The organism is Gammaproteobacteria bacterium, from assembly GCA_015709695.1.
Taxonomy (GTDB): domain Bacteria; phylum Pseudomonadota; class Gammaproteobacteria; order Steroidobacterales.
This window is the reverse complement of sequence record CP054183.1, coordinates 1,137,372-1,252,341: the sequence shown is the minus strand read 5'-3', so window position 1 is coordinate 1,252,341 and position 114,970 is coordinate 1,137,372. Positions and strand designations below refer to the sequence as shown.

At 63.4% G+C, this 114,970-nt stretch carries 104 protein-coding genes, 5 tRNA genes and 1 other RNA gene (1 of these 110 running past the window's edge); 76 read left to right on the top strand and 34 right to left on the bottom strand.

All coding sequences use genetic code 11. The features are described 5' to 3' along the window. Positions 1 to 55 precede the first annotated feature (55 nt). Positions 56 to 1,150 (top strand): hypothetical protein, encoded by a 1,095-nt coding sequence (locus tag HRU81_05855; GenBank protein QOJ31657.1) that lies wholly within the window; start codon positions 56 to 58, stop codon positions 1,148 to 1,150. Positions 1,151 to 1,474: 324 nt separating this feature from the next. Here the strand turns inward: HRU81_05855 and ssrA are convergent. Together ssrA and smpB are read right to left on the bottom strand one after the other, a co-directional pair. Next, positions 1,475 to 1,839: a transfer-messenger RNA gene (gene ssrA / locus HRU81_05850) on the bottom strand. A 129-nt stretch (positions 1,840 to 1,968) separates the two neighbouring features. After that, positions 1,969 to 2,460, bottom strand: a complete 492-nt coding sequence (gene smpB / locus HRU81_05845; GenBank protein QOJ31656.1) for an SsrA-binding protein SmpB — start codon at positions 2,458 to 2,460, stop codon at positions 1,969 to 1,971. Between the two features lie 102 nt (positions 2,461 to 2,562). On the opposite strand from smpB, the gene HRU81_05840 reads away from it, so the two are divergent. After that, positions 2,563 to 2,994, top strand: coding sequence for a type II toxin-antitoxin system RatA family toxin (locus HRU81_05840; protein QOJ31655.1), 432 nt, complete (start codon positions 2,563 to 2,565; stop codon positions 2,992 to 2,994). A 12-nt stretch (positions 2,995 to 3,006) separates the two neighbouring features. Here the strand turns inward: HRU81_05840 and HRU81_05835 are convergent, their stop codons facing one another. From HRU81_05835 to HRU81_05825, 3 genes are all read right to left on the bottom strand, one after another. Further along, entirely contained in the window at positions 3,007 to 3,339 is a 333-nt protein-coding gene (locus HRU81_05835; GenBank protein ID QOJ31654.1) for an outer membrane protein assembly factor BamE, read from the bottom strand. A gap of 82 nt (positions 3,340 to 3,421) precedes the next feature. After that, entirely contained in the window at positions 3,422 to 5,107 is a 1,686-nt protein-coding gene (gene recN / locus HRU81_05830; protein ID QOJ31653.1) for a DNA repair protein RecN, read from the bottom strand. Between the two features lie 6 nt (positions 5,108 to 5,113). Further along, a complete protein-coding gene (locus HRU81_05825) occupies positions 5,114 to 6,022 on the bottom strand; it encodes an NAD(+) kinase (protein ID QOJ31652.1) in 909 nt (302 codons plus the stop codon). A 225-nt stretch (positions 6,023 to 6,247) separates the two neighbouring features. Here HRU81_05825 and hrcA point away from each other — a divergent pair, with 225 nt between their 5' ends. From hrcA to greA, 8 genes are all read left to right on the top strand, one after another. Next, entirely contained in the window at positions 6,248 to 7,303 is a 1,056-nt protein-coding gene (gene hrcA / locus HRU81_05820; GenBank protein QOJ31651.1) for a heat-inducible transcriptional repressor HrcA, read from the top strand. A gap of 81 nt (positions 7,304 to 7,384) precedes the next feature. Then, positions 7,385 to 7,921 carry a nucleotide exchange factor GrpE gene (gene grpE / locus HRU81_05815; GenBank protein ID QOJ31650.1) on the top strand — a complete coding sequence of 179 codons (537 nt, stop codon included), beginning with the start codon at positions 7,385 to 7,387 and terminating at the stop codon, positions 7,919 to 7,921. A 64-nt stretch (positions 7,922 to 7,985) separates the two neighbouring features. Beyond that, the gene (gene dnaK, locus HRU81_05810) at positions 7,986 to 9,914 is read left to right on the top strand and encodes a molecular chaperone DnaK (GenBank protein QOJ31649.1); all 1,929 of its coding nucleotides are present in this window, start codon (positions 7,986 to 7,988) and stop codon (positions 9,912 to 9,914) included. Positions 9,915 to 10,020: 106 nt separating this feature from the next. Then, a complete protein-coding gene (dnaJ, locus tag HRU81_05805; protein ID QOJ31648.1) occupies positions 10,021 to 11,163 on the top strand; it encodes a molecular chaperone DnaJ in 1,143 nt (380 codons plus the stop codon). A gap of 45 nt (positions 11,164 to 11,208) precedes the next feature. Continuing rightward, positions 11,209 to 12,015: a 4-hydroxy-tetrahydrodipicolinate reductase gene (locus tag HRU81_05800; GenBank protein QOJ33303.1), complete on the top strand. Its 807-nt coding sequence runs from the start codon at positions 11,209 to 11,211 to the stop codon at positions 12,013 to 12,015. 164 nt (positions 12,016 to 12,179) lie between these two features. Beyond that, the gene (carA, locus tag HRU81_05795) at positions 12,180 to 13,355 is read left to right on the top strand and encodes a glutamine-hydrolyzing carbamoyl-phosphate synthase small subunit (GenBank protein QOJ31647.1); all 1,176 of its coding nucleotides are present in this window, start codon (positions 12,180 to 12,182) and stop codon (positions 13,353 to 13,355) included. A gap of 11 nt (positions 13,356 to 13,366) precedes the next feature. Further along, entirely contained in the window at positions 13,367 to 16,591 is a 3,225-nt protein-coding gene (gene carB, locus HRU81_05790) for a carbamoyl-phosphate synthase large subunit (protein QOJ31646.1), read from the top strand. After that, positions 16,588 to 17,064 carry a transcription elongation factor GreA gene (greA, locus tag HRU81_05785; protein ID QOJ31645.1) on the top strand — a complete coding sequence of 159 codons (477 nt, stop codon included), beginning with the start codon at positions 16,588 to 16,590 and terminating at the stop codon, positions 17,062 to 17,064. Before carB ends, greA begins: the two co-directional genes overlap by 4 nt. On the opposite strand, the gene yhbY is transcribed toward greA, so the two are convergent. Then, positions 17,061 to 17,369, bottom strand: a complete 309-nt coding sequence (gene yhbY, locus HRU81_05780) for a ribosome assembly RNA-binding protein YhbY (GenBank protein ID QOJ31644.1) — start codon at positions 17,367 to 17,369, stop codon at positions 17,061 to 17,063. The genes greA and yhbY overlap by 4 nt on opposite strands. 44 nt (positions 17,370 to 17,413) lie before the next feature. On the opposite strand from yhbY, the gene HRU81_05775 reads away from it, so the two are divergent. From HRU81_05775 to pnp, 29 genes are all read left to right on the top strand, one after another. Next, the gene (locus HRU81_05775; GenBank protein QOJ31643.1) at positions 17,414 to 18,034 is read left to right on the top strand and encodes an RlmE family RNA methyltransferase; all 621 of its coding nucleotides are present in this window, start codon (positions 17,414 to 17,416) and stop codon (positions 18,032 to 18,034) included. 56 nt (positions 18,035 to 18,090) lie between these two features. Beyond that, positions 18,091 to 20,010, top strand: coding sequence for an ATP-dependent zinc metalloprotease FtsH (gene ftsH, locus HRU81_05770; protein ID QOJ31642.1), 1,920 nt, complete (start codon positions 18,091 to 18,093; stop codon positions 20,008 to 20,010). A gap of 126 nt (positions 20,011 to 20,136) precedes the next feature. Continuing rightward, on the top strand, positions 20,137 to 20,925 hold the full coding sequence (gene folP, locus HRU81_05765; protein ID QOJ31641.1) for a dihydropteroate synthase: 789 nt from the start codon (positions 20,137 to 20,139) through the stop codon (positions 20,923 to 20,925). After that, positions 20,918 to 22,252 (top strand): phosphoglucosamine mutase, encoded by a 1,335-nt coding sequence (glmM, locus tag HRU81_05760; protein QOJ31640.1) that lies wholly within the window; start codon positions 20,918 to 20,920, stop codon positions 22,250 to 22,252. Before folP ends, glmM begins: the two co-directional genes overlap by 8 nt. 115 nt (positions 22,253 to 22,367) lie before the next feature. Then, on the top strand, positions 22,368 to 23,132 hold the full coding sequence (locus HRU81_05755) for a triose-phosphate isomerase (GenBank protein QOJ33302.1): 765 nt from the start codon (positions 22,368 to 22,370) through the stop codon (positions 23,130 to 23,132). After that, positions 23,129 to 23,509, top strand: a complete 381-nt coding sequence (gene secG / locus HRU81_05750) for a preprotein translocase subunit SecG (protein QOJ31639.1) — start codon at positions 23,129 to 23,131, stop codon at positions 23,507 to 23,509. The genes HRU81_05755 and secG overlap by 4 nt, the downstream gene beginning before the upstream one ends. Before the next feature lie 11 nt (positions 23,510 to 23,520). Beyond that, positions 23,521 to 23,605: transfer RNA gene (locus HRU81_05745), tRNA-Leu, on the top strand. 75 nt (positions 23,606 to 23,680) lie between these two features. Further along, complete coding sequence (gene ndhC / locus HRU81_05740; GenBank protein ID QOJ31638.1) at positions 23,681 to 24,037, top strand: NADH-quinone oxidoreductase subunit A; 357 nt, start codon at positions 23,681 to 23,683, stop codon at positions 24,035 to 24,037. Positions 24,038 to 24,054: 17 nt separating this feature from the next. Next, positions 24,055 to 24,519, top strand: coding sequence for an NADH-quinone oxidoreductase subunit B (locus tag HRU81_05735; protein QOJ31637.1), 465 nt, complete (start codon positions 24,055 to 24,057; stop codon positions 24,517 to 24,519). A gap of 7 nt (positions 24,520 to 24,526) precedes the next feature. After that, entirely contained in the window at positions 24,527 to 25,231 is a 705-nt protein-coding gene (locus HRU81_05730) for an NADH-quinone oxidoreductase subunit C (protein ID QOJ31636.1), read from the top strand. Next, positions 25,224 to 26,477: an NADH-quinone oxidoreductase subunit D gene (locus HRU81_05725; GenBank protein ID QOJ31635.1), complete on the top strand. Its 1,254-nt coding sequence runs from the start codon at positions 25,224 to 25,226 to the stop codon at positions 26,475 to 26,477. The genes HRU81_05730 and HRU81_05725 overlap by 8 nt, the downstream gene beginning before the upstream one ends. A gap of 7 nt (positions 26,478 to 26,484) precedes the next feature. Then, entirely contained in the window at positions 26,485 to 26,985 is a 501-nt protein-coding gene (locus HRU81_05720) for an NAD(P)H-dependent oxidoreductase subunit E (protein ID QOJ31634.1), read from the top strand. A gap of 23 nt (positions 26,986 to 27,008) precedes the next feature. Continuing rightward, positions 27,009 to 28,292, top strand: a complete 1,284-nt coding sequence (gene nuoF, locus HRU81_05715; GenBank protein QOJ33301.1) for an NADH-quinone oxidoreductase subunit NuoF — start codon at positions 27,009 to 27,011, stop codon at positions 28,290 to 28,292. A gap of 22 nt (positions 28,293 to 28,314) precedes the next feature. Next, positions 28,315 to 30,510, top strand: coding sequence for an NADH-quinone oxidoreductase subunit G (locus HRU81_05710; protein QOJ31633.1), 2,196 nt, complete (start codon positions 28,315 to 28,317; stop codon positions 30,508 to 30,510). Positions 30,511 to 30,513: 3 nt separating this feature from the next. Then, the gene (gene nuoH / locus HRU81_05705; GenBank protein ID QOJ31632.1) at positions 30,514 to 31,599 is read left to right on the top strand and encodes an NADH-quinone oxidoreductase subunit NuoH; all 1,086 of its coding nucleotides are present in this window, start codon (positions 30,514 to 30,516) and stop codon (positions 31,597 to 31,599) included. Positions 31,600 to 31,601: 2 nt separating this feature from the next. Beyond that, positions 31,602 to 32,090, top strand: a complete 489-nt coding sequence (gene nuoI / locus HRU81_05700; GenBank protein ID QOJ31631.1) for an NADH-quinone oxidoreductase subunit NuoI — start codon at positions 31,602 to 31,604, stop codon at positions 32,088 to 32,090. 19 nt (positions 32,091 to 32,109) lie between these two features. Continuing rightward, positions 32,110 to 32,712 (top strand): NADH-quinone oxidoreductase subunit J, encoded by a 603-nt coding sequence (locus HRU81_05695; GenBank protein QOJ31630.1) that lies wholly within the window; start codon positions 32,110 to 32,112, stop codon positions 32,710 to 32,712. Beyond that, positions 32,709 to 33,014: an NADH-quinone oxidoreductase subunit NuoK gene (nuoK, locus tag HRU81_05690; GenBank protein QOJ31629.1), complete on the top strand. Its 306-nt coding sequence runs from the start codon at positions 32,709 to 32,711 to the stop codon at positions 33,012 to 33,014. The genes HRU81_05695 and nuoK overlap by 4 nt, the downstream gene beginning before the upstream one ends. Before the next feature lie 2 nt (positions 33,015 to 33,016). After that, positions 33,017 to 34,978, top strand: coding sequence for an NADH-quinone oxidoreductase subunit L (nuoL, locus tag HRU81_05685; protein ID QOJ31628.1), 1,962 nt, complete (start codon positions 33,017 to 33,019; stop codon positions 34,976 to 34,978). 67 nt (positions 34,979 to 35,045) lie between these two features. After that, the gene (locus HRU81_05680; GenBank protein ID QOJ33300.1) at positions 35,046 to 36,515 is read left to right on the top strand and encodes an NADH-quinone oxidoreductase subunit M; all 1,470 of its coding nucleotides are present in this window, start codon (positions 35,046 to 35,048) and stop codon (positions 36,513 to 36,515) included. Beyond that, entirely contained in the window at positions 36,512 to 37,948 is a 1,437-nt protein-coding gene (nuoN, locus tag HRU81_05675; GenBank protein QOJ31627.1) for an NADH-quinone oxidoreductase subunit NuoN, read from the top strand. Before HRU81_05680 ends, nuoN begins: the two co-directional genes overlap by 4 nt. Before the next feature lie 61 nt (positions 37,949 to 38,009). Further along, a tRNA-Met gene (locus HRU81_05670) sits at positions 38,010 to 38,086 on the top strand. A 462-nt stretch (positions 38,087 to 38,548) separates the two neighbouring features. Continuing rightward, a complete protein-coding gene (locus HRU81_05665) occupies positions 38,549 to 39,022 on the top strand; it encodes a ribosome maturation factor RimP (GenBank protein QOJ31626.1) in 474 nt (157 codons plus the stop codon). A 19-nt stretch (positions 39,023 to 39,041) separates the two neighbouring features. Next, entirely contained in the window at positions 39,042 to 40,547 is a 1,506-nt protein-coding gene (nusA, locus tag HRU81_05660; protein QOJ31625.1) for a transcription termination/antitermination protein NusA, read from the top strand. Between the two features lie 29 nt (positions 40,548 to 40,576). Then, a complete protein-coding gene (infB, locus tag HRU81_05655) occupies positions 40,577 to 43,096 on the top strand; it encodes a translation initiation factor IF-2 (protein ID QOJ31624.1) in 2,520 nt (839 codons plus the stop codon). Between the two features lie 46 nt (positions 43,097 to 43,142). Next, positions 43,143 to 43,553, top strand: coding sequence for a 30S ribosome-binding factor RbfA (rbfA, locus tag HRU81_05650; GenBank protein QOJ31623.1), 411 nt, complete (start codon positions 43,143 to 43,145; stop codon positions 43,551 to 43,553). Further along, entirely contained in the window at positions 43,543 to 44,511 is a 969-nt protein-coding gene (truB, locus tag HRU81_05645) for a tRNA pseudouridine(55) synthase TruB (GenBank protein QOJ33299.1), read from the top strand. The genes rbfA and truB overlap by 11 nt, the downstream gene beginning before the upstream one ends. Before the next feature lie 79 nt (positions 44,512 to 44,590). Continuing rightward, positions 44,591 to 44,860, top strand: coding sequence for a 30S ribosomal protein S15 (gene rpsO / locus HRU81_05640; protein ID QOJ31622.1), 270 nt, complete (start codon positions 44,591 to 44,593; stop codon positions 44,858 to 44,860). A 110-nt stretch (positions 44,861 to 44,970) separates the two neighbouring features. Continuing rightward, positions 44,971 to 47,058 (top strand): polyribonucleotide nucleotidyltransferase, encoded by a 2,088-nt coding sequence (gene pnp / locus HRU81_05635; protein QOJ33298.1) that lies wholly within the window; start codon positions 44,971 to 44,973, stop codon positions 47,056 to 47,058. A gap of 31 nt (positions 47,059 to 47,089) precedes the next feature. On the opposite strand, the gene HRU81_05630 is transcribed toward pnp, so the two are convergent. The 3 genes from HRU81_05630 to queF form a co-directional block, all read right to left on the bottom strand. Then, complete coding sequence (locus HRU81_05630) at positions 47,090 to 47,449, bottom strand: polyhydroxyalkanoate synthesis repressor PhaR (protein QOJ31621.1); 360 nt, start codon at positions 47,447 to 47,449, stop codon at positions 47,090 to 47,092. A gap of 243 nt (positions 47,450 to 47,692) precedes the next feature. Beyond that, positions 47,693 to 48,442: an RNA polymerase-binding protein DksA gene (dksA, locus tag HRU81_05625; protein QOJ31620.1), complete on the bottom strand. Its 750-nt coding sequence runs from the start codon at positions 48,440 to 48,442 to the stop codon at positions 47,693 to 47,695. Between the two features lie 104 nt (positions 48,443 to 48,546). Beyond that, the gene (gene queF / locus HRU81_05620; protein ID QOJ33297.1) at positions 48,547 to 48,960 is read right to left on the bottom strand and encodes an NADPH-dependent 7-cyano-7-deazaguanine reductase QueF; all 414 of its coding nucleotides are present in this window, start codon (positions 48,958 to 48,960) and stop codon (positions 48,547 to 48,549) included. A 217-nt stretch (positions 48,961 to 49,177) separates the two neighbouring features. On the opposite strand from queF, the gene smc reads away from it, so the two are divergent. From smc to HRU81_05595, 5 genes are all read left to right on the top strand, one after another. Beyond that, the gene (gene smc, locus HRU81_05615; GenBank protein ID QOJ31619.1) at positions 49,178 to 52,669 is read left to right on the top strand and encodes a chromosome segregation protein SMC; all 3,492 of its coding nucleotides are present in this window, start codon (positions 49,178 to 49,180) and stop codon (positions 52,667 to 52,669) included. 12 nt (positions 52,670 to 52,681) lie between these two features. After that, on the top strand, positions 52,682 to 53,335 hold the full coding sequence (locus tag HRU81_05610; GenBank protein QOJ31618.1) for a cell division protein ZipA C-terminal FtsZ-binding domain-containing protein: 654 nt from the start codon (positions 52,682 to 52,684) through the stop codon (positions 53,333 to 53,335). A 15-nt stretch (positions 53,336 to 53,350) separates the two neighbouring features. Further along, positions 53,351 to 55,378, top strand: coding sequence for an NAD-dependent DNA ligase LigA (gene ligA, locus HRU81_05605; GenBank protein QOJ33296.1), 2,028 nt, complete (start codon positions 53,351 to 53,353; stop codon positions 55,376 to 55,378). A 1-nt stretch (position 55,379) separates the two neighbouring features. After that, positions 55,380 to 56,204 carry a hypothetical protein gene (locus HRU81_05600; GenBank protein ID QOJ31617.1) on the top strand — a complete coding sequence of 275 codons (825 nt, stop codon included), beginning with the start codon at positions 55,380 to 55,382 and terminating at the stop codon, positions 56,202 to 56,204. 134 nt (positions 56,205 to 56,338) lie between these two features. Then, the gene (locus HRU81_05595; protein ID QOJ31616.1) at positions 56,339 to 56,749 is read left to right on the top strand and encodes a hypothetical protein; all 411 of its coding nucleotides are present in this window, start codon (positions 56,339 to 56,341) and stop codon (positions 56,747 to 56,749) included. Between the two features lie 530 nt (positions 56,750 to 57,279). Here HRU81_05595 and HRU81_05590 read toward each other — a convergent pair. The 3 genes from HRU81_05590 to HRU81_05580 all read right to left on the bottom strand — a co-directional run bounded on the left by HRU81_05590 (position 57,280) and on the right by HRU81_05580 (position 59,899). Further along, positions 57,280 to 58,116, bottom strand: a complete 837-nt coding sequence (locus HRU81_05590) for a hypothetical protein (GenBank protein ID QOJ31615.1) — start codon at positions 58,114 to 58,116, stop codon at positions 57,280 to 57,282. Between the two features lie 266 nt (positions 58,117 to 58,382). Continuing rightward, entirely contained in the window at positions 58,383 to 59,177 is a 795-nt protein-coding gene (locus HRU81_05585) for a hypothetical protein (protein ID QOJ31614.1), read from the bottom strand. A gap of 11 nt (positions 59,178 to 59,188) precedes the next feature. Further along, complete coding sequence (locus HRU81_05580) at positions 59,189 to 59,899, bottom strand: SDR family oxidoreductase (protein ID QOJ31613.1); 711 nt, start codon at positions 59,897 to 59,899, stop codon at positions 59,189 to 59,191. A 232-nt stretch (positions 59,900 to 60,131) separates the two neighbouring features. Here HRU81_05580 and HRU81_05575 point away from each other — a divergent pair, with 232 nt between their 5' ends. The 5 genes from HRU81_05575 (at position 60,132) to HRU81_05555 (ending at position 63,421) form a co-directional block, all read left to right on the top strand. Then, on the top strand, positions 60,132 to 61,925 hold the full coding sequence (locus HRU81_05575; GenBank protein QOJ31612.1) for an adenosylcobalamin-dependent ribonucleoside-diphosphate reductase: 1,794 nt from the start codon (positions 60,132 to 60,134) through the stop codon (positions 61,923 to 61,925). Positions 61,926 to 62,000: 75 nt separating this feature from the next. Continuing rightward, positions 62,001 to 62,306, top strand: a complete 306-nt coding sequence (locus HRU81_05570) for a DUF883 family protein (protein ID QOJ31611.1) — start codon at positions 62,001 to 62,003, stop codon at positions 62,304 to 62,306. A 31-nt stretch (positions 62,307 to 62,337) separates the two neighbouring features. Continuing rightward, a complete protein-coding gene (locus HRU81_05565) occupies positions 62,338 to 62,730 on the top strand; it encodes a phage holin family protein (GenBank protein QOJ31610.1) in 393 nt (130 codons plus the stop codon). Continuing rightward, positions 62,730 to 63,044, top strand: a complete 315-nt coding sequence (locus HRU81_05560; GenBank protein QOJ31609.1) for a hypothetical protein — start codon at positions 62,730 to 62,732, stop codon at positions 63,042 to 63,044. Before HRU81_05565 ends, HRU81_05560 begins: the two co-directional genes overlap by 1 nt. An 8-nt stretch (positions 63,045 to 63,052) precedes the next feature. After that, positions 63,053 to 63,421 carry a Rieske 2Fe-2S domain-containing protein gene (locus HRU81_05555; GenBank protein QOJ31608.1) on the top strand — a complete coding sequence of 123 codons (369 nt, stop codon included), beginning with the start codon at positions 63,053 to 63,055 and terminating at the stop codon, positions 63,419 to 63,421. On the opposite strand, the gene HRU81_05550 is transcribed toward HRU81_05555, so the two are convergent. The 4 genes from HRU81_05550 to HRU81_05535 all read right to left on the bottom strand — a co-directional run bounded on the left by HRU81_05550 (position 63,414) and on the right by HRU81_05535 (position 67,357). After that, the gene (locus HRU81_05550) at positions 63,414 to 64,622 is read right to left on the bottom strand and encodes a CoA transferase (GenBank protein ID QOJ31607.1); all 1,209 of its coding nucleotides are present in this window, start codon (positions 64,620 to 64,622) and stop codon (positions 63,414 to 63,416) included. The two genes, HRU81_05555 and HRU81_05550, sit on opposite strands and share 8 nt — an antisense overlap. Before the next feature lie 58 nt (positions 64,623 to 64,680). Next, positions 64,681 to 65,292: a class I SAM-dependent methyltransferase gene (locus tag HRU81_05545; protein ID QOJ31606.1), complete on the bottom strand. Its 612-nt coding sequence runs from the start codon at positions 65,290 to 65,292 to the stop codon at positions 64,681 to 64,683. A 74-nt stretch (positions 65,293 to 65,366) separates the two neighbouring features. Then, positions 65,367 to 66,221: an ATPase gene (locus tag HRU81_05540; GenBank protein ID QOJ31605.1), complete on the bottom strand. Its 855-nt coding sequence runs from the start codon at positions 66,219 to 66,221 to the stop codon at positions 65,367 to 65,369. 128 nt (positions 66,222 to 66,349) lie between these two features. Beyond that, positions 66,350 to 67,357 (bottom strand): HNH endonuclease, encoded by a 1,008-nt coding sequence (locus tag HRU81_05535; protein ID QOJ31604.1) that lies wholly within the window; start codon positions 67,355 to 67,357, stop codon positions 66,350 to 66,352. A gap of 165 nt (positions 67,358 to 67,522) precedes the next feature. Here HRU81_05535 and thrA point away from each other — a divergent pair, with 165 nt between their 5' ends. From thrA to HRU81_05520, 3 genes are read left to right on the top strand one after another with little or no spacing between them, the layout of a single operon-like run. After that, complete coding sequence (thrA, locus tag HRU81_05530) at positions 67,523 to 70,024, top strand: bifunctional aspartate kinase/homoserine dehydrogenase I (protein ID QOJ31603.1); 2,502 nt, start codon at positions 67,523 to 67,525, stop codon at positions 70,022 to 70,024. Between the two features lie 11 nt (positions 70,025 to 70,035). After that, positions 70,036 to 71,352 (top strand): threonine synthase, encoded by a 1,317-nt coding sequence (thrC, locus tag HRU81_05525; protein QOJ31602.1) that lies wholly within the window; start codon positions 70,036 to 70,038, stop codon positions 71,350 to 71,352. A 49-nt stretch (positions 71,353 to 71,401) separates the two neighbouring features. After that, the gene (locus HRU81_05520; protein QOJ31601.1) at positions 71,402 to 71,932 is read left to right on the top strand and encodes an NERD domain-containing protein; all 531 of its coding nucleotides are present in this window, start codon (positions 71,402 to 71,404) and stop codon (positions 71,930 to 71,932) included. On the opposite strand, the gene HRU81_05515 is transcribed toward HRU81_05520, so the two are convergent. The 6 genes from HRU81_05515 to purB form a co-directional block, all read right to left on the bottom strand. After that, positions 71,916 to 72,737: a TatD family hydrolase gene (locus tag HRU81_05515; GenBank protein QOJ31600.1), complete on the bottom strand. Its 822-nt coding sequence runs from the start codon at positions 72,735 to 72,737 to the stop codon at positions 71,916 to 71,918. The two genes, HRU81_05520 and HRU81_05515, sit on opposite strands and share 17 nt — an antisense overlap. 13 nt (positions 72,738 to 72,750) lie before the next feature. Next, entirely contained in the window at positions 72,751 to 73,464 is a 714-nt protein-coding gene (locus HRU81_05510) for an NAD-dependent deacylase (GenBank protein ID QOJ33295.1), read from the bottom strand. Positions 73,465 to 73,490: 26 nt separating this feature from the next. Beyond that, positions 73,491 to 76,169, bottom strand: a complete 2,679-nt coding sequence (acnA, locus tag HRU81_05505; GenBank protein QOJ31599.1) for an aconitate hydratase AcnA — start codon at positions 76,167 to 76,169, stop codon at positions 73,491 to 73,493. 158 nt (positions 76,170 to 76,327) lie between these two features. Beyond that, on the bottom strand, positions 76,328 to 77,449 hold the full coding sequence (mnmA, locus tag HRU81_05500) for a tRNA 2-thiouridine(34) synthase MnmA (protein ID QOJ31598.1): 1,122 nt from the start codon (positions 77,447 to 77,449) through the stop codon (positions 76,328 to 76,330). A gap of 69 nt (positions 77,450 to 77,518) precedes the next feature. After that, on the bottom strand, positions 77,519 to 78,016 hold the full coding sequence (locus HRU81_05495; protein ID QOJ31597.1) for a hypothetical protein: 498 nt from the start codon (positions 78,014 to 78,016) through the stop codon (positions 77,519 to 77,521). A gap of 178 nt (positions 78,017 to 78,194) precedes the next feature. Further along, positions 78,195 to 79,577 carry an adenylosuccinate lyase gene (purB, locus tag HRU81_05490; protein QOJ31596.1) on the bottom strand — a complete coding sequence of 461 codons (1,383 nt, stop codon included), beginning with the start codon at positions 79,575 to 79,577 and terminating at the stop codon, positions 78,195 to 78,197. A 115-nt stretch (positions 79,578 to 79,692) separates the two neighbouring features. Here purB and HRU81_05485 point away from each other — a divergent pair, with 115 nt between their 5' ends. The 3 genes from HRU81_05485 (at position 79,693) to mazG (ending at position 82,472) form a co-directional block, all read left to right on the top strand. Then, positions 79,693 to 81,081 carry a class II fumarate hydratase gene (locus HRU81_05485; protein ID QOJ31595.1) on the top strand — a complete coding sequence of 463 codons (1,389 nt, stop codon included), beginning with the start codon at positions 79,693 to 79,695 and terminating at the stop codon, positions 81,079 to 81,081. 151 nt (positions 81,082 to 81,232) lie between these two features. Continuing rightward, positions 81,233 to 81,703: a CoA pyrophosphatase gene (locus HRU81_05480; GenBank protein ID QOJ33294.1), complete on the top strand. Its 471-nt coding sequence runs from the start codon at positions 81,233 to 81,235 to the stop codon at positions 81,701 to 81,703. Between the two features lie 4 nt (positions 81,704 to 81,707). Next, positions 81,708 to 82,472, top strand: coding sequence for a nucleoside triphosphate pyrophosphohydrolase (mazG, locus tag HRU81_05475; protein QOJ31594.1), 765 nt, complete (start codon positions 81,708 to 81,710; stop codon positions 82,470 to 82,472). Positions 82,473 to 82,494: 22 nt separating this feature from the next. Here mazG and HRU81_05470 read toward each other — a convergent pair whose 3' ends face one another. Beyond that, the gene (locus HRU81_05470) at positions 82,495 to 83,244 is read right to left on the bottom strand and encodes a slipin family protein (protein QOJ31593.1); all 750 of its coding nucleotides are present in this window, start codon (positions 83,242 to 83,244) and stop codon (positions 82,495 to 82,497) included. Positions 83,245 to 83,271: 27 nt separating this feature from the next. After that, positions 83,272 to 84,666, bottom strand: a complete 1,395-nt coding sequence (locus HRU81_05465; GenBank protein ID QOJ31592.1) for a nodulation protein NfeD — start codon at positions 84,664 to 84,666, stop codon at positions 83,272 to 83,274. A gap of 63 nt (positions 84,667 to 84,729) precedes the next feature. Here HRU81_05465 and HRU81_05460 point away from each other — a divergent pair, with 63 nt between their 5' ends. From HRU81_05460 to HRU81_05430, 7 genes are all read left to right on the top strand, one after another. Further along, on the top strand, positions 84,730 to 86,082 hold the full coding sequence (locus tag HRU81_05460; GenBank protein QOJ31591.1) for a 3-deoxy-7-phosphoheptulonate synthase class II: 1,353 nt from the start codon (positions 84,730 to 84,732) through the stop codon (positions 86,080 to 86,082). Positions 86,083 to 86,085: 3 nt separating this feature from the next. After that, positions 86,086 to 86,775 carry a uracil-DNA glycosylase gene (locus HRU81_05455; protein ID QOJ31590.1) on the top strand — a complete coding sequence of 230 codons (690 nt, stop codon included), beginning with the start codon at positions 86,086 to 86,088 and terminating at the stop codon, positions 86,773 to 86,775. Next, positions 86,759 to 88,588: an excinuclease ABC subunit UvrC gene (gene uvrC / locus HRU81_05450; protein QOJ31589.1), complete on the top strand. Its 1,830-nt coding sequence runs from the start codon at positions 86,759 to 86,761 to the stop codon at positions 88,586 to 88,588. The genes HRU81_05455 and uvrC overlap by 17 nt, the downstream gene beginning before the upstream one ends. A 35-nt stretch (positions 88,589 to 88,623) precedes the next feature. Next, a complete protein-coding gene (gene pgsA / locus HRU81_05445; protein ID QOJ31588.1) occupies positions 88,624 to 89,232 on the top strand; it encodes a CDP-diacylglycerol--glycerol-3-phosphate 3-phosphatidyltransferase in 609 nt (202 codons plus the stop codon). 40 nt (positions 89,233 to 89,272) lie between these two features. Further along, a tRNA-Gly gene (locus HRU81_05440) sits at positions 89,273 to 89,348 on the top strand. Between the two features lie 18 nt (positions 89,349 to 89,366). Further along, positions 89,367 to 89,440: transfer RNA gene (locus HRU81_05435), tRNA-Cys, on the top strand. Positions 89,441 to 89,453: 13 nt separating this feature from the next. Further along, a tRNA-Leu gene (locus HRU81_05430) sits at positions 89,454 to 89,539 on the top strand. A gap of 14 nt (positions 89,540 to 89,553) precedes the next feature. Here HRU81_05430 and HRU81_05425 read toward each other — a convergent pair. The 3 genes from HRU81_05425 to HRU81_05415 form a co-directional block, all read right to left on the bottom strand. After that, the gene (locus HRU81_05425; GenBank protein ID QOJ31587.1) at positions 89,554 to 92,418 is read right to left on the bottom strand and encodes a tandem-95 repeat protein; all 2,865 of its coding nucleotides are present in this window, start codon (positions 92,416 to 92,418) and stop codon (positions 89,554 to 89,556) included. Positions 92,419 to 92,658: 240 nt separating this feature from the next. Continuing rightward, positions 92,659 to 94,200: an AAA family ATPase gene (locus tag HRU81_05420; protein ID QOJ31586.1), complete on the bottom strand. Its 1,542-nt coding sequence runs from the start codon at positions 94,198 to 94,200 to the stop codon at positions 92,659 to 92,661. A gap of 40 nt (positions 94,201 to 94,240) precedes the next feature. Beyond that, positions 94,241 to 95,281, bottom strand: coding sequence for an FHA domain-containing protein (locus HRU81_05415; protein ID QOJ31585.1), 1,041 nt, complete (start codon positions 95,279 to 95,281; stop codon positions 94,241 to 94,243). A gap of 209 nt (positions 95,282 to 95,490) precedes the next feature. Between HRU81_05415 and ccmA the strand changes: the two genes are divergently transcribed. Genes ccmA through nhaD form a run of 11 tightly spaced genes read left to right on the top strand, consistent with a single transcriptional unit; the run spans position 95,491 to position 105,357 of the window. Beyond that, the gene (ccmA, locus tag HRU81_05410) at positions 95,491 to 96,093 is read left to right on the top strand and encodes a heme ABC exporter ATP-binding protein CcmA (GenBank protein ID QOJ31584.1); all 603 of its coding nucleotides are present in this window, start codon (positions 95,491 to 95,493) and stop codon (positions 96,091 to 96,093) included. 18 nt (positions 96,094 to 96,111) lie between these two features. Then, the gene (gene ccmB / locus HRU81_05405) at positions 96,112 to 96,765 is read left to right on the top strand and encodes a heme exporter protein CcmB (protein ID QOJ31583.1); all 654 of its coding nucleotides are present in this window, start codon (positions 96,112 to 96,114) and stop codon (positions 96,763 to 96,765) included. Between the two features lie 60 nt (positions 96,766 to 96,825). Further along, complete coding sequence (locus tag HRU81_05400; protein QOJ31582.1) at positions 96,826 to 97,584, top strand: heme ABC transporter permease; 759 nt, start codon at positions 96,826 to 96,828, stop codon at positions 97,582 to 97,584. Positions 97,585 to 97,588: 4 nt separating this feature from the next. Further along, complete coding sequence (ccmD, locus tag HRU81_05395) at positions 97,589 to 97,756, top strand: heme exporter protein CcmD (protein QOJ31581.1); 168 nt, start codon at positions 97,589 to 97,591, stop codon at positions 97,754 to 97,756. Next, positions 97,753 to 98,208: a cytochrome c maturation protein CcmE gene (ccmE, locus tag HRU81_05390; protein ID QOJ31580.1), complete on the top strand. Its 456-nt coding sequence runs from the start codon at positions 97,753 to 97,755 to the stop codon at positions 98,206 to 98,208. Before ccmD ends, ccmE begins: the two co-directional genes overlap by 4 nt. Positions 98,209 to 98,218: 10 nt before the next feature. After that, positions 98,219 to 100,186, top strand: coding sequence for a heme lyase CcmF/NrfE family subunit (locus HRU81_05385; protein QOJ31579.1), 1,968 nt, complete (start codon positions 98,219 to 98,221; stop codon positions 100,184 to 100,186). Between the two features lie 25 nt (positions 100,187 to 100,211). Then, a complete protein-coding gene (locus HRU81_05380) occupies positions 100,212 to 100,745 on the top strand; it encodes a DsbE family thiol:disulfide interchange protein (GenBank protein QOJ31578.1) in 534 nt (177 codons plus the stop codon). Continuing rightward, positions 100,742 to 101,203 carry a cytochrome c-type biogenesis protein CcmH gene (locus HRU81_05375; protein ID QOJ31577.1) on the top strand — a complete coding sequence of 154 codons (462 nt, stop codon included), beginning with the start codon at positions 100,742 to 100,744 and terminating at the stop codon, positions 101,201 to 101,203. Before HRU81_05380 ends, HRU81_05375 begins: the two co-directional genes overlap by 4 nt. Beyond that, positions 101,200 to 102,219 (top strand): tetratricopeptide repeat protein, encoded by a 1,020-nt coding sequence (locus HRU81_05370; GenBank protein ID QOJ31576.1) that lies wholly within the window; start codon positions 101,200 to 101,202, stop codon positions 102,217 to 102,219. The genes HRU81_05375 and HRU81_05370 overlap by 4 nt, the downstream gene beginning before the upstream one ends. Before the next feature lie 55 nt (positions 102,220 to 102,274). Beyond that, the gene (locus HRU81_05365) at positions 102,275 to 103,936 is read left to right on the top strand and encodes an NAD-dependent malic enzyme (GenBank protein QOJ31575.1); all 1,662 of its coding nucleotides are present in this window, start codon (positions 102,275 to 102,277) and stop codon (positions 103,934 to 103,936) included. Positions 103,937 to 103,983: 47 nt separating this feature from the next. Next, entirely contained in the window at positions 103,984 to 105,357 is a 1,374-nt protein-coding gene (nhaD, locus tag HRU81_05360) for a sodium:proton antiporter NhaD (GenBank protein ID QOJ31574.1), read from the top strand. A gap of 28 nt (positions 105,358 to 105,385) precedes the next feature. Here nhaD and glpQ read toward each other — a convergent pair whose 3' ends face one another. The 3 genes from glpQ to HRU81_05345 all read right to left on the bottom strand — a co-directional run bounded on the left by glpQ (position 105,386) and on the right by HRU81_05345 (position 107,972). Beyond that, positions 105,386 to 106,363, bottom strand: a complete 978-nt coding sequence (gene glpQ, locus HRU81_05355) for a glycerophosphodiester phosphodiesterase (GenBank protein QOJ31573.1) — start codon at positions 106,361 to 106,363, stop codon at positions 105,386 to 105,388. After that, positions 106,347 to 107,378 carry an NAD(P)/FAD-dependent oxidoreductase gene (locus HRU81_05350; protein QOJ31572.1) on the bottom strand — a complete coding sequence of 344 codons (1,032 nt, stop codon included), beginning with the start codon at positions 107,376 to 107,378 and terminating at the stop codon, positions 106,347 to 106,349. Before HRU81_05350 ends, glpQ begins: the two co-directional genes overlap by 17 nt. A 141-nt stretch (positions 107,379 to 107,519) precedes the next feature. Next, positions 107,520 to 107,972 (bottom strand): hypothetical protein, encoded by a 453-nt coding sequence (locus tag HRU81_05345; protein ID QOJ31571.1) that lies wholly within the window; start codon positions 107,970 to 107,972, stop codon positions 107,520 to 107,522. 109 nt (positions 107,973 to 108,081) lie between these two features. Between HRU81_05345 and HRU81_05340 the strand changes: the two genes are divergently transcribed. The 3 genes from HRU81_05340 to HRU81_05330 all read left to right on the top strand — a co-directional run bounded on the left by HRU81_05340 (position 108,082) and on the right by HRU81_05330 (position 112,030). Then, complete coding sequence (locus tag HRU81_05340) at positions 108,082 to 108,828, top strand: endonuclease/exonuclease/phosphatase family protein (GenBank protein ID QOJ31570.1); 747 nt, start codon at positions 108,082 to 108,084, stop codon at positions 108,826 to 108,828. A 5-nt stretch (positions 108,829 to 108,833) separates the two neighbouring features. After that, positions 108,834 to 110,873 carry an enoyl-CoA hydratase/isomerase family protein gene (locus HRU81_05335; GenBank protein QOJ31569.1) on the top strand — a complete coding sequence of 680 codons (2,040 nt, stop codon included), beginning with the start codon at positions 108,834 to 108,836 and terminating at the stop codon, positions 110,871 to 110,873. 110 nt (positions 110,874 to 110,983) lie between these two features. After that, the gene (locus HRU81_05330; GenBank protein QOJ31568.1) at positions 110,984 to 112,030 is read left to right on the top strand and encodes a cyclic nucleotide-binding domain-containing protein; all 1,047 of its coding nucleotides are present in this window, start codon (positions 110,984 to 110,986) and stop codon (positions 112,028 to 112,030) included. A gap of 38 nt (positions 112,031 to 112,068) precedes the next feature. On the opposite strand, the gene HRU81_05325 is transcribed toward HRU81_05330, so the two are convergent. The 4 genes in view from HRU81_05325 to mltG are tightly spaced (at most 25 nt apart) and all read right to left on the bottom strand, a layout consistent with a single transcriptional unit that may run on beyond the window. After that, positions 112,069 to 112,407 (bottom strand): PilZ domain-containing protein, encoded by a 339-nt coding sequence (locus tag HRU81_05325; protein ID QOJ31567.1) that lies wholly within the window; start codon positions 112,405 to 112,407, stop codon positions 112,069 to 112,071. Positions 112,408 to 112,432: 25 nt separating this feature from the next. Further along, positions 112,433 to 113,416, bottom strand: a complete 984-nt coding sequence (locus tag HRU81_05320; GenBank protein ID QOJ31566.1) for a DNA polymerase III subunit delta' — start codon at positions 113,414 to 113,416, stop codon at positions 112,433 to 112,435. Further along, on the bottom strand, positions 113,409 to 114,071 hold the full coding sequence (locus tag HRU81_05315; GenBank protein QOJ33293.1) for a dTMP kinase: 663 nt from the start codon (positions 114,069 to 114,071) through the stop codon (positions 113,409 to 113,411). Before HRU81_05315 ends, HRU81_05320 begins: the two co-directional genes overlap by 8 nt. Positions 114,072 to 114,079: 8 nt before the next feature. Beyond that, positions 114,080 to 114,970: the 3' portion of an endolytic transglycosylase MltG gene (gene mltG / locus HRU81_05310; protein ID QOJ31565.1), read on the bottom strand. 126 nt of this gene lie beyond the right edge of the window; 891 of the gene's 1,017 nt are visible here — the last part of the coding sequence; its start codon lies off the right edge, out of view; the stop codon is at positions 114,080 to 114,082.

The following is a 114,970-nucleotide window of genomic DNA, read 5'->3' as shown; positions in this document are numbered from 1 at the left end:
ACTTAAACGTGTGCGCCTGACCCGAAATCGGCGTGGCATTGAGGAAAGGTTTGTCATGACAATCAAAGAACTCGCGTATTCCGCGCAGCAGCACCTTCAGGCCAGCACTGGTGGCTCATTCAAGCGAGCCCACGTCTACGAGCTGTTGGCAGCTTCCTTCGGCTTCAACTCTCACGCCGCGTTTGGCGTTGACACTGTGCTCACGGAACTTCGCCAGAACGACCGGCGGGTGGTCCCGCAAAGTGCGCTCATCAAGCGGCGTTGCATCGAGCTTGGGTATCAACCTGACACCGTGATTCTGGCGTCGTCGGCGTTGGAATCTTTCCTGGCAGAGCGCCAGATCGGTGTCGCCAGCATCTCGTCATTGGTCAGTCGCCTGAGAGGGGAGTCGTCCAGCCAAGACGAAGAGCTCGAATACGACGAGGATGAGCTATTCGACCCTACCGACGAGGCGTTCGGACCGATCCTTCTAGATGGATTGGCTGCGGCGGCTAGTAAGGGCAATGCCCTGGCTCACTACGCGCTGGCGCTGATACACGCCCCTGACGATGAAGACGACCCGGACGCTGGAAGTTCCTATTGGTACTCCCAGGGGCAGCAGGGCCGTGTCCTGACGGGGGTGGAAAAGGAGTGGGCCGAAGCCCACGAGGCTCGTCTCGCTCAAGCCGAGAAGTACTCGCGGCACCTGAGGGAGGCCAGTCGACTGGGGAATCAGGATGCACTTCTCGACTTGGCGGATCGATTTGACGATCCGTCCTTCTTCGAGCAGTCGCGCCACGGCGTCAATGCTGACCCAGCAGCGATTGCGGCGATCGCAGAACGCATGGGCCGCACTTCAGACGCCAAGGATTGGCTGACGCGGGCTGCCGAGAGGGGAGATACGGACGCCATGCTCCAGCTCATTGAGGAACACGATCAAGGTGACCTACAGCGATGCTGGACGTGGGTGTATCTCTCGCAGTTGGTCGGAACGGATCTGACTCGGGACGCGCACTACGCCATCAACGAGGACGGTTCGGACTACGACGATGACGTCGGCGGTCCAGCCTACGTCGCAGGTCGTGACGGGGTAGATCTTGAACCGCTTGCTCCGGCGCAAGACGCCGCTGCCAGGCTCGCTGCGCAGAAACTGTTTGACCAGATCGAATAGAACGCACGGTAAGACTGCTGGCTTTGCGCTAGGGACGTTTGCCCACTCCGGTAGCCAATGCTGCAATCCAACCGCTTGATTCGTCCGCGCGTAACCCTTTGATCTGTATGGGCCTGCGTTGCGGCGTTTGCGGACTTCGGGCCAGTTCCAGGGAGCGAGGTCGGAGCGAGGAATGGCCAGGAGAGAGTGCAATGTGGCCCGGAACGGCCGATTTGGGCGGCTGGCGAAGTCCGCAGGCTTCCGCAGGAACCCCCAACAACACGCGGGAACTGGCGCAAATAGACAAGAAAAAGCCCCAACTGATAACAGTTGGGGCTTCAGTATTGGTGGAGGCGGCGGGAATCGAACCCGCGTCCGCAAGCCCTACGCCATGAGCTCTACATGCTTATTCCGCCTTTGATCTTACTGGCGGCTACCCGACGGACAGGGAAGACCGACAGCCAGTCCGGATTTGGGGATTTAGCGTTCGGACCCCGGACGAGCCCTGGCGCGATCCTGTGATTGATAACCCCGGCATCTGCTTCCGCACAGGCACGGACTCAGTCCGAGGGCTCAAGACTGGTTTTTAGGCAGCCAGAGCGTAGTTGGAGTCGTTCGCAACTATTGGTTTGCAGCTGGATTTACGAGGTGATCTGCGCCTCGGCATGCACCCAGGGTTTCGCGACCCACGTCGAAACCAGGTCGCCCCCTTTGGTTCCTGAAATATCTCAACAGGCGCAAGTCTAGCGGGTCAGCGGGGCGGCCGCGATGGCCTCCGCCTTCAGGCCGTCCAGCGCAAGCCGCCGATAGTGCGCATCTACATCATAAGTATCGTGTAATTATCTATTTTTGCTGTTTTTTCTAAGTAAACTCTGGCGTTGCCGGTTCCAGTCCCGTTCCCGGTCGGAAGCGCGCTTGTCGTGCTGTTTCTTGCCCCGGGCAAGGCCGAGGGCAAGTTTTGCGCGGCTCTTCTTCCAGTACAGGGACAGCGGCACCAGCGTGTAGCCTTCCCGCTCCACGGCCCCGACGAGCCGATCGAGCTCGCGCCGGTTGAGAAGAAGTTTGCGGCTGCGTACGGGGTCCGGCGCCACGTGCGTGGATGCCGCAGGCAGCGGCGAAAAATTTGCACCGACCAGCCAGGCTTCGCCGTTGCGTATCACGGCGTAGCCCTCCTTGATGTTGGCACGGCCGTCACGCAGGCTCTTGACCTCCCAGCCCTCGAGCATGAGGCCGGCCTCCAGCGTCTGCTCGATGTAGTAGTCATGTCGGGCCTTGCGGTTTTCAGCGATGGTCCGGTTGGCTTCCTTGCGTGAAACTGCCTTGCCGCTCATGGATCCGTGTTGTTCGGCCAATGGTGATCGCTCACAATCCTGTCATCTTTCCAGCTGCGGGAGAAGTTGCAATGGGGGCACCGCAGGGGCTGGCAGGTATCCATGCGGCGGGTTGAACGCAGCGCGATCGTGCCGTTCACGGCAGACTCGATGTTCGAGCTGGTCGCCGACGTGGAGTCCTATCCGGCATTTCTCCCGGGCTGCACCAGTGCCAGGATCCACGAACGGGACGGCTGCCGGGTCGTGGCCAGCATAGCCCTGGCGGAGGGGCCTTTGCGCACCGAGTTCCGCACGCGCAACGTGCTGGAACCCTGCCGCCGCATCGACATGCAGCTGGAGGAGGGTCCGTTCAGTACCTTGCAGGGAGTCTGGGAGTTCGTGCCCCTCGGCGAGGACGGGTCCCGCGTGTCGCTTGCCGTGCAGTTCGCATTTGCCAGTCGCGCGCTCGACCTGATACTCGGACCGGTATTCGAGGCCCTGTGCAACCGGCTGGTCGACTCCTTCGTGCGACGCGCTCGGGACGTGTATGGCTGAGTCGACAGGAAGCTAGCCCGCCGCATCGAATGGCACGTCCTTGCGGACGCTTGTCACCTTGTCATCCGCGAACGTGATGATGACCCAGCGCTTCTCCTCGCGGCTGCTGCGGCCTCGGCGCAGGTAGTAGACGTAATCCCATCGATCGTGGTGGAAGGAGTCCTCCACCACCGGCGTTCCCAGGAGGAAGCGCACCTGGCTCCGCGTCATGCCGGGCTGGACGGCGTCGATGGCCTTGTCATCCAGCAGGTTTCCCTGCTGGACATCAACCCGGTAAACACAGCCCGCGGCCAGAGCCACGAGGCCACCGAGGAACAGGCGGCGGGAACGGGAAGGGATCTGCATGAGGTGCAAGACGCCGGCAGGATTGAACGGCGAAATCATAAACCATTGGCCCGGGTGGTAAAGCGACTCCAGGTTTGCGGCATCAGCCAGTGCGGCGCGAGGCGGAGGCGCGCAGCATTTCGCGGGCATGAGCCCTGGTGCGGTCGGTGATGGTGAGGCCGCCGAGCATGCGCGCGATCTCCTCGACCCGCCCGCGGCTGTCGAGTTCGCAGGCATGCGTCTGGCTCTGGCCCGCCACGGCATTCTTGGAAACCGCGTAATGGTGGTCGGCCTGGCTCGCCACCTGGGGCAGGTGGGTGACGCAGATGACCTGGTGCCGGCCGCTCAGGCCGTGGAGGCATTGCCCGACGATCTCCGCGGCACCGCCACCGATGCCGGCATCGACTTCGTCGAAGATGAGGGTTGGCGCCCCGTGACCAGCCAGGGAGACGGCCTGTATCGCCAGGCTGAGGCGCGAGAGTTCGCCACCTGAGGCAATCCTTGCCACCGGGCCTGGCTGCTGGCCCGGATTGGTGCTGACCATGAATTCGACCTGCTCCTGTCCCCATGCTGCCCACTGGCCCTCTGGCAGCGGCTGCAGTGCCACCACGATGGTGCTGCCCGGCATGCCGAGCCGCGCCAGCTGGGCCGTGACGGCGGAGCTGAAATTCGCGGCAGCCCGCTTGCGCGCCAGAGAAAGGGCGTCCGCGGCTTCGCGCAGTTGCAGCTCGCATGCGGCCAGCTGGCTGGTGAGCGCGCCCAGCCGCTCGCCATCGGCGCCAATGCCGTCCAGCCTCGACTGAAGCGTCTCCAGCAGCCTGCAAAGCTCGTCCGGCGGGACGCGATGCTTGCGAGCCAGGTCCTGCGCCGCCGCGATCCGCGCTTCCACGGCGGCCAGTCGCCCGGGATCGTGCTCGATCGCGTCCAGCCGACGCCGCAGCTGCTCGGCCGCATCGGTCAGGTGGATGCCCACTTCGTCGAGTGCGGCAGCCGTGGCGGTGAGCGCGGGATCGATGTCCGCGAGGGCGCAGACTTCCCGCAGGGCTGCGCCGACGATGCCCTGCGCAGAGCCCTCGTCGGCGTCGTATAGCCGCTCCAGGGCCTGGGACAGTCCGGCGGACAGCTGGCTGGCATTGGCCAGGATGCGATGTTCCTGGTCCAGCGCTTCAATCTCGCCCGGGCACAGGCCAAGAGCGGCCAGTTCCTGCACCTGGTGGCGCAGCAGGTCCTCGCGCGCCTGCTGCTCGAACCGGGATGAGCGCAGCTGGTCCCGCTCCGCCTTCAGTGTTGACCAGGTGTCGTGGGCCTGGAGCACCACGTTGCGCAGCCGGGTGTGGTTGCCGAACGCATCCAGCAGGTCGCGCTGGGCCGGGCGCTGGCCGAGGGACTGGTAGGCATGCTGTCCACAGATCTCGACGAGTTGCCCGCCCAGTTCACGCAGCATTTCGATGGGTACGGGCCGGCCATTGATGTAGGCGCGGGAGCGACCTTCACTGCCAACCACGCGCCGCAACATGCACTCGCCATCGCTGTCGAGGTCATGCTGGCGCAGCCAGCTTGTAGCTGCGGAGCCTGATCCCGGTTCGAACGATGCCGAGACTTCGGCGCGGTCGGCACCGCTGCGCACCGCGTTGCTGTCGGCCCGGGCGCCCAGCGCCAGCGCCAGGGCGTCGACGAGCAGGGACTTGCCGGCACCCGTCTCGCCGGTCAGGGCACTGAAGCCGCCGCCGAATTCAAGCGTCACCTCGTCGAGGACTGCCAGGTTGCGAACATGCAGGCGTGTCAGCACGTGGCCTCAGCGCGGATGGCGGCCCGCCGAATGGTGGTCGTGGCCCCAGTGCAGCTTCTCCCTGAGAATGCGGAAGTAGTCATGACCGCGGGGATGGATGAGTTCGATCCGTTCCGTGGCTGCCCGGACCCGCAGCCGGCGGCCGGGGGTGAGTTCCGCCGTGACTTCGCCATCACAGCTGACGTCGGCGCGCAGCGAATGGGCCTCGCTCAGCGTGATCTCCGTCACCGCGGTGGCTGGCACGATGATCGGACGCTCGCTCAGCGTATGGGGGCAGATGGGCACGAGGACGATGGCGTCGAGTTGCGGCGCGACGATCGGTCCGCCGCAGCTCATGGCATAGGCCGTGGAGCCGGTTGCAGTTGCGACGATGAAGCCATCGCCGCGATGCGTGTTCAGGTAATTGCCGTCGACGAAGGTGCGGATCTCGAGCATGCGGCCGGGATCGTGGCGGGTGACGGCGATATCGTTGAGCGCCAGGCCGCCACCGACCACGCGCCCTCCCTCGGTGACCTCGGCGCGCAGCAGCAGCCGCCGTTCGCTGTCGTACTCGCCGCGGAGGATTTCGTCGAGCCTTGCCAGCATCTCTGCTGGCCCGATGTCGGCAAGAAAGCCCAGGCGGCCGCGATTGATGCCGAGCAAGGGCACGGCCAAGCCGGCGAGCCGGCGGGCGGCGTACAGCATGCTGCCATCGCCACCGACGGCGATCACCAGCTGCGCCGCCCTGACCAGTTCGGTCTCGGGAACCCGTCCGGCGGCCGCCGGCACGGCGCCGTCTGTGAGCGCCTCGGATACAAGGACCTTGCGTCCATGTGCCGCCAGGTGCGAGGCCAGCACCGTCAACGGTTCGAGGACCCGTCGGTCTTCGGGATTGCCCATCAAGGCGACAGTGGAGAATGAGCGTCTGACTGGCACGGTAAAGCCCGGGGCATCGCGGAGCCGGATTGGAGGGGTTGCCGATGGTTGGTAGCAGGGCCGCGCAGCATCAACATTACAGGCCAGCGGAACCATGGGGCAAGCGGGTACCGGCCAGAAAGTCTGCGCCGGCGGCGGGTTCTTGACACCCCTCAAATGGCATTGCAAGGTTCCGAAACGGGCAGCCGGTGCAGCGCTGCCATGCCGTTGCATGACTGTCTCCCCATGACCGATTCGCCATCCAACCCGCCTTCCGACCGATCAGGCCAGATTCTCCGTGCGCTGGTGGCGCAGTACATCCGCGATGGCCAGCCTGTCGGTTCGCGCACCCTTGCGCGTGCCAGCGGTCTGAACCTGAGCCCGGCGACCATCCGCAACGTCATGGCCGATCTGGAGGAGTTTGGTTTCGTGGCAGCGCCCCATACGTCGGCAGGCCGGGTGCCCACCGCCAAAGGCTACCGCTTCTTTGTCGATACACTGGTCCAGCTGCAGCCGCTGGCCGCGGACGACGTGACCAGGCTGCAGAGCCACCTGGCGAGTGATAACCCAGGCGACACCAAAAGTGTTGCCGAAGCCGCGTCGGCAGCCCTGTCGGCACTGACGCGCATGGCGGGTCTGGTGATGTTGCCACGCCAGATGCAGCTCACCCTGCGGCAGTTCGAGTTCCTGCCGTTGTCGAACAACCGCGTGCTGGCCATCCTGGTGGTCAACGACCAGGAGGTGCAGAACCGCGTCCTGCACATGGATCGCAGCTACAGCGAGGGCGAGCTGCGCCGGGCGGCGAATTACCTGAACGAGAAGTTCACCGGGCAGGATCTCCGGGAAGTGCGGTTGCGGATCCTGGAGGAGATGCAGGGCATGCGGGAGACCATGAACCAGCTCATGGTCGATGCCATCGAGGTTGCAGAACGGGCGCTGGATATCGGCAGCGAGCACTCCGGGTTCGTGCTGAGCGGGGAAACCCGCCTCATGGAGTTCGACGAGCTCTCGGATGTGGAGAAGCTTCGGCAGCTGTTCGAGGCATTCGGTGCCCAGCGGGAGATTCTCAAGCTGCTGGACAGGAGTATTGCGGCGGACGGGGTGCAGATCTTCATTGGCGAGGAATCCGGATACCGTATTCTCGATGACTGCAGCCTGGTGACCGCCCCATACCGGGCCAACGACCAGATCGTCGGGGTGCTGGGCGTCATTGGCCCGACCCGCATGGCGTATGAACGCGTCATTCCGATCGTGGACATTACCGCCCGGCTGCTCGGTGCGGCCTTGAATTCCAGCCAGTAGCCCCCATCATTCAGGCGGTTTGGACCGTCGCTGACCGGCTGGGGCCGTGTCGGGGCGGATCCGGCTGCACGGAGTAGAGGCATGACAGACGAGAAATCGGCGCCAGATCCCGGCGCCCTGCCGGAAGGCGAGGCGCCGCTGCGCGAGGCGCTGGTGCAAGCGGAGGCCACGGCACAGGAAAACTGGAACAGGTACCTGCGCGCCGCCGCGGAACTGGACAACGTGCGCAAGCGTGCCGCCCGGGACGTCGATCAGGCACGCAGGCTGGGTGTGGAGCGCCTGGCCGTGGAACTGCTGGCGGTGGTGGACAGCCTGGAAATGGGCCTGGAAGCGGGCGCCGCTGCGTCGGCTGCGACCCTGCTCGAGGGCAAGGAGGCGACGTTGCGCCTGCTCATGGCTGCCCTGGAGAAGGCTGGTGTCGCCGCGGTGGCGGCCGCGGGGCAGAAGTTCGATCCCCAGGTCCACGAAGCCATGCGCATCGAGCCTGCGGCAGAGCTCGAGCCTGGCGCCGTCGTGGCGGTGATCCAGAAGGGCTACCAGCTCAATGGCCGGCTGCTGCGGCCCGCACGCGTGGTCGTCGCCGGGGCCGCTGGTGGCCAGCAGGGTGGCGAGGCTTGAATTTCCGTCAAACGTCCCCCAGATCCGGGGCAATACCGATTCCCGACCTTTTCCGGAGAGCATCATGGGCAGAGTGATTGGCATTGACCTGGGCACGACCAACTCGTGCGTGGCGATCATGGACGGCAAGGCGCCCAAGGTGATCGAGAACAGCGAGGGCGACCGCACGACCCCGTCCATCGTGGCCTTCACCAAGGACGAGGAAGTGCTGGTCGGCCAGGCGGCGAAGCGGCAGGCGGTGACGAATCCGGCCAATACGCTGTTTGCCGTGAAGCGCCTCATTGGCCGCCGCTTCGACGACGACGTGGTGCGCCGCGACATGTCCATGGTTTCGTACCGGATCGTGCGTGCCGAGAATGGCGACGCCTGGGTGGACGCCGGCGGCAAGAAGATGGCGCCACCGGAAATCTCCGCCCGCGTCCTGATGAAGATGAAGAAGACGGCCGAGGATTACCTGGGCGAGCCGGTGACCGAGGCGGTCATCACGGTGCCGGCCTACTTCAACGACTCCCAGCGGCAGGCCACCAAGGATGCCGGTCGTATCGCCGGCCTGGAGGTCAAGCGGATCATCAACGAGCCGACGGCGGCTGCGCTTGCGTATGGCCTCGACAAGCAGCGTGGCGACCGCAAGATCGCTGTCTACGACCTCGGTGGCGGTACCTTCGACATCTCGATCATCGAGATCGCCGAGATCGACGGCGAGCACCAGTTCGAGGTTCTCGCCACCAATGGCGACACGTTCCTCGGTGGCGAGGACTTCGACGCGCGCATCATCGGCTACCTGGCCGGCGAGTTCCAGAAGGAGAGCGGTATCGATATCCGCAAGGACCCGCTGGCCATGCAGCGCCTCAAGGAAGCTGCCGAGAAGGCCAAGGTCGAGCTGTCGTCGCAGCAGCAGACCGAGATCAACCTGCCGTACATCACCGCCGATGCCAGCGGCCCGAAGCACCTCAACATCAAGATGACGAGGGCCAAGCTGGAGTCGCTGGTCGAGGATCTGGTCAGCCGCACGATCGATCCGTGCAAGGTCGCGCTTGCGGATGCCGGGCTCAAGGTGGGTGACATCGAGGATGTGATCCTCGTCGGTGGCCAGACCCGGATGCCGAAGGTGCAGGAGGCCGTGAAGGCGTTTTTCGGCCGCGAGCCTCGCAAGGACGTCAACCCGGACGAGGCCGTCGCCGTCGGAGCCGCGATCCAGGGTGGGGTGCTCTCTGGCGAGGTAAAGGATGTCCTGCTCCTCGACGTGACGCCTCTTTCGCTGGGTATCGAGACCCTTGGCGGCGTCATGACCAAGCTGATCGACAAGAACACCACGATCCCGACCAAGGCGACACAGGTGTTCTCGACCGCGGACGACAACCAGACCGCGGTGACGATCCACGTCCTGCAGGGCGAGCGGCAGCGGGCTGGTGACAACAAATCACTCGGCCGCTTCGACCTCAGCGACATCCCGCCCGCGCCGCGTGGCATGCCCCAGGTGGAGGTGACGTTCGACATCGACGCCAACGGCATCCTCAACGTCTCCGCACGCGACAAGGCGACCGGGCGCGAGCAGAAGATCGTGATCAAGGCATCGAGTGGCCTGTCGGAGGAGGAGATCAAGCGCATGGTCGGCGATGCCGAGGTCCATGCAGAGGAGGATCGCCGCTTCCGTGAACTCGTGGAGTCCCGCAACAAGGCCGATGCGCTGGTCCACTCCAGCGAGAAGGCGCTGGCGGATCTCGGAGACAAGGTGCCAGGCAGCGAGCGTGCGGCAGTCGAATCAGCGATCGCAGCCCTTCGCGAGGCATTGAAGGGTGACGATCGCAGCGTGATCGAGACCAAGGCGGCAGCCCTGGCTGCGGCTGCCGGCGGCATCGCGCAGAAGGCTTACGGGCAGGGTCAGGACGCTGGTGCGTCGGCGGCCGGCACCTCCGATGGCGGCGATGCCGGCGTCATGGATGCCGAGTTCGAAGAGGTCAGGGACGACAAGGGCAAGTCGGGCAAGACCTGACGCTCCGACCGCGCACGCTGGCGGCTGACATGGCCGCCCGCCTGGCAGATGCAACGCGGGCGCTCCCGGGGCCGGGAGCGCCCGTTAAACGTATGTGGATGCGATGATGAGCAAGAGGGATTACTACGAAGTTCTCGGCGTCGCACGCGGCGCTTCGGCGGAAGACCTCAAAAAGGCCTACCGACGCCTGGCCATGAAGTACCACCCGGATCGCAATCCAGACGACAAGGATGCCGAGTCCAGGTTCAAGGAGGCCAAGGAGGCCTACGAAATCCTCACCGATGCCGACAAGCGTGCTGCGTACGATCAGTACGGACATGCCGGGGTCGACGCCGCAGCCGCCGCGGCCGGGAGGCCGGGCGGTTTCGGACCGGGCGACGCCTTCGGCGATATCTTCGGCGACGTGTTTGGCGACATCTTCGGAGGTGGCCGGAGGGCCGGACGATCCGGCGTTTATCGTGGCGCCGACCTGCGCTACGAGCTTGCGCTGGACCTCGAGCAGGCTGTCTTTGGCGCAACCGTCAACATCACCATTCCGAGCGTTGTAGCCTGCGAGCCCTGCAAGGGCTCTGGAGCCGCACCGGGCACGAAAAAGGTCCAGTGCCGTCGATGCGATGGTGCCGGCCAGGTGCGGATCAGCCAGGGATTCTTCTCCATCCAGCAGACCTGCCCTTCCTGCCAGGGAACCGGCCAGGTGGTGGAGACACCCTGCCCGTCCTGCCATGGCAGGGGACGGGTACAGCAAAGCAAGACGCTGGCGGTGAAGGTGCCTGCTGGCGTGGACGAAGGTGACCGCATCCGGCTCACGGGCGAAGGCGAGGCAGGCCAGAACGGCGGACCGCCAGGGGATCTTTACGTGGAGATCCGCATGCGGCCGCATCCGCTGTTCGAGCGCCGTGGCGCCGACCTGTCCTGCGTCATCCCGGTCAGCTTTGTCACCGCGACGCTGGGTGGCAGCCTGGACATACCCACGCTCGATGGCGAGGTCACGCTCAAGGTGCCGCCGGAGACCCAGCCCGGAAAGGTCCTGAGGCTCAAGGGCAAGGGTGTCAAGCCCGTACGCGGTGGCGGAGTCGGTGATCTCTACTGCCGGATCGACGTCGAGGTGCCGGTAAACCTGACTTCGGAACAGAAGAAGCTGCTCAAGGCGTTCAATGACTCCCTGATTGCGGGCGGGGACCGCCACCGGCCGCGGAGCAGTTCCTGGAAGGAAGGCGTCAGGAAGTTTTTCGAGCAGCTGGGTTCCTGAGAGAATGCCAGCAACACAGCGGCGGATGGGGGGTGTGACTTGAGGATTGCGGTACTTGGGGCCACCGGGCGCATGGGGGCGGCGGTCATCCGCCTGATCGCAGGCAGTGGCGATCTTGCGCTGAGTGGTGCCGCCGCCGAGGCGGGGCATCCCGGGCTTGGCCAGGATGCGGGTGCCGCTGCGGGTGTCGGCGTACTGGGTGTGCACGTGACGGCATCGGTGACTGCGGCGGTGGCCGGGGCGGAGGTCGCCATCGATTTCAGCAATGCGGCCGCGGTGGGTAGCAACCTTGATGCCTGCCTGGCCGAGCGTTGCGCCCTGGTAATGGGAACCACCGGGCTTTCGCCGCTGCATCTCGGGCTGATCGAGCAGGCCAGCCGGCGCATTCCCATCGTCTATGGGCGCAACATGAGCGTGGGCGTGGCGGTGCTGACCGAACTCGCGCGCATGGCCACGCAGCTGCTGGGATCCGAGGCGGACATCGAGATCGTCGAGGCACATCACCGCAACAAGGTCGACGCGCCGTCCGGTACGGCGCTGCAACTCGGGGAAGCAGTGGCCGGGGTACTCGGGCGGCGCATCGAGGACGTTACCGCGCGGGACCGTTTCGTGCAGCGCGCGCCTCGCAGCCCCGGCAGCATCGGCTTCTCATCCGTCCGTGCGGGCCAGATCGTCGGCGATCACGAGGTGCTGTTCGCCCTCGAAGAAGAAACCCTCCGGTTGGAGCACCGCGCCCTGGACCGGTCCACGTTTGCGCGAGGTGCCTTGCGCGCCGCTCGCTGGGTCGCCGGGCGGACGCCCGGGCTGTATGGCATGACGGACGTGCTCGGTCTGGCGCGGCCCCAAGCCTGATTCCGTGCCGCGGCGTGATGTTCCGGTGTGCCGATGGTGTCCCGCCGGAGGCTCGTTTAGAATGACGCGGGTTCCAAGCAATTGGTGCCCGTGGCGGGAGGAATCCATCGTGGTTGCCTCCCGCCAGTCGTATACGCCTGTCAGAAATTCATGAGGGTGCAGGGGTGAATGAGCCCGCCGTACTGGCGCTGGAAGACGGCAGCCTCTTCAGGGGCATTTCCGTCGGTGCTTCGGGACGCACCATAGGCGAAGTCGTTTTCAACACCGCGATGACGGGGTACCAGGAAATCCTGACCGACCCGTCCTACTGCCGGCAGATTGTCACCCTGACTTACCCGCATATCGGCAACACAGGCACCAACACCGACGACCTCGAAAGCGACCGGGTCTTTGCGGCGGGCCTGGTCATCCGGGACCTGCCGGCGCTGGCCAGCAATTACCGCTCCGAACTGCCTCTCGGGGACATGTTGCGACGTGGCAACGTAGTGGCCATTGCCGAAATCGATACGCGTCGCCTGACACGCCGGCTGCGGGACAAGGGGGCGATGTCCGGCTGCATCATGACCGGGGAGGTCGATCCAAAGGTCGCGGTGGATCATGCGCGGCGCTTCCCGGGACTCGCGGGCATGGATCTCGCGCGTGTCGTCACCACCAGGGAGAGCTACCAGTGGAATCTGGGACGCAACTGGCCAGCGTCCTCTGGCGTCGTTCCCGGCAAGCGGGCAACGCCCTTTCTGGTGGTGGCGTATGACTTCGGCATGAAGCGCAACATCCTGCGTTTGCTGGTGGATCAGGGCTGCCGGGTCACCGTGGTGCCGGCCCAGACCACCGCGGAAGACGTGTTGGCCATGGAGCCGGATGGCGTCTTCCTCTCCAACGGCCCAGGCGATCCCGAGCCCTGCAGTTATGCCATCGAAGCCGTCCGCAAGCTGCTGGCAAGCGGCATTCCGGTTTTCGGCATCTGCCTCGGTCACCAGTTCCTGGCACTCGCCAGCGGGGCGAAGACCATGAAGATGAAATTTGGCCACCGCGGTGCCAACCACCCGGTCCTCGACATCGCCACGGCCCGCGTGATGATCACCAGCCAGAACCATGGTTTTGCCGTGGACGAGGCAAGCCTCCCGGCAAACCTGCGGGCCACACATCGCAGCCTGTTTGATAACTCGCTTCAGGGAATCGAGCGAACTGATTGTCCTGCCTTCGGTTTTCAGGGCCATCCTGAGGCAAGCCCCGGGCCACATGACATGGAGCCGCTGTTTGCGCGGTTTGCGGAAGCCATGCGCAGGGGCGTGCAGGCAGCCGCGGGGACCAGCGGACGCCCTGCCGTCTCCCGGAACTGAGTCGCCCGAACATGCCGAAGCGCAGCGACATCCAGAGCGTATTGATCATCGGTGCCGGGCCCATCGTCATTGGCCAGGCCTGCGAGTTCGACTATTCCGGAACACAGGCCTGCCAGGCGCTCAAGGAAGAGGGTTACCGGGTCATCCTCGTGAATTCCAATCCGGCCACGATCATGACGGATCCGGATTTCGCCGATGCCGTGTACATCGAGCCGGTCACCTGGAAGACCGTGGCGCGCATCATCGAGCGCGAGAAGCCCGATGCCCTGCTGCCGACCATGGGTGGGCAGACCGCGCTCAATTGCGCGCTGGACCTGGTTCGCGAAGGGGTGCTGGCGAAGTTCGATGTCGAGTTGATCGGTGCATCGCGCCAGGCGATCGATACGGCCGAGGACCGCGAGCTGTTCCGTGACGCCATGCAGGAGATTGGGCTGGAAGTGCCGCGTGCGACGGTAGCGCATACCCTGGAAGATGCGCTGCGGATCCAGCCGGACATCGGCTTCCCCATCGTCATCCGTCCGTCGTTCACGCTGGGCGGCAGCGGCGGCGGCATTGCCTACAACCGCGACGAATTCGAGGAGATCGTCAGCCGCGGGCTCGAGGCATCGCCAACCAGCGAGGTACTGCTGGAGGAATCGGTGCTGGGGTGGAAAGAGTTCGAGATGGAGGTGGTGAGGGACCGCAGCGACAACTGCATCATCATCTGCTCCATCGAGAATCTCGATCCGATGGGGGTACATACCGGCGATTCCATCACGGTGGCACCTGCGCAGACCCTGACCGACAAGGAGTACCAGCGCCTGCGTGACGCATCGATTGCGGTCCTGCGCCGCATCGGCGTGGATACCGGCGGCTCCAACGTCCAGTTCGCCGTCAATCCCGTGGATGGCCGCGTGCTGGTCATCGAGATGAATCCGCGCGTTTCACGCTCCTCTGCGCTGGCCTCGAAGGCCACCGGTTTTCCGATCGCCCGCGTCGCCGCGAAGCTCGCCATCGGCTATACGCTCGACGAGCTGCGGAACGAGATCACCGGCGGAGCCACCCCGGCATCCTTTGAACCGACCATCGACTATGTCGTCACGAAGATCCCGCGGTTCACCTTCGAGAAATTTCCCGGGGCCGATATCCGCCTCACAACGCAGATGAAGTCCGTGGGCGAGGTGATGGCCATGGGCCGCACCTTCCAGGAGTCGCTGCAGAAGGCCCTGCGTGGCATGGAAACCGGGATCGATGGACTGGTCGAGCGGCTGCCGCAGGAACCCTCCGCCGAGGACATGGACCACCTGCGCCATGAACTGCGCATGCCGGGGCCAGACCGGCTGCTCTACGTGGCCGATGCCTTTCGCCATGGCCTGTCACTGGCGGAGGTTGGCGAACTGAGCCGCATCGACCCCTGGTTCCTGGCGCAGATCGAGGATCTGGTGAGCTGCGAGGCTGCCGTGCGTGGTGATGGCCTGAGCGTGCTCAAGGCTGATCGCCTGCGGATGCTCAAGCGCAAGGGCTTCTCCGACAGCAGGCTGGCGCGACTCCTCGGGACCAAAGAGAGTGCGGTCCGGCAGAACCGGCACAAGGCTGGTGTCCGGCCGGTGTACAAGCGCGTCGATACCTGTGCCGCCGAGTTCGCCACTTCGACGGCCTATCTGTACTCGACATACGAGGAGGAGTGCGAGGCAGAACCGAGCGACCGGCGCAAGATCATGATTCTGGGCGGTGGTCCCAACCGCATCGGACAGGGGATCGAATTCGATTACTGCTGCGTCCACGCGGCCCTGGCGCTCAAGGAGTCGGGGTTCGAGACCATCATGGTCAACTGCAATCCGGAGACGGTTTCCACCGATTTCGATATCTCGGACCGTCTGTACTTCGAGTCCCTGACGTTCGAGGACGTCATGGAAATCGTGGATCTTGAGAAGCCTGCTGGTGTCATCGTCCAGTATGGCGGGCAGACTCCGCTGAAACTGGCAAAGAGCCTGGAAGCTGCCGGGGCGTCAATCATCGGCACCTCGCCGGATTCCATCGACGTGGCCGAGGATCGGCAACGGTTCCAGCAGTTGCTCAAGCGGCTCAACCTGAAGCAGCCGCCCAACTGCACCGCGGGCAACGAGGATGATGCCGTCCAGCTTGCCCAGGAGGTGGGCTTCCCGCTGGTGGTTCGCCCCTCGTACGTGCTCGGAGGGCGTGCCATGGAGATTGTCCATGGCGAAGACGATCTGCGCGCCTACATGCGCAAGGCAGTGGCCGTGTCCCATGACAGCCCGGTGCTGCTCGACCGGTTCCTCGACCTGGCGGTAGAGGTGGATGTCGACTGCATCTGTGACGGAAATGACGTCTTCATCGGCGGCATCATGGAGCACATAGAGCAGGCAGGGATCCACTCCGGCGATTCAGGCTGCTCCCTGCCGCCGGCCACGCTGTCCCGCGAAGTACAGGAAGAGTTGTCACGTCAGGTGGCTGCGATGGCCCAGTCGCTGGGCGTCATAGGCCTGATGAATACGCAGTTTGCCATCCAGAACGGCATCATCTACGTCCTGGAAGTCAACCCGCGCGCATCACGCACGGTACCTTTTGTCTCGAAGGCAATCGGACTCCCGCTTGCCAAGATTGCTGCTCGCGTCATGGTGGGGCAGAGCCTGGTGGAGCAGGGCATCACCACCGCCCGCGTGCCGCCATACTTCGCGGTGAAGGAGTCGGTCTTCCCGTTCAACAAGTTCCCGGATGCGGACCCCATCCTCGGACCGGAGATGAAATCGACCGGTGAAGTCATGGGAACCGGCCGCTCGTTCGCCGAGGCCTACGCCAAGGCCCAGCTGGCTTCGGGGGTGTTGTTGCCGCGGCGTGGTGTCGCGCTGTTGTCGGTGCGCGATCGGGACAAGACGGGCGTGGTCAAGCTTGGCCGCATCCTGCTGGAGCGTGGCTTTGACATCGTCGCCACCAACGGTACCGCGGTGGCGCTTGCCGAGGGTGGGGTGGCTTGCCGTCGCGTGAACAAGGTGCGGGAAGGTAGGCCCCACGTGGTGGACATGATCAAGAACGACGAGCTGTCACTCATCGTGAACACCACGGAAGGCAAGCAGGCGATCCGTGAATCCCATCCGATCCGTTCCGCGGCGGTTCGTCATCGCGTGACCTACTACACCACGCTTGCCGCGGCGGTGGCCACCACCATGGCGCTGGACCACCTGGACAATGGCGACGTCAATCGCCTGCAGGATCTGCACAAGGAGTTGTTGCAGTGAGGAAGATGCCCATCACCGCCCGGGGTGCCGAGCTGCTGCGCGAGGAGTTGCGGCGTCTGAAGACTGTCGAGCGACCCCGCGTCATCCAGGCCATTGCCGAAGCCCGCGGTCACGGTGATCTCAAGGAGAATGCCGAGTATCAGGCGGCCAAGGAGCAGCAGGGCTTCATCGAAGGGCGGATCCAGGAAATCGAGTCGCGCCTCGCCAACTGCGAGATCATCGAGGTTTCGAGGTTGACGAACACGGGTCGAGTGGTATTCGGTGCCACCGTCAGGCTGGTCGATGAATCGGACGGTCGGGAGGTTTCTTACCGAATCGTCGGTGAGGACGAAGCTGACATCGCCGCGGGGTCCATTTCCATTACCTCGCCCATCGCCAGGGCGCTGATTGGCCACAATGAGGGTGATGTGGCCGTGGTTGCCGCCCCGGGCGGGGAGCGCAGCTACGAGATACTCAAGGTCGAGTATATCTAGGCCGCAGATGTCCCCGGCATCACCCGCCCGGGCGCGTCGGTGGCGGGACGGTAGAGTACCGCAACGTTGCCGATGCGGGTAACGACGGCGGCATCGCACCGCAAGGCCAGCTCGGCAATCACTGCGTTGCGTTGCGCCCGGTCATCAGCCCGAACCTTGATCTTGAGGAGCTCATGGTGCGCAAGCGCGCCGTCGAGTTCCGCCAGCACGCCTGGCGTGATGCCGGCGTTGCCCACGTGGACATATGGACTCAGGTGGTGTGCGAGGCCTCGCAGGCGTCGCTTTTCGGTTTCGGTGAGTGTCATCGCGGCGCATTATAGCTGCGACGAACGGGGCGGTTTGCGCATACATGGCCAGGAAGTCATCCAGCGGCAGGTGGAAGCAGCGGCAGGCGAGCGATCCGTATGTCAGGCGTGCCCGGACCGAGGGCTGGCGATCGCGGGCCGCATTCAAGCTGATGGAAATCGATGACCGCGAGCGGCTGCTGCGTCGTGGCAAGCGGGTCCTGGACCTGGGAGCGGCACCTGGAGGATGGTCGCAGGTGGCCGCCGGGCGAGTGGGCCTCTCCGGCCGGGTCATAGCCGTCGACCTGCTGCCTATGGAGCCGCTGGAAGGCGTCGTGGTGATCCAGGGGGACTTCGTCGAGCCGGGCACACAGGAGCAGGTGCTGACCGCCCTGGGTGGCCTCAGGGCGGACCTGGTGATTTCCGACATGGCCCCCAATATCACTGGAAACAGGAGTGTGGACCAGCCCAGGGCGTTGGCTTTGGTGGAGGCGGTCTTCGAGAGTGCCGACCATTTCCTCGAACCGGGCGGAGCGGTGCTGGCCAAGGTATTCCAGGGTGAGGGATTCGAGGCCCTGGTGGCGGCTGCCAGGCGGGATTTTGGCTCGGTCCGCATCCGCAAGCCGGCATCGTCCAGGGCGGAAAGCCGTGAGATGTACTTGGTGGCGGGAAACTATCGTTTATAGTAGCGTCTAAACTTGTTGGATCCATATAAGTCGCTCATGCGACTGAAGGTTTTCCAGTGAACGACCTGGCCAAAAACATCATTCTCTGGATCGTCATTGCCATCGTGCTGCTGACGGTGTTCCAGAGCTTCGGTACCGGCGGGCGCCAGCCTGCGGCGGTCGATTACTCGACCTTCCTGGACTGGGTCCATGCCAGCCAGGTCGAGCGGGTGGTCTTTGAAGGTGACACCATCCGCGGAGAGCGCGTCACCGGCGAAGGTTTCGTCACCTACAGCCCGGAAACCGACAATACGGCACTGATCGGCGAATTGAAAAAGAGCCACGTGCAGATCAGCGCCACGGCCCCGAAGGGGCAGAACATCCTGGTCAGCCTGTTCATCAATTCCTTTCCGGTGCTGCTGCTGATTGGCGTCTGGGTCTATTTCATGCGGCAGATGCAGGGAGGTGGCGGTGGCCGTGGGGCCATGTCCTTCGGCAAGAGCCGTGCCCGGTTGCTTGGCGAGGACCAGGTCAACGTGACCTTCAATGACGTGGCGGGCGTCGAGGAAGCGAAGGAAGAAGTTGGCGAAATCGTCGATTTCCTGCGGGATCCGGCCAAGTTCCAGCGCCTGGGCGGCAAGATTCCCCGTGGCGTCCTCATGGTCGGCTCCCCCGGTACCGGCAAGACCCTGCTCGCCAAGGCGATCGCCGGGGAAGCGAAGGTGCCATTTTTCACCATTTCCGGCTCGGATTTCGTCGAAATGTTCGTCGGTGTCGGTGCGTCCCGGGTGCGCGACATGTTCGAACAGGCGAAGAAGCACGCCCCCTGCATCATTTTCATCGACGAGATCGACGCCGTCGGGCGCCATCGCGGCGCCGGCCTCGGTGGTGGCCACGACGAGCGCGAGCAGACGCTGAACCAGCTGCTGGTGGAAATGGACGGCTTCGAGGGCAATGAGGGCGTCATCGTCATTGCCGCGACCAACCGGCCTGACGTGCTGGACCCGGCTTTGCTGCGCCCGGGACGGTTCGATCGCCAGGTCGTCGTGCCGCTGCCGGACGTGCGTGGCCGCGAGCAGATCCTCCGGGTGCATATGCGCAAGGTGCCGCTTGCCGATGATGTACGGCCCTCCGTCATTGCGCGGGGCACGCCGGGCTTCTCCGGGGCAGATCTCGCCAACCTGGTGAACGAGGCGGCGCTATTCGCTGCCCGCTCGAACCGCCGAACGGTCACGATGGATGAGTTCGAAAAGGCGAAGGACAAGATCATGATGGGCGCCGAGCGGCGCTCCATGGTCATGAGTGAAGAAGAGAAGAAACTGACGGCCTATCACGAGGCAGGCCACGCCATAGTCGGCCTGTCCGTGCCGGACCATGACCCTGTCTACAAGGTATCGATCATCCCGCGTGGTCGTGCCCTGGGTGTCACCATGTTCCTGCCGGAGGAGGACCGCTACAGCCTGAGCAAGCGCCGGCTGAACAGCCAGATCTCCAGCTTGTTTGGCGGCCGGATTGCCGAGGAGATCGTCTTCGGTCGCGAAGCGGTGACGACTGGTGCCGCGAATGACATCGAGCGCGCAACCGACATCGCCCGCAACATGGTCACGAAGTGGGGGCTGTCCGAGCGGCTGGGGCCGCTGACCTACACCGAAGAGGACGGAGAAGTGTTCCTCGGCCGGTCGTTCACCCAGCACAAGCAGGTGTCCGACGTGACCATCCACGCCATCGACGAAGAGGTCCGGAAGATCATCGATGACAATTACCGGCGTGCAGAGTCAATCCTGCGCGAGAACATGGACAAGCTGCACAGCATGGCAGGTGCGCTGATCAAGTTCGAGACCATCGATGAGCAACAGCTGAAGGACATCATGGCGGGCCGCGAACCGCGGCCCCCGGATGGCTGGGACAGCACCGGTCCTGTGCCGCCTTCTCCAGCACCCACGACGGGTGCGGCCAAGGGTGAGCCGGGGATTGGGGAGCCTGCCAAGCAGCACTGACCGACGGCAAGGCCCGGTAGCCTGCATGCCACGGCCAAGGGACCCGGGCCTGGCGCACCTGACCAAGCAGGGGCAGGGAAGGTGAGTGGCAGGATTTGCCTGCAGGCTGGCGGGCCACCGCTGGTCATGGGCATCCTGAATGTCACGCCGGATTCATTCTCGGATGCCGGCCGCTTTTCACGTCTGGACGCCGCTCTGGCCCATGCCGAGGCAATGGCGGCAGCCGGAGCCGCCATCATCGACATTGGGGGAGAGTCCACGCGACCCGGTGCACCACCGGTGACCGAGGTGGAGGAGATGCGCAGGGTGGTGCCGGTGATCGAGGCGCTGGCCAGGCGGATTCCCTGTCTGTTGTCGGTCGATACCAGCAAGCCGAACGTCATGCGGGCGGCCGTGGACGCCGGAGCCGGCATGATCAACGATGTCCATGCCTTGCGGCGGCCGGACGCCCTGGCGACGGCAGCAGGCCTTGGGGTGCCCGTGTGCCTGATGCACATGCAGGGCGAGCCGGCTTCCATGCAGGTGGCACCCGCATACCTGGACGTAGTAGCCGAGGTGAGGGGTTTCCTCGCCACCCGGATTGCTGCATGCGAAGCTGCCGGCATGCCACGTGCCTCCCTGCTGATTGATCCGGGGTTCGGCTTCGGCAAGGACCTGTCGCATAATCTGCAGCTGCTGCGTTCCTTGCGGGAATTCACCGGCTTGGGGCTGCCGGTGCTGGTCGGGCTGTCACGCAAGGCCTTGATCGGGGCCCTCACCGGGAAGCCGGTTGGCGACCGCCTGCACGGCAGCGTGGCGTTGGCGGCTTATGCTGCCCTTCAGGGGGTATCCGTTATCCGGGTTCATGATGTCGGGCCAACCGTGGATGCTTTGCGTGTCATTGGGGCCGTGATCGGAGCGACAGTAGATGGGTAGGCAATTCTTCGGGACAGATGGCATTCGCGGGCAGGTCGGGCAACACCCGATGACGGCTGAATTTGCGCTCCGGCTCGCCAGTGCCGCAGCACGCGTGCTGGCACCGGGCGGTGGGCGCGTGATGATCGGCAAGGATACGCGCGTCTCCGGATACATGTTCGAATCTGCGCTGGAAGCCGGATTTGTCGCCGCTGGCATGGATGTGATCCTGCTCGGTCCGCTGCCGACGCCGGGTATCGCATACATGACCCAGTCGAGCGAAGCCGATCTGGGGGTGGTCATCAGCGCCTCCCACAATCCCTATTCCGACAACGGCATCAAGTTCTTCGACCGCCATGGAGGCAAGCTGTCCGACAGCATCGAGGAGGCCATCGAGGCGCACCTGGTGGAGCCAGCCATCACCCGGGATTCGGGTGCGCTCGGTCGTGCAAAGCGGCTGGAAACCGCCATCGAGCAGTACCAGAGGTTCTGTGTCGGCACCGTGCCGGGTCCATTGCGGCTCGACGGCCTGAAGGTCGTGGTGGATTGCGCCCATGGGGCCGGATACAAGGTTGCACCGCGCGCGCTTACGGAGCTGGGTGCCGATATCGTGCCAATCGGCTGCTCGCCCAACGGCCGTAACATCAATGAAGGCTGTGGATCCACGCAGCCTGGGCTGCTTACCCTGATGGTCAAGGGTGTCGGGGCCGACATCGGCATCGCCTTCGACGGGGATGGGGACCGCGTGGTCATGGTCGATCACCTCGGCAATCTTGTCGATGGCGACCAGATCCTGTATGTCCTTGCGGCGGATCGGCGCCGACGCGGGTTGCTGGAAGGGCCGGTGGTCGGCACGTTGATGAGCAACCTCGGCCTGGAGCTCGCCCTGGGCGAGATCGGGGCGGGATTCCGGCGGGCCAGGGTGGGCGACAGATACGTCCTCGAGCTGCTCCGTGAAACGGGTGGCAAGCTGGGTGGCGAAACATCCGGGCACATCCTGTGCCTGGACAAGACGACGACCGGCGACGGCCTGGTTACCGCGCTGCAGGTACTTGCGATCATGAGGGAATCGGGGTGCAGCCTGGCGGAGCTGGCGGGTGGCATGCGCAGGTTTCCCCAGGTTCTCATCAATGTCCGGACGGCGCGGCGGCTCGACCTGGGCAGCAGCGCACCGGTGCGCTCGGCCGTCGATCAGGTGAAGTATCACCTGGGGCAACGTGGCCGGGTAGTACTGCGACCGTCCGGGACCGAGCCGGTGGTGCGCGTCATGGTGGAAGGCGAGGACGAAGGGGAGATTCGTCAGCTGGCGGAGCAGATCGCCAGAGTCGTGGCGAGTGAAGCCGCCTGAGACCCGGCTGGTGGTTTGCCGCCATTGATTTCGGGGTGGGGGGCGGCTAACCTTCGCGCCCGTCGAAGGTGCCCCGGTTCGCGCGGTGCCCTGCGTGTTCTCTGATGGGATCCTCATGAGGCGGCCTCTCGTCGCGGGAAACTGGAAGCTCCACGGAAGCCGGGCTTCCAACGCCAGCCTGCTCGGTGCAATCCGCGCCGGGCTGCATTCCGGCTGGGATATCGACGTCATGGTCTGCCCGCCGTTCGTGTACCTGGCGGAAGTATCGGCTGTGCTCCAGGGCAGCCCGGTGATGCTGGGGGCCCAGGATGCGGCGGCCGAGACCCAGGGCGCGTTCACCGGAGAGGTATCCGCGGTCATGCTGCGTGAGGTCGGCTGCAGTCATGTCCTGGTGGGGCATTCCGAGCGCCGTACCCTGTTTGGCGAAGCGGACGAGCTTGTCGCCCGCAAGTTCAGGGCCGTCGTTGCCGCCGGCATGTCGCCTGTCCTGTGCGTCGGCGAGACGCTGCAACAGCGCCAGGCCGGGACGACAGAGGTGGTGGTCCGGCGCCAGGTGGATGCGGTGCTGGATGTCGTTTCGGATGAGGAGCTGGCGCTCGGCATCATTGCCTACGAGCCGGTATGGGCCATCGGCACCGGCCATACGGCATCACCGCAGCAGGCGCAGGAAGTTCATTCCGTGATCCGGCATGCCGTGCTGGCCCGGTCTGCTAGAATAGGCGGTGAGCTTCGTATTCTGTACGGCGGCAGCGTAAAGGGATCAAATGCCCGGGAGCTGTTCGCCATGCCGGATATCGACGGTGGCCTGGTCGGGGGCGCATCCCTGGATGCGGCCGACTTTCTCAAGATCTGCAGCGCTGCTGCGGGAACAACGACATGACGACCATTCAAACGCTTCTGCTGGTGTTGCACGTGATCGTAGGCGTCATGATCGTCGGCTTGGTCCTTGTCCAGCGCGGCAAGGGTGCCGAGGCGGGCGCAGCCTTCGGCGCGGGTGCGTCAGCAACCGTTTTCGGCGCCAAGGGTTCAGCAAACTTCCTGTCCCGTTCAACGGCTGTCCTCGCAACCATCTTCTTTGCGACGAGCCTTGGGCTCGCGTACCTCGGTGCCGAGCGGCCGGTAGCCAAGAGCGTGATCGAGGGTGCCTCTGGAGCCGCGGGGATTACGCCGGCGCCTGGAAGTGAAGGGAAACCGGTGGACACTTCCCGGGTGCCCGATGGCGATGCACCGGCTCCCGCCGGCAGCACCGTGCCGTGAACTGACGCAATGCCGATGTGGTGGAATTGGTAGACACGCCGTCTTGAGGGGGCGGTGGCGCAAGCCGTGTGAGTTCGAGTCTCACCATCGGCACCATGGAATACTGATACGTTAGGCCGGCCTGGGTGCGCAGGCGTTGTGCGCAGGCCATGAGGCCTCGAGGTTACCAGCTTGCTGCAGAACTACCTGCCGGTGCTCATTTTCCTGGGTATCGCCACGGCCATTGGCCTGGTGCTCCTCGGGGCAGGGCTTTTGCTGGGGCGGGGGCAGAAGAGCGCCGAAAAGCTTTCCGCATACGAGTGTGGCTTCGAGGCATTTGAGGATACGCGGATGAAGTTCGACGTCCGCTATTACCTCGTGGCGATCCTGTTCATTGTGTTCGACCTGGAAATTGCCTTCCTGTTTCCTTGGGCCGTTGCACTCGACACCCTTGGCCTTGCGGGTCTGGTATCCATGGGGATCTTCCTGGCCGTACTGGTGGTCGGGTTCGTCTATGAATGGAAGAAGGGGGCACTCGAGTGGGATTGACGCAGAGCCCGCCTGAGATGCTGCAGCAACGCGGCTTTGTCGTGACCAAGATCGATGATCTGGTCAACTGGGCGCGTACCGGGTCACTCTGGCCCATGACGTTCGGCTTGGCCTGCTGTGCCGTGGAAATGATGCATGCGGGCGCGGCACGCTATGACCTTGACCGCTTCGGGGTCATTTTCCGTCCCAGTCCGAGGCAGTCCGACGTGATGATCGTCGCCGGGACGCTGACCAACAAGATGGCCCCTGCCTTGCGCAAGGTCTACGACCAGATGCCTGAGCCGAAGTGGGTGATCTCCATGGGCTCATGTGCCAACGGCGGCGGCTATTATCACTATTCCTACTCCGTTGTCCGCGGTTGCGATCGCATCGTGCCGGTGGACGTGTACGTGCCGGGCTGCCCGCCGACCGCCGAGGCCCTGCTCTACGGGATCCTGCAGTTGCAGAACAAGATCCGCCGCACCAGCACCTTTGCGCGTTAGGCCGCCGATGACTTCAAGATCCGCAGTACTGGCAGAGCGAATCGCAGGGCGATTCGGCGCTGAACTGCGCCATGTGCCTTCGCGAACCGGTGAGCTGACTTATGAAATCGGCAAGGCCGTGCTCCCCGAGGTTGCCCGCGCGCTCCGCGACGAACCGGAATTCGGGTTCGAGACCCTTGTGGATCTGTGTGGCGTCGACTATCTGGGCTACGGCGAGGCCGAGTGGAATACCTCGACGGCCACGGGTACGGGCTTCAGTCGCGCCGCCGTCCGCGAGGTCATCGTACCGGACCCCGGCTCGCCATTCGACCCAAGACGCTTTGCAGTCGTGTACCACCTGTTGTCCGTGAGCCAGAACTGGCGCCTGCGGCTGCGTACTTTCACTGGCAGTGACAATCCCCCGGTAGTGCCATCCCTGGTGGGTGTCTGGCAGGCTGCAGACTGGTACGAGCGGGAGGCGTTCGACCTCTTTGGCGTCCTTTTCGAGGGGCACCCGGACCTGCGTCGCCTGCTGACTGATTACGGATTCATCGGCCATCCGTTCCGCAAGGACTTTCCTGTCAGCGGCAACGTCGAGGTGCGCTACGACCCTGACAAGGAGAGGGTGATCTACCAGCCCGTCAGCATCGAGCCGCGCGTCTTGGTTCCAAAAACCATCCGCGATGACAACCGCTACATGCCGGATCTCAAGGACGGGCCTGCCCGTGGCTGAGTTCCAGCAGTTCACGCTCAATTTCGGACCGCAGCATCCCGCTGCCCACGGCGTGCTGCGCCTGGTTCTGGAAATGGATGGCGAGGTGATCCAGAAGGCGGACCCGCATGTCGGCCTGCTGCATCGGGGTACGGAGAAGCTGGCTGAAACCAAGCCGTTCAACCAGAGCATCGGCTACATGGACCGCCTCGACTACGTGTCCATGATGTGCAATGAGCACGGCTACGTTCTGGCAATCGAGAAGTTGCTGGGGGTGACACCGCCACCCCGTGCTCAGTACATCCGCGTGATGTTCGACGAGATCACGCGCATCCTGAATCACCTGCTCTGGCTGGGATGCCACGGGCTCGATATCGGCGCCATGACGGTCTTCCTCTACTGCTTCCGGGAGCGCGAGGACCTCATGGATTGCTATGAAGCGGTCTCCGGGACGCGGATGCATGCCACGTACTATCGGCCTGGCGGCGTGTACCGCGACCTCCCGGACTCGATGCCGCGCTACCGGGATTCCCGCTGGCGCTCCAGCGCGGAAGTCAAGCGCATGAATGAGACCCGCGACGGTACGTTGCTGGATTTCATCGAGGCGTTTACCGACCGGTTCCCGGCCTGTATCGACGAGTATGAAGCGCTGCTGACTGACAACCGGATCTGGAAGCAGCGCACCGTAAACATCGGGGTGGTCACACCCGAGCGCGCCATGCAGCTCGGCTTCACCGGCCCGATGTTGCGCGGCTCCGGAATTGCATGGGACTTGCGCAAGAAGCAGCCATACGAGGTCTATGCCGATCTCGACTTCGACATCCCTGTGGGCGTGAATGGCGATTGCTACGACCGGTATCTGGTGCGTATGGAGGAGCTCCGGCAGTCGAATCACCTCATCCGGCAGTGTGTCCGCTGGTTGCGCGCCAACCCCGGGCCGGTGACCGTGGACGATCACAAGCTGGTGCCACCATCCCGCGAAGACATGAAGGGAGACATGGAATCCCTGATCCATCATTTCAAGCTCTTCACGGAGGGGTATACGGTTCCCGCCGGGGAGACTTACGCCGCAGTTGAGCATCCAAAGGGCGAGTTTGGCGTCTACCTTGTTTCCGATGGCGCGAACAAGCCGTTTCGCGTCAAGGTCCGCGCCCCGGGATTTCCGCACCTCGCCGCACTGGACGACATGGTGCGCGGCCACATGCTTCCTGATGTCGTTGCCGTCATTGGCACGCAGGACATCGTCTTCGGCGAGATCGATCGATAGGAAAGCCATGCAGCCCAGCGACAAGACAGCGCTGCTCTCAAGCCATGTGCGCGAGGAAATCGATCACTGGGTCGCCAAGTTCCCCGCGGGTCGCCAACGATCGGCCGTCATTGGCGCGCTGCATGCCGTGCAGCACGAAAACGGTGGTTATCTCACGACTGAACTGATGGAAGCTGTTGCCGCTTACCTGAGCTTGCCTGCAATCCAGGTATTCGAGGTGGCATCGTTCTACTCAATGTTCGAGACCAGGCCGGTCGGCCGCCACAGCGTATCGGTATGCACCAACATATCGTGCATGCTCTGTGGTGGGGAGCAGTTGCTGGCTCACGTCGAGAAGCACCTTGGAATTGCTGTTGGCGAGAGCACGCCCGACGGCAGGATATTCCTGAAGAAGGAGGAAGAGTGCCTGGCTGCCTGTACCGGGGCGCCCATGATCATGGTTGATCACAAGTTCTACGAAAATGTCACGCCGGCGCGTGCCGACGAGATCCTGGACGCCCTGGAGTGAGCCCCTTGCACCCACAGCAGAACCTGGTCTGTCTCGAGACGCTAGGAGCCGACGTTCCGTGGAGTCTCGACACGTACCGGCGGGTCGGCGGTTATTCCGCCTGGGAGCAGATCCTGGCGGGTAAGCTCACCCGCGACCAGGTGATCGACACTGTGAAGGCATCAGGGCTGCGTGGCCGCGGCGGCGCAGGCTTTCCCACTGGAGTGAAGTGGAGCTTCATGCCGCGTGACAAGCCGATGCAGAAGTTCGTGGTGTGCAACTCGGACGAGAGCGAGCCCGGCACCTGTCATGACCGCGACATCCTGCGGTTCAATCCGCATGCCGTGATCGAGGGAATGGCCATTGGCGGCTACGCCATGAACGCCACTGTGGGCTACAACTATGTCCGCGGCGAGTTCCTCGACGAGCCAATACCGCGGTTCGAAGCAGCCCTCAAAGAGGCCTATGCGGCCGGTCTTCTCGGCCGGAACATCAGGGGCTCGGGGGTGGATTTCGACCTTCACGCCTTCGTCGGTGCCGGTGCCTACATCTGCGGTGAGGAAACAGGCTTGCTCGAGTCGCTGGAAGGCAAGCAGGGGCGTCCGCGCTTCAAGCCGCCTTTCCCGGCAAACAAGGGTCTGTTCGGCATGCCCACCACGATCAACAACACGCAGAGCTTCGCCTCCGTGCCGAAGATCCTGCGAGAGGGCCCGCAGTGGTTTTCGGCGCTTGGCCCGAAGGACTCCGGCGGCACGATGATCTTCTCCGTTTCCGGCCACGTGAACCGGCCGGGCAACTTCGAACTGCCATTGGGCATCAGCTTTCGCGAGCTGCTGGAAATCGCTGGTGGCGTGCGCGACGGCCGCGCCCTCAAAGCGGTGATCCCGGGCGGAGTGTCCGTACCGGTGGTACCTGGAGCGGTGATGATGGATGTCAGGATGGATTACGGCTCCGTGAAGGCTGCCGGGTCTGCCCTCGGCACGGGCGCTGTCATAGTCATGGATGAGACGACGTGCATGGTGTCGGTGCTGCGCCGGATAAGCCGCTTCTATCATGCGGAGTCCTGTGGGCAGTGCACGCCGTGCCGTGAGGGTACGGGCTGGATGCACAGGGTGCTGTCGCGGATCATCGCTGGCAAGGGGACACAGGAGGACCTCGACCTGCTGCTGGATGTGGCGAATCACATCGAGGGTCACACCATCTGCGCCTTCGGCGATGCCTCGGCATGGCCCGTGCAGAGCTTCCTCAGGCATTTCCGTCACGAGTTCGAGTACATGGTCGCAAACGCTGGTCGGTCCCTTGTCGAGGTGCAACCCGAAGCCGCTTGAGGCCGCCGGGCAGGATGCAGTCATGAGCCAGGACAAGTGCACGATCCAGGTCAACGGCGTCGAGGTCGAGGCGCGACCTGGCCAGATGCTGATCGAAGTGACCGATGCCGTCGACGCATATGTGCCACGCTTCTGTTACCACACGAAGCTTTCGGTGGCAGCCAATTGCCGCATGTGTCTCGTCGAAGTGGAGAACGCGCCGAAGCCGATGCCGGCCTGCGCCACGCCTGTGGCGCCTGGCATGAAGGTGCACACCAGATCACGACGAGCCATTGATGCCCAGCGGGCGACGATGGAATTCCTGCTTATCAACCATCCGCTCGACTGCCCCATCTGTGATCAGGGCGGGGAGTGCGAGTTGCAGGATCTTGCTCTTGGATTCGGGCGCGACATTTCCCGCTTTTCGGAGCGCAAGCGGGTGGTGCGCGACAAGAATATCGGTCCGCTGATCTCCACCGACATGACCCGCTGCATCCACTGCACCCGCTGCGTACGGTTTACCCAGGAGATTGCTGGATTCCAGGAGCTCGGGACGATCGGTCGTGGCGATCGAGTCGAGATTTCGCCCTACATCGAACGCAGCGTGAAACATGAACTCTCGGGCAACATCATTGACCTTTGCCCTGTAGGTGCACTGAACAGCAAACCGTTCCGCTTCTCGGCACGTGCCTGGGAAATGCAGCAGCGGCCGCTGGTGGCGGGCCACGATGGCCTCGGCGCTCACATCCTCGCCCATGTCATGAACGGCAAGGTCAAGCGGGTGGTGCCAGAGGCTTGTGAAGATATCAACGAGACTTGGGCCTCCGACCGCGACCGGTTCAGCTACGAGGGTCTGTATGCCACGGATCGGCTTGTCCAGCCTCAGCTGCGGGGCGCTGATGGCTGGCGGCCTGTCTCGTGGGCTGAAGCACTGGACGCCACAGCCGCGGGATTGCAGCGGGTCCAGGGCGCTGGCGTCGCGGCACTGGTTTCGCCAAGTGTCACGATTGAGGAGGGGTACCTGCTGCAGCGGCTGTTGTCGCACATGGGGTCAGCCAATATCGACTACCGCCTGCGTCGCCGGGATTTCCGTGACCAGGAGCAGGATGCCGAGATTCCCTGGCTCGGCATGTCCGTGGCAGAAGTTGAAGGTCTGGAGCAGGTGCTGGTAATCGGCAGCAATATCCGCAAGGAGGTGCCCCTGCTGGCCCACCGCTTGCGCAAGGCAGCACTCCGGGGCGCTGGGGTGGGGTTCATCAATCCCGCCCCGTATCCAATGCTCTTTCCCGTGGCTGACACGATGGTTGGCAGCACGGAGGACTTCTGGTTGCAGTTGGCTGTCCTGGTGCGTGCGGCAGCTGCTGGCGCTGAGCGGCAGGCAGACCTGGCGCGACTGCTCGATCAGGCTCCGGCACCGGAAGAGCGGCATCACCAGGCGCTGGCTCGTTTGCGTGGAGCAGGGCGCTCCGCCATTTTCCTGGGCAACATTGCCATGCGCCACCCGCGGTTTGCCGAGATCGATGCGCTGGCGCGAGCGCTCGCCCGGTTCACCGGCGCAGCGCTAGGCTACATTCCGGAAGGAGCCAATGCCGTCGGACTTGCACTCGCCGGCGCCTTGCCCCATCGCGAAGCAGGTGGCCGTCTCCGGGCACAGGCTGGCGCGAGTGCCGAGAAGATCATCCAGGCAGCGCCGTCGGGCCTGATCCTGTATGGCATCGAGCCGGAGTTCGACTGCGCGGGGGGCGCGACCTTGCAACGAGCGGCTGGTGACGGCCGGTTTGTTGTCTCGTTTTCGGCTTTCCACGGCAATTCGTTGCAGTCGCTGGCAGACGTGTTGTTGCCCATTGGCACGTATTTCGAAACCGACGGGACTTTCGTCAACTTCTCGGGCCAATGGCAGTCCTTTGCGGCAGCGGTGCAACCTCCTGGCGAGACACGACCCGGCTGGAAAGTGCTGCGAGTGCTGGGCGAGCGCCTGGGTGTGGCACGCTTCGATTACGCCGCGGCCGATGCCATTGCAGCCGAGGTCCGCACACTGGCCGGAGAGCTATTGCCGGGTGAGCTGACGCGGTCCCGTGCTGCGCCAGGTGCCGCCCCGAGGTCGACGGCCATTGCCGGTGTCGATCTGGATGTGCCGATGTACCAGGTGGATGCATTGCTGCGGCGGGCGAGCTCGCTGCAACAGACCGACGACGGGCTGATGGGCGTGGAAGCCGCGGAGGGGCGCCGTACCGCGTGAGTCATGATTGACTGGTTGAACGAACTTCTGGGGTTCCTGCCTGATGGGCTGCGCGAGATCGTAGTCCAGGTGGTCTACATTGCGCTGCAGATCGTGCCGCTGGTGGTGGTGCTTATCCTGTGCGTGGCCTTCCTCACCTACCTGGAGCGGAAGGTCATCGGCTACATGCAGAACCGCATCGGTCCGAACAGGGTCGGGCCCAGGGGCTGGTTCCAGCCCTTTGCGGATGTCATCAAGCTGCTTCTGAAGGAAGTGGTCGTGCCGTCACGGGCGAACCGCTTCCTGTTCTTCGTTGCGCCACTGCTGTCGATCGTACCCGCGCTGGCCACCTGGGCGGTCATGCCACTATTCCCGGGCTATGCGATCGCGCAGATCGATGCCGCACTGCTGTACATCCTCGCGCTGACATCCCTGGCGGTCTACGGCGTCATTCTCGCCGGCTGGGCTTCGAACTCGAAGTATGCCTTCCTGGGCGCCATGCGCTCTGCGGCACAGATCGTGGCGTACGAGATTGCCATGGGGTTCGCGCTCGTTGGCGTGCTGATGGCAGGCGGCAGCCTGAATCTCGGGGTTATCACCGAAGCACAGTCTGGTGGCTTTCTGCGCTGGTTCTGGTTGCCACTGTTCCCGCTCTTCCTGGTGTATTTCATTTCCGGCGTGGCTGAGACGAATCGCGCGCCATTCGATGTCGCCGAGGGTGAATCCGAGATTGTTGCCGGCTTCCATGTCGAGTATTCCGGCGTGGCTTTTGCCATCTTCTTCCTTGCCGAATACGCCAACATGATCCTCATTGCGGGCCTGACTGCGGTGATGTTCTTTGGCGGATGGCACTCGTTCTTCGCCGGGCCGTGGTTCATGGGCCTGGAAGGCACGCCACTCGGGTTTCTGCGACAGCCGTCGCTGGCCTGGTTGTGCCTGAAGATCGCGTTCTTTCTCTTCTGTTTCCTGTGGCTGCGAGCCACGTTTCCGCGCTACCGCTATGACCAGATCATGCGCCTGGGATGGAAGGTGTTCATCCCGGTGACGCTCGTCTGGATCATGCTGGAGGGCGCCATGATGGTGGCCCAAGTCGGTCCCTGGAGCGATTGACGATGAATTCCGTGACTTCGGCAATCAAGACCCTTTCGTTGTGGGACCTTCTTGTGGGGTTGCGCGTGACGTTGCGGAACCTGTTCGTGAAGAAGGTTACCATCCAGTACCCGGAGGAGAAGACCCCGCAATCACCACGCTTCCGCGGGCTGCATGCGCTGCGCCGCTATCCAAACGGTGAGGAGCGCTGCATCGCCTGCAAGCTTTGCCAGGCCGTATGTCCAGCTGCGGCCATCACCATCGAGTCGGACGTGGCCATGGATGGCACGCGGCGCACCACGCGGTATGACATTGATCTTTTCAAGTGCATTTACTGCGGCTTCTGCGAGGAGGCATGTCCGGTGGATGCCATCGTCGAGACCCGGCTGTACGAGTACCACATGGAGCAGCCTGGCCAGAACATCATGACCAAGGACAAGCTCCTTGCGATCGGAGACAAATACGAACCCATGATCGCCGCCGACAAGTTGGCGGACGCCCGGTTCCGCTGAGCGTGCAGGAAGGCGACGAATGATCACCTTGCTCATGTTCTGGTGTCTGGCGCTGGTCCTGGTTGGTGCGGCAATGGGCGTCATTGTCTCCAGGAATCCGGTCTATGCGGCCATGTACCTGATCCTGGCTTTCGTGACCAGTGCGGTGCTGTGGCTGTTGCTGGAGGCCGAGTTCCTGGCAATCGTACTGGTGCTGGTGTACGTGGGCGCGGTGATGGTGCTGTTCCTGTTTGTCGTTATGATGCTTGATGTGAATGTGGCGGCCGTGCGCGAGGGCTTCACCCGTTATGCGCCCATCGGCAGCGTGGTAGCGGCGATCATGGTTGCCGAGGTGCTCAGCCTGGTCTGGATGAAGACGTCCGGGATGCCTCTGGCTGCACCGCTCGTGAGTCAGGGCCCGGACCATAGCAACACCCGCGAAATAGGCCTTGCGCTGTTTGGCGGACACGTCTTCGAGTTCGAGCTTGCCGCTTTCGTCCTGCTGCTGGCCATAGTCGCGGCCATCATGCTGACCCAGCGCCAGCGTCCAGGCCTGAAGGTCCAGGACATTTCCGCACAGGTCAAGGTACGTCGTGAGGATCGGGTACGAATCGTCAAGGTGCAGGCGGAGCGGGACGCATGATTACGCTGACGCACTACATGGCCTTGTCAGCCTTGCTCCTGGCGATCAGCGTGGCGGGCATTTTCATCAATCGCAAGAATGTCATCATTCTGTTGATGTGCGTTGAGTTGCTGCTGCTGGCCGTCAACTTCAACTTCATCGCGTTGTCCCGATTCATGGGTGATGCTACAGGCCAGGTTTTCGTCTTCTTCATCCTGACGGTGGCAGCGGCGGAGTCGGCAATCGGCCTGGCCATCCTGGTGGTGATATTCAGGACCCGACGGAGCATCAACGTCCAGGAACTGGATGTACTGCGAGGTTGACCGTGAGCAGCAGCGTATATCTCGCCATCATTCTTTGCCCTCTCGCTGCGGCGCTGCTGGCTGGGCTGGCTGGCCGCCTCATCGGCCGTTCTGGTGCGCATTCGGTAACCATTCTGGCCGTCGGTGCGTCATTCGTCATGTCGCTGATGGCCCTGCGCGAACAGCTCGAGCCCAATGCCATACCGTTCAACCAGGAGGTTTATACCTGGCTGGTGACGGACGGGGTGCGCTTGCAGGTCGGGTTCCTCGTTGATCGCCTGACAGCGCTGATGATGACGGTGGTGACCTTCGTGTCGCTGATGGTGCATGTCTACACAATCGGCTACATGCATGACGATCCGGGGTATCAACGGTTTTTCAGTCATATCTCGCTGTTTACCTTCGCCATGCTCATGCTGGTGATGTCCAACAACTTCATGCAGCTGTACTTTGGCTGGGAAGCGGTGGGTCTCGTCTCCTATCTCCTCATTGGCTTCTGGTACAAGCGGCCGGCGGCGATCTTCGCCAACCTCAAGGCATTCCTGGTGAACAGGGTGGGCGATTTCGGCATGCTGCTGGGAATCGCCACCATCCTGGCGTTTACCGGGAGTCTGGACTATCAGGAGGTATTTGCGCAGGCGGCAACCCTCGAAGGCCAGCGAATAGAGATTTTTCCGGGCAGCCCATGGTCGGTCGCTACGGTGGCTTGCCTGGGCTTGTTCGTGGGCGCCATGGCCAAGTCCGCACAGATGCCGCTGCACGTCTGGCTGCCTGACTCCATGGAAGGCCCGACACCGATTTCGGCCCTGATCCACGCCGCGACCATGGTTACGGCAGGCGTGTTCCTGCTGGCGAGAATGTCACCGCTGTTCGAGCATTCGCAGACAGCGCTGAGTGTCGTGCTGGTGGTGGGTGCGACCACCGCATTACTGACCGGATTCATCGGCGTCGTGCAGGATGACATCAAGCGAGTGGTGGCATACTCGACGCTGTCGCAGCTGGGCTACATGACCACGGCCCTGGGTGCATCGGCTTACGCCGCCGGCATTTTCCACCTCATGACGCATGCGTTCTTCAAGGCGCTGCTTTTTCTCGCCGCCGGCTCAGTCATCGTCGGCATGCACCATGAGCAGGACATACGCAGGATGGGTGGCCTGCGCCGCTACATGCCGATCACGTACTGGACGAGCCTGGTTGGCTCCCTGGCGCTGATCGGCTTTCCGGGGTTCTCAGGGTTCTTTTCCAAGGATGCGCTCATCGAGGCCGTTGGCTTGGCGGAAATGCCGGGCGCAGGGTATGCCTATTTCTGCCTGGTGATTGGTGTCTTTGTCACGGCCCTGTATTCGTTCCGGATGTTCTTTCTGGTCTTTCATGGCAAGGAACGCATGGACGAGGAAACCCGGCACCACCTTCGGGAATCGCCATGGGTCATCACGGTCCCGCTGATGCTCCTGGCAATTCCGTCCGTGGCTATCGGCTGGCCAGCCATTGGCTCGCTCTTGTTCGGAACCTTCTTCGACGGAGCGATTGTGGTCAACAGTAGTCATGACGTACTCGCTGAGCTGGGTCGAGAGTTCCATGGGCCAGGCCAGTTCGTTCTGCACGGCATGCTCGGCTGGCCGCTACCGCTATCGATGGCTGGAGTGGCCCTGGCGTGGTATGCATACCTGCGAAATCCTGCGGTACCCGGGATGGTCAGGCGGCGCCTGAGCGGAATCCACGCGGTGCTCGTGAACAAGTACTACTTCGACGAGTTCAACGACAAGGTCATCGCGCGTGGTGCGCGTGGCGTTGGCACCCTGTTCTGGCGGATTGGAGATGCGCTGCTCATCGATGGTGCAGTGGTCAATGGCAGCGCGAGGACGCTTGGCTGGATTGCGGGATACATGCGCCGTGGCCAGACCGGATACCTGTACCACTATGCCTTCGCCATGATCATCAGCCTGGCGGTACTCCTTGCCTGGATCATTTTCCGGGGCGGCTGACGCCCTTGCAGGATCACTTCGAGTGGGACTTCTCAGTTTACTGATCGCGCTACCTATCGGTGGCGGAATGCTGGTACTGGCCAGTGGTCGTGGCGCAGCGGCGGGTGGATTCCGTGCCGATCGCTGGCTCGCGCTTCTGGCCTCACTGGCTACATTTGCGGCCAGCCTGCTGCTGTGGACGGGTTTCGACCGGACAACCTGGCATATGCAGTTTGTCGAGCGCCTGCCCTGGGTGCCGGCATTCAGAGTTGAGTACTTCCTGGGCGTCGATGGATTTTCGATGCCGCTGATCGTACTGACTACCTTCCTGACGCCGTTGGTGATCATTGCTGGCTGGGAGACAATCAAACTCAGACCAGCGCAATACTTTGCGGCCTTCCTGATCCTCGAGGGCCTGATGATCGGCGTCTTTGCCGCGCTGGATGCATTTCTTTTCTATGTCTTCTGGGAGGCCATGCTGATCCCGATGTTTGTAATCATCGGTGTCTGGGGAGGTGAGCGACGCATTTACGCAACCGTAAAGTTCTTCCTGTATACGTTCCTTGGTTCGGTGCTCATGCTGGTGGCGCTCATTTACCTCTACCTGCAAGCCGATAGCTATAGCATCCTCGATTTCCATGCACTGCCGCTCTCACTCACAGAGCAGATCTGGATATTCCTGGCCCTTCTCGTCGCATTTGCAGTCAAGGTACCCATGTGGCCCGTTCACACATGGCTCCCGGATGCGCATGTGGAAGCGCCGACCGGTGGATCGGTGATCCTGGCCGCAATTCTCTTGAAGGTGGGCGGCTACGGCTTCGTTCGCTTCAGCCTCCCCGTGACCCCGGATGCCGCGGGCCTGCTGGCACCGGTGATGATCGCATTGTCGCTGGTGGCCGTGGTCTACATCGGCCTGGTGGCGCTGGTGCAGCAGGACCTGAAGAAGCTCATCGCTTACTCGTCCGTCGCACACATGGGGTTCGTCACCCTTGGATTATTTCTGGCATGGGGAATCCTGTCCCGGACGGGAGAACTTCCCGGTGTATCCATGGGCATCACCGGCGGCATGGTGCAGATGATCTCCCACGGATTCGTTTCAGGCGCACTGTTCCTCTGCGTTGGCGTCCTGTATGACCGCATGCATACCCGTGAGATTGCCGCATATGGTGGAGTGGTGAACACGATGCCGCGGTTTGCGGCATTCATGGTGCTTTTCGCCATGGCCAATTCGGGGTTGCCAGGGACATCGGGTTTCGTCGGTGAGTTCCTGGTGATATTGGCAAGTTTCCAGGCTAATTTCTGGTACGCATTCCTGGCCGCGACCACGCTGGTCCTCGGTGCGGCGTACACGCTCTGGATGGTCAAGCGCGTCGTGTTCGGCCCGGTAGCCAATGAGGGTGTGGCGGCATTGCAGGATCTGAACGCGCGGGAATTCCTGGTCCTCGGGCTGGTTGCGGTGGCTGTCATGGTGCTCGGTCTATGGCCAGCACCATTGGTAGACGTCCTGTCGGCCTCCGTGGATAACCTTGCCAACCACATTACCCAGTCCAAATTATGAATGGCGATGTCATGAGCTATCTCGGGGCATGCCTGCCCGAGATCGTGGTGGGTGCCGGAATATGCGCGGTGCTGCTGGTTGGCGTCTTCGCCAGGGATAGCCGCAATCTCCTCTACCTGCTGACCCTGGCATGCCTGGTCGTGGCGGCCTGGGTGACCGGGTCCGGCGATCCGACTGCCACGATCTTGATGCCGGGCGGGGCCTTTGTTCAGGATCCGATGACACGGTTTCTGAAGTTGTTCGTGTTCGCCGTCGTGGCAGTTGTGTTCGTGTATTCCCGTGCTTACCTGAGCGAGCGCAAGCTCGTGGCCGCGGAATTCTATGCGCTGGGCCTGTTTGCGCTCCTCGGGATCCTCGTCATGATTTCCTCGGCGAGTTTCCTGGCGATGTACCTCGGCCTTGAAACCCTGTCACTGGCGCTGTATGCCATGGTGGCGTTCGAGCGGGATTCGGCAGTAGGTGCTGAGGCCGCCATGAAGTACTTTGTGCTGGGTGCCATTGCATCCGGTTGCCTCCTTTATGGAATTTCTCTTCTCTACGGGGTCACGGGCAGCATCATGTTCAGCAGCATCGCGGCTGCGCTGGAGCCTGGGGCGGCCGGGCAGACGGGGGCCCTGGTAGGGCTCGCTTTCGTGATGGTGGGTGTTGCCTTCAAGTTCGGTGCAGCGCCCTTTCACATGTGGGTGCCCGATGTATACCAGGGCGCGCCCACCTGTGTTTCGCTGTTTGTCGCTACCGCACCGGAAGTCGCGGCATTTGCCCTGACCATGCGAATTCTGGTTGATGCGTTGGGCCCGATCGACATGGACTGGCAATTGATCCTGTCCGTGCTGGCGGTCCTGTCGCTGGGGATAGGCAATCTCGTTGCCATCATGCAGACGAATATCAAGCGCATGCTTGCGTATTCGACGATTGCGCATGTCGGCTTCATCCTGCTTGGGTTTCTGTCCGGGCAGGGAGGTGGCGTGCAGGCCGCCCTCTACTACACGGTCATATATGTCCTGATGGCCGCAGGCGCGTTCGGTGTCGTGCTGTTGCTTGCCAGCGGTGGTTCTGATGCCGATCTGCTGGATGACTTCAGGGGCCTCAACCGTCGCAGCCCGTGGTTTGCGCTGATGATGCTGATTGTGATGTTCAGCATGATCGGTGTTCCGCCATTCGCGGGCTTCTACGCAAAGTGGTGGATACTCCTGGCTTTGCTCGAGTCGGGCCAAGCCCTGCTCGCTACGGCTGCGGTGATTTTTTCGGTGATAGGTGCCTTCTACTACCTGCGAATCGTGCATCTGATGTATTTCGATGAAGGTGCCGGCCTGCCTGCTGTAAGTGCTCCCGCGGACTTCCGGGTGATGCTCAGCGTCAATGCCTTGATTTTGCTCGGGCTGGGCCTGTTTCCTGCGGGGCTGCTGGAGCTCTGCGCGCGCGCGCTGGGCTGACCAGCTGCTGCAACCATTGCGGTGCACCCGAAGGAGGGGTAGTATCGCGGCCGCAAACCGGTGCGGGGTGGAGCAGTCTGGCAGCTCGTCGGGCTCATAACCCGAAGGTCGCAGGTTCAAATCCTGCCCCCGCTACCAAATTCCGTGTGGAAGGCCGTGCACCAGCACGGCCTTCCGCGGTTTTGGGGGCTGCTTCCTTCGGCTCTCGTGTCCATTCGCTTCCGTATCGGCTGCCGGAATCGCTTCGCCTGGCAGCCAGTTGGTTTAGATCACGTGGGCAAAGAGCTGCCCGCAGGCCTATCCGAACCAAGGGTTTACCGTACCGGGCCCGGACGGCTAGAATACTCACTGGTGTGATAGGGTCCGGCTTGGCAGCTAGGCAGCCGGACACAAGGGCGCTTGGGCTCGTCGATCTGGTGGCAGTCGCCGGGTCGGTCGTTTCGCGCAATCAGGATCTGCGGAAGTGGCCCCCGTCGGGGCTATTTCTTTTTTGCAGCCGTGCTTCGTCAGCACTGACGGAGCCGGGCGCTGCAGACGATGGGCCCTTTGGCCCATTTTTTGTTTATTGCGGTCGTGAGCAATAGAACTGGCTGAAGGTGGATGGCGGCAAACAGGCAGGTGATTTGGGAATTGCTCGAACCGACGGTGGTGAGTGTGGGCTTCGAGCTGGCGGACCTCGAGGTCGACTTTGGCCATGGACGGGGCCTGATTCGGCTATTCATCGATTCCGAGAGTGGCGTGACGGTGGATGATTGCGAGCGCGTGAGCCGCCAGGTGAGCAGCGCACTTGATGTTGCCGAGTTGGTCGGTGGCCAATACCGCCTGGAAGTGTCGTCTCCCGGGCTGGATCGCCGCTTGGTGAAGCCAGCGCATTTCGACAGGTTTGCCGGCGCGCAGGTCAGGGTAAAGCTCCGCAGGCTTGTCGATGGTCGGCGGCAGATCCGTGGCACTCTGGTTGCGCGCCATGGAAACATGATTGAAGTGTCGAGTGACGGTGGTGCACAGCGCATAGCGCTGGCAGATGTGGAAATGGTTCGTCTGGTTCCAGAATTTCATGGGGCCGCGGGCAATTGAAGGCGCGGAAGTTGGTCTTATGAACAAAGAAATCCTCAATGTGGTCGATGTAGTCTCCAATGAGAAGGGCGTTGAGAAGGAGATCATATTCGAGGCGCTGGAAGCAGCACTGGCGTCGGCAACGCGTAAGCGACATGGCGACGGGATAGACGCTCGTGTGAGCATTGACCGCAAGACCGGAGATTACGAAACGTTTCAGCGTTGGAAGGTGTTTGCCGACGACTCGAAGGAGTTGGAGTTTCCCGACAAGGAATTGAGGATGATCGATGCTGTCGACATAGATGCGGCGGCCGAGCCTGGTGGCTATGTCGAAGTCCCGATCGAGTCGGTGGATTTTGGCCGAATCGCTGCGCAGACCGCCAAACAGGTCATTGTGCAGAAGGTTCGCGAAGCCGAGCGAAAGAAGGTTGTCGAGGAGTTTGCGGGTCGTGTTGGTCAGCTGTTGAGCGGTGTTGTCAAGCGGGTGGATCGGAACGGAATCTTCCTTGATCTCGGCAGCAATGCCGAAGGCTTCATTCCGCGCGAGAACATGATTCCGCGAGAACCGGTCCGGACACAGGACCGGATGAAGGCGTTGCTGCGCGAAGTTCGCTCGGAGCTCCGCGGCCCGCAGCTGTTTTTGAGCCGGACGGCGCCGCAGTTTCTCGTGGAACTTGTCAAAATCGAAGTTCCGGAAGTTGGTCAGGGGCTGATCGAGATCATGGGCGCTGCCCGCGATCCCGGCTTGCGAGCCAAAATTGCCGTCAAGAGCAATGATTCGCGTATCGATCCAGTTGGTGCATGCGTCGGTATGCGCGGTTCACGCGTCACGGCCGTGTCGAATGAACTGGCGGGGGAGCGGGTGGACATCATCCCCTGGGACGACAATCCGGCCCAGTTTGTAATCAATGCGATGTCTCCCGCTGAGGTGAGTTCCATCGTGGTAGATGAAGAATCGCACAGCATGGACATTGCCGTAGCGGAGGACAAACTGTCCCAGGCCATCGGCCGTGGAGGGCAGAACATCCGCCTTGCCAGTGAACTGACTGGCTGGGAACTCAATGTGATGAGCGAGGCTGCAGCGGACGAGAAGAGCGAGCAGGAGGCCCGGACGGTTGTCGAGCTCTTCATGAAGCAGCTCGATGTGGACGAGGATGTGGCACTCATTCTGGTGCAGGAGGGATTCTCGACAATCGAGGAGATCGCATACGTGCCCGCGGCGGAACTTCTCGGAATCGAGGAATTCGATCAGCAGATCGTCGATGAGCTGCGCAGCCGTGCGCGCGACGTGTTGTTGACGATGGCCATTGCCACCGAGGAGACCGCGGGCGGGGCGCAGCCGGCTGAGGACCTTCTGGCGCTGGCAGGCATGGATGTAGCCCTGGCCAGGCAGCTGGCCAGTCGTGGAGTGATCACCCGTGAGGATCTCGCGGAGCAGGCGGTCGATGATCTTGCCGACATCGATGGACTGGATGCGGCCCGTGCAGCTTCGCTGATCATGACGGCACGTGCCCACTGGTTCGAAAACGAAGAGAGCCCAGCCTGAGGGCTGGCTATCCTGATCGGAGCAATCGCATGTCGGATGTGACCGTAGCCCAGTTTGCCGAGGTGCTGAAGGTACCCGTCGAGCGCTTGCTGGTGCAGCTTGATGAAGCGGGAATCAGCGTCAGCGGCGCTGACGCTGTCATCAGCGACGATGCCAAGATGGAGCTGTTGACTCATCTCCGCCGCAGCCATGGTCATGGCGAGGAGAATGCAGCAGGCGGGGCGCCTAAGAAGATTACGCTCAAACGGCGCACCCAAAGCGAGATTCGCCTGGCCAGCAATCAGGGTAGGGCACGGACGGTCAACGTCGAGATCCGACGCAAGCGCACCTACGTGAAGCGTGACGAACTCGAGAAGGAGGCTCGGCAGCAGCAGGAAGAGGTCGATCGAAAGCGCCGCGAGGAAGAGGAATCCCGCCTCGAGCAGGAGCGGCGTGAGCGTGCGGAGCTTGAGCGCGTCGAGCGCGAGCGCCATGAGAGGGAGGCGCGCGAGCAGGAGGCGGCCCGCCTAAAGGCCGAGGAGGAAGCCAAGGCGGCGGAGGAAGCCCGCCGGCAGAAGGAGGCGAAGAAGCGAGAGACTGGCGAGCGCGAGCGGGCGGCTGGAGATACCCGCGGCTGGGCGAAGACAGGCGGGGAAGCCGAGCGTACTCCGGTTGATGACAAGTCAACGCGCTATGGCCGGCAGGAGCTGCATGTGGCCAGCGACATCAGCAGCCGCAGAAAAAAGAAGCGCCCGACCCGCCGCGGAGGTGCAGTCACAGTGGACGCTCGCCACGGATTCGAGCGGCCGACGACTCCGGTGGTGCGTGCGGTAGAGATTCCGGAATCCATCAAGGTTTCCGAGTTGGCGCAGAAGATGGCCGTAAAGGGCAGTGAGGTCATTAAGGTACTGATGAAGCTCGGTATCATGGCCACCATCAATCAGGTGATAGACCAGGATACGGCGACTCTGGTTGTTGAAGAGATGGGTCATGAACCCAGGGCAGCCCAGAGCGGCGGTCTCGAGGCGGAGATCCTCGCTAGGGTCGGTGCTGCCGGCGAGCTACGGTCCAGACCTCCGGTTGTAACGATCATGGGTCATGTCGACCACGGCAAGACTTCGCTACTGGATTTCATCCGCAGCACCAAGGTTGCTGCAGGCGAGGCGGGCGGAATTACGCAACATATCGGCGCTTATCGAATTGAAACCCCGAATGGCCAGATTGCGTTTCTCGATACGCCAGGCCACGAGGCGTTCACGGCGATGCGCGCTCGCGGCGCAAAGGTGACGGACATTGTGGTCCTGGTAGTGGCGGCAGATGATGGTGTGAAGCCACAAACCGAAGAGGCGATCCAGCATGCCCGCGCCGCCGGTGTTCCCATTGTCGTGGCTATCAACAAGATCGACAAGTCCGACGCCGATCCGGAGCGCGTTCGCAACGAACTCGTTCAGCGGGGAGTAGTGCCCGAAGAGTGGGGTGGTGAAACGTTATTTGTGAACGTATCGGCCCGCACCGGGGAGGGAGTGGACAAGTTGCTGGAATCCCTGTTGTTGCAAGCCGAGTTGCTGGATCTTGCTGCTCCGGGAGATGGTCCGGCTACTGGAGTGGTGATCGAATCTGGCCTGGAGAAGGGCCGCGGCGCCGTGGCAACGGTGCTGGTCACTGGCGGACTGCTGCGCCAGGGCGATGTGCTGCTAGCGGGTCAGGAGTACGGCCGCGTGCGTGTCATGTACGATGCCGCTTCCAATCCCGTCAAGGAGGCAGGTGCATCAACACCCGTTGTGGTGCTCGGTCTCTCGGGAATTCCTGCAGCGGGAGATGACGCCGTGGTTCTGCCTGACGAGCGGCAGGCACGCGAGCTTTCCGATTTGCGCAAGGCGCGAACCAGGGATACGAAACTGGCCCAGCAGCAGTCCTCCAAGCTTGAAGATGTATTTAGCCAGCTGCAGTCTGGCGTGAAGTCCGTGCAGCTATTGATCAAGGCCGATGTCCATGGTAGCTCGGAGGCATTGCGCGATGCGCTGGCCAAACTCGCTACGAGCGAGGTACAGGTCAAGGTAATCGGCAGCAGTGTAGGTGGCATCACTGAATCGGATGTCAACCTGGCGGCGGCATCCGGTGCCACGATCATCGGTTTCAATGTCCGGGCAGATGGCGCGGCGCGAGATGCCATCAAGGCTACAGGCGTCGACGTTCGGTACTACAGCATTATTTATCAGGCGATCGATGACGTGCGATCAGCAATGACCGGCATGCTGGCTCCGGAAGTACGCGACCAGATAGTCGGGCTGGCGGAGGTTCGGGATGTCTTCCGGTCGCCGAAGTTCGGTAGCGTAGCCGGGTGCCTGGTGGTCGATGGGTATGTGAAGCGCAGCAATCCTGTGCGCGTCCTGCGCGATAATGTCGTGATATTCGAGGGTGAGCTCGATTCACTGCGGCGATTCAAGGACGATGTGACGGAAGTCCGTGCTGGAACGGAATGCGGTATCGGCGTGCGCAATTACCATGATGTCAGGGTTGGCGACCAGATCGAGTGCTTCGAGCGGATCGAGGTAGCCAGAACCTTGTGAGCATGCTGACACCCGAATCAACAGGCAGCAGTGCGGGAATCTGAGCATGCCGAGAGAGTTTCCGCGAAGTCGTCGTGTCGGGGAGGCAATCCAGCGTATCCTGGGGGAGGCACTGGCTGCACGGATCAGGGATCCGAGGCTTATCGGGGTCACGATAACCCAGGTAGAGGTATCACGTGACCTGTCAGTGGCACGCGTCTTCTATGCGGTTCTCGGCAGGGATGCGCCGCCAAACGAAATTGAAGCCGGTCTTCGCGCGGCACATGGATTCCTGCGGTCGGCAATCGCACGGGAATTGCGCGTACGCAAAGTGCCTGAGCTGCGCTTCCGGCATGACGATGCCTTGGCCAAGGCGCAGTCCCTGGACCGGCTGATCGAGCAGGCTGTGGCTCTGCCTTCACCCGGCAAGACCGAGCAGGTGTCAAATGCTGGGCATCAGGCTGACCATGACCAGTGATACCGTGGCACGCCACCGGCCACGTCGGCTGGTCGACGGGATACTTCTCCTGGACAAGCCGTCAGGCATGTCGTCAAACCGTGCGCTTCAGCGGGTCAAGGCCCTGTTCAATGCGCACAAGGCCGGCCATACGGGAAGCCTTGACCCATTGGCGACGGGAATGCTTCCGATCTGCCTGGGTGATGGAACGAAGATGGCCGGCCATCTTCTCGACGCCGAGAAGCTGTATCGGGTTCAGCTGGCGTTCGGCCTGGAGACTTCAACAGGTGACGCTGAGGGCCTGACACAAGCAAGGGGAGTGGAGGCAGTCGAAAGGAGGAGCCTCGAAGTGGTGCTTCGGTTGTTTCTCGGGACCAGCCTGCAGATTCCGCCCATGCATTCCGCGTTGAAGCTCAATGGGCGGCCCCTGTATCGGCTGGCCAGAACAGGTCACACGGTTGATCGTGCGCCACGCCAGATCACCATACGGGACCTGGCTATCGAAGAATACGACCCCCATGTGCCGGTGCTCAGGGTTCGATGCAGTAAAGGCACCTACATTCGCACCCTGGTGGAGGACATTGCGCGCAAGGCAGGAACCGTGGCCCATGTGGCCGAGCTGCGCAGGATATGCATTTGGCCATTCTCTGGCCAGGCAATGATTGATCTTGAGCACCTTGAGCGGGTTGCGGTGGAATCTCCAGGGGATCTGGACCGACTGTTGCTGCCCATGGACGCAGCGCTGGGTGCCCTGCCGGAGGTTCATTTGGGGCCTGCCGAGACTGGACGGCTCAGGCAAGGTCAGGCCGTGGACGAGGTTGATGCGCCCGGGCCCGCTAAAGACAGCCTGGTTCGCTTGTACGGTCCGGGCAGCCAGTTCTTGGGGGTTGGCGAGCGAGACTCGCAGGGCAGGATCCTGCCGCGCCGGTTGGTCCGTGCCTCGATTAGCTCCCCTCGGCCCTCCGCAGGCTGTAACTGATGGCGGACCAAGGGTACAATATGGCCGGTTTTAAGCAGGCAAGATCAGAAAATCGAGAGTTCTCAAGGAGCAGTAGCTGATGTCCCTGTCGGCAGAGCAGAAGTCCAAAGTCATTTCAGAAAACCGCCGCGGTGCTGCAGATACCGGGTCACCCGAGGTACAGGTTGCTTTGCTGTCGGCCCGTATCAACGAACTGACCGACCATTTTGCAAAGCACAAGAAGGATCATCACTCCAGGCGTGGGCTCTTGAAGATGGTCAACCAGCGGCGGAAGTTGCTGGACTATCTGAAGGACACCGATGGCGATCGGTACAAGATCCTGATCGACAAGCTGGGCTTGCGCCGCTGAGCGATCGGGTCCCGATCGCTGATTCGTCAGTTTTCATCCCGACGACGCCGGCTTCGCGAAGCGCGATGACGGTACCTTTTCAGATTACTTGAAGGCAGGTGGACACAGTGCTGTCGGCAAAAAAAGTTTCGTTCCCCTACGGGGAGCATGAGGTCACCCTGGAAACCGGTGAAATCGCCCGGCAGGCGGACGGTGCGGTTCTGGTTAGCATGGCGGAGACAGTGGTGCTGGTGACCGCGGTTGCGGAAAAGTCCGCGAGTGAGAACCGCGACTTCTTTCCGCTCACTGTCAATTACCAGGAGAAAACCTACGCTGCCGGCCGCATACCCGGCGGCTTCTTCAAGCGGGAAGGTCGCCCTGGTGAAAAGGAAACCCTGACTTCTCGACTGATTGACAGGCCGATACGGCCACTGTTCCCTGAGGGCTTCTACAACGAGGTCCAGGTCATTGCTACCGTGGTGTCCATCAATCCTGAAGTCGATCCGGATATTCCGGCGATGATCGGCGCATCGGCAGCCCTTGCGCTTGCTGGCGTGCCGTTTGGCGGCCCGATTGCCGGCGCCCGCGTCGGATACATCGATGGACGCTATGTGCTGAATCCCGCCAGGAGCCAGATGGAAAAGTCACAGATGGACCTGGTCGTTGCCGGAACTTCGTCTGCGGTCCTCATGGTTGAATCCGAGATCAAGTGCCTGTCGGAGGAAGTTGTCCTCGACGGTGTGATGTTCGGACATGACCGCCTGCGGGTCGCCATCGACGCGATCAGGGATCTCGTCAAGCAGTGCGGGAAGCCTGCATGGGACTGGAAGCCACCCCAGATTGATCATGCGCTACGCAAGGCTGTGGAGGAATCGTCGAGCAAGGAGTTGGACGAGGCGTACAAGATTCGGGAGAAGCAGAAGCGCTCCAATCGCGTTGCCGAGTTGAAGGCGCAGGCGGTTGCGCTGCTGGCTGCGGGTGAGAAGCCCACGTGGAGTGCCGAACAGGTTGGCGACGAGTTTTCCGCGCTGGAGAGCCGGATCGTGCGGGAACGCGTGATCAAGGGCGAGGCGCGCATTGATGGCCGGGATTACACCACCGTGCGGCCGATTACCATTCGAACAGGGGTGCTGCCGCGCACGCATGGGTCGGCATTGTTTACCCGCGGTGAGACCCAGGCACTTGTAGTTACGACGCTTGGCACGGATCGCGACGCTCAGATCATCGATGCGCTCAGCGGCGAACATCGGGACCGTTTCATGCTCCACTACAATTTCCCGCCGTATGCGACAGGCGAGATTTCGTTTATGTCCTCGCCGAAGCGGCGCGAGATCGGCCATGGCCGCCTGGCGCGGCGGGCAATCTCTGCCGTGCTGCCTGATATGGCCAAATTTCCCTACGTTGTCCGCGTGGTATCTGAAGTCACGGAGTCCAATGGGTCCAGCTCGATGGCCTCAGTTTGTGGAGCCAGCTTGGCCCTGATGGATGCGGGTGTACCAACCTCCGCCCCGGTGGCTGGCGTAGCCATGGGTCTCGTGAAGGAGGGTGACCGCTATCAGGTGCTAACCGACATCCTTGGCGACGAAGACCACCTGGGAGACATGGATTTCAAGGTGGCAGGGACCACAAAGGGTGTCACTGCTTTGCAGATGGATATCAAGATCGACGGCATCACCGCCGACATCATGCGCGACGCCCTGAAGCAGGCTCGCGAGGCGCGTCTGCATATTCTTGCGCAGATGAGTCAGGTGCTGGATACGCCAAGGCAGAAGATGTCCGAATGGGCGCCGACGATCATCACCATCAAGATCGACCCCGAAAAGATTCGTGATGTTATCGGCAAGGGCGGTTCAGTGATTCGGGCGATCACAGAGGAAACCGGTACGACAATTGATATTGATAACGACGGGACCGTAAAGATTGCATCCGTCGATGCAGTATCTGGTCGCGAAGCGCAGCGCCGTGTCGAGTTGATTACGGCTGATGTCGAGGTAGGCCAGATTTACGAGGGGCGGGTAGCCCGCCTCATGGATTTCGGTGCCTTTGTCACGATTCTCCCGGGTCGGGACGGCTTGGTGCACATATCACAAATTTCCGACGAACGTGTCGAGCGAGTAAGCGATCGACTGCAGGAAGGAGATGTGGTCCGCGTCAAGGTGCTCGAGGTCGACCGTCAAGGCCGCATACGCCTCAGTATGCGCAACCTTGACGCGGCGTAGCGGAACGCTGCGCAGCGCAGCCACAACGTTACTAGAGCAGGCTGACATCTGCCTCGGCAGGGAATCGCGTCCCGCGGTTGTCTGTCAGGGCAGCACGCAGGGCTGTCTGTAGACGTGCGCCTAGTCCAGGGTCGCGTTCCCTGCCGGACAGACGAATCAGCGCTGCGAGAAACTCTGCTGTCAACAGCGGGGCTCCGGACCGCTCGGCCTCGCCGATGATCTGGAGTAATACGGCGGTGGTAATGTCCGTGCCGCTGCCTTGATCTATGACCTTGATATCACTGCCAGCATTGATGACGCGGCGGAGATCCTCTAGGTTGACATAGCGGCTTTCAGCTGTGTCGTAAAGCCGACGGTTGACGTACTTCCTGATAAGCCTGGATTCGTTCATTTCGCTGCCCTTCTGGACGTTGGAGTCCACTTCTTCCAGACTGCCGGTGGTATCCGGCCAGCCAAACTGGAGCTTTGGACAAAGCTGGAGGGCAGATAGTTCGCTGCGTAGTGCCTTCTGGAGAAGGCTAATCGTAATTAGCGTATAAACAATAGCTTACGCTATCTTCTTAGTGAAGATCAGTCTTGACCGCACGTTCTGGGAGCAGCATCTGGCGACTTCGGGCCGCATTCGGGGAGGCGGCTAGAAGCCATCCTCACGGTCCCGATACTGGCGCTCGGCCACCTCACGCCGTTCCTGTGCCTCGACTGACAGAGTGGCGACAGGACGAGCCTCCAGGCGCCTCAGGCCGATTTCCTCTCCCGTCTCCTCACAATACCCGTAGGTGCCATCCTCGATGCGCCCCAGGGCCGCTTCGATCTTCTTGAGAAGCTTGCGCTCCCGATCACGCGTGCGCAGTTCCAGTCCGAACTCTGACTCCTGGGTTGCTCGATCGTTGGGGTCAGGGAAATTGCTGGCTTCGTCCTGCATGTGGTGGACGGTCCGGTCAACGCCTTCCATCAATTCGCGCTTCCAGGCGGCAAGGATATTTCGGAAATGCTCCCGCTGGCGATCATTCATATAGGCTTCGCCAGCCCGGGGCTGATAAGGCGGAATGCCATGAATCAACCCAACGCTGCCGGGAACAGGACCTGTATCAGGCTTGCGGACGAGGGGCGCGGTGCGCTTCTGTGAAGTCTTGGCGGCTGGCTGTCGCACACTGGTTTGAGCGGCTGCCTTGCGGCCAGCAGAGGGCTTGCCGAGGGCCTTCTTTGCAGCGGCTTGGCCTACCTTCGGATTCGAGAGCCTGTCCTTGGCCCTGACACTTGCAGACGCCTTGTCTCCTGCTCGCTTGGCGGCAGATGCAGCAGATTTCCTGCCCTCAACGCCACCCTTGCGAGCCGTAGTCTTCGCCCTTTTCGTGCTGGTGGAGCGCTTTTTCTTTGCGGCCATACGCGATGCGTCCGGTTCTCAGGAAACGCGGAATTATACATACGACTCCACGTGGTGGAATACCGCCCTTGGGCCCTTGCCATGGCTGCGGAACCGGGCGAAATTCAGGCACCTAGGGATGGGTCCGGGGCAGGCCCGACCCAGCCGGGCTGCCGATGTTCGGCCACGATGGTGGTATAGATGCCACCCCGGACGTTGAACGCGGCAGTCAGGCGCATGTAGCGCGGGACCAAGACGGTTACCAGGTCGTCCAGAATCCGGTTGGTTACCGCCTCATGGAATGTACCCTGGTCCCGGAATGACCAAACGTAGAGCTTCAGCGCCTTCAGTTCGACGCAGTAGCGATCAGGTACATAGTCCAGAGTCAGGACAGCGAAATCGGGTTGCCCGGTCTTCGGACACAAGCAGGTGAACTCGGGTATGCGAATGCGGATGATATAATCGCGCTCGCCGTTGGGGTTGCTGAAGGTTTCCAGCAACGCTGGCGACGGTGTGGTTGTCGTCTGATGCGAGCTCATCATGCCGGAACCTGTGTGGCGCTGGTGTGCCGAGCAAATTTTACCTTACACTACGGCCCTGCGCGAACCATGGCTCGGGGAAGCTGGCCACGTGTCCTTCAGAGGCATGGGTTACAGGTTTGGCATGGCGGAGGTGTCCAGTGCGAGGTCCAAACAGAGCGCCTGCAATTGCGCGCGGCTCGGCTGAGTGTCGTTTGACGAACAGGAGTCGTCACAGATGCGGCTGAGCAGGATCAAACTCTCCGGCTTCAAGTCCTTCGTCGATCCAACAGCTTTCCAGTTGCCGACAAATCTTGTCGGCATCGTGGGTCCCAATGGCTGCGGTAAGTCAAACGTCATCGATGCTGTCCGCTGGGTCATGGGCGAAATGTCCGCAAAGCACTTGCGCGGCGACTCGATGGCTGACGTTATCTTCAATGGGTCATCGTCACGAAAGCCTGTTGGTACTGCCAGTATCGAACTTTTCTTCGACAACTCGGATGGCTCAATTGGCGGGCAGTATGCGCAGTACGGCGAAATTGCGCTGCGCCGGACACTATCCAGAGATGGGACATCCAGTTACTTCCTAAACGGCGCTCGTTGCCGTCGAAAGGACATTACCGACCTCTTTCTCGGTACCGGGCTTGGATCGAGAAGCTACGCGATAATCGAGCAAGGCATGGTCTCGCGGCTGATTGATGCAAAGCCCGAAGAGATGCGAGCTTATATCGAGGAAGCGGCGGGGATATCCAAGTACAAGGAGCGACGTCGCGAAACAGAGACGCGAATCCAGCATACGCGTGACAACTTGGCTCGGCTAAGCGACCTGCGTGAAGAGATCACGAAGCAGATTGAATACCTCCAGCGCCAGGCGAAGGCTGCGGAGCGGTACAAGGACCTGAAGGGCCAGGAGCGACGCCTTTCAGCGGAGCTGCTTGTGCTCCGTCTTACGGAACTGGAGCGAGCGCTGGATGGCGCGCGAGCTGAACTGCTACGTCGCCAGACCGAGCTGGAAGCCGCAATCGCCGAACAGAGGCATATCGAAGCCGAGATTGCGAAGCTGCGTGAGCAGCATTCCGTTGCGACTGAGCATCATGGCTCGGCGCAAGCGCGCCACTACGGCATCCAGAGCGAAATATCACGTCTTGAGCAGAACATGGCTCATGTTCGGGAGATCCGTGACCGTCAAGCGTCAGACCTGGCTCAGGCAAGTCAGCAGGTTGCCGAGATCGAAGAGGAGATCAGTCGTGATAGGGCTCAGCTGACCTCACTGGACGCGATACTCAGCCAGCTCGAGCCGGAGCTGGGCCTCTTGAAGCAGGCGGAATCCGCTGGATCAGCCTCACTCTTGGAGGCAGAGCAGGCGCTCGACCAGTGGAAGGACCAGTGGCAGGAATTCAATCTTGACGTCAAGGAGGTCCAGCAAGCGGCGCAGGTTGAGCAAACCCGATGTGAGCACCTGGCTGCGCAACTGGACCAGTTACGACGACAGCAGGATGTGCAGCGAGAGGAGCTGGCGAGTCTTGCTCTTGAGGACCTGGATGCCCGTCTGGAGGGGCAGGCTGATACCGAGCACCTGTCCGATGTGCGTGCGCGGGACCTCGAGGAGCGCATTCGCCAGGCTGAAACTGAGACGGAGGAGCTGCGCCGTATCGAACAGAGCCTTAGCCGCGACCTCGAGCGCTCGACATCCGAACTTGCTTCTTCTCTTGGCCAGATGAGCGCACTCAAGGCAGTTCAGGATGCCGCCTTGCGCAATGACGACGCATTGCTGTCGACATGGTTATCGAGAGAAGGTCTGATGGGCGCGTCGCGGCTTGCGCAGCAATTGCGGGTCGAGCCGAAATGGATGCCAGCGGTAGAGACGGTTCTTGGCGACTTCCTCCAGGCTGTATGCGTCGAGGACTTTGCGGCGTATGTCGGGCACCTGCCGGACACGCAAGTATTACTGGTAGAGCGGGGGAATGACGACGGCGGAGCCGGTTCCGGTACTCTGTTGACACGAGTACAGAATCCTGGACAAGCATCCACGCTCTTGCGCAATGTGCTGGCAGTCGAGGGAATCGATCAGGCGATTGATGCACTGAGACAGGCGGAACCACATCAATCAGTGATTACACCTGATGGAATCTGGCTGGGGCACGGCTGGGTGCGCGTGAGCCGCGGCCAGCGCGGCGAGGCAGGCGTGCTGACCCGTGAAAACCAGATCCGTGATCTCACGGCGATGGTCAGTAGCGGCCAGGGGTACATACGGGAACTTGAAGGCCGGCGTGAAGCAGCCCGAGCCAGGCTGGCGGAGGTTGCCGGTAGCCGGGCCCAGCTGACCCAGGAGTTCAATGCAGCCAATCGGGATCACGCCGAAGCACTGGCAATCCTGGAGAACCTGCGCCAAGACCTGGACCGTGTTCGCGAACGCCGCGAAGTCCTGGCAAGGACCATTGATCTGACGGACAGCGAGATTGCCCGTCTCGGTATGCAGCTCGAGGCGTCACGGGCTCGTGGCCGCGAAGCAACGTCCCGCCTCGAAGAGCTCGCAGAACGTCGCCCGCTGTTTCAGTTGGAGCAGGATAGGCTGCTGGGCCAATACACAGGATGCCAAGGCATTGCCGAGAGGACGCGCTCCGAGGCGGCCCTCAAAGCCGTCGAAATGGAGCGCCGTCGCATATCACGGGACTCGATTTCCGCATCTCTGGATCGCGTGAATGCACACAGGAATCACCTTCAGGAGCGAATCGCTGGGCTTGCAGCACAAATTGATCAGGCAGGTCCGAACCTTGCAAAACTGCAGGGCGATCTTGGGATCTGCCTGGAAGAGCAGCTCGGCGTTGATCGGGAACTGGTGGCACGACGCGAGGAGCTCGAGCAAGTTGAGTTTGCGGTAAGGAACGGTGAATCCCGGCGTGGTCTGGCCGAAAAGGAGGTTGAGCGCATACGTGAAGCCGTAGAGAGCCTGCGAATCCAGGTTCGTGAGGCCGAAGTTCGGCATGAATCGGTAATGGAGGATTTTGCGGCGACCGGCGCGGACGTCTCGGTCGTCCGGCAGGAAATACCCGTGGATGCCGAATGTGGCCGCTGGCAACAGGACCTGGATGATGTCCGTCGCCGGATCGATCGCCTGGGACCGATCAACCTTGCTGCGATCGAGCAGTACACAGAGCAGGCGGAGCGGAAGACGTACTTGGATGCCCAGAATGACGACCTGACGGCGGCACTGGAAACCCTGGAGCAGGCAATTCGGAAGATTGATCGTGAGACCCGCTCGCGGTTTCAGGAGACCTTTGATTGCATCAATCAGGGCCTGAAGCGGATATTTCCCCGTCTGTTTGGCGGTGGTCATGCCTACCTCAGTCTGGAGGGGGAGGACATTCTGGCGTCGGGAGTGACCGTCATGGCGCGCCCGCCGGGCAAGCGCAACAGCAATATTCATCTGCTATCGGGTGGCGAGAAGGCCTTGACCGCGGTGGCGTTGATTTTCTCAATCTTCGAGTTGAATCCGGCGCCGTTCTGCCTCCTGGACGAGGTAGATGCGCCCCTGGATGAAGCCAATGTCGGGCGCTTCTGTGACATCGTCCGGGAGATGTCGCAGAGAGTGCAGTTTGTCGTGATCACTCACAACAAGACCACGATGGAAATGGCGAACCAGTTGATCGGCGTGACAATGAATGAACCTGGAGTGTCACGCCTCGTGTCTGTGGATCTTGATTCGGCGGTTCAGTTGGCTGCGAGTTAGACCGGAGGATTCGTGTCGGAGATTCGCTGGCTTCTCGCTGTCGGCGGCGTTCTGATTCTCCTGCTGGTTTTCTGGCTATCGAGAAGGGAATCAGCCGGAGGGCAGGCACTCAATGCGACCGACCTGCTGCGTCGCCGTATCCCCCAGCTTGCGGCTGACAGCAAGGATGCAGAAGTTGTCGGTACAGAAGCCCAGGGTCCACTTCAGGAGATGGAGAAGCCACCGGGCCGCGAGATCAAGGTGCCTGAGAAAATCCTGACCGTGCGCCTTACGGGGCGCGGATCGGCTCCATTTGGAGGCGAAGCACTGCTTCTGGCGCTCATGGGGGCGGGCCTGCAGCATGGCCAGTATGGGATATTTCATCGTCATGACTCCACCGATGAGCGGCGGAGCCTATTTAGTGTAGCCAGTCTGGCGGAGCCGGGTTCCTTCGATCTGGCCAGCATGCCGGCCGCACGCTATCACGGGGTCAGTATTTTCCTGACGATACCGGGCCCGAAGGATGTCCTGGCCGCATTTGACGACATGCTGTCCACCGCACACGCTCTAGCTACCACGTTGGAAGGTGAGCTGCTCGACGAGCATGGTAGTCGCCTCAGCATCCAGCGCGAGCGGTTCATGCGAGAGGAGGTCATCCAGTTGCAGCACAAGCTGCACGCATCCTGAGGAGGGCGTGCTGTGCTGCCTTCAGCAGTTCGTGAGCAGGCAAGGCGTCTTCGGGCTGAAATTGAAGCGCATGACTATCGCTATTACGTCCTGGATCAGCCTTCGATTCCGGATCTGGCCTACGACGCCCTGATGCGGGATCTCGCAGACCTTGAACACAAGTATCCCGATCTGATCACTCCCGACTCGCCGACTCAACGTGTCGGGGGACAGGCTGCGCCGCAGTTTTCAGCGATTCGGCACGAAGTCCCGATGTTGTCCCTGGACAATGCATTCGGGGACGCCGAAGTCATTGCCTTCGATCGGCGCGTCCGTGACCGCCTCCACGTAGAGGGTGAGGTCAGCTACTCGGCAGAGCCGAAACTGGACGGAATTGCGATAAGCCTCAGGTACGAGCACGGCCGCATGGAGTGTGCTGCGACCCGGGGTGATGGATCCACGGGCGAGGATGTGACACACAGCGTCCGCACTGTCCGGTCAATCCCGCTGAGGCTTCGGGGTGTCGATACCCCGGCCATCCTGGAAGTCCGCGGCGAGATCTTCATGCCGAGGAAGGGTTTTGAGGCCTTGAATGCCAGCGCTCAAGCTGGTGGCGAGAAGTCCTTTGCCAACCCGAGGAATGCTGCCGCCGGAAGTCTCAGGCAGCTGGATCCACGGCTTGCTGCAGAGAGGCCGCTCGAGTTTTATGCGTACGGGATCGGAGAGGTTAGCGGTATTTATCTGCCTCCGTCCCACAGCGCATTGCTTTCGCTGTTGAAAGGATGGGGTCTTCGCGTGAATGACCTCTGTGAGGTTGTACACGGTGTTGATGGTTGCCTGACGTACTACAGAAAGATGGCGGCGAACCGGCGCCAACTACCATATGACATCGATGGTGTCGTCTACAAAGTGGACGATGTCCAGCTCCAGTCCCGGCTGGGATCTTCATCACGTGCACCAAGATGGGCCATCGCCCACAAGTTTCCTGCAGAGGAGGTCCTGACTGAAGTCGAGAATGTGGAGTTTCAGGTGGGACGGACCGGAGCTATAACGCCTGTGGCTCGCCTGAAGCCGGTGCTTGTAGGCGGCGTCACCGTCAGCAATGCCACACTCCACAATTTCGATGAGCTTTCAAGAAAGGATGTGCGCGTTGGGGACACGGTAATCGTTCGGCGTGCCGGTGATGTCATTCCGGAGGTTGTCGCTGTCGTGCCTGAGCGACGTCCGGCGAGGAGTGCAGCAGTGCAGCTTCCTCGTCGATGTCCAGCTTGCGGATCAGACATTATCCGCGCAGAAGGCGAGGCTATTGCTCGATGCTCCGGCGGTCTCGTTTGCTCTGCGCAGCGCAAGCAAGCACTGCTCCACTTCGCATCCCGGCGGGCCATGAACATCGATGGCCTGGGGGAAAAGCTTGTTGATCAGTTGGTCGAGTCGGGACTCGTTGCCAGCCCAGCAGATCTGTTCCGGCTGCGGATGGATCAGGTTGCTGGCCTCGAGCGCATGGGTGCGAAATCAGCCGCCAATCTCGTGGCTTCCATCTCGGGAAGCCGCAGTACAACTCTGGGCAAATTCCTGTTTGCAATGGGGATTCCTGGGGTTGGCGAGGCAACTGCGAGCGCCCTGGCGCAGCACTTCCAATCCTTGGAGTCCTTATTCGAGGCTACGGAGGAGAGTCTGCAAGAAGTTGTGGATGTGGGTCCGGCAATTGCTGGTGCAGTTTGGGCATTCTTTGCGCAACCCCACAACCAGGAGGTGATTGCAGACCTGCGCCGCCTCGGGGTCCATTGGCCGAACGAGCTTGAAGTATCGGGTACCAAGAGCCGGGCTTTGGCAGGGGAGACATTTGTGGTTACGGGGACGCTCTCTACGCTGACTCGCGAGCAGGCCCACCAGCGAATTCGAGATGCCGGCGGCAAGGTAACCAGCACGGTGTCGGCAAAGACGTCCTATCTTGTCCGTGGAGCAAATGCGGGCACCAAGTTGGAGCGGGCAGAGGAGCTGAATGTGCCAGTGCTTACGGAAGCGGAATTCCTGGCGCTCGTCGATGACGACAGGGTGAAATGAAATGAAGGCAGATGTAACCCAGGAGCGGATTCGCAATGTCCTGATGGGCGTGCTGCTACCACTCGCCCGGACCTTATTGCGCTGTGGTGTCAGTTACACCGAATTCGCCAGGCTTTCCAAGCGCGCTTTCGTCGAGGCCGCCTCGGCAGACTACGGGGTGCGAAACCGTCCAACAAACATTGCGCGCGTGGCGGTGATGACGGGACTGTCAAGGAAGGAGGTGAGCCGTATTCGTGTTGAGTTGAAGAAGAATTCGTTATCCGCTCTAACGTACCGCAATATTCCCGCAGAGGTTCTACATCGCTGGCATACCGATACTACGTACTTAGATACGAATGGGTATCCAAAGGCGCTCGCATTTGCGGGTCCTAAATCGTTTGTGACTTTGGTGAAATCTGTCACGGGTGATATTCCCGCTCGTACGATCGAACGCGAACTTAGTCGATCTGGTGCTTTGCGTTTTGTGCTTGGACGGAAGCTTCTTCCTGCCGTACGAGAATACGTACCCGATTCAGCTAGCAGCAAACTTATCGAAGGGTTGCAATTCGGATTGCGGCGGCTCACAGAAACCATCTGCTTCAATGCAGACCCGCAGAATATCAAGTCACCGCACATTCAAAGGATCGTACACACGGGTGGCATCGCAGCTTCCGACGTAAAACTAGTAAAGGACAGCATTTCAGCAATTGTGGCTGGATTTGGTCGACAGATTGACGACTATCTGACTAGTTTTCAGTGGCGGTCAGGCCGCAAACAGCGAAAAGCGGGGCCCTATTATCATGTAGGCGTTGGTCTCTACTACTTCGAGAACGAAGAAAAAGGCTAACGAAGCACAAGTTAGCTAATGTACTAACTGCCCAGGCGAAAATAGCAACGACCCATTAAGGGTAGCTGAGTTCCTTCTAGCCTTCGCTGTCGCTGTCGCTGTCGCTGTCGCTGACGCCACGGACGCCACTGCCCGTGATGCCGCGGACGCCGCTGCCGGTGATGCCGCGGACGCCGCTGCCCGTGATGCCGCGGACACCGCTGCCGGTGATGCCGCGGACACCGCTGCCGGTGATGCCGCGGACGCCGCTGCCGGTGATGCCGCGGACACCGCTGCCGGTGATGCCGCGGACGCCGCTGCCGGTGATGCCGCGGACGCCGCTGCCGGTGATGCCGCGGACGCCACTGCCGGTGATGCCGCGGACGCCGCTGCCGGTGATACCGCGGACGCCGCTGCCCGTGATGCCGCGGACGCCACTGCCATCGCCCGCATTTCTTGCGCTGGTAGCGACAAGAAGTGATGATGCATCTGGGCGAGTCACCTCGAAACCCATGATCTCCACGATATCATCCTGCTTTAGAACTGACATCCCATCGCCGCCGTAGGCCTGCGCAAGATCAACCCGGGCTTCGCCAACTTGTGCGATGCCTGTGTCGGTTAGGCTCAAAACGATTCCTTGGAGGTAGATTACAGAGCTTCCCGTGGAGTAGTTCCCTCCTAGGCGAATGATTGATGCGGCCTCGGCGTGCCCTTGCGGATCAAGATGACCGAATACCGCTACGTATTCACCTGGTGTGACTAGGCCCCTGGGGAAGTTGGTCTCGAAACCAACTACGGCTGTTTGGCCTAGCACGGTCACCATCGTTTGAGTTTCGTCGGAAGTAACAAGTCCAGGGCCAACAAAGAGGAGATTTCCATCGGATTGGTCGTAACCTTCTTGCAGTTGGTCCACCAACTCATGGGCAATCGACCCGGACACTGTCTCGACTGCTTCTGCATTTACGTGAGGAGTCCAGAAGGCGACCAGATAACCAAAAGAGAACGCAGCAGTGATTGCTGTGCCGCGACCTGACCTTCCTAGGTGAATCTGCATGAATGCTCCTCTTGCACGCTGTTCCCAGTCTCTTCGGAGGGACTAAGCTGCTCCGTAATCATCATTTCGTTGAATAAAGTGGTAGATTCCAACACCTGTGTGAACAACCGGCTCAGAGCTAGAACTTCCTGTCGGTTCGTGTTTGCTCAGCCAGTCATCAATTTCTTCAAGAAGAAGCTGTCCGCGTTCGCGCACGTAGGTTTGTAGCTCTTGTAGATCCGACAGATAGACACCGCTATCTGCAGTCACTGTTCGCTCCAACAGGCGTTTCTCGGGAATCGGCTCCTTACGGTTGTGATCTATGGTGTCCACAAAGTTGCGAACGGCATGGCCAAGCCTGTCAAGGCTCTCGGGTGCGTTCGCTTGCGGGAGAAAGGTTCGTGTCAATACCTTGATACGTCCTTCATCCGTCTCCCTTACGAGTTCAAATCTGAGCAGCTCAGCAAGCATGGATTGAGCCGACACATCCCCCGTATAGCGGCTTACAAGCTTTGCGAAAGTCTTTTCATCGTCTCCGGTGTACGGAATATCAAGCGGCAACCCATATGGCCCCGTGAACTGTGGGTCGGTGTGCCAACCGGACAAGAGATGGGCGATTCGTTTGATGTTCGAGGAATCACCTCGGTGTGTTTTCCCCCTCTCCACAACCAATCGCTGCACTTCACTCTTTGTTAGACCAGTCAGGATCGCGATGCGGTCCTGGGTCATGTTCTTTTCGGGTGACTGAAAGTCGTGTTCTGCGACCTCCACGAAGACATCTTTGGCGACCTCGCTGAACTCCGCGTACGAGACGTTGTTTCTGATCAGGATCCTTATCAGTGGCTTTAGGAGCCGCTTGTAAGCAGCCAGAATCGATGGCTTCAGGTCAACGGAAGGCATTAAACATAAATTCTTTGGTTAAGGAAAATATTCCCAAACTTCCGGTCCGTCAAGCTGATTACGTAAGCAGAAACCACGGCTTATCCGCATCACTTAGCAGCTGATTCATAGGAAGAAATTTAGAAATCACTATCAACATATTGTTAAATAAACGTAATCAGATGTCGATGAATGTCAAATTCAGACCTGGTTTTATGTCAAGTACAGAGGGTGCGATCTCTGCCTCGATTCGCATGGGAGATGTGTCCGGACTCGTCAGCCGCGCGTCAGCCGCTGCCTTGATCGCCTTCGATTTCAGCGAGCAGCGCCTTGGTGGCCTGGATGGCATCCAGTTGCTGTTGCTCTCGTGGGATGGTCGCTGTGGACAGGGCGGGGTCGAAGTCGGCAAAGCCCCAGTGGTCTGCACCGACAATTTCCAGCTGACGCGTAGCCTGGGGCAGGCGAGCCTTCGCGGCAGTAACCTTTGCGGGAGTCGCGACTTGGTCAGCTGTACCCGTGATCGACAGCACTGGCCATGGTGCATCCGAGAGATCAGTGAACCTTGGCGGGTAGGTGCCCCACAAGATCAGGGCGACGATGCTTTCCGGATTTCGTTCGGCGAATTTGCTCGCAGCCATGCCTCCCCGGCCATGGCCGGCAACAACCCATTTTCCAACCTCCGGATACTGCTTCATGACCTGCCGAGCAGTGTTCGGGGCGAGGGAGGCAAGATTCAGCGGCATGAGTGCCAGGACCACGAGGTAACCATCCGCAGCGAGGCGGTGCAGAACTGGTCCGTACGCCGCTGGCTCGGTTTTCTCATCTGGGTAGAAGATGACACCGATTTGGGACTCGCTATCGCGCGGGCGGAAGCTGATCCAGTCTTCTCGCGCAACAATGACGTTGTCGTCGGAATCCATGGCCATCGAGGCAGCAGGGTCGGCGGGAGCGACAACCCGCGCCCAGGCGACAAGCCCGATTGTGCCAAGCAGGGCAGCGCCCAGAGCGATAAGCAAGGTTTGCCGCAGGCCACGGAGCAAGACTCGTCCAGCGGTGGCGCAGGCGCTCATCAGCGGCGGCATGCCAACCTGCGCTACCAGGCGATGGTCTCGCCGTTGTATCGCAGGAATCGTCCGGAATCCGCAAGGGTCAGGCGGTCTATCAGCGCCCGGATCGCCGCAACACTCTTGGGGGCCTCGATGGTTGCACCGCCGACGTTCATGCGCGTCTTGACGTAGCCAGGGCAGACCAGCGTCACCGTGATGCCTTGCTGCCGCACCTGTTCTGCAATGAGCGTCATGGCCTTGTTGAGGGCGGCCTTGCTCGTGGTGTAGGCGAGGGCTTGCCGGCGGCTTTCACCGATAGACCCCGTGGTACTGGACAGGCTGATCACCTTTTTCTGGGCACTTGCCGCTACCAGATCGATGAAGGCCTCTGTCACCCTTACCGTCCCGAGTGTATTGGTGCGAAAGACCTCATTCCAGAGTTCGTAGTCCACCGAGCCAAAATGCTGCCGTTCCAGGTTTTCTGCAAACGGCAGAGCGCCCATGATGCCTGCGTTGTTGATCAGTACGTCAATGGGGGTTCCCGCCAGCCTCCTGGCGAGATGATGGACCTGGGTGCCGACGGTAATGTCGAGCGGCTCAATGCGAATCCTTGACCCTGATGTGGCCAGAGCTTGCAAGGAGGGCGAATACGTCGGGTCGCGGCAGCAGGCGATGACCTGCCAGCCCTCGGCAGCGTATTGCCGGACAAACTCCAGTCCGAGGCCTTGGCTTGTACCGGTGATCAGAACGGTCGGCACGGTAAGGTTGCCACCTTTTCGAGCAGGTGCCAGTTTGGCTGCAGATGCTAATCTGGTGCTTTGTGCTACACAATGCCAGACCGCCTGCGCGCATGCCCGATGAGGCGAGTGTCGCCTCCGGGTGCCGCCCCTTGGATCACCATGCGGGGCGAAGTCGTACAATCAATGAGAACCGATCTGCAGGTGACTTCCGATCTGTCGGGGGACCCATGATTTCTTTGGGTGACACGGCATGAAGCACTGGCCGGAGCTGTCACGTTACATCTGGCAAACGAGATATCGCTGGGGCCGCGAAGCCTCGATAGTGGATAGCTGGCATCGGGTTGCTCGCGCAGTGGCAGGCCGTGAGGGGGTGCACAGAGATGCATGGGCCGGGCGTTTCCGGCATTTGCTTGACGAATTTCGCTTTCTCCCCGGCGGCAGGATCCTGGCCGGTGCAGGCACGGGTCGCGATGCTACGCTGTTCAACTGCTTTGTCATGGGCGTCATACCAGCCAGCCTGGAGGGTGCTTTTGATTCACTGAAGGAAGGCGCACTGACGTTGCAGCGGGGTGGTGGTGTGGGCTTTGACTTTTCCACGCTGCTGCCGGCGGGTGCCGAAGACCGGATGACGGGTTCCATTGCTCCTGGCCCGGTTGCTTTCATGCGGCTATGGGATGCGATGTGCGCCAATGTGCTGCCTGCCGGTGTACGACGTGGCGCGATGATGGCGACCCTGCGCTGCGATCACCCTGACATCGCACAGTTCATCAGAGCCAAGCACGAGCGGCATTCACTGCGCCAGTTCAACCTGTCGGTGCAGGTAAGCGATGCATTCATGGAGGCTGTTGCGGCCGGTTCGTCCTGGCCGCTGGTATTTCCTGCGGCGCATTTCCACACGGGCGGAGCGGCGATCCTGCGCCGTCGCTGGACAGGCAGCGACGGCTTGGTGGACTGTGCCGTCGTCAACACAGTCCCGGCACGGGAGCTTTGGGAAGGACTGCTGCAAGCCGCATACGACTGCGCCGAGCCGGGCGTATTGTTTGTGGACCAGATCAACCGTGAGAATAACCTGCATGCGACGGAGTTCCTGACCAGCACCAATCCCTGCGGGGAAGTACCCTTGCCACCCTATGGCTCCTGCAACCTGGGCTCTCTCAATCTGACGGCCTTCGTTATCGACCCATTCGCACCGGGCGCCCGCCTCGACATGAATGCCCTGGAGGGTGCGGCGCGGCTGGCTGTACGCTTTCTCGATAATGTTATCGATGTGTCGGCATTTCCACTTGCCCGGCAGGCGGAGGCAGCATTCGCCACCCGCCGCATCGGCCTTGGTATCACCGGGCTAGCGGACGCGCTGGCCATGCTGGGCCAGCGCTACGATGGCTGGACGGCACGCGGTGTCGCTGGGGATATCTTGCGACGCGTCTGCCTAGCCGCTTACGAGGCATCGGTTGAGCTGGCCGGTGAGCGTGGAGCGTTCCCGGCCTTCGAGCCTGCTCGTTTTCTCGAATCCCGGTTTGTCGGGAGGCTACCCGGTTCGCTGCGAGCGAGGATCGGCCGAACGGGCATCCGCAACAGCCACCTTCTGGCAATTGCCCCAGCCGGGACGATCAGTCTCCTGGCAGGCAATGTTTCCAGCGGTATCGAACCGATATATGCACTCCAGGCACGCCGTCGCGTGCGTGAAGCAGACGGCTCGCATGCCATCCACGAGGTTGACGATTTTGCCTGGCGCCTGTGGCGCACGTGCCATCCAGGGCAGCCGAGGCCGGATGCGTTGCTGGGCGCGCAGGACACTGCTGGGGCGGATCAGTTGGCCATGCAGGCAGCATTGCAGCCATGGGTGGACAATGCCATTTCCAAGACGATCAATGTGGCCGAGAATATTCCCTTCGACGAGTTTCGCGAACTCTACGGGACGGCTTTCCGGCACGGCCTCAAAGGCTGCACCGTCTTTCGGCCCAATCCAGTGACTGGCTCCGTTCTCGAGGGAACGGGCGTGCAGGCACTCGAACGCTGCGGGCGCACGCGTGAGGACGATTGACAGGCGCAGGAGAGCGGCCGTCGCTGGCGAGGCGCTTCTGGGATAGGATGAGCAGGTGCTGGTAAGGAGCAGACCATGACGACTAGTGTTACTACCGACAAGCTGCTGGAGGACCTCCAGGTCGTAGTGCGCGACGCCGAGGCATTGCTGCAGGCAACAGCCTCCCAGACCGGGGAGAAGGTCGAAGGTGCCCGCGCAAAGGCAGCAGAATCACTGCGCCAGGCACGCCAGCGGCTGGAGGCAGCCCAGACCGATGTGGTCCGGGAGGTCAGGGCGGCAGCGGCGTCGACCGACGAATACGTACGTGATCACCCGTGGCAGGCCGTAGGTATGGCTGCCGGTGCAGGCTTGCTGATCGGCCTGCTCATCAGTCGCCGCTGATCGCGGTCAGGAAACCGGGCCAGGCGGGTGCATGGACGAACAGGCGAGAGGACCGATCGCGCGCTTCATCGGCTCAGTCAGCGCATTCCTGGCCACGATCCTCACGATTGGCCGCACCAGGCTGGAGCTGTTCACTGTCGAGCTGCAGCTCGAGGTACGCCGGCTTGCCGAACTCGCGCTCTGGGCGTTCATTGCTGTCTGTGCGGCCTCGGTGGCGTTTGTCATGGCTGGTGTCGCCATCATCGTCACATTCTGGGATGACAATCGGGAGCTGGCCGCGTTCCTGGTGGCAGCCGTGTATTTTGCAACCGCGCTGGCCGCCGTGATCATTCTGCGGGCAAAGCTCCGGCGGAAGCCGCCCATGCTCCATGGCACTCTGGCTGAGCTGGCTCGGGACAGCGAACGACTGGACAGGAGTTCCTGATGCCAACGGTGGCAGATCTGGAGAGCAGGCATGCCGCGATCCTGGCCCGTAGCAACAGTGAGAGGGAAGCAGCAACGCTGGCATTCGGCAGGATCGTCGCCAGCACCAGCGGCTTCGATGCCGGGCTGATGAAGATGCACCGCTGGCTCGGTGACCCGGCGCTGCTTGGTGCAGGTGCCGCCTTGGTGTGGCTCGTCGCCCGCAGGCGTGGAGGGCGTCGCGTATCCGGCCTGCTTGGGCTCGCCAGTGCCGCGATACGGATTCGTAGCCTGATCAAGGCAGCTGTGACGCAGCCCGCAGGGAGGAGGGAGTGACTGTGGCGATGGAAAGGATCCACGTAGCGTCGGCAGCGGAGGTGCAGGAGGGCCGCCTGCTGTCGGTGCAGGCCAAGGGCCAGAAGCTGCTCCTTTCGAGGGTCAAGGGCCGTGCCGTTGCCGTGATCGACCGCTGCCCGCACATGGGAATGTCCATGGCCAGAGGCACGGTGACGGAGGGAGTGCTGATCTGCCCGTGGCACAACTCACGGTTCGACTTCTGTACCGGCAGCAACATGGACTGGGCCAGCGCATTTCTTGGCATGTCCATGCCGAAGTGGACGCACAAGGCCATCGCGATGGGGAAGCCGCCGGCACCGTTGACGGTGGTGCCGGTGGAAGAGGTCGATGGACAGGTCTTCGTAAGCCTCAGATGACTCCGTCGCGACGGAGTGCCTCGATGGCATCGGGGCCGTAGCCCAGGAGGTTGCCAAGGATTTCATGGTTGTGGGCGCCGATTTCGGGTCCCGGCCATTCCGTCCGTCCAGGCGTATCGCTGAGCAGTGGCACCATCGCCGGGATGGTCATCGGCTCACCCCGGACTTCCACTGTTTCGAACAGGCCCCTTGCCTTGAAGTGCTCGTCGTTCATCATGTCGACGACGCTGTATATAGGCCCGGCAGGTACGTCGACCCGATCGAGTATCGCCAGCACCTCGACCGAAGTCAGGGTACTGGTCCATGCAGAGATGGCGGCATCGAGTTCCTTCTCGTGCCGGACCCGGCCAGCATTGTCGGTCATGCGAGGATCATTGGCCAGGTCAGCGCGCCCCATGGCGTTCATCAGACGCTTGTAGATCGAGTCGCCATTGCCGCCGATGATGACGAACCGTTCATCCCTGCATCGGTAGGTGTTGGTTGGCACGATGCCGGTCAGGGTGGATCCCGAAGGTTCGCGGACCACACCTGCCCCCGAGTACTCCGGCACGATGCCTTCCATCATGTTGAAGACGGCTTCGTAAATGGCGGTGTCGATGACCTGACCCTGATGTCCGCCGTCCTTGAGTCGATGGACGCAGGCCAGCAGAATGCCGATGACACTGTGTACGGCGGCCAGGGTATCGCCCAGGCTGAGGTTCGGCCGTACCGGAGCCTGACCCGGAAAGCCATTGACATAGCGGAAGCCACCGACGCCCTCGCAGACCGATGCAAAACCGGTCCGGGAAGCATAGGGTCCGGTCTGGCCGTAGCCGGAGATCCTCGCGTAGATCAGTTCCGGATGGCTCTTGCGCAGATTATCGGGACCGAGGCCCCACTTCTCCATGGTGCCCGGACGGAAGTTCTCCACCAGTATGTCCGACCTTGCAGCGAGCTGCCGGACGATGTCGCGGCCCTTGTCGGAGCGCAGGTTCACGGTGATGCACTTCTTGTTGCGGCCGAGGCTGTGCCACCAGAGAGACACGCCGTCCCTCATGACGCGCCAGGTGCGGATCGGATCCCCGGTGCCTGGCGGCTCGATCTTGATGACCTCTGCGCCGAAATAGCCGAGGATGCTGGTGGTAAAGGGACCAGCCAGCAGCTGCCCCAGCTCCAGTACGCGGAAGCCCTCCAGCGGGCGCTTGGTCTTGCTGTCGCTCATGGCTGCGGCAGTCTAGCGGACACGCCCCGCCAGCCCAAGCCCATCGACGCTGTCCAGGTCAGGCCAGGCAAGCCTCGCCCATGAAATGGTAGGCGAGGAACCGGGGGCCCTCGATGTAGGTTCTTTCGATGGCGGTAAACCGGAAGCCCGCGGCTTCTATGGCCTGATCGATGCGGCGATTGGGATGGCAGCCGGCCAGCAGGTGCAGCACTGGTGCCAGCCGGTCCTGGCGCTGCGCGACACCGGCGTCCGGGGATCGTCCATGTTCGAGGAACAGCAGCCGTCCGTCCGGCTTGAGCACGCGCCGGGCTTCGGCCAGGCCGGCGGCGAGATCCGGGATCGAACACAACGTCCACGTGGTGACGACCGTGTCGACCGATGCGTTCTCCAGCGGGATCGCTTCGGCCCCAGCGCCGATCAGGGACACGGGAAATGGCGCCAGCGGAGCCAGGGTGGCTGCCTTGTCGCGCAAGCTGTCCGATGGCTCCAGCGCGAACAGATGGGTTACAGCTGGTGTGTAGAAGGGCAGATTGAGTCCGGCACCGATGCCCAGCTCCAGCACGCGCCCCGCCGCCCGGCCCGGAGCCCGGGGACGGTAGCTGGCCATGATCCGGTTGCGCATGCCGCGGTCTATCAGCCAGGGCAGGACGCGGTTCTGGTACAGGCCCATGTGTCTCCAGTCCGTACCGGCTCAGGCCCGGTGCGTCCGCTACCGGTAGCGGCCTGACGCTGCTGCGTCAGAGCTCATGACCCGCGCCCTTTCCGGTCAATGGCGCCTGCAACCAGCTCGAGAAAACCGATTTCATCGGTTACCCGCCCCAGGTCCTGTGCATCCACCGTGTAGCCGTAGCGGTCCGCATAACGCTGGTAGAGCGGCCGGCGATGCTTGACGAGCTCGGGAAAGATCCATTGCACGAAACGATCAGGTTCAATCTGTTCGGGCCCGGACAGGCCGTGCCTTTGCAGATACTCGACGAGGCGGCGCTCGAAAAAGTCCTTGCTGTAGTAGAGGGGCTTCGGGTTTGCCAGAGCACGCCGGATGAGCTCCTGCTCCATCTCCTCGCCAGCGCGCAGGTACAAAATCAGCGTATGGTCCGCCAGCGTGTTCCACATGCCGGCATCGTCAATCTCGCAGATGCTGCCGCCCGCATCATTGAGGAAATGGTCGTAACCGTAGATGTCGTGAGCCTTCTGGATGAACCTGGCGACATCGTTCATTGCCTCGCGCTCGGCATCGCGATGGAGGTTCTGGCGACGGCGAAACTCCCCTAGTGACAGTCCTTCGGCTTCGGCCTTGCCCACCTTGCCGAGGAAGGTCGAAATAGGCTCGAGGTTGTGTACCGAGATATTGCTGGCGATATAGATGGAGTCGCTGCGCAGCAGTTTGCGCAGGAAACCGACCTGCATCGCCTGCTGCTTGATGTTGTCGAGAATGTGCTCCTCGAGGTACTTGGTGCCGATCCGGTAATCGCCGGAGTAGTGGAACCAATGGCTCTTGGGCAGCTTGTTGGCCAGCGTGGTCTTGCCCACGCCGGACATGCCGAGCAGGGTGATGGCCTTGCGTGGCCACGCCAGGAATTGTTCGCGGGTCATCTGCATTGCGGGTCTGGCTCTTCGGCGGGTGGCGTGACGACAGGCAACATTTCAACCAATTGTGCAGGATATAAGAAATATCGATAAAACAATAGAATAGTTATCTATTTTCATGAATTTGTTTATGTCTGACCCTAGAGCCCGGCCAGGCGGCGATGAAGATCCAGGGCTTCCGTGCTCGGCCGCAATTCCGCGCTGGACGGGAATCGCAAAGGCCGACCGGCGAGCACGCGGTAGTTGCTATCCAGCAGGTTATCGGCCATCACGGCAGTCATGGTGCGTGTATCCACAGCCAGCTTGCCGAGGTCGAACAACGTGTGCAGATCGGATCGCAGCAGCAGGCCATTCGACGGGTCATGGGTGAACTTGCCGCGGTAAGGGAGGATATAGGTTGCCTCCAGCGTGTCCAGCGCGTTGGAGTTCGTGATGGCACAGCGATACTCGTAGGCTGCCAGCAACTGCTGACGGAATGCTGGATGGCCGCGGCGGCGGAGGATGTTCTCGATGACCTGATTGCGGCCTGTCTTGCCGTTGTCCGGGTCGAACGCCTGCAGACGCGCCAGTTCCCGTTCGGACAGCTGGATCATTCCGCTTATATCGAGCATGGGCCCGCCTGCACTGCTCGTCAGCAATCGCTGCCGGACGAACCGTTCAACCGAGCCAAAATCCGCCTCCATGCGCTGGACCACCGCATCCTCGATCCGCTCGAACTCGCCGAATGCCTGCGGCAGGTAGTCGGCAAGAGCGGTGTAGGGTTGCCCCAGCGGAATGGGCTCGCTGATGAAGAAGAGGTACTGTCGCAAGTTTTCGGCAGACACATCCTCGCCCCAGATGGCCCGGGCTGCCCGCTCGTTGTGGTATCGACCGAGCACCTTGGAGTAATGCCGGAAGGCTCCCTTGTGTCCCATGAGTACGAAATCGCCCTTGCCCATGAGGAACCAGTTCTCGACGTGGTTCTCCCGGGGTGGCAGACCCCAGGCGAAGAAACCATGCCCGTGCCGCTCGATTTCGATCAACTCCGGATAAGTGGAGTCGCTGAAATTACGGATGACGGTCTGCCGGTCGACCGGATGGACCACCGACTTCTCGACGTCGTTGCGATCCTGCGGGCTGTCGCCCCCTGCCACGAAGATCCTGGGCATTTTGAAGACTGGTTCTGCCGCCGGGTACCCGCGAGCTAGTCTGGCAGGAAATGACGGGTTTGCAACGCCTTGCGCGTGTTCCCGCCGGTGCGAACCGGTTATGATTACGCGCTTTGCGCGGACCCGCGGGCGGGTCTGCCGGCAGCTGGCCGGAATGCACCCGGGATGATCGACATGGCTGACAACAGGTGGCTGGTACACAAGTTTGGCGGCAGCAGCGTGGCTGATGCCGAATGCTTTCGCCGCGTTGCTGACATCCTGCTGGCGGAGAAGGCACCGCGCCAGGCGGTGGTCGTCTCCGCCATGGCAAAGATGACCGACGCCCTGCTGTCGCTGGTGGCCGGAGCCGAGAAGTCCCCGGACACCATTGCGCCCGGTCTGGATGCGCTGGCAACGCGTTACCGTGGCGCTGTCCATGCCCTGTTGCCGCAGTCCCTGCAAGCACCACTGCTCGGCAGCTTCGAAGCGGATCTGGCGGATGCCCGGGATGTCCTGCATGCGATATCACTGGTGCGGTCGGCTGCCGAGCGCAGCCGGGACCTGATCGCGGGCTTTGGGGAACTCTGGTCATCCCGGCTGCTGGCTGCATACCTGAGCGAACGCTGCCGCCAGTCCGGAGCCAACCGCCCGGTCCGCTGGGTCGACGCCCGGCAGGTCATCGTGATCGAGCATGGAGACCTTGGGCCCGCAGTGCAGTGGGAGGAGTCGCGGCAGAGGGCTCGTCGGTGGCTGGGCGAGATGTCGGAAGGTATCGCTGTGGTGACGGGCTTTATCGCTTCGGACAAGTCCGGCCTCTATACGACTCTCGGCCGAAATGGCAGCGACTTTTCGGCTTCGATCATCGGCGCGCTGGTGGAAGCCCGCGAGATCATCATCTGGACCGATGTCGACGGCGTGATGAGCGCGGATCCGAACCGGGTGCCGGAGGCGGCCATCATCCGTGACCTTTCCTACAGTGAGGCAATGGAGCTCGCGTATTTCGGCGCCAAGGTGATACACCCGCAGACCATGGCGCCGGCGGTCCAGCGTTCGATTCCGATCTTCATCAAGAACACCTTCAATCCCGGAGCTCCCGGGTCCCGTATCGGGCCGACGACTGGCCAGCACCAGGAACAGATCAAGGGCGTCACGTCCGTGGACGATGTTGCACTGGTCAATCTGGAAGGGACTGGGATGATCGGTGTGCCCGGTACCGCTGACCGGCTATTTGGCGCCCTGCGCAGCGCCGGCATCTCCGTCATCCTGATTTCCCAGGCCAGCTCCGAGCATTCGATCTGCTTTGCCGTGCCCTCCAGGCATGCCGTACGGGTGGCAGAAGTCGTACGACAGGCATTCACCCTGGAGATCCAGCAGGGGCAGATCCAGAGCGTCGACGTGAAGACGGATTGCAGCATCATTGCCGTGGTCGGTGACGGCATGGCGGGCTTGCCAGGCATTGCCGCCAAGTTCTTTGGTACGCTCGGCGATGCCGGGATAAGTGTTCGTGCCATCGCCCAGGGCTCGTCGGAGCGCAATATTTCGGCGGTCATCGACAAGCGCGATGCGACGCGTGCCTTGCGGGCGACCCACTCGGGCTTCTACCTGTCGGCCAAGACCATTTCCATTGGCCTGATCGGGCCGGGCAATGTCGGTGCGACCCTGCTGGACCAGATGGCCGAGCAGGGCGAGCAACTGCGCCGGGAATTCGGCCTCGACCTGCGGGTACGCGCCATCGCCACGTCTGGCAGCATGCTGCTTGCTGACCGCGCCATCGACCTCAGGCACTGGCGCGAGGTGCTGGAGCGTGGCACCGAGCCGCTAGATTGGGGGCGGTTCGTGCGGCATGTGCAGGCAGATCACATTCCCCATGCGGCAATGGTGGATTGCAGCGCCAGCCAGGAAGTGGCCAACCGCTACCTGGACTGGTTCCGGGCGGGAATCCATGTGGCCACCCCCAACAAGAAGGCCCACAGCGGCACCCTCGCCAGTTACGATGCCCTTCAGCACGAGTGCCGCCGGCACAAGACGCACTTTCTCTACGAGACAACCGTTGGCGCTGCGTTGCCGGTCATCGGCACCCTTCGCGACCTGAAGCAAACCGGAGACGAGATCCTCAGCATCGAGGGAATCCTGTCCGGAACGCTGGCATACCTTTTCAATGTCTTCGACGGGCAGCGGCCGTTCTCGTCGATCGTGCGGGAGGCTCGCGACAAGGGCTATACGGAACCGGATCCGCGCGATGACCTGTCCGGAATGGATTTTGCCCGCAAGCTGATCATCCTCGGCCGCGAGATGGGCTTGCGGCTGGAGATGAAGGACATCGCCGTGGAGACCCTGGTGCCGACGGGCTTGTCGGGCCTGACAATCGAGCAGTTCCTGGATGCGCTGCCGCAGCACGACGCCAGAATGCTGGCACGGCTGCAGGAGGCACGGGGTGAGGGCAAGGTGCTGCGTTATGTCGGGCGCCTGAGCCGCAAGGACGGCGCTACAGTACGGCTCGAGGCCCTGGCAGCCGACCACCCGTTTGCGCACATGAACCTGACCGACAATATCGTCCGCTATGAATCGCGTCGCTACAGCGCCAATCCTCTCGTTGTCCAGGGTCCCGGGGCAGGGCCGGCCGTGACCGCCGCCGGCGTCTTCGCCGACCTGCTCCGCCTGGCGTCGTACCTCGGGCCGGCACGCTAGCGGCTCGCATCATGGAGTACCGGAGCACACGCGGCGGGCCGGCCGTGCCGATCGAGCAGGCCATCATGAGCGGTACCGCGGCCGACGGTGGCCTCTATATGCCGTGCTCGTTGCCGGCGCTGGCGCCTGCAGATTTTGCCGGATGCGATACGTTTGCCGGGATGGCCGCGCGTTTCCTCCGGCCGTTCGTCGCTTCCTCGAGCCTGGAGGAGCCCCTGGCGGCCATCTGCCGCGAAGCGCTGGATTTCCCGGTTCCGGTGCGTCCGGTGGAATCCGGGCTGGCAGTGCTGGAGCTTTTTCATGGGCCAACGGCCGCCTTCAAGGACGTGGGGGCCCGATTTCTCGCTGTCGCCATGGCCCGCATCCTGGCAGACGCCCGTTACGCGCGGCCGCCGGTCACCATCCTGGTGGCCACATCCGGGGACACGGGTGGCGCAGTGGCTGCTGCATTCCACGGCAGGCCGGGGCTGCAGGTCGTCGTGCTGTTCCCGGATGGCCGTGTCTCACCGCGACAGCAGCACCAGCTGACCTGCTGGGGCGACAACGTCACATCGCTGGCGGTCAGGGGCGAGTTCGACGATTGCCAGCAGCTCGTCAAGGCGGCATTTTCAGATCCGGTGCTGGCGTCAGCGCACAGCCTGTGCTCGGCCAACAGCATCAACGTCGGCAGGCTCCTGCCGCAGGCAGCCTACTACGCCAGGACAAGCCTGGATCACTACCGGCAGACGGGCGAACGTACCAGTTTCGTGATTCCGACAGGCAACCTTGGCAATGCCTTTGCCTGCGTGTGGGCCCGGCATGCCGGGCTGCCAATCGATCGAATCGTGCTGGCGACCAATGCCAATACGACTGTCGAGGACTACCTCGCGACCGGCCAGTGGCTGCCGCGACCAACGGTGGCGACGCTTGCTTCGGCCATGGATGTCGGCAACCCGAGCAATATGGAAAGGCTCAGGAACCTGTGCGGTGATGACCCCGCCCGTGTTCGCGACGAGGTGAGTGCCGTTGCGGTATCCGATGACGAGATCCGCGCGACGATCCGTGATGAGTACCGTCGCAATGGCTCGATTTTCTGCCCCCATACCGCTACCGGCCTCTTTGCATATCGCCACCTGCCGGCAAGCGAGCGCGCCCATCGGCACTGGGTCGTGGTCGCAACCGCGCATCCGGCCAAGTTCGACACCATCGTCGAACCGCTGCTTGGCATCACGATCGAGCCCCCGGCGGAGTTGGCGAGGCTGCTTCGCCTGCCGTCGCGCTTCGAGACGATCCGGCCCGATCTGGGAGAGCTTGCAGCCAGGCTGGAGAACAGGGCGGCACGTGCCTGAGAGCGGACCAAGCGTCGCCGGCCGGTGGCCACTGCTAGCCGGAGTTGCGGTGTTTGGCGTCGCCGGCGTCGCTGCCGTGGCATGGTGGTATGCGCGACGCCAGCGCAGCGGCAGTATTCCAGCACGGTTGCGACGGGTGGGCGAAGACCTGCTGTCTGGAGTACTGATCCCCCATGTGGAAGGCGGACAGATCCACCTGGAGCATATCGTGCTGACCCGGCAGGGGATCGTGGTTGTGGACTTGCGCGAGGCCGCAGGTCATGTTTTCGGCAGCGAAAGCATGCACGAGTGGACGGTGCTGGCGCGCAACCAGCGCTACACCTTTGCGAATCCCCTTCCGGCGCTCTACGACCGGATGGCTGCAGTCCGGCGCCTGTTGCCGGACGTGCCGGTGCGCGGTGTGGTCGTTTTCAAGCCTGGCGCCATTTTCAGCAAGGGCTTTCCGCCCAATGTGGCGCTGCTGGACGGCTTGCTGGCTGAACTGGGCGGCGCCACCGATGCGGCTGGTGCGCCTGCAGCCGATGTCCTTGCTGAAGCGTGGCGCCGGCTGCGCCGGGAAGCGGTCAGCTCATCACGCTGAGTCCGCCTGACAGCGGCGGCAGGCGGAAGAGGCACTCGGTATTCCGGGTTGTGGCCGCTGCCAGGGATTCCGGATCGACACCCATGCACCGCGCTGCCGCGGCCAGCACCACCGGCAGGTTGGCAGGCTCGTTGCGGCGGTTGCGCGAGCCCTTCGCCAGCGAACGGGGCAGCAGGTAAGGCGCATCGGTTTCGATCATCACCCGGTCCATGGGCAGTGCTGCCACCGTATGCCGCAGGCTTTCCCCGCGGCTGTCGTCGCAGATCCAGCCGGTAATGCCGATGTAAAGACCGAGATCCAGATAGGCCTCCATCTGCTCACGTGTGCCGGTAAAGCAATGGGCCACTCCGCCCGGCAGGTCGTCGATGTGCTCCCTCAGGATGGCGAGGAAGTCGCCATGGGCATCGCGCTGGTGTAGGAAGACCGGCTTGCCGATGGCGGCTGCCAGTCCAAGCTGCCTGGCGAATGCATGCTGCTGGGCTGCGCGTGGCGAGAGATCGCGGAAGTAATCCAGGCCGCATTCACCCACGGCCACCACTTCCGGATGCGTGGCGATTTCGACGAGCTCGGTTGCCGTGTCCGGTCCGAACTCCACGGCATGGTGCGGATGGACGCCTGCCGTGGCGAACAGGCGGCCAGGCGAACTGCGGGCCAGGGAGAGTGCCTGGCGGCTGCATCCGGCTGTGCTGCCGGTGATGATCATGCGGGGCACACCGGCGGCGGCGGCCCGGGCAAGGACCTCGCCCCGGTCGTGATCGAACGCATCGTGGGTCAGGTTGGCACCGATATCGATGAGGCCCGTCATGGCGCAGGCGGCTTCAGCCCAGCTCCGCCATGACTGCCGGCAATGCCTGTCCCGCCGTCATGCGCAGGGTAATATCGGCCTGGCGTGAAACCACGGTGTCCTGCGGGTTGATCTCGGCAAACCGGGCACCGGCAGAACGGGCCAGCGCTATCAGGTCCGCGGCAGGCAGCACCACCGAAGATGTGCCAATGGCGATCAGCAGGTCGCAGGTAGCCGCTGCCGCCTGGCTGGCGGCCAGCACCCGTGCCGGCAGCGGCTCCCCGAACCAGACCACATCGGGCCGGATATGCGCTCCGCAGGAGGGGCAGCGGGGAGGCTTGGTGGTTCCCCTGGTATCGATGTCGGCGGTACGATCCTCGCGGCTGCAGCGGTTGCGGTGGATATTCCCATGCAGTTCAAGGACAGCCCGGCTGCCGGCCTGCTGATGCAGGCCATCGACGTTCTGGGTGATGAGGGTCAGCCGGGGTAGCAGTCGATCGAATGCGGCAATGGCCTGGTGCGCCACGTTCGGCCGCGAGGCGAGGATCGCCTCGCGGCGCCATTGATACCATTGCCAGACCAGTTGCGGGTCACGCGTGAATGCCTCGGGCGTTGCCAGGTCCTCGGCCCGGTAGCGTGACCAGTGGCCACCCAACGGGTCACGGAAGGTCGGGATGCCACTTTCGGCGGAGACACCAGCGCCGGTCAGCACGACGGTATGCGCTGAGGTACGCAGCGCTTCCGCCAGGACCGCGACTTCCGGGCTTGGGCCACTCACGCTGCAGGCGTGGAATCCGCGATCTGCCGCAGCACGTAGTGCAGGATGCCGCCATGGGCATAGTAGGCACGCTCCTTCGGCGTGTCGATGCGCACCTGTGCCTTGAAGCGCGTGACCTTGCCGTCGTCACCGGTTGCGGTCACGGTGACGTCCTGGGCCGTACCGCCGTCCAGGCCTTCGATGTCGAAGCGCTCGCGGCCGCTGAGTCCGAGTGCCTGTGCGTTCTGCCCGTTGACGAACTGCAGCGGCAGGATGCCCATGCCGATCAGGTTAGAGCGATGAATGCGCTCGTAGCTCTCGGCGATCACTGCCTTCACGCCAAGCAGCATCGTGCCCTTGGCGGCCCAGTCACGGGAGGAGCCGCTGCCGTACTCCTTGCCCGCCAGGATCACCAGCGGCACTCCCTCGCCCTGGTAGCGCATGGACGCATCGTAGATGCTCATTTGCGCATTGTCGGGGAGGTGCAGGGTGACACCGCCTTCCACGCCCGGCACCAGCATGTTTCGCAGGCGGATGTTGGCGAATGTGCCACGCATCATGACCTCGTGGTTGCCCCGCCGGGCGCCGTAGGAATTGAAGTCCGTGGGCCTGACGCCGTGTTCCACCAGGTATCGCCCGGCCGGGCTGTCGACGGCGATCGAGCCTGCCGGCGAGATGTGGTCGGTCGTCACCGAGTCTCCCAGCACGGCAAGTGCTCGCGCGCCCCTGATGTCACCCACGGCCTGTGGCTTGCGTGACATGTCGGTAAAGTACGGAGGGTGCTGCACGTAGGTCGACCCGGCGTCCCATGCGTAAAGGTCCCCGGAAGGAGTCGGCACCTTCTGCCAGTTGGCGTCACCGGCGAAGACTCCGGCGTAGCTGGACTGGAACATGCGGGAATCGACACTCCCGCTGACCGTCTCGGCGATCTCGTGCTGGCTCGGCCAGATGTCGCGCAGGAACACGGGCTTGCCGTCGGCACCCGTGCCAAGGGGCTCGCTGGTCAGGTCGACATTCATGGAGCCGGCCAGTGCATAGGCCACCACCAGCGGTGGCGATGCGAGGTAGTTCATCCGTACCTGGGGATGGATCCGGCCTTCGAAATTGCGGTTTCCAGAGAGCACTGCGCAACCGACCAGGCGGCTGGCCTTCACGGCGGCGGCAATGTCATCGTCCAGCGGTCCGGAGTTGCCGATGCAGGTCGTGCAGCCGTAGCCGACCACGTCGAAGCCCAGCGCCTCCAGGTCCGGCAGCAGGCCAGCTCTCTCGAGGTAATTGGTAACCACGCGCGAGCCCGGGGCAAGGCTCGTTTTCACCCAGGGCTTGGCGGCCAGGCCACGCCGATGGGCATTGCGCGCCAGCAGGCCCGCGGCGACCATCACCGATGGGTTGGAGGTATTGGTGCAACTGGTGATGGCGGCAATGAGCACCGCGCCATCGGCGACCTCGAAGGATTTGCCGTGGCGGGTCACGCTGGCCTTGCCGGGACCCTCGCGCTTGCCGGCGATGTCGACCACCTGCTGGCGATAGGCGCTGGCAACGGTCGCCAGCGGCAGCCGGTCCTGCGGGCGACGCGGACCGGCGAGCGTCGGCTCGATGCTGCCGAGGTCCAGTTCCAGCACGTCGGTGTAGAGGGCATCAGGCTGGCCATCCTCACGCCACAGGCCCTGGGCACGGGCATAGGCCTCGACCAGCGCCACATGTCGGGCATCACGGCCCGTGAGCTTCAGGTACCGGATGGTCTCGCGATCGATGGGAAAGATGGCGCAGGTGCTGCCGAACTCGGGCGACATGTTGGCCAGGGTGGCGCGATCGGCCAGCGGCAGGCTGCCCAGGCCATCGCCGAAGAATTCGACGAACTTGTTCACCACTCCCTTCTTGCGCAACTGTTCGGTGAGGGTCAGGACCAGGTCTGTTGCAGTGGTGCCCTCGCGCAGGCTGCCGCTCAGCTTGACGCCGAGTACCTGCGGAATGAGCATGGTCACCGGCTGGCCCAGCATGGCGGCTTCGGCCTCGATGCCGCCGACACCCCAGCCGAGGACACCCAGGGCATTGACCATGGTGGTGTGGGAGTCCGTGCCCACCAGCGTATCGGGGTAGGCGAGTTGCCTGCCTTCGCGTGTGACGTCGAAAACAACCCGCGCCAGGTGCTCGATGTTGACCTGGTGAACGATGCCGGTGTTGGGCGGCACGACCTTGAAGTTCCGGAATGCATTCTGTCCCCAGCGAAGGAACGAGTATCGCTCCATGTTGCGCTGGAACTCGACGGCGATGTTCTGTGCAAGGGAATCACGGCTGCCGTAGTGGTCCACCTGGACTGAATGATCGATGACCAGTTCGGCCGGCGACAGCGGATTGATGGTTTCTGGACGGCCGCCCAGCTTGACGATGGCTTCGCGCATGGCTGCCAGATCCACGACAGCGGGGACGCCGGTGAAGTCCTGAAGGATCACCCGCGCCGGCGTGAAAGCAATTTCGTGGCGCGGTTCGGCCCGTGGATCCCAGTTGGCCAGTGCGCTGATGTCTGCTTCGCGGACATCACCGGCCCCACGGTGCCGGAGGAGATTTTCCAGCAGGATCTTCAGCGAGAACGGCAGCCTGGCGACATGACCTTCAGCGACTGCGTCGAGCCGATGGTATTCGTACGCAGTGCCACCCACGTTGAGGATGGAATTCTGATCGATGGCGGCAGCCATGGGACTTCTCCAGATTCAGGTCGGCATGAAGGACGGCAGGCCAGCAGGCAAGCCGCATGGTTTCCACTCTGGGCTGGCGCGGGCAGGGCAGCGCAAGCCCAGGTGGATGCTTGGCCAAACAGCGGCGGAATTATAACGGAACGCGGCAGCGGTCGCTCTCAGGCGACGCGTGCCTCTGCGGCGGGCCTGACGCCGGCACTCGCGATCACGGCGCCCCCCAGGCAGATATCGCCGTCATAGAAAACGGCATACTGCCCGGGAGTGATGGCCCATTGTGGCTGCTCGAAATGCACTATCAGGGAGCCATCGCCCGCGGCACGAACCGTGGCGGCGCCGGGCTCGTGCCGGTGTCGCAGGCGGACATGGCCCCGCCAGCCCTCCGGACTGGAGAATCCGGGCGGCATCGCGTCGATCCAGCTCGCGCGCCCGGTAGTCATTTCAGCGGACCACAGCATCGGATGCATGCGTCCCTGCACGACGACGAGGCTGCCCTCGGTTGGCCGCTTGGCCGCCACGTACCAGGGCTCGCCGGCGCCGCCTGCCCGCCCGCCAATTCCGAGGCCACAGCGCTGCCCGAGCGTGTAGAAGGCAAGTCCCTGGTGTCGGCCCAGCTCCCTCCCCGCAGGGTCGACGATCGGTCCGGGCGCCGCGTGCAGGTAACTGCCGAGAAACTCACGGAAGGGCCGCTCGCCGATGAAGCAGATGCCGGTACTGTCCGGTCGCTGATGGTTGGGCAGTCCGGCTTCGGCCGCGATTGCGCGCACCTCGCGCTTCGTCAGGTCCCCCAGGGGGAACAGGGCATGCCTGAGGGCACCTCCGGGTACGGCATGCAGGAAATAGGTCTGGTCCTTGCCCGGGTCGGCTGCCTTGAGCAACCGCACCGGGTCACGGGTGTCGATCCGCGCGTAGTGGCCGGTGGCGATGCGCGTGGCACCCAGGCGCCGGGCGTAATCGAGGAACACGCCGAACTTGATGTGGCGATTGCACAGCACATCGGGATTGGGCGTGCTGCCCGCCTGATACCCGGCGAGGAAGGTGGCAAACACCTGCTCCCGGTAGGCCGCGCTGAAGTTTGCCCGGTGCAGCGGTATGCCGATTTCGGCGCAAACCCGGCGGGCAGCCTGGAAGTCGTCAGCGGCCGTGCAATAGGCGTCGCCGTCCTCCCAGTTCGTCATGTGCAGGCCCTGCACATCGAATCCGGACTGCAAAAGGCGAAGGGCGGCAACCGCGGAATCCACGCCGCCTGAAATGCCGACTACGATGATCTCCCGCCTGGCCACGTGCACATTGTAGACGCGCCGATCGCGACCGTCGCGGAGGATGGCGTCAGGGCCCGGCCTGGCGGTGGTTCAGACCCGCACTTCGCGGAACTCGGGCCCCGGCTCCGACAGGTTCCACATGGAGTCGAACAGATCCAGATAGCGCCGCGTGACCGCCGGGTCGTGGCTGTCTGCCATGCCCTCCCAGCGCGACGAATCGATCCGATACAGCAGGGCGCTGTCGTCGGCGATGAGCAGCGCTTCCCGGTGCCCGAGAAAATCCGCATGGACATTGCGCAAGTCGATGTAGGTATTGAGGCGCCGCGCGACGCCGACGAAGCGGTTGTTGTTGCGGATGGCCCGCGCCGGGTCGGTCACCAGGACGCGGATTCTTGCATACCGCTTTGCCAGCACCAGGCGCTTGGCGACGTCGAGGAATTCCTCGTGGTCGTAGATGCAAGGCTCCAGATCGGGGGTCAGGATAGCCAGGGAGCGCTTTGCCGAGGAGGCAATCGCTACCGCTGCAGCCCGGGTTTCCTCCATCGAGGAGAGGATCCAGCGGCGATTGTGGACGCGCTCAGCTTGCATGGAACCGTTGGCCCGTTGGTCACGACGTCCGCCAGCGGCAGTGCGTCGGAAGCTGGTGCAACACGCGAGGCCGCGGACGTGCGGCCTACATGTGCCCTGGGCCTGCAGAGTTTACGGTTCTGCTCCCGAAGCCGGTGCCAACTGCGTCACAGTCCGCTGGCCGGCAGCGTGGATGGAATCAGGGCGTCTTGTCGAGGCTGGCCACCAGCTGCTCGGCCATTCCGGTATAGGTGCCCGGCGTGAGCTGCAGGAGCGCGTCACGAGTGGCACGGGGCAGCCCCAGGCCGCTTATGTAGGCATGCAGGTCGTCGGGGCGCAACTGGCGGCCGCGACTCAGTGCCTTGAGCTGTTCGTAGGCATCGCCGTGGCCATGGCGTCGCAGCACTGTCTGCACGGCCTCGGCCAGCACTTCCCAGTTTGCCTCCAGGTCGGCGGCAAGGCGTGCGGGGTCGGCATCGAGCTTCTCGAGGCCGGCGCCGAAAGCCTGGTACGCCAGCAGGCTGTGGGCAATGGCCACGCCGGTATTGCGCAAGACAGTCGAGTCGGAGAGGTCGCGCTGCCACCTCGAAACCGGCAGCTTGGATGCGAAATGGTGCAGGAGCGCGTTGGCGATACCGAGGTTTCCCTCGGCATTTTCGAAGTCAATCGGGTTGATCTTGTGAGGCATAGTCGAGGAGCCGACCTCGCGAGCCTTGGGACGCTGCCGGAAGTAGCCGATGGAGATATAGCCCCAGATGTCGCGTGATGCGTCGATAAGGACGGTGTTGATGCGTGCCAGCGCGTCGAAGTACTCGGCCATCCAGTCGTGCGGCTCGATCTGCGTGGTGAACGGATTGGCCTCGAGCCCCAGTGACTGCAGGAATTGCTGTGACAGCGTTGGCCAGTCGATGCCCGGGTAGGCAATGACGTGGGCATTGAAATTGCCCACGGCACCGTTGAGCTTGGCCAGCACCATGACGCCCTCCAGACTGGCCAGCTGCCGCTGCAGGCGCCAGGCCATGTTCGCCAGCTCCTTGCCGAGCGTGGTCGGGCTTGCCGGTTGTCCATGCGTGCGCGACAGCATCGGCAGGACAGCGGTGGCCCGGGCCATCGCGCGCAGCCTTGTCACCAGCTGGCGTAGTGCCGGCACCAGGTGCTCGCTGCGTGCGCTGCGCAGGATCAGGGCATAGGCGATGTTGTTGATGTCCTCCGAGGTGCAGGCGAAGTGCACGAAGGGGCGCAGGCGCGACAGCTCCGGATCTTCGGCTAGTCGCTCGCTGATGTAGTACTCGACCGCCTTGACATCGTGGTTGGTGGTCTTCTCGATTGCCTTGACCCGGCCAGCTTCCTGGTAGCCGAAGTCCGCCACGAGCCGGTCGAGCCAGTCGTGCACGACGGGTGACACCTCGGGGAAATCGGCCAGGGCGGCCTGCTTGGCCAGAAACTGCAGCCAGCGCACTTCGGTCAGTACACGGCGTTTGATCAGGCCCTGTTCGCTGAAGAGCTCCCGGCAGGTGTCGAGCTTGGCGGCATAGCGGCCGTCCAGGGGAGAAATTGCCGTCAGGGCCTGTTGTTCGTCCATGCCTGCCTGCCGAAAAGGACCTATACTTTTCGGCCCGAATCATACACCAAGGCACGGCCTGGGCCGCCATGAATGGCTGCGACCCGGCCACCAATCCGCAATCCAGGAGCAGGCGATGTCAGACAACGGCTACCGCGTCGAACGTGACAGCATGGGTGAACTGCGGGTGCCCGAGCGGGCACTGTGGGGCGCGCAGACTCAGCGCGCCGTGGACAATTTTCCGATCAGCGGCCTCACCATGCCACGCGCATTCATTCGTGCCCTCGGCCTCGTCAAGTGGGCAGCGGCCGGCGCCAATGGTGAACTCGGCCTGCTGCCCACCGTCAAGGCACGAGCCATCCAGTCGGCGGCACTCGACGTCGCCGCGGGTGAGTTTGACGCCCAGTTTCCCATTGACGTGTTCCAGACGGGCTCAGGCACCAGTTCGAACATGAACGCCAACGAGGTCATTGCACACCTCGCCAGCAAGCGTGGTCCCGCTGCGATCCATCCGAACGACGACGTGAACATGGGCCAGAGCAGCAACGACGTCATCCCGACGGCCATTCATGTGAGTGCCGCCCTGCTGGTTGCCGAGGACCTGTTGCCAGCGCTCCAGCACCTGCAGGCGGCCATCGAGGCCAAGGCCGTGGAGACTGACGGCATCGTGAAAACCGGGCGCACCCACCTGATGGACGCCATGCCCGTACGCCTCGGCCAGGAGCTGTCCGGCTGGGCATGCCAGATCAGCCATGGACGAGCCCGGCTGACGGAGTGCCTGCAGCGCCTGGGCCGGCTGGCGCAGGGCGGTACCGCCGTCGGCACCGGCATCAATGCCCACCCGAAGTTCGGAGCAAAGGTGGCCGTGCTGCTGAGCGAGCAGACGGGTATCCAGTTCCGTGCCTCGGACAACTACTTCGAGTCGATGAGTACCCAGGACACTGCGGTCGAGCTGTCCGGCCAGCTGCGGGTCATTGCGGTATCCCTGACGAAGATTGCCAATGACCTGCGCTGGATGAACAGCGGGCCCCTGGCTGGCCTCGGGGAGATCCAGCTGCCCGCGCTGCAGCCTGGCAGCAGCATCATGCCCGGCAAGGTCAACCCGGTGATCCCGGAGGCAGTCGCCATGGTGGCGGCGCAGGTCATGGGCAACGACGTGACGATCGCCATGGCTGGCCAGTCAGGCAATTTCCAGCTCAACGTCATGCTGCCGGTGATCGCCTACAACCTGCTGCAGAGCGCCGGGCTGCTGGCAACAGCCAGCCGCGTGCTGGCCGACAAGGCCATCAGTGGCTTCACGGTCAACGATGCCAAGCTTGGCGAAGCACTGGACCGCAACCCGATCCTCGTCACGGCCATGAATCCGGTCATCGGCTACGAAAAGGGTGCGGCCATCGCCAAGAAGGCCTATGCCCAGGGCCGGCCCATACGGGAGGTGGCCCGTGAACAGACCGATCTCAACGATGCGGAGCTCGACAGGCTGCTCGATGCGATGGACCTGACCCGCGGTGGCATCAAGGGTTGAGTGCGCTGCGTTGCTGATCAGGTCCAGGATCGAACAACGGCTGAGCCAGTCCTGCGCAGCCGTGGACCCCGAGTCCGAGGCACGTGCAACATGGCCGCCTGATGTGGCTGCGGTTCTGTTTCCGGCACCGCTGGTGCCTGCCGCGGTCCTGATGCCGCTCGTCGAACGACGCGGGGGGCTGGCAGTGCTGCTGACGAGGCGCAGCGACCACCTGCGCGACCATCCCGGCCAGATCAGTTTTCCGGGCGGACGCGTCGAACCGGGCGATGCGGGCCCGCTGGCCACCGCATTGCGCGAGATGGATGAGGAGCTGGGCATCGATCCGGCCCATGTCGGGGTTGCGGGTTACCTGCCGGCGCAGGCAGTAGTAACCGGGTTCGTTGTCACCCCGGTCGTCGGCTTCCTGCCTGGGGACATCGCCGTGCGTCCGGATGCACGCGAGGTAGCCGAGGCCTTCGAGGTCCCATTGCGGTATGTCCTCGACCCCATCAACCTTCGGGAATCCACTCGCGTTGTTCATGGCCTGGAAGTGCCGGTATTCGAGTACACCTACTCGGGCCACAGGATCTGGGGCGCCACGGCCAGCATGCTGCATACGCTGGCGCGGTTGATTTCGGCATAGCGTCATGACGAAGATCGAGAAACTCGTAGGGATCATGGCGCAGTTGCGTGATCTGGAGAATGGCTGCCCCTGGGACCGTGAGCAGGACTTCCGCAGCATCGTGCCGTACACCATCGAGGAGGCCTACGAAGTCGCCGATACCATCGGGCGTGGCGATCTGGTCGCCTTGCGCGACGAGCTGGGAGACCTCCTGCTCCAGGTCGTCTTCCATGCGCAGATGGCCAGCGAACTCGGCCTGTTCGACTTCGAGGACGTCGCCACGGCGATTTGCGACAAACTGGTGCGGCGGCATCCGCACGTATTCGGTTCCGAGCGCATTGAATCAGCGGGCGAGCAGCGCGAGGCGTGGGAGAAGCTCAAGGCGGGCGAGCGGGGAACGAGTCATGTCCTGGCTGGGATCGCGCTGGCTCTTCCCGGCCTGGTCCGGGCCGCAAAGCTCGGCCGGCGGGCCGCCAGTGTCGGCTTCGACTGGCCGGATGCGGGTGGGGTCATGGCCAAGATTCGCGAGGAACTGGCTGAAATCGAGGCGGCCAGCATTTCCTCGCCCGACTCGGTGGGCGAGGAGGTCGGTGACCTGCTGCTTGCCGTCGCCAGCCTGGCTCGTCACCTGGGCGTTGATCCGGAGGAGGCATTGCGGCGGGCCAATGCCAAGTTCGAGCAACGGTTCAGCCACGTCGAGCAGCGGGTGTCGGCGGCCGGCGGGGACTGGCAGGGCATGACGGCCAGCGAACTCGACGCCTTCTGGCAGGAAGCCAAGCGCAACGGCTGATGTCGTCGCCGGTCCTGCGCGGTCAATTGCGCCGGTCGCGGTCGAGGAATCCTTCCAGAAGGTCCATGGGCACCGGGAACACGATGGTATTGGTGCGGTCCTTGGCGATCTCCGTCAGCGTCTGCAGGTAGCGCAGCTGCAGGGCCTGCCTTTGCGATCCCAGCATCTGCGCGGCCTGGGCGAGCATTTCCGATGCCTGCTTCTCGCCCTCCGCATGGATGACCTTGGCACGCCGCGCGCGCTCGGCCTCGGCCTGGGCAGCGATCGCCCGCACCATGGTCTCGTTGAGGTCGATGTGCTTGATTTCCACGTTGGAGACCTTGATGCCCCAGGCGTCGGTCTGGCGATCGAGGATCCTCTGGATGTCGCCATTCATCTTGTCGCGCTCCGCCAGCATTTCGTCGAGCTCATGCTGGCCGAGGACCGAGCGCAGGGTGGTCTGTGCCAGCTGGCTCGTGGCCTCGAATACATTGGCCACCTGGATGACGGCCTTCTCGGGGTCGACGATGCGGAAATAGACCACCGCATTGACCTTGACGGAGACGTTGTCCCGGGAAATCACGTCCTGTGACGGCACATCCAGGACGATGACGCGCAGGTCGACGCGGATGACCTGCTGCACCCCGGGGATGACGAGGATCAGTCCCGGCCCCTTCACCCCGGTAAATCGGCCAAGCGTGAACATCACGCCACGCTCGTATTCCTTCAGCACCTTGATGCAGGTGAACAGCACCACCACGATGAACACGACGACAAAGATCACGATGGGCATGGGTGCCTCCTCTGTAATGCTGGCAGCTCAGCCTGGCTGTTCCGGGGGCGCTGGCTCGACGTGGAGCAGCAGTCCCTCGACGCGAACGATACGCACGCGGTCGCCCTTGCGCACCGGCTGGTTGCAGCGCGCCGACCAGCGTTCGCCCTGGACGAATACCGCGCCCGATCCGTGAAAGTCCTCGAGAACCTCGGCGTCCTTGCCGATGAGGCCTTCGAGACCGCTTACCACCGGGCGCCGATGCATGCGCACCAGCGCCAGCAGCAGGCCCAGCAGGGCCAGGCTGGCCACGCCCGCCACGGTACCAATCAGGCCGCGGGAGACCGTGAAGCCCGGTATGCCCGTGTCGAGGAGCAGGATCGAGCCGAAGACGAACGCGACAATGCCACCCAGTCCGAGAGTGCCGAAGCTGGGCACGAAGGTCTCGGCGATGAACAGCGCCACGCCAAGCACGATCAGACCCAGCCCGGCGAAGTTCACCGGCAGGAGCTGGAAGGCAAACAGCGCCAGCAGCAGGCAGATCGTGCCCACCACACCTGGCAGGTAGGTGCCTGGGTTGTAGCCTTCGAGCAGCAGCCCGTATATGCCCACCAGGAGCAGGATGTAGGCAACGTTCGGGTCGGTGATCGTCGCCAGCAGCCGGGTCCGCCAGTCCGGATCGTGGCGCAGCAGCTGCAGGTTCCGGGTGTCGAGGACGAGATCCACCTTGCCGACCTGCACCGTGCGGCCATCGGCCAGGGCGAGGAGGGCCTCGACATCCGGCGCGATGAAGTCGATGACGCCTTCGCGTAGCGCTGCTTCCGCGGTGAGGCTGGCGGCTTCACGCACGGCACGCTCGGCCCAGTCCGCGTTGCGATGGCGCAGCGAAGCCAGGCCGCGGATATAGGCGACGGCGTCGTTGATGGCCTTGCGTTCCGGCGCGGAACCGGGCTGTGGTGGCCGGTCGTCATTGCCGTCGCGGGCGGCAGCGCCATCGGCTGGCGGGCGCTCGTCGGGCGTGCTGCCGCCGATCTGCACAGGGGTCGCCGCACCGAGGTTGGTGGCCGGCGCCATCACTGCAAGGTGGCTGGCATAAAGGATGTAGGTTCCGGCGCTGGCCGCCCTGGAGCCTGCCGGGGCGACGAAAGTCGCCACCGGCACCGTCGATGCCAGGATCGCCTTGTTGATGTCCCGCATGGACGCATCCAGGCCTCCAGGCGTATCCATCTCGATGATCACCAGGCTGGCACCGGTGGCTTCGGCCGTGCCGATGCCACGCACGATGTAGTCGCTGGTTGTAGGGCCGATGGCGCCACGGATCTCCAGGCGCAGGCCGGTGCCCGCCGCTCCGGCCGGGTTGGCGCTGGCTGCCGGATCGAGCGGCTGTGCCGCAAGCGGCAGGCCCAGCAGGATCGAGAAGATGGTCACGGCACCCGCCCACATGCCGGCGATCATAGCAGGGGCAGTGCGCGGCCCGGCCATGGTGGCGGCGAATCGCTAGAATGCATGCCCATGGACAGTGCCCAACCCATCCCGGCCTGGGAACCCACCAGCTGGCAGGCCCGCAGCGCCACCCAGATGCCGGCTTATCGCGATGCAGCTGCGCTCGCCGGAGCGATCCAGCAACTGGGACGCCTGCCACCACTGGTGACCAGCTGGGAGATCGAAGCGCTGAAGGCCCGGCTGGCCCAGGCGCAGCGGGGCAGGGCTTTCGTCCTGCAGGGAGGCGATTGCGCCGAGACGTTTGCCGACTGCACCTCGGAGAACATCGTCCAGAAGCTGAAGATCCTGCTGCAGATGAGCGTGGTCATCGTCGCGGGATTGAGGCGGCCCGTGGTGCGCGTCGGAAGGCTTGCCGGGCAGTACGCCAAGCCGCGCTCCGATGATCTTGAAACCCGTGACGGCGTGGCCCTGCCGAGCTATCGGGGTGACCTCGTCAACCGGTCGGCATTCACCGCCGCCGATCGTGAGCCGGACCCTGCCCTGATGGTCCGCGCCTATGAACGCGCTGCCATGACGCTCAACTTCGTGCGCGGGCTGATCGACGGCGGCTTTGCCGATATCCACCATCCGGAGAACTGGAACCTCGCCTTCGTCAGCCACTCGCCGATGGCCGACCGCTACCACCAGACCATGCGCCGCGTGACCGATGGGCTCGCATTCTTCGAGGCTGTCACCGGTACCCGGGTGGATGATGCACGGCAGATCGATTTCTTCACCTCCCACGAGGGCCTCAACCTGTACTACGAGCAGGCCCAGACCCGCTGGCTCAGGCATCGCAACCATTGGTACGACCTGACCACGCACTATCCCTGGATCGGCGCACGCACGTCGGGCGTGGCCGGTGCCCACGTGGAGTACTTCCGCGGCATTGCCAATCCGATCGGCGTCAAGATCGGCCCCGCGACCACGGCGGATGACCTGCTGCGCCTGGCATCGGTACTCAATCCGGCCAACGAGCCAGGCCGCTTGACCTTCATCCACCGGTTCGGGGCAACGAAGATCACAGCGATCCTGCCGGGCATGATCGAGGCCGTGCGCAAGGCCGGGGCCACGGTGCTCTGGATCTGCGACCCGATGCACGGCAACACCGAGGTGCTCGCTTCCGGCTACAAGACGCGGCGCTTCGACCGCATCCTGGACGAGCTGGAAGCTGCGTTCCGCATCCATGGCGAGCAGGGCAGCCACCTCGGCGGGGTGCACCTGGAGCTGACCGGCGACCATGTGACGGAGTGTATCGGCGGGGCCCGGGGCCTCACCGAGCAGGACCTGCATCGTGCCTACCGGACCCAGGTGGATCCACGCCTGAACTACGAGCAGGCGCTGGAAGTCGCCATGCGCATCGCCGACCGGGGCTGAAGCGTGGCCCGCCGGCCCGCACCACCGGAGAGCGCGCCGTTCACGCCGGATTGCACGCGCTGCCCGCGTCTTGCGGCTTTCCTGCACGATGTGCGCCGCAAGCATCCCGGCTACTACGCACGGGCCGTGCCGTCGTTCGGCGATCGGCAGGCACGGCTGCTGGTGGTCGGTCTCGCTCCGGGGCTGCATGGTGCCAATGCCACGGGCCGGCCCTTTACCGGTGACCATGCAGGGATCCTGCTCTACGAGACCCTCCACGCATTCGGTTTTGCGAACCGCCCCGCGAGCGTGGCGGCCAGCGACGGGCTTCTGCTCGCCGATTGCCGCATTACCAACGCCGTGCGCTGCGTACCGCCGCAGAACAAGCCGGCCGGGGATGAGGTGCGGGCCTGCAACGATTACCTGCGTCAGGAGCTGGCGATGCTGCCAGCCGGCGCCGTGATCCTCGCGCTGGGTGCCATTGCCCACGCGGCGACGCTGCGTGCACTGGGACTGCGCATCAGGGATTTCCCGTTCGCCCACAACCGGCGCCATATCCTGCCGGAGGGCCGCCGGTTGTTCGACAGCTACCACTGCAGCCGCTACAACACGCAGACCCGGCGCCTCACGCCGGGCATGTTCCGTGAGGTTTTCGCTGCGATTCGCTCCGAGCTGGACAGTGCCGGAGCAGGTGATCATGTCCGGTGCATTTGACACTGCCGCGTTCCTGCGCACGCTGACGCACCGCCCTGGCGTCTACCGCATGCTGGATGCCAACGGCGGGCTGCTCTACGTCGGCAAGGCGAAAGACCTCAGGCGCCGGGTCGCCAGCTACTTCGGCAAACGGCCGCAGGACGCCAAGACGCAGGCCATGCTGCAAGCGGTCGCGTCCATGGACGTGACCGTGACCGGAACGGAGCAGGAGGCATTGCTCCTCGAATACAACCTCATCAAGGCGCACAGGCCGCGCTTCAATGTGGTGCTGCGCGACGACAAGAGCTATCCCTATATCCACGTCACCACCGACCTGGAGTTCCCGCGGTTCGAGTTCCACCGCGGCAGCCGGGCAGGTGCCGGGCGCTTCTTCGGGCCCTACCCGGACGCGACCGCGGTTCGCGATTCCCTGCAGCTGCTGCAGAAGCTGTTCCGTGTCCGGCAGTGCAGCGACACATTCTTCGCCAATCGCAGCCGTCCCTGCCTGCAGTACCAGATCCAGCGCTGCACCGCCCCCTGTGTCGGCCTGGTCAGCAGTGCCGACTACCGGCGTGACGTCGACGATGCGATCCGGTTCATCGAAGGGCGTGGTGCCGATGTCCTCGAGGGCCTCGCCGCCCGCATGGAGGCCAGCGCGGCGCGACTCGACTACGAGGCGGCAGCCCGCTACCGCGACCAGATCGCCGCCATCCGCCGGGTCCAGCAGCAGCAGGCCATCGACAGTGGCGGCGAAACCGATCTCGATGCGCTGGGCCTGGCCGAGGAACGTGGCCAATACTGCGTCTCCATCCTGATGATCCGCGGCGGGCGCGTGCTGGGCAGCCGGGCCTTGTTTCCCCGGGTTGCCAGGGGTACGCCAGCGGGCGAGGTCCTCTCGGCCGTGCTGGCCCAGCATTATCTCGCGCAGTCACCACCGCCGGAGGTCCTGGTATCGGCGCCGGTCGACGATGCGGAACTGCTGGGACAGATGCTCGCCGAGCGCTGCGGCCATGCGGTGGCATTGCGTCAGCGCGTGCGGGGCCATCGTCGCCGCTGGATCCTCATGGCCCTGGGAAATGCCCGGGAGGGCGCGCGCGCCAGGGTGGCGGCAGCGGCGACGCTGGGCGAGCAGTTTCATCAGCTGGCGGAAGTGCTGTCGCTGCCGGTGGTTCCGGAGCGACTGGAGTGCTTCGACATCAGCCACACCCAGGGTGGCGAGACGGTGGCATCCTGCGTGGCATTCAATGCCGAAGGACCGATGAGAGCAGCCTACCGCCGCTACAACATCCGCGACGTGGCGCCGGGGGACGACTACGCGGCCCTGGCGCAAGCCGTGGCCAGGCGTTTTGCTCCCGACAGGATTGCGCAGGCCGTGGTCCCGGACCTGTTGCTGGTCGATGGCGGGCGCGGGCAGCTTGCCCGCGTCACCGAAGTCCTGGAGAACCTGGGTCTGGCATCGCTGCCGGTCTTCGGCATTGCCAAGGGGACCGGCAGGCGGCCGGAGCAGGACCACATCATCGACCTGAACCGGCCGGCACCGCTGGAGCTGCCTGCAGGCAGCCCTGCCATGCTGTTGCTGCAGCAGTTGCGCGACGAGGCACACCGCTTCGCCCTGGCCGGCCATCGGCGGCGCCGTGGCCGCAAGCAGGCCAGCTCCTCCCTGGAAGAGATCCCGGGCCTGGGTCCGCAGCGGCGGCGGACACTGCTCCGGCACTTCGGCGGCCTGCAAGGCATCGCCCGAGCGGGCGTGGAGGACCTGACTCTGGCAGCAGGCATCAGTCGCGTACTGGCCGAGCGGATCTATGGCCGGTTCCACGAGGAGGGTGATGCCTGAAAGCCGCTCCCCGGGCGCGCTAGAATGGCGGCACCATGCAGCCCGAAACCTCCACCGATGCCCGGCACTATCCTCAGTTCAATGTCGCCACGGCGCTGACCTGGCTGCGCATCGCGGCAATTCCGGCGGTAGCGATGATCTTCTACTGGCCCGGGGAATGGTCGAAGCCGCTGGCCTGCCTGGCCTTCACCGTGGCGGGCCTGACCGACCTGCTCGACGGCTACCTGGCGCGCCGCATGGGGCAGACTTCCAGGTTCGGCGCATTCCTCGATCCGGTGGCCGACAAGCTGATGGTGGCCGTCGCCCTGATCCTGATCCTGCAGGCCGACCCGAGGGTGGTGATTGCCCTGGTATCGGCGATCATCATCGGCAGGGAGATCGCCGTTTCGGCCTTGCGCGAGTGGATGGCGGAAATTGGCGCCCGCAGCCGTGTCGCCGTTTCCGGCATCGGCAAGGCCAAGACCACCATGCAGATGATCGGCCTCGGCGCCATGCTGTACTCACGGGACCTGTTGGGGTTGCCGGTTTACGACATCGGCCTGGCCCTGCTGATCGTCGCTGCGGGCATTACCCTCTGGTCCATGGTGGGGTATATCAAGGCCGCCTGGCCGGGGCTCTCCGGCGACGGCCAAGGCCTTCCTTGACAGTCCGGCGCGCGCCGATACCATATGCGGCTCTCATGAGGCGGGAATAGCTCAGTTGGTAGAGCGATACCTTGCCAAGGTATAGGTCGCCGGTTCGAGCCCGGTTTCCCGCTCCATAACTCCTTGGCAGCCGCGGCTAGGTGGCAGAGTGGTCATGCAGCGGCCTGCAAAGCCGTGTACGCCGGTTCGATTCCGACCCTAGCCTCCACTGGTACCACGATGCCCGGGTGGCGGAACTGGTAGACGCAGCGGACTTAAAATCCGCAGATCCGCAAGGGTCGTGCCGGTTCGACTCCGGCCCTGGGCAGTTTGCCCGCCGGCTCAGAGCGGGTTCACCCGCCGACGCACCCGGGCCAGAATCCCGCCCCCCAGCAGCAGCAGCACCGGCAGGTCCAGTGCCGACCCGCCGCTGTCGGTTTTCGGGCCCGGGAAGACGTAGACGCCGACATCGGCGGTGTCCACCTTCCCCTGTGAGTCCGTGATCGAGTAGCTGAACTGGGCCAGGCCCGTGAAGTCACCCGGCGCCGTGTAGGTCACTGTCTGGTCCGGATTGACGACCGCCGATCCCCTGGCCGGTGCGGCAGCGATCGCCAGCGTGACCGGTCCATTGAGGAACCCGCCATCGTTCCTGAGCACGCTGAGGGTGACGCTGTGCCCGGAAGAGGTGGCGTAGCCTACGGACTGGAACACCGGCGGGAAATAGCTGCCGGCCACCGCCGGATCGAAATTGGTGGGGTCGTTGGCGGCATCCAGCACGTTCCTGACCGTGATCCGTACGGTTGCCTCGCTGCTGGCATCACCGTCGGCGTCCACGACCCGATATCCGAACTGGTCCGATGCCGGGAAGCCGGCGGCATCGTCGTAGATATAAACGGCGTAGGGCTTGCTGGCGGAGGTGAAGCCGGGGCAGTCCGGGCCAGCCGCGGCACAAACCTGTATGGCGCCATGTGAGGGTTGAGTGGTGATTTCCAGGACAAGTGGCGAGTCACTCAGTCCTTCGTCGTTGTTGAGCACAGCCAGGGAATTCCTGCGGCCGAAGTTGAGGCCGTCGAAGTTGTCGTCGTTCGCGACCGGTGCATCGTCCACCTTGACGATGGCGTAGCACAGTACCGGGTCGTTGACGGCTTCGCGTGCCAGGTAGGCGACGACGATGGTGCCTCCCTTGTCCGTGCCAGGAGTGACGGTGATGCTGTGGTCCGCATTCACGGTGGCGGTGGCACCGTCCGCAGGCGACACCTCTAGGACTTCCACGGTCAGCGGCAGGGCGTTGAGACCCGTGTCGTTGGCCAGAACGTCGACGATGGTGGGCGCATTGCGCAGCCCGTCGACCTCGTCATTGGCGCAACTGGGCAGGTCGTTGGCTGGCGGCCCGACGACGCTCATGGTGACCGTCGCGCTTCCGCTGCTGTCGCCATCGGTGTCGGTGACCACATAGCCGAAGGAATCGGTCCCGGCATAGCCGCTGGAAGGCGTGTAGCGGACCTGCGGTCCGGCGCTGCTGGCCTCGATGCTCACTGTGCCGTGGGCCGGCGGCTGGCTGATGGCGAGGCTGAGTGGCGTGTCGGAGACCTCCAGGTCATTAGCGAGGACATCCACGAGGACGCTTGCCCCCTGCAGGACCGCTGCGCTGTCATCCACCGCCACGGGCGTGCCCGGCAGTTTGACCGTCAGGTGGCAGGTCGCGGTGCGGTTGCTGCCGTCTCCCAGGGTGTACTCCGTGACGTAGCTACCGCCCTTGCCAGGGGGAGGAGTGAAGGTGATGCGACGGTCCGGGTTGACCTGCGAACTTCCGGCCGCCGGCTGGACAGAAATGGTGAGCACCACCGGCGGAAGGTCGTAGCCGCTGTCGTTGGCCAGCACATCGACCGTCACCGGTGTGTCCAGCGTGCCGGCCACGTCGTCGTCGGCACAGGCGACCGGATCGGTGATGACGACCTGCGCGGTCGCCATGGACGAGTGTCCCGCCGAATCGGTCAGCTTGTAGCTGATCTCCTGGATGCTTTCCGGCGCGTCGTTTCGCAGGTACCGGATCCGGTTCGATACCACGCTGGCAGTGCCCTGCGCGGGACCGCCCTCGATGGTCACGGTCACGGGAGCAAGGCCTGGCAGGTCGTTGGCCAGCACGTCGATGCTTACGGCGCCCAGCGGCATGATCAGTACGGAGCGGTCATCGAATGCCAGCGGGAGATCAGTGCTGCTGCCGGTAAAATCCAGTGTCGTGGCAATCCAGGTATCGGTCCCGTCGAGCGTCGCGGTACCGTCCGATTCCTGGACCAGCAGGGCCTGTGCAGCCGTGACCAGCCCGCTCGAACTCGTCGACAGCTTCAGCAGGACATTGCTCAGCGATGCTGCGCGATCACCGCTCCATGTCAGCCTGGAGTTGTCGCAGTCGTCGGCGGCGGGGGCGGCATTGCCGTCGCTGCACGCGTAGTCCCAGACCGTTGCCGTCGTGGTGGTGCCTGCCGCGAAGCCCGTACCGTCCAGCGCGGCGATGCCGTGGATACCCGGCCCGGACCAGTACGGCTGATCCGAGACATCCGCACTGGACTGCGAGGCAACCTGACTGGGGAAGTGATCACTGAAGCCACCGCCGGCCGTGGTGCTGCCTGGGAGGAGGGCGGGATAGGCCGGTGCGCCACCGGACAGGGCGACCACATAGTCATAGCCACCCGAGCCATTGGGCGTGGCGGAACTCACGCGCACGGGGGCGAGCCGGTGGATGATCCTGCCGAAGGTTTCGATCAGCCGGGTGCTGGCGCTGCTGGCGACGTTGCGGTCGAACCCTTCGAGTTCGATGGTGCCGGAGATGTAGTCGTCGCTGCCGGCAACCGTGTCCTGGTCATCCACGGCAAGAAAGGCGCTGTGGATGGCAATGCCGGTCGTGCTGCCGATAGGCAGCACCGCGGCGGCAGCGGTAACGGGCGCGGGAGCCGGCGGAGTGGTGAAGATCTGCGGCGCGGCACCTGGCAGGTAGTAGCCAGCGCTGAATACCGGCCCGATCCACTGTGCGTTTCCGGCGCCGAGCGGATGCCCGTTGTTGTATGAGCAGTCATCGTCATGGTTGGCGAGCACCCAGCCGGGACAGCCGTTCTCGACCGCTGCGGTGCTGCCAGTCAGCGTGTAGTAATGCGTCAGGGCGAGGCTGGGTGCGGACACCAGCGCGGACAGCATGGCCAGGGCCGGCATTCCCGCTGGCAGCCGCAGTCCGCACGGACGTTGCATCTGTTGCTGGCGAGTATCGCGGATCATTGCGTATTTCCCGATTCAGGTCAGGCGACTGGCCGTAATTCTGGTGTTGTTGCAGCCAGTGCGGGTGCGCTTCGGGCACTGTAAACACCGGTCCGGACCCCGTCAATTTTACGGTCCAGGTTCCCCGGCAGTCTCGCCGGATGGCACGCGCTGCGCCGGGAAAGGGTGAACTGCGTCTCAGATGGCAGCGTCGGCCACGGCCGCGATGGCCCTCACCAGCGCCTCGACGTCAAGCGCGAGCGTGGTATCGACAAGGATGCAGTGGCAATCCTCAGCGGACGCGGGCGGTTCGTACTCGGCGAGTTGCCGGCGTACGACTTCGATATCAGCCTCGGAGGGGTCGCGGGCTTCTCTCGCGCGCTGCGCCACACGCGCCGCCAGGGTCGCTTCATCAGCCGTGCAGGCGATCATCACGGCCGGCCGTCCGGCACGTCGCGCTGCTGCCAGGAAGGCGGCCCGGTGGTCCCTGCGCAGGCTGGTCGCGTCGAGGATGACGGGCAATCCGCCTTCCAGCACCGCTGCCGCCATTTCGGTCATGCGGTCATACACCCGGGCGGAGACTTCCGATGCGTAGATGCCCTGCCCGGGCGGCGCATCCGTGCGTGCCAGCGCCTGCAGGCCGAACAGCCGCTTGCGCTCCACGTCCGAGCGGACATGCACGGCAGGCAGTCGACTGGCCAGCTGCCTCGCGAGCCAGCTCTTTCCCGATCCACTGACGCCGACCATCACCACCACGATCGGCGTGACGTCGGGCAACGGTTTCGCGGCGTAGTCGAGCAGGGCGGTCACGCCTGGCGTATCGCCACCGTGGACCGGACTCAGCATGGCCACCTTGGCGCGGACCAGAGCCCGGTACGACAGATAGAGGCGCAGCCCGGCGAGACCACGATAGTCGCCAGTGACATCGAGATAGGCGTTCAGGAACTGGAAAGCCAGGTCGCGCCGTTGCCGTACGTCGAGGTCCATGAACAGGAACGCCACTTCATTCATGACGTCGATCCAGCGCAGGGCCGGGTCGAATTCCAGCGCGTCGAACGGCACTACCTGGCCATCCAGTCGTACGAGGTTGCCAAGGTGAAGATCTCCGTGGCACTCGCGCACCGCGCTGCAACGCCGACGGTCCTCGATGAAACTGTGCCGCCTGGCGAATTCGCCGGAGATGTAACGACGGCAATGCACCAGCCTGGCCTCCGAGGTACCCAGGATGGCGCCCAGTTGCAGCAGGCTCGAATCGATCGCCGCCCAGACGGATTCAGCGCTGCCCCAGGTGGTGCAGGGCGGGTCGGGAGGCAGGCTGAGGTGGAACTGGCCGATCAGCCTGCCGAGACGAGCCGCTTCATCCGGCGTCAGGTCCGCGGCCAGTGCGGCGCCCACGGCGGCATCGGGCGGGAAGCGCCGCATCTTCACCGCGTACTCCACGACTGGCCGCTCCAGCGAGCCGCCGTCATCGCGCGCGGTGCTGCGTAATACCTCCAGGCCCAGGTACACCTCAGGTGCCAGGCGGCGGTTCAGGCGCAGCTCCTCCTCGCAGGCATGGCGCCGTGCTGCGAGGCTGCTGAAGTCGAGGAAACCGAGGTCGACCGGCTTCTTGATCTTGTAGGCGATGTCGCCGGTCAGGATCACCCAGGACACATGCGTCTCGATGATCTGGTGGTCATCCGCCAGTGGACCCAGGGCACCACCGGCGAGCAGCGATTGCAGCCGATCGCGCGATGCCACTATGACCGCAGCATGCGGCAGTGTCCCGGAGATACCGCGGTCATGCCCGGCTCAGGCGACGGGGCTTGCCAGGCAGCTCCGAGTGGCGGTCGCCGTCCTCGGGCCTGATCACGGGCTGCAGGGAGCGCATCACCGTGGTCTCGCCAAGCTGCTCGTCGGCAGGCTCGGGGCCGGGGAGCCGGGGCGGAGCGGCAGGATTGTGGTAGCGCAGCCGGTGATTGCCGATGCTGATGATGTCACCGTGGGCGAGGCGGCGCTGGCGGATCAGTGTCGAGTTGACGCTGGTGCCATTCGTGCTCTTCAGGTCGACGATCCAGTCGCCGCTGTCATTGCGCAGGAACAGCGCATGCTGCCGGCTGACGAAGCGACTGAGTATCGGGATGTCGCAGTGCTCGCCGCGCCCGATCAGGAGGTGCTCGCCCCTGACAGGAAAGCGACCGCGCTCCGCCGAGTCCAGCGTCAGCACCAGGCAAGGGTCAGCTTCCGTGGGCAGGACGCTTGCGGCGCCAGCGGCAGCATCTGGAGGCGCGAGGTCGAAGCGGTGCTGCGCCAAGCCTGCAAGGCTGGCCATGCCCCTGGAGTCCAGCACGCGGTGCAGGGACGGCCGCCCCGCCAGCACGAACAGGGGCGGCGGGTTCAGTTCCCTGGCGTCCCGAATGAGTTCCCGGAGCAGTTCCAGTACGCGCGGCCCGAATTGCCCAGCGTCCTCGACCAGGATCACGGTGGTGCTGTGCTGGCTCGTTGCCTGGCGCAGCACGACATTCAACAGGCGCTGCAGATCGTCAGCACTGGACTCGAACGGCTCGAAGCCCAGCTGCGAGAGCAACGCTTGCAGGAAGCCGTGGCGGCAATCGGTAGGTGCACAGATGCGTGCAACCTTGCTGGAGCTGTCCACCCCCGCGAGGAAACGCTGCAGGACCAGGCGTATCGATTCGGGCGACTCACCCGTCACCACCGCCAGGCAGCGCCCGGCAGCCCGACACTGGTCCAGGTAGCGCACCGCCTCTAGAATCCGCCAGTCCATGGCGGTATTCGTACCCGATGCCTCGGGAAGGTAGCCGGTCTGCAGGTCTGTGTGCATTTGGGGAGAACCGCGAGCGCTCTTTCGCCACAATGTCATGGCGCCTTCTTTTGCCTGAGAGTCTAGGATCCGGCTGCGTTTATGTAAACATGCGGCGCGAAAGCGGGCCGTCAGCACTGCAAAGCGGCCTCCATTCGTCATTGAACGTTGAGAAATAATCAATAAATGATTGATAAAGCAGTTGTTAAAATGAAGAATCTAGCTTGCCCATGTTAGCAGCGCTGGACCTCACGCTCTGGCGTGGTGCGACCTGCCTGTTCGATGGGCTGTCATTCGAGGTTGCGGCGGGCACGGCATTGCTGCTGCGGGGTGCAAACGGCACCGGCAAGACGTCACTGCTGCGGGTGCTGGCTGGCCTGACGCAGCCCGAACGCGGGAGCATCCGCTGGAGGGGTGAGGGCCGGCCGGGCGCCCTGCGCGGCCTGGCCGCCTACAGCGGCCATAGCAGCGCGCTGAATGCAGACCTGACCGTGAAGCAGAACCTGACGTTCTACGGCCGCCTCATGGGCTGGCAGGGGAATCTCGGCAGCCTCCTCGATCCTCTGGGACTGGCCGCTTTCCGGGACCTCGAGGTGCGCCACCTGTCGGCTGGCCAGCGCCGTCGCGGCGGGCTCGCACGGTTGCTGATGTCGGACTGCCCGGTTTGGCTCCTGGATGAACCCTTCACCAACCTGGACGCCGAAGGGCGCCGGCTGGTGGAAACGCGCATCGACCAGCACCTCGGTGCCGGCGGACTCGCGGTGATCGCCGTCCACGACACCATGACGCTGGCCACTGCCTCCGTTGCCACCCTGCGCATGGGAATGGACTGAGCCTTGGGCCGGGTGTTCATGGCTGTCCTCTGGCGCGATCTGCGCATTGCCTGCAGTCGATGGGGCGATGTTGCCAGCCCGCTCGTGTTCTTCATCATCGTCGGCTCGCTGTTTCCGCTGGCACTCAGTCCGGAGGCCACCACGCTGCGCGTGATCGGGCCGGCGGTGCTGTGGGTCGCGGCGCTCCTCAGCACGCTGTTGTCCCTCAACAACCTGTTTCGCGCCGATGTGGACGACGGCACCATGGAGCAATTGCTGCTGCGTGAGGAACCATTGGCGGTGGTGGTGCTGGCCAAGACCCTGGCACTGTGGTTGACCAGTGCGACACCCCTCGTGGCACTGGCCCCGCTCATGGGATTAACCTACTATTTGCCCGGCAATGCGCTGCTGACCCTGTGCGTTACACTGCTGCTCGGCACACCGACCTTGTGCCTGCTGGGTGCCGTGGGTGCTGCCCTGACCACCGGATTGCGTCAGGCAAGCGGCCTGCTGGCGCTGCTCGTGCTGCCGCTGATGCTGCCGGTCATGATGTTTGGTGCCAGGGCCACGGACCTGGCCGCAGGCGGTGACGACGTGACGGGAATACTCTTCCTCATGGCTTCGATGGCGTTGCTGGCGGCCAGCCTGGCGCCTGTTGCTGCAGCAGCGGCCATGCGCATCACGATTGACTGACTTGCACACGCTGACCCGTCACAATCGCCGCTGGCTCCGCTTACGATCCGGTCCGCCCTCATGGCAATAGCCCTACCTGCCTGGATGCATCGCCTCGCTTCACCGCCGCATTTCTACCGGCTGGCCGGCGTCTTGCGTCGCTGGCTGCTGTGGCCGGCGCTGGCCTGCATCGCCGCAGGCGCCTATGGCGGTCTGGTGCTGGCCCCGCCCGACTACCAGCAAGGAGAGGGATTCCGGATCATCTACGTGCACGTGCCGAGCGCCTACCTTTCGATGCTGATCTACGTGGTCATGGCGGTGGCTTCGGCAATCGCGCTGGTGTGGCGTATCAAGCTGGCCCATGCGGTGGCCGCGAGTGCCGCACCCATCGGAGCCTCCTTCACCTTCCTCGCCCTGGTGACTGGAGCGGTCTGGGGCCAGCCCATGTGGGGCACCTGGTGGGTCTGGGATGCGCGCCTGACCTCGGAGCTCATCCTTCTGTTCCTCTACCTCGGCTATATCCTCCTGCGCAGTGCCTTCGATGACCTCGGCAAGGCCGATCGCGCCAGTGCGGTTCTGGCGCTCGTCGGCGTCGTCAATATCCCGATCATCCACTATTCCGTGATCTGGTGGAGCACGCTGCACCAGGGGCCGACCATCTCCAAGTTCGACAATCCGTCCATCACCATGGACATGCTCTGGCCATTGCTGGTGATGATCTGCGGATTCACGCTGTTTTTCCTGGCGGTCCTCACCCGGCGCCTGCAGGGCGAGGTACTGGAGAGGGAGCAGCAGGCGCGCTGGGCCCGGGAAATCATCGCGGGCTCGGCGGCGGGCTGATCCGATGAGCGATTTCCTCGATATGGGCGGTTATGCCCTTTGGGTCTGGAGTGCGTTCGGCCTTACGCTGGTCGTGTTGCTGGCGAACATCATCGGTGCCGATCGGCGCTATCACAGTACCCTGAGGCGCTTGCGCCTGCGGGCCAACCGGCCAGGGAGTTTGCAGAAATGACCCCGAGAAGACAGAGATTGATGGTGGTCGGGCTGGTGGTGGCGGGCGTGGCACTCGCTGCCGGCCTGGCACTTCGCGCCTTCAACGACAACCTGCTCTATTTCTATACGCCGACCCAGGTGGCGGCGGGCGAGGCTCCAGCAGGCAAGAAGTTCCGTCTGGGAGGCCTGGTGCAGCCGGGTTCGCTGCATCGCGAGCCGGGCCAGCTCAAGATGCAATTCCAGGTAACGGACGTGAAGAAAGCGATGACGGTGAACTACTCGGGCATCCTCCCGGACCTGTTCCGCGAAGGGCAGGGTGTCATCGCCTACGGCGTCCTGCTGCCCGATGGCAGCTTCCGGGCGGACGAGGTACTGGCCAAGCACGACGAGAACTACATGCCCCCGGAAGTGGCCCAGGCCCTGCGCGAACAGGGTCATCCGGGCGCGGTAGAGCCGGCGGCCAATCCCTGAGGCTACGACCATGGTTCCAGAGTTCGGACAGCTTTGCCTCATCCTCGCGCTCTGCCTGGCGATGGCACAGGCGTTCTTCCCGCTCGCCGGTGCGCAGTTGCACAAGGCCGGCTGGATGCGCGTGGCGATCCCGGCGGCAGCGGGACACACTGTCTTCGTGCTGGCCGCCTTTGCGGCACTCGCCTGGTCGTTTGTCAACAACGATTTCTCTGTGGCCTACGTCGCCCAGAATTCCAACACTTCCCTGCCAGCGGTTTACCGCTTTGCCGCCGTCTGGGGCGGGCACGAGGGCTCGTTGCTGCTGTGGGTGGTGCTGCTCTCGCTGTGGACGGCGGCGGTCGCCGCTGGCAGCCGCAGCGTGCCGCGGGAGATGGCCTGCCGCATCATCGGTGTCATGGGTTTCGTCAGCGCCGGGTTCATCCTCTTCATCCTGATGACTTCCAATCCCTTCCTGAGGGTGTTTCCGGCGCCGATCGATGGCAACGACCTCAATCCGCTGCTGCAGGATCCGGCGATGGCGGCCCATCCGCCTCTGCTGTACGCGGGCTACGTTGGCTTTTCCGTGGCATTCGCTTTTGCCGTGGCGGCCATGCTGGCAGGGCGGATCGACCAGCAATGGGCACGCTGGGCGCGGCCGTGGACCACGGCTGCCTGGGCTTTCCTGACGGTGGGCATCGCCATGGGGAGCTGGTGGGCTTATTACGAGCTCGGCTGGGGCGGCTGGTGGTTCTGGGATCCCGTCGAGAACGCCTCGTTCATGCCCTGGCTGGTGGGCACGGCACTGATCCACTCGCTGGCGGTCACCGAGAAACGCGGGCTCTTCAAGGGCACGACGCTGTTGCTCGCCATTGGCGCCTTCTCGTTGAGCCTGCTGGGGACTTTCCTGGTGCGCTCCGGTGTCCTGGTCTCCGTGCATGCATTCGCCTCGGATCCGGCCCGCGGGCTGTTCATCCTCGCCTACCTCAGTATCGTGATCGGCATTGCCCTTGGCCTGTATGCCTGGCGCGCGCCGCGGCTCGACCGTGCCATCGGCTTCAGGCCCTTCTCGCGCGAGACTTTCCTGCTCGTCAACAACATCCTGCTGTCGGCGGCGGCAGGCCTGATCATGGTGGGTACCCTCTATCCGCTGATTCTCGATGCGCTGAATGTGGGCAAGATCTCCGTCGGGCCTCCATACTTCGAAATGGTATTCCTCGTGCCCATGGTTCCGCTGCTGTTCGCCATCGGTGTCGGCATGCACACGGCCTGGCGCGCGGCCGATGCCTGGCCCGTGGGCCGTCGCCTCAGATGGATCGCGCTGGCGGCTGCAGCGGCCGGTATCGGCTTGCCGGTGCTGGTCTACGGATCCGCTCACCTCCTGACCATCGTCGGCGTCACGGCTGCGGCCTGGGTGGTTCTTGCCTCGCTGCTCGATCCCCTGCTGCGTCTGCGAGGCAAGGGCCCGCGCCTGACGCGCGGCATGATCGGCATGCAGATCGCGCACCTCGGGCTGGGCCTGTGCGTGCTGGGGATCACGATCACCTCGAGCTTCAGTGTTGTGACCGACGAGAAGATCAGCCCGGGAGAGACGCTGCACCTCGGCGAGTACCAGCTGCTGTTCCGGGGCATCACCTCCGCAAGCGGACCGAACTACGAGGCACTGCGTGCCGACATGGAGATCACGCGGGACGGGGCACCGGTGGCAACCCTGCACCCCGAAAAGAGGCTTTACCGTGTACGGTCCTCGCCGATGACGGAAGCCGGCATCGATGCCGGCTGGCATCGCGACCTGTTCGTCGCGCTGGGCGAGGATCTCGGCAAGGGCGCGTGGAGCGTCCGCCTGCAGTACAAGCCGCTGGTACGGTTCATCTGGCTTGGAGCCGCCATCATGGCATTCGGCGGCATCCTGGCGATCACCGACAGGCGCTACCGGATGGCGGTTCGTGAAAGCGTCGCCGAGGAGCGGCGCGACGGCAGCACGCCCGCTGCCGCAGGTTGACCTCGCAGTCCTGCCGTCAGTGCCGATGATCCGGTTCCTGCTTCCCATCGTCATTCTGGCTGCCCTGGTTGCATTGCTGGTGGTTGGCCTGAACCGCGATCCGAGCTACGTGCCATCGCCGCTGATTGGCAAGCAGGCGCCGTCGTTCTCGCTGCCACGACTCGACGATCCCGGCCGGACCCTCAGCAACCAGGATCTTGGCGGCGATGTTGCCCTGCTGAATGTCTGGGCCACCTGGTGTTCGGGCTGTCGCCAGGAACACCCCTTCCTGATGGAACTCTCGCGCACTGCGGACGTGAGGATCTTCAGCCTGAACTGGAAGGATGACCCTGACCTCGCACGCCAGTGGCTCGCGACGCTCGGCAATCCGTACACCGCGACGGGTGTCGACCAGGATGGACGCGCTGCCATCGACTGGGGCGTGTACGGTGCGCCTGAAACTTTCCTGATCGATGCGGGCGGCAAGGTGCTCTACAAGCACATCGCGCCGCTCAACGCCGAGGTCTGGCAAAGGGAGTTCCTGCCGCGTATCCGCCAGGCGCGGGGGCAGCATCCATGAACAGTGCCGGCTGTGGCGCCTGGTTGCGCGTGCTGCTACTGGCCCTTGCAGCCATGCCAGCCTGGGCCATCGACCAGGAACCTCCGATGCAGGACCCTGCACGGCAGGCACTCTACGAGAGACTCACGCACGAGGTGCGATGCCTGGTGTGCCAGAACCAGACGGTAGCCGATTCCACGGCGCCACTGGCGGCCGACCTGCGCCGCGAGATCCATGCCATGGTGGTACAAGGCAGGTCCGAGGATGACATCAAGCATTTCCTGCTCGATCGCTACGGCGATTTCGTGCTCTACAAGCCGCGCTTCGGCGCCGCCACCGCGCTGCTCTGGCTGGCACCTGGAATGCTGCTGCTGGCCGGTGCCGTGACCCTCGCCATCGTCGTGCGGCGCCGCGCCAGTCTGCCTGCCGACCAGGACGCGGACGAGAATCCACCGGCCACGACCGGATCGGGCACGTGATGCCGTTTCTCGCCATTGCGGCGCTGATGACCGCCGTCGCGGTCCTGTTCATTGCCATCCCGCTGTGCAGGTTGCGCGACGGGCGTGCCCCGCTGGCTGCGCTGATCGCTGCCGTGGCCATTCCCGTTGCCGTCGCCACGCTTTACCAGCGGGCGAGCAACTACCCCTGGAGCGACGCATCGACAGTGGCCGCCACAAGGCCGCCGCCGACCGACACGCCGGAGATGATCGAACTGCGGCAACGGACTGCCGATCAGCCTGGCGATGCCGACGCATGGATCAGGCTCGGGGATGCCTACATGGGAAACGAGCGCTTCGCCGAGGCGAAGCAGGCATTCCGCCAGGCTATCGCCGCAAGCAATGGTGGCGATGACGCACTGCGCCTGTCCCTGGTGGAAGCCTCGATCCTCGAGGACCGCAACGCCCTGCAGGGTGAAGCGTCGGCCATCCTCGACGATGTCCTGGAGCGGGATCCCTTCAATCCGAAGGCCCTCTGGTATGGCGGCATGGCAGCCCTGGCCCGCGGTGACACCGTGACTGCCCGCCAGCGCTGGAGCAAGCTTCTCGAGCTCTCGCCGCCACCCCGGATTCGCGAGATCCTCGAGCAGCAGCTCGCCAGCCTGGACCCCGGCCCGCGCGAAGGTTCCGCCGCAGTCGTGCCCCCGGCCAGGATTGCAGTTCGCGTCACCCTGGCACCGGACATGGCATCGCGGGTCAAGCCTGGTGCCGTGCTGTTCCTGATTGCACGCGAGGCCGGCAAGTCTGCCGGGCCACCTCTGGCCGTGGTCCGCCGCCAGGCACCACGGTTGCCGCTGGACCTGGAAATCAGCGACAGCGACAGCATGGTGCCCGGTCGGTCGCTGGCGAATCACGCAGCCATCGAGCTCACGGCACGTCTGGCAGCTGCTGGGGATGCCATGGCGGCGCCAGGGGATATCTTCGGCGAAGCGACCTGGCATGCCGGGTCGGATACGGGTGTGCCCGTGCAGATCATGATCGACCGGGTCGTGCCCTAGTTGGTGGAGGGGGAATGCCGGCTCGCGCAGCCAGCCGGGAGTTGGGGAGGGCAGGGTGGACAAGGATTGCAGGCTCATTGGCCGCAAGGGCCACGAACTCATTCGTGACCCGCTTCTCAACAAGGGCTCGGCTTTCAGCGAGCGCGAGCGACGGCTGTTCGGCCTGGAAGGGCTCCTGCCGCACCGTGCCGTCAGCATCGACGTCCAGCGGCAGCGGATACTCGCCAGGCTCGACAGGCTGCAGGATCCACTCGAGAAGTACGTGGCGCTTGCCAGCCTCCAGGACCGCAACGAACACCTGTATTTCAATGTCCTGGTGCATGGCATCGAGAATCTTCTGCCCATCGTCTACACGCCCACGGTGGGTCTTGCCACGCAACGCTACAGCCATGTCTTCCAGCGTGGCCGCGGTGCGTGGATCACGCCGGCGCACCGGGGTCGGATCGAGCAAGTACTGCAACAGGCCGCCGCCGGACGCCATATCCGCCTGATCGTCGCCACCGACAACGAATCCATTCTTGGCATCGGCGACCAGGGAGCAGGGGGGATGGCCATATCGATCGGCAAGCTCTCGTTGTACACGGCTGCGGCAGGAATCGACCCGGCGGTCGTCTTGCCGGTGAGCCTCGACGTGGGAACCGACAATGCGCAGCTGCTGACCGATCCGCAGTACCTGGGCTGGCCCGAACGACGGTTGCGCGGCGAGGCCTATGAAGCGCTGGTCGCCGAATTCGTCGAGGCCGTTTCCCGTACATTCCCGCAGGTCATCCTGCAGTGGGAGGACCTCCGCAAGGACAACGCGCTGCGCATCCTCGACCGCTTCCGCGGGCGGCTGCCCAGCTTCAATGACGACATCCAGGGCACCGGTGCCGTGGCGCTCGCAGGCGTGCTGACCGCGGAGCGCAGCACCGGCCGGCAGATCGATGCCGAGCGCGTATTGATCCTCGGCGGAGGCGCGGCCGGTCTGGGCATCGCGCGCCAGCTGCGCAAGGCAATGCGCGCTGCGGGCGCCAGCGAAACAGGGACGATCGCCGTGCTGGACAGCAAGGGCCTCATTGTCGACGACGACCCCATGGACGACTACAAGCGCGAACTGGCGTGGCCGGCTGCCGTGGCACGCAGTATGGGCCTGGAGCAGGGCAAGCGTGGCTTGCTCGATGTCGTGCAGCGATTCAGGCCGACCGTTCTGATCGGCACCTCCGGACAGGCCGGCGCGTTCAACGAACCGGTCGTGCGGGCCATGATGGCCGGTTGCGACCGCCCAGTGATCCTGCCGTTGTCCAATCCCACGTCGAATTGCGAGGCGAACGCGGCAGACCTCTATCAATGGACCGGCGGCCGCGCTCTGGTGGCCACCGGCAGTCCTTCCGACAGGGTCTGCCACGCCGGACAGTCGTATCTGGTCGGCCAGGGCAACAATGCTTTCATATTTCCAGGGGTCGGCCTGGCAGCCCTGGCGGCCGGCCTGGCGACCATCGACGATAGTGCTTTCCTCGTTGCGGCGCGGGCGCTGGCTGCATCGATCACCGACATCGAGAGGTCGAGCGGGTTGCTGTATCCGCCGATTTCGCGCCTCAGGGACGTGTCGAGGCAGGTGGCCCGTGCCGTGCTGTGTAGCCGTGAGCAGGGTCTCCCGGGACTGGCAGAGCAAGAGGCGGAGCAGCGGATTTCCGCCGTCTGGTGGGAGCCCGAATACCGCGATTACGCCCCGGCCTGAGCAGCCGATCCAGGGAATTCTATGTGTGATTTAACTTAATATACATTATGCGTATTACGGATCTACCGGGCTACACGGTGCTGCCGGTACTCGCGTTCCCCGGGCCAGCCCATGCGGCCCAGCATCTTCACTTCGCCGGTGACGGGCTGGGCCTCGGGGCCATCGCCCTGTTCGTGGTGGCCTACGTGCTGGTCGTCACCGAGGAATGGACCCGGCTCCGCAAGTCCACACCCGTGCTGGTCGCCGCCGGCCTCATCTGGGTTCTGGTGGCTCTGGCCGCACGCCAGCAGCAAGCGCAGGATCTGCTGGCGGCGTCCGCCAGGGAATCGCTCCTCGACTACGCGGAACTGCTGCTGTTTCTCATGGTTGCCATGACCTATGTGAACGCCATGACGGACCGGCAGGTTTTCGCCGCCATGCGCCGCTGGCTCATCGGCCGCCGGCTCGGCCTGAGGGCGTTGTTCTGGATCAGCGGTCTTCTGGCCTTTTTCCTGTCTGCCGTCATCGACAACCTGACGACTTCGCTGGTGATGGGCGCACTGGTAATCGGGATGTCCAGCGATCGACGTTTCCTCGTGCTGTCATGCATCAACATCGTCGTCGCTGCCAATGCCGGTGGCGCCTGGTGTGCGTTTGGCGACGTCACGTCGCTCATGGTCTGGCAGGCCGGCCGGCTGGAATTCTTCGAGTTCTTCCGGTTGCTGGTCCCCAGTGCCGTCGCCTGGCTGATTCCTGCTGCCTGCATGCATCCATCACTGCCACGCCACCTGCCCTTGGAGCAGTCGATGCATACCGGAGGCCTACGGCCGGGTGGCGCGGGCGTGGTGGCGCTCTTCGGCCTGACGCTGGCAACCGCGGTGTCGTTGCAGAACCTGGTGGGCCTGCCCCCGGTCATGGGCATGATGCTGGGACTCGGCTACCTCAAGGCCTACGGCTACTTCCTGCGGGGCCAGGGCGCGGGCGGCGTCGGCGACCAGACTCCATTCGACGTGTTCGGCTACATCGCCCGGGTGGAATGGGACACGCTGTTGTTCTTCTATGGCGTGATCCTCTGTGTCGGCGGCCTGGCTGCCCTGGGCTACATGGCCGTGCTGGCTGACCTGAGTTACGCGCGCCTGGGCCCGACCGTCGCCAACGTCATGGTCGGCATCGTCTCGGCCGTGGTGGACAACATCCCGGTCATGGCTGCTGTTCTCGAGATGAACCCGCCCATGTCTCAAGGCCAATGGCTGCTGGTCACGTTATCGGCGGGCATCGGCGGCAGCCTGCTCAGCGTCGGCTCGGCAGCCGGTGTCGCGCTGATGGGGCAGGCACGTGGGTTCTACACCTTTTTCAGCCACCTCTGGTGGACACCTGCCATCGCCCTGGGCTACGCGGCGGCAATCTGGACCCACCTGCTGGTCAACCGCGCCCTCTTCTGAGGAAACGGATCAACGCCTGCCGGCTGGCTCAGCCTGGCAGCTGATGGTCGACGAATGCACGAACCAGGTCGGGAAAATCGGTGAACAGCCCGTCGACACCCAATCGCACCAGGAACAGGTCCAGCAGCTCATCGAAATCAGCCATTCCCGCAGGCAGGTCGTCGCGGCGAAATGTATACGGATGCACCCCGAGACCGGCACGGTGGGCACTTTCGACCAGTCTGCTCATGGGGGCGCCCTCGCCCGCCGGCCCGCGATAAACCAGCTTCAGTGACGGGCCGATCGCCTGGGCATAGGCAGCGATCGTATCGATCTCCCGGTCCGACGGCTCGCCTGCAGCCGATTCGAGCAACTGCACGAACGGCAGCCGCGAGCCAAACTCGCCGCGCAGGCGCTGCAGTTCGGCGGCATCGAAGCACTGGAGGAACACGGGCAGCCGGGCATCGCCACAGGCCATCTCTTCCAGTACCTGCAACACCTTCGCTCCAAGATCGATGCCCTCCGCACGGTGCCACGCAGGGTCCTTGATTTCGGGATAGATGCCGACGACGCGTCCGCTTGACGAGACCAGTCCGCGGATGAAGCTGATCTCCTCGGCCAGCGTCGGAATGCCGAACCGACCACCCGATTCGGGAAACCGCGAGGGATAGCGCAGCTCTCCCTGCCTGCCCCGGCGCGCTCCGACTCCGAGGGTCCGCAATTCGTCGAGGTCGAAGTCCCGGCAGTAGAAGCGACCATCCGCACGCTGCCGCCCGGGAAACCGCAGGGCGACATCGGTGACGCCCTCGAGGGTCAGGTCATGGAAGACGATCAGTTCGTCGTCGCGCGTGGCGACGACATCCTGCTCGAGGAAGTCCGCTCCCTGCCCGAAGGCCAGTGCCTTGGCAACCAGGGTGTGTTCGGGAAGGTAACCGCAGGCACCGCGGTGCGCGATGACCAGTGGCCGGCGGGCGCTTGCCACAGCGAACGGGCGCCGGCGGCGCGCCGCCTCAGTCCTCGGCGGCAACCCCCAGACGCTGCTGCATCAGGGGGCTTGTCGTCGTGTACTGGAGGTGCACCTTCTTGCCAGGCTCGAGGTAGGCCTTGGCGGCGAACGCGGCCAGGGCAGCCTCGTGAAAGCCGCTGAGGATCAGCTTCTTCTTGCCCGGGTAGTCGCAGATATCGCCAATGGCGTAAATGCCTGGGGCGCTGGTCTGGAAGGTGGACATGTCGACCTTCAGCGCCTTGCCCTTCATCTCCAGGCCCCACTCCGCGATGGGTCCCAGCTTGGGCGACATACCGAAGAACACGAACATGTGATCGGCGGGAAGGACATGCAGGCTGCCATCATCGTGCTTGACGGTCACCTCGAGGAGTCGCTCGCCATCGGCCTTGTGGCTGACGGCATTGCCGAACTCGATGATTTTCGCTTTGCCGGCCGCCACCAGGGCGCGGAACGACTCCACGGTGGCGGGTGCTGCCCGGAACTGGTCGGAGCGATGCACCAGCGTCAGTGATTCAGCCTCTGGAGCCAGGGCGACTGCCCAGTCCAGGGCCGAATCGCCGCCGCCGAAGATCACCAGCTTCTTGCCGCGAAACCGGCCGGGCTCGCGCACCCGGTAGTGCAGTACCTTTTCCTCGAGCGATTCGATGTCGGCAAGCTTGATGCGCCGGGGCTGGAACGAGCCGACACCACCTGCTATGAACACGGTCCGCGCCAGGAACTCCTTCCCGGCACTGGTCGTCACGCGGAAACGACCATCTTCTGGTTTGAGACCCACCACTTCCTCGCCGAGATGCATGCCGGCACCGAAAGGCGCGATCTGCTTCATCAGTGCGTCGACCAGCCCCTGGCCGGTGCAGACGGGAACCGCCGGGATGTCGTAGATCGGCTTGTCCGGGTAAAGCCAGGTGCACTGCCCGCCGACCGCCGGCAGGGAGTCCACCAGGTCGGCATGGATACCCAGCAGGCCGAGCTCAAATACCTGGAACAGACCGCAGGGGCCCGCCCCTACAATCAGCGCATCCGTCTCGATGGTCATAGGCTAATTCCCGCCGGAATCAGGCGTCGTTGTTTGATGGACACAGGCGCTGGCCGCCCGCAGGCCGCGCCCGTCGAAGGCGGCGAATATTACTGGAGCCTGCCACGGGCAACAAGGGCGCTGCCCATGCGCCGGGCACGGTTAGTCGAGCTTGAACTCGATGACTTCCCACTGCCCCGAGGCGTCGTTGCGCGCCAGGCGCTTTATCGCTTCGGTAATGCTGCGGTTATTCCAGTCGACGATGTCGTCGGCCTTGTCCAGCAGGGACTTCTTGATGGCAATGGTCTCACCAAACGACTTGATGGCCAGCACCGGCTTCTTCATGCCCTTGGCGGTATCGATTTCGAAGGTGACCAGCACTGGGTTGGCGGCAAACAGCGTCACCGGCAGGATGACGATCTCGGCGGGCTCGATCTGCCGGCGCAATTCCTCGCGCATCGAATCGCCACCGCTCCCGACCGTCGCATCCGGCTGGCTGCAATTCTGGTAGTAGAAGTTGGGGCGGCTTTCCAGGTATTCAAACACCCTCATGTGGTCCGGATGCTCGGCAAAAGTGTGGACCACGAATACCTTGATCGGGTTGTTTTCGGACATCTGCGACCTCCCGCGCCATGCCGCGCCGCCGTGTGACCGGGAATCCGTCACGGATTTCGCGCCGCCAAGGTTCCAACCATGGTCGACGAGGAATTACACTGTCAAGGACATGCGTCTTCTTGTCTATAACATCCGCTACGCCGTCGGCGCAGGGGCGCCCGCCCACGTGCCCGTGCCGGGTGCCGGCTACCTGTTCGGCAACCCCGGTAATCTCGAGAACATCATCGCTTTCCTGAAGGTGGAAAATCCGGACATCGTCGGCCTCATCGAGGTGGATATCGGCTCGGTGCGCAGTGGACGCGTCAATCAGGCCGAGGCGATCGCCGATGCCCTGGGCCACTATTCCTGCTACGAGTGCAAATACGGCGAAGAGTCGGTAAACCAGTACCTGCCGATCCTGCGCAAGCAGGCCAACGCCTTCCTGGCGAAGCCAGGCGTCACGGGCGAGCGCTTCCACTACTTCGACACCGGCATCAAACGCCTGATCATCGAGCTGGAGCTCGACAGCGTGGCTGTCTTCCTGGTACATCTGTCCCTGAAATACCGCCACCGCCACTTCCAGCTGCGCCATCTCTACGAGCTGGTGAAGCGCTGCAGGAAGCCGGTGATCGTTGCCGGTGATTTCAATACCTTCTGGGGCGAGAACGAGATCTTCCTGTTCAAGGAATCGCTCGGCCTGCGCAGCGCCAACACCAGCAGCCTGGCTTCGTTCCCGAGCAGGGCGCCACGGCTGGAGCTGGATTTCATCCTTTATGGCCCGGGCATCGAGGTCACGGATTTCCGCATCCCCCGGATCGGCCTCTCCGATCACCTGCCACTGGTCTGCGATTTCGAGATGGTGCCACGCCGGGAGTGACGGGCATGCCGGAACAGCAGCGACCACGCAACTGGACCCTGGTCCGCGATGCGGCCGGCATCGCCTGGCTGGCGATCGATGTGCAGGCCAGCGCGGTCAATGTGCTGTCGCGCATCGTCATGGAAGAGCTCGACGGCCTGCTCGGCGAGCTCGAGGCTGCTCCCCCCGCCGGCCTGGTCCTCCATTCCGGCAAGCCCGGTGGCTTCGTGGCGGGAGCCGATATCCACGAGTTTCCGGGCATCAGCTCGGCCGATGAAGCGGCCGCCCTCTCGCGGCGCGGGCAGGCGGTCCTGGCGCGGCTCGAGGCCATGGCCTGCCCGAGCGTGGCGGTCCTCGATGGCGCCGCGCTGGGCGGTGGCCTGGAGCTCGCTCTGAGCGCCACCTGGCGCCTGGCGATCGTTTCCGACCGGCCGCTGCTGGGCCTGCCGGAAGTCCTGCTCGGCCTGCACCCGGGCCTGGGCGGCACCGTGCGCCTTCCCCGCCTGGTCGGCGTGCGCTTTGCGATGGCCATGATGTTGACGGGTCGCTCCATTCCCGTCAGCGAAGCCGCCGCCCATGGCCTGATCGATGACGTATGCCAGGGACCGGACTGGCGCGAGGCGGCTCTGCACCTGCTGGCACGACCTCGCCCGCGTCGCAGGCAGCCGCTCGTGGACCGGCTGCTTGCCTCCACCGTGGCTCGCGGCTATGTGGCCCGGTCACTCGGGAAACAGGCGCGGCGCAAGGCTGATCCACGGCACTACCCCGCCCCTGGCGCGATGATCGATCTGTGGCGCAGGCATGCCGCACAGGATCCCGCCGCTTACGATGCGGAAGCCGGCTCCTTCGGCCAGCTCGCTGTCAGCCAGACTTCGCGAAACCTGGTCCGCGTGTTCTTCCTGCAGGAGCGTCTCAAGAGCGCCGGCACGAGTCAGGTTGCAGCGCTGCGCCGCGTGCACGTGGTCGGCGCAGGCGTCATGGGTGGTGATATTGCGGCATGGTGCGCGTACCGTGGCCTGGACGTGACGCTCCAGGACCGGGAATCCCGGTTCGTCGAGCCGGCGCTGGCCCGTGCGCACGCCTACTTCCAGCGCAAGATCAGCGACCCCGCGGAGCAGGACCTGGCGCGCTCCCGTCTGCGGGCCGACATCGCCGGCGACGGCGCGGCCGATGCCGACGTGGTCATCGAGGCGATCTTCGAGGACTTGCAGGCCAAGCAGCAGCTGTTCAGGGAGCTGGAGCCACGGGTCCGGCCCGACTGCATCCTCGCCACCAACACCAGCAGTATTCCGCTGGAAGCTCTGATGACATGCCTGGCGGATCCGGGGCGTCTCATCGGCCTGCATTTCTTCAACCCGGTTGCCCGGCTGCCACTGGTGGAAGTGGTGCAGACCGCTGCCACCGGGAGTGCAGGTCTTGCCGCAGGCATGGCCTTCACGCGACAGATCGGCAAGTTGCCCCTGCCCTGCCGCAGCCATCCGGGGTTCCTTGTCAACCGCATCCTGGCTCCCTATCTGGCGGAGGCCATGGCACTGGCCGAGGAAGGCATTCCACTGGCGGATATCGATCGCGCCGCCACGGAGTTCGGCATGCCCATGGGGCCGATCGAGCTGGCTGATTCGGTCGGGCTGGACATCGCACTGCACGTCGCCCGTACCCTCGCGCCCGTCATCGGGCGGCAGGCCTCGCCGGTGCTGGAGAAGATGGTTGCTGATGGCCTGTTTGGCCGGAAGGCTGGCAAGGGCTTTTACATTTACCAGGAGGGTCGTCCGGTCAAGCCGCGGACTTCGACTGGCGATCTGTCTCCCGAGATCACCGACCGCCTGATGCTGGCCCTGGTGAATGAAGCCGCTCAGTGCCTTGCCGAGGGCATCGTGGCCGATGCCGACCTCGTCGATGCAGGCGTCATCTTTGGAACGGGCTTTGCGCCTTTTCGCGGTGGCCCGCTGCACTATGCTACGCAGGCCGGAACTGGCGCGCTGACCGGGCGGCTCGAGGCGCTGGCCGGGAAGTTCGGGCCACGCTTCCAGCCCTCCCCGGGCTTCCGGGAATTGGGCCGCACATGAGATCCCGTGCCTTTCTCGGTGCGGGACCTTGTGGTTACAATACGGCGCCCATCGCCGAGCCCGCTCGCTTGCGCATCGAGATGCAACCACTCTGACCGGCGTACCGACGCATGACAGGAATTCCTCTGAACATCGAGATCCTCCGCCGGTTCACACCGCTGGACAGTCTCAAGCGCGAGAACATCGCCGCCCTGGCCAAGAAGGTACAGAGCCATCAGCTCGAGGGCGGCAAGATCCTCTTCAAGGAGGGCGACAGTGAACGGCGGACCTTTTACCTGCTTTCCGGGAGCCTGCAGCTCACCAACCAGGAAGGTTCCCTGAAAACCCTCCGCTCGGGCAGCGATGAGGCACGCAACCCGGTGTCGGCCATGCTGCCGAGGCGCTGGACAGCCAAGGCGGTGGACCGGGTGGAATACATCTCCATCGACACCGACCTGCTCGACGTGATGCTGACCTGGGACCAGACGGGCAGCTACGAGGTCAGCGACCTCAATACCACGCAGACCGCACCGGCACCTGACGACTGGATGACCACGCTGCTGCAAACCAAGGCCTTCCACCGGGTGCCACCCGCCAACATCCAGGCTGTGTTCATGCGGATGCAGAGGGTCAACTGCAATGCCGGGGACGTGGTCATCAAGCAGGGCGACGAAGGCGACTATTTCTACGCCATCACCCGCGGTCGCTGCAGCGTCACCAGGGAAACCCCGCTCAACAAGGACGGAATCAAGCTGGCGGAACTTGGCGTCGGCGACACTTTTGGCGAGGAAGCGCTTATCTCCGAGACGCGCCGCAACGCCACCGTGACCATGCTGACCGACGGTTCGCTGATGCGCCTCGGCAAGGAAGACTTCCGCACGCTCCTCAACGAGCCCATGCTCGACTGGGCCAGCTACCAGGAGGCTCGCCAGATCGTCGCCCAGGGCGGGAAATGGCTCGATGTGCGCCTGCCAAGCGAGTTCGAGAGCTTCCACGAAGCCGGCGCGATCAACATTCCGCTTTATTTCATGCGCCTCAAGCTCGGGACCCTGGATCCGTCGCTGACCTATGTCGTGTGCTGTGACACTGGTCGCCGCAGTTCGGCGGGCGCATTCATCCTGAACGAGCGGGGTTTCGACACCCGCGTGCTCAAGGGTGGGCTCAACGTCCGCGTCTGAAGTCTTGTCGCTGCGGCCGCAACGACCAGTCCTCGTGCCTACATGGTGTGCGTTGGCTTGTCACCGCCGAGCGCACCAGCAAGGTAATTCTCGATTTTCTTCTGAGTCGTGCCCCCATCCTGATCGCTGAACTGCACGCCGATTCCGGCCGTGCGCTTTCCCTGCGCGCCCTTTGGCGTGACCCAGATCACCTTGCCTGCCACGGGTATCTTTTCGTCCTCACCCATCAGGTTCAGCAGCATGAACACTTCATCGCCAAGCCGGTAGCTGCTGTTCGTCGGGATGAACAGGCCGCCATTGCGCACAAATGGCATGTAGGCCAGGTACAGCGCACTCTTGTCCTTGATGGTCAGCGTCAGCAAGCCTGGCTTGGACATCGTCCTGTGCTCTCCGAACAGCGGGTCAGCCAAACCAGCGCTGCAGCAACGCCGCATACTGGATATCCGCCTTGACGGCCTTCGTGCCGAAGCGACGCAACTCCTCGACTTCGGCGAGCCGCTGCAGCAGCGCCTGCATGTTTAGGGCTTTTCCCGGCTTTTGCAAGGGCTGGCTGCCGGCTTTGGTTGCCTGCGGATCAACTCCGCCGTCGGCAGCGGCGCGAATCGCGCCCGCCAGCTTCCAATAAAGCCACTGCGGTACCAGGTCAGTATCGAATCCAGCCCATCTCTGCGCAACCGAGACAGGGCTCTCGCGGCCTGCCGCCAGTTGACGCAGGTCGTCGTTGAGCTGTCTTGCCTGGCCGGAAAAGCCCTGGCCGTGCAGGTCCAGGGCGCGCAACGGCGCTCCGGCCGCCACATCCAGCAACAGGTCCCAGTCCGCCCCTCCCGCCCTGCCGCCAAGCCAGTCCACCGCAACGGAGCGCTCTGGCCTGTGCACAGCCAGCCGCTGGCAGCGGCTGAGGACAGTGGCCGGGAGCGCGGCAGGCGTGGAAGCGACCAGCACGATGTGCCCTCCGGCAGGCGGCTCCTCGAGTGTCTTGAGCAGACTGTTGGCTGCCGCTGTCGTCAGGGATTCAGCCGGCCAGATCAGTGCCACGCGCGCACCGCCCTGGTGGCTCTTCAGCTGCAGGAAGCCGATCAGATCACGCACAGCCTCCACCGGGATCACGGATTTGTCCGGTGGTGGCCGCAGGAACATGAAATCCGCATGCCCCGGTTCCGGTCCTGTCTCACCGTCCGCTTCCATTGCGAGCAATCCAGCCAGACGGTCCGACGGTATGCCCAGCAATCGCGCTGCGTACCACAGGGCCAGGACGCGACGACCGCAACCAGGCGTCCCGTGAATCAGCAGCGCCTGCGGGTTGCGCTGCCTGCTGAAGCCCGCCTCGAGGCTCGCAGCGGGCCCGAGCAGCCACGGCGGAAGACCTGTCAAGTCATGCTTATCCATCACTTGGGGTGTCTGTTTCGAGTGACTCGAGAAATGATGTCACTGCCCTTCCTATCGCCTGCTGCACCAGCGGCAGCTCACCCCCGGCATCGATGAGCCGGATGCGCCCAGGCTCGGCTCGGGCACGGGCGAGATATGCGGCGCGGACGCGGTCGAAGAATTCGCGTCCCTCGAGCTCGAATCGGTCCGCAGCTCCGCGCCGGTCCCGCCGCAAGCGGGTCCCCTGCCAGCTTGCGTCAAGCAGCAGTGTCAGGTCTGGCCGGAAGGTACCCTGCACCGCTGTCTCGATGCTGGCGATGACGGCGTCATCGAGCCCGCGCCCCCCGCCCTGGTATGCATAGCTTGCGTCGGTGAACCGGTCGCATACGACCCACTGCCCCTGGTCGAGCGCGGGCCAGACGAGCTCGCGCAGATGGGCCGCACGGGCGGCAAACATCAGCAGCAATTCCGTCAGTGGCGGCATTGCCTTCGGGCTGTCCGCCAGCAACACCTCGCGGATCCGCTCGGCCACCGGTACGCCACCCGGCTCCCGGGTCATGATCACGGTCTTCCCGGCTGCCCGGAGCCGCTCGGCGACGAATGCCAGGTTGGTGGACTTCCCGACGCCCTCGACACCCTCGAGCGTGATGAAAGCCCCACGGCGATGCGAACGCAGTCCGGCTGTCACTTTCCATTGTCCCGAAGTGATTCGAGGTATTTCTTCACAGCGGCATTGTGCTCCCGCAACGTCGCCGAGAAAACGTGGCTTCCGTCGCGTTCGGGGCTCGCCACGAAGTAGAGCGCGTCGGAATCGTCCGGATGTACCGCCGCGAGGATGGATGCCTCGCCCGGCAGGGAAATCGGTGTAGGTGGCAGACCCGTCCTCGTATAGGTGTTGTAGGGGGAATCCCGGCTCAGTTGCCGACGTGTAAGATCCCCGGTGAAGTCTTCCCCGAGTCCGTAGATCACAGTGGGGTCGGTCTGCAGTTTCATGCCCGCCTTGAGTCGCCTGGCGAGAACCCCGGCCACACGCGGCCTCTCGCGGTCGAGGGCTGTCTCCTTCTCGACGATCGAAGCCAGGATCAGTGCTTCGTAAGGACTGCGCAGCGGCAGCCCGGCCGCACGACCTGCCCAGGCCTGGTCCAGCACGACCTGCATGCGCTCATGAGCCATGCGCAGCAGTTCACGATCGGTGGTTCCCTTGGGAAACCGGTAGGTGTCCGGGAAAAACCAGCCTTCGGGGCTGGGTCCTGGCAGCTCCACGGCGCGCACGAGCGTCTTGTCGTCTGCATCGCTCTCCGTGAAACGGATGTAGCTGCTCTTGCGCAGCGCACGGACGAGATCGCGCGTCGTCCAACCTTCGACGATCGTCAAGGAGTGCAACCTGACGCGTCCTTCGACCAGCTGCTGCAGCAGCCCCCTGGGGGTAGTTCCCGCGGCTATTTCGTACTCGCCCGCCTTGATTGCGCTCGCCTGACCCATGAGGCGCGCGTAGGCCACCAGCACAGTCGGGTATTGCAGCACATCCTCGGCCGCCAGCCGCTCGCCCAGGGCGCGCAGCGACATTCCTGCCGG

Excerpts from the sequence above, each read along its gene's own strand:
- HRU81_05575 (QOJ31612.1), top strand. The coding sequence starts at position 60,132 with ATGAAGCACTGGCCGGAGCTGTCACGTTACATCTGGCAAACGAGATAT.
- HRU81_05630 (QOJ31621.1), bottom strand. The coding sequence starts at position 47,449 with ATGAACGAATCCAGGCTTATCAGGAAGTACGTCAACCGTCGGCTTTAC.
- dnaJ (QOJ31648.1), top strand. The coding sequence starts at position 10,021 with ATGAGCAAGAGGGATTACTACGAAGTTCTCGGCGTCGCACGCGGCGCT.
- HRU81_05565 (QOJ31610.1), top strand. The coding sequence starts at position 62,338 with ATGGACGAACAGGCGAGAGGACCGATCGCGCGCTTCATCGGCTCAGTC.
- folP (QOJ31641.1), top strand. The coding sequence starts at position 20,137 with ATGGGCATCCTGAATGTCACGCCGGATTCATTCTCGGATGCCGGCCGC.
- HRU81_05335 (QOJ31569.1), top strand. The coding sequence starts at position 108,834 with ATGCCGGAACAGCAGCGACCACGCAACTGGACCCTGGTCCGCGATGCG.
- rpsO (QOJ31622.1), top strand. The coding sequence starts at position 44,591 with ATGTCCCTGTCGGCAGAGCAGAAGTCCAAAGTCATTTCAGAAAACCGC.
- HRU81_05320 (QOJ31566.1), bottom strand. The coding sequence starts at position 113,416 with ATGGATAAGCATGACTTGACAGGTCTTCCGCCGTGGCTGCTCGGGCCC.
- HRU81_05470 (QOJ31593.1), bottom strand. The coding sequence starts at position 83,244 with ATGCCCATCGTGATCTTTGTCGTCGTGTTCATCGTGGTGGTGCTGTTC.
- HRU81_05555 (QOJ31608.1), top strand. The coding sequence starts at position 63,053 with ATGGAAAGGATCCACGTAGCGTCGGCAGCGGAGGTGCAGGAGGGCCGC.
- HRU81_05485 (QOJ31595.1), top strand. The coding sequence starts at position 79,693 with ATGTCAGACAACGGCTACCGCGTCGAACGTGACAGCATGGGTGAACTG.
- HRU81_05325 (QOJ31567.1), bottom strand. The coding sequence starts at position 112,407 with ATGTCCAAGCCAGGCTTGCTGACGCTGACCATCAAGGACAAGAGTGCG.
- grpE (QOJ31650.1), top strand. The coding sequence starts at position 7,385 with ATGACAGACGAGAAATCGGCGCCAGATCCCGGCGCCCTGCCGGAAGGC.
- yhbY (QOJ31644.1), bottom strand. The coding sequence starts at position 17,369 with ATGACACTCACCGAAACCGAAAAGCGACGCCTGCGAGGCCTCGCACAC.
- pgsA (QOJ31588.1), top strand. The coding sequence starts at position 88,624 with ATGCAGCCCGAAACCTCCACCGATGCCCGGCACTATCCTCAGTTCAAT.
- ccmA (QOJ31584.1), top strand. The coding sequence starts at position 95,491 with ATGTTAGCAGCGCTGGACCTCACGCTCTGGCGTGGTGCGACCTGCCTG.
- truB (QOJ33299.1), top strand. The coding sequence starts at position 43,543 with ATGACCAGTGATACCGTGGCACGCCACCGGCCACGTCGGCTGGTCGAC.
- ccmB (QOJ31583.1), top strand. The coding sequence starts at position 96,112 with ATGGCTGTCCTCTGGCGCGATCTGCGCATTGCCTGCAGTCGATGGGGC.
- HRU81_05735 (QOJ31637.1), top strand. The coding sequence starts at position 24,055 with ATGCTGCAGCAACGCGGCTTTGTCGTGACCAAGATCGATGATCTGGTC.
- mazG (QOJ31594.1), top strand. The coding sequence starts at position 81,708 with ATGACGAAGATCGAGAAACTCGTAGGGATCATGGCGCAGTTGCGTGAT.
- ccmE (QOJ31580.1), top strand. The coding sequence starts at position 97,753 with ATGACCCCGAGAAGACAGAGATTGATGGTGGTCGGGCTGGTGGTGGCG.
- HRU81_05585 (QOJ31614.1), bottom strand. The coding sequence starts at position 59,177 with ATGCCGCCGCTGATGAGCGCCTGCGCCACCGCTGGACGAGTCTTGCTC.
- HRU81_05330 (QOJ31568.1), top strand. The coding sequence starts at position 110,984 with ATGACAGGAATTCCTCTGAACATCGAGATCCTCCGCCGGTTCACACCG.
- HRU81_05375 (QOJ31577.1), top strand. The coding sequence starts at position 100,742 with ATGAACAGTGCCGGCTGTGGCGCCTGGTTGCGCGTGCTGCTACTGGCC.
- nuoH (QOJ31632.1), top strand. The coding sequence starts at position 30,514 with ATGATTGACTGGTTGAACGAACTTCTGGGGTTCCTGCCTGATGGGCTG.
- HRU81_05665 (QOJ31626.1), top strand. The coding sequence starts at position 38,549 with ATGGCGGCAAACAGGCAGGTGATTTGGGAATTGCTCGAACCGACGGTG.
- smc (QOJ31619.1), top strand. The coding sequence starts at position 49,178 with ATGCGGCTGAGCAGGATCAAACTCTCCGGCTTCAAGTCCTTCGTCGAT.
- nusA (QOJ31625.1), top strand. The coding sequence starts at position 39,042 with ATGAACAAAGAAATCCTCAATGTGGTCGATGTAGTCTCCAATGAGAAG.
- nuoI (QOJ31631.1), top strand. The coding sequence starts at position 31,602 with ATGAATTCCGTGACTTCGGCAATCAAGACCCTTTCGTTGTGGGACCTT.
- hrcA (QOJ31651.1), top strand. The coding sequence starts at position 6,248 with ATGACCGATTCGCCATCCAACCCGCCTTCCGACCGATCAGGCCAGATT.
- HRU81_05415 (QOJ31585.1), bottom strand. The coding sequence starts at position 95,281 with ATGCACACAGACCTGCAGACCGGCTACCTTCCCGAGGCATCGGGTACG.
- nuoN (QOJ31627.1), top strand. The coding sequence starts at position 36,512 with ATGAATGGCGATGTCATGAGCTATCTCGGGGCATGCCTGCCCGAGATC.
- thrC (QOJ31602.1), top strand. The coding sequence starts at position 70,036 with ATGGAGTACCGGAGCACACGCGGCGGGCCGGCCGTGCCGATCGAGCAG.
- HRU81_05755 (QOJ33302.1), top strand. The coding sequence starts at position 22,368 with ATGAGGCGGCCTCTCGTCGCGGGAAACTGGAAGCTCCACGGAAGCCGG.
- HRU81_05535 (QOJ31604.1), bottom strand. The coding sequence starts at position 67,357 with ATGCCCAGGATCTTCGTGGCAGGGGGCGACAGCCCGCAGGATCGCAAC.
- HRU81_05775 (QOJ31643.1), top strand. The coding sequence starts at position 17,414 with ATGGCCAGGAAGTCATCCAGCGGCAGGTGGAAGCAGCGGCAGGCGAGC.
- uvrC (QOJ31589.1), top strand. The coding sequence starts at position 86,759 with ATGTCCGGTGCATTTGACACTGCCGCGTTCCTGCGCACGCTGACGCAC.
- HRU81_05465 (QOJ31592.1), bottom strand. The coding sequence starts at position 84,666 with ATGTGGGCGGGTGCCGTGACCATCTTCTCGATCCTGCTGGGCCTGCCG.
- HRU81_05540 (QOJ31605.1), bottom strand. The coding sequence starts at position 66,221 with ATGCAGATGACCCGCGAACAATTCCTGGCGTGGCCACGCAAGGCCATC.
- HRU81_05590 (QOJ31615.1), bottom strand. The coding sequence starts at position 58,116 with ATGCCTTCCGTTGACCTGAAGCCATCGATTCTGGCTGCTTACAAGCGG.
- HRU81_05560 (QOJ31609.1), top strand. The coding sequence starts at position 62,730 with ATGCCAACGGTGGCAGATCTGGAGAGCAGGCATGCCGCGATCCTGGCC.
- HRU81_05460 (QOJ31591.1), top strand. The coding sequence starts at position 84,730 with ATGCCCATGGACAGTGCCCAACCCATCCCGGCCTGGGAACCCACCAGC.
- HRU81_05550 (QOJ31607.1), bottom strand. The coding sequence starts at position 64,622 with ATGAGCGACAGCAAGACCAAGCGCCCGCTGGAGGGCTTCCGCGTACTG.
- carB (QOJ31646.1), top strand. The coding sequence starts at position 13,367 with ATGCCGAAGCGCAGCGACATCCAGAGCGTATTGATCATCGGTGCCGGG.
- HRU81_05695 (QOJ31630.1), top strand. The coding sequence starts at position 32,110 with ATGATCACCTTGCTCATGTTCTGGTGTCTGGCGCTGGTCCTGGTTGGT.
- HRU81_05345 (QOJ31571.1), bottom strand. The coding sequence starts at position 107,972 with ATGTCCGAAAACAACCCGATCAAGGTATTCGTGGTCCACACTTTTGCC.
- HRU81_05720 (QOJ31634.1), top strand. The coding sequence starts at position 26,485 with ATGCAGCCCAGCGACAAGACAGCGCTGCTCTCAAGCCATGTGCGCGAG.
- smpB (QOJ31656.1), bottom strand. The coding sequence starts at position 2,460 with ATGAGCGGCAAGGCAGTTTCACGCAAGGAAGCCAACCGGACCATCGCT.
- HRU81_05680 (QOJ33300.1), top strand. The coding sequence starts at position 35,046 with ATGCTGGTACTGGCCAGTGGTCGTGGCGCAGCGGCGGGTGGATTCCGT.
- nuoK (QOJ31629.1), top strand. The coding sequence starts at position 32,709 with ATGATTACGCTGACGCACTACATGGCCTTGTCAGCCTTGCTCCTGGCG.
- HRU81_05515 (QOJ31600.1), bottom strand. The coding sequence starts at position 72,737 with ATGACGGGCCTCATCGATATCGGTGCCAACCTGACCCACGATGCGTTC.
- dnaK (QOJ31649.1), top strand. The coding sequence starts at position 7,986 with ATGGGCAGAGTGATTGGCATTGACCTGGGCACGACCAACTCGTGCGTG.
- HRU81_05350 (QOJ31572.1), bottom strand. The coding sequence starts at position 107,378 with ATGACCATCGAGACGGATGCGCTGATTGTAGGGGCGGGCCCCTGCGGT.
- HRU81_05730 (QOJ31636.1), top strand. The coding sequence starts at position 24,527 with ATGACTTCAAGATCCGCAGTACTGGCAGAGCGAATCGCAGGGCGATTC.
- HRU81_05545 (QOJ31606.1), bottom strand. The coding sequence starts at position 65,292 with ATGGGCCTGTACCAGAACCGCGTCCTGCCCTGGCTGATAGACCGCGGC.
- rbfA (QOJ31623.1), top strand. The coding sequence starts at position 43,143 with ATGCCGAGAGAGTTTCCGCGAAGTCGTCGTGTCGGGGAGGCAATCCAG.
- HRU81_05425 (QOJ31587.1), bottom strand. The coding sequence starts at position 92,418 with ATGCCGGCCCTGGCCATGCTGTCCGCGCTGGTGTCCGCACCCAGCCTC.
- ccmD (QOJ31581.1), top strand. The coding sequence starts at position 97,589 with ATGAGCGATTTCCTCGATATGGGCGGTTATGCCCTTTGGGTCTGGAGT.
- HRU81_05570 (QOJ31611.1), top strand. The coding sequence starts at position 62,001 with ATGACGACTAGTGTTACTACCGACAAGCTGCTGGAGGACCTCCAGGTC.
- HRU81_05710 (QOJ31633.1), top strand. The coding sequence starts at position 28,315 with ATGAGCCAGGACAAGTGCACGATCCAGGTCAACGGCGTCGAGGTCGAG.
- HRU81_05600 (QOJ31617.1), top strand. The coding sequence starts at position 55,380 with ATGAAGGCAGATGTAACCCAGGAGCGGATTCGCAATGTCCTGATGGGC.
- dksA (QOJ31620.1), bottom strand. The coding sequence starts at position 48,442 with ATGGCCGCAAAGAAAAAGCGCTCCACCAGCACGAAAAGGGCGAAGACT.
- glmM (QOJ31640.1), top strand. The coding sequence starts at position 20,918 with ATGGGTAGGCAATTCTTCGGGACAGATGGCATTCGCGGGCAGGTCGGG.
- queF (QOJ33297.1), bottom strand. The coding sequence starts at position 48,960 with ATGAGCTCGCATCAGACGACAACCACACCGTCGCCAGCGTTGCTGGAA.
- HRU81_05840 (QOJ31655.1), top strand. The coding sequence starts at position 2,563 with ATGCGGCGGGTTGAACGCAGCGCGATCGTGCCGTTCACGGCAGACTCG.
- thrA (QOJ31603.1), top strand. The coding sequence starts at position 67,523 with ATGATCGACATGGCTGACAACAGGTGGCTGGTACACAAGTTTGGCGGC.
- HRU81_05495 (QOJ31597.1), bottom strand. The coding sequence starts at position 78,016 with ATGCAAGCTGAGCGCGTCCACAATCGCCGCTGGATCCTCTCCTCGATG.
- HRU81_05835 (QOJ31654.1), bottom strand. The coding sequence starts at position 3,339 with ATGCAGATCCCTTCCCGTTCCCGCCGCCTGTTCCTCGGTGGCCTCGTG.
- infB (QOJ31624.1), top strand. The coding sequence starts at position 40,577 with ATGTCGGATGTGACCGTAGCCCAGTTTGCCGAGGTGCTGAAGGTACCC.
- HRU81_05380 (QOJ31578.1), top strand. The coding sequence starts at position 100,212 with ATGATCCGGTTCCTGCTTCCCATCGTCATTCTGGCTGCCCTGGTTGCA.
- acnA (QOJ31599.1), bottom strand. The coding sequence starts at position 76,169 with ATGGCTGCCGCCATCGATCAGAATTCCATCCTCAACGTGGGTGGCACT.
- HRU81_05855 (QOJ31657.1), top strand. The coding sequence starts at position 56 with ATGACAATCAAAGAACTCGCGTATTCCGCGCAGCAGCACCTTCAGGCC.
- nhaD (QOJ31574.1), top strand. The coding sequence starts at position 103,984 with ATGCGTATTACGGATCTACCGGGCTACACGGTGCTGCCGGTACTCGCG.
- HRU81_05480 (QOJ33294.1), top strand. The coding sequence starts at position 81,233 with ATGCCGCTCGTCGAACGACGCGGGGGGCTGGCAGTGCTGCTGACGAGG.
- HRU81_05400 (QOJ31582.1), top strand. The coding sequence starts at position 96,826 with ATGGCAATAGCCCTACCTGCCTGGATGCATCGCCTCGCTTCACCGCCG.
- HRU81_05340 (QOJ31570.1), top strand. The coding sequence starts at position 108,082 with ATGCGTCTTCTTGTCTATAACATCCGCTACGCCGTCGGCGCAGGGGCG.
- purB (QOJ31596.1), bottom strand. The coding sequence starts at position 79,577 with ATGGACGAACAACAGGCCCTGACGGCAATTTCTCCCCTGGACGGCCGC.
- secG (QOJ31639.1), top strand. The coding sequence starts at position 23,129 with ATGACGACCATTCAAACGCTTCTGCTGGTGTTGCACGTGATCGTAGGC.
- HRU81_05385 (QOJ31579.1), top strand. The coding sequence starts at position 98,219 with ATGGTTCCAGAGTTCGGACAGCTTTGCCTCATCCTCGCGCTCTGCCTG.